We start from the raw sequence: 104,388 nt of genomic DNA, 5'->3' as shown, positions 1-104,388 counted from the left end.
CTCGACACGAACGGTGGTTTATTCAGATTTCGCGCACGTTCTCTCAGAATTCGCCGTTGAGCGAGATCGGCGTCGTCAGGTCGGCGCGGGCCAGGGTGCCGCTGGCGCCGTAGGCATAGGCGCGGCTGCCGGTGGCGCGCTTGGCTTCGGCCGCGATCGCATCCATGAGTTCGGCGGACAGTTCGATGTGACGTTCCAGCAGCGCGGCGTTGACCATCGATGCCGCGCGCAGTTCGCCCAGCGCGGTGGTGAAGGCTTCGCGGGCCAAAGCGTCGAGCGTGTCCGGCCAACCGGGATTCAAACGCGATTCGCGCGCAAACCGTTCTTCCAGCACCCCTACCAGCCGCGCCTTGGCCTGCGCCAGTTCGGCCAGCTCCGGCGCGCGGGCACCGGTTTCGAGCCGCTGCGTCTCTTCACGCATCACCGCCGACAGCGATGTCATGATCGTCACGACTTGCGCCGCACCATCTTTGTCATTCGCCATCGGAGCCTCCCTGCAGGCGGATGATCTGCGCCTCCACCGCCGAGGCGATGCCCAGGCCCTTGCCGGCAGCGATGCTGTTGCCGATCTGCTCGGCCAGCACGCCGCGGAACATCTCCTCGCCGTGGCCGCCGGAGAAGGCATCGTCCTGCTCCACCGATTCCATCAGTATCTTGGTGATCTGCCCGGCGAACACCGCCTCGAACTGCCGTGCGACCGCCGCAGGCGTGCGGTGCGGCGGCACGATCGTGTTGGGGGCGGTGGCGATCGGCCGGGTGGTGGGGACAATCGGATCGCTCATCGTCACTGCACCGCGATTTCGGCCTGCAACGCGCCCGCCGTCTTGAGCGCCTGCAGGATGGTGATGAGATCGCGCGGGCTGACCCCGAGCGCGTTGAGACCGGCGACCAGCGTCTGCAACGAGGTGCCGCTGTTCAGCATAGCCAGCGACGCGCCGTTGCCGTCGTTCGCCTCTATCCGGGTGCGCGGCAGCACGGTGGTCTGGCCGTTGGAGAACGGCGCCGGCTGCGAGGCGACCGGGGTTTCGGTGACGCTGATGGTCAGCCCGCCCTGCGCGATCGCCACCGGACTGACGCGCACGTCCGCGCCCATGACTACCGTGCCCGCCGCCTCGTTGATGACGATCCGCGCCGGCTGATCGACCGCGACGGTCAGGTTTTCGATGCGGGTGAGCAGATCGATCAGCGAACCGCTGCCGTAAGGGCGCAGTTCCACGGTGCCGGGGTCCAGCACCTCGGCCGATCCGGACGCCACGCTGTTGATAGTCCGGGCGATCTGCTCTGCAGTGGTGAAGTCCGGGTTCTTGAGCGCCAGCTTGAGCGAGTGGGCGTTGCGTAGGTCATAGGCCACTTCGCGCTCGATGATCGCCCCGCCGGCGATCCGCGCGGTGGTCATCACCCCCCGGCTCAGCTTGGCCCCGGCGCCTTGCGCCTTGAAGCCGGACACCGCCACCGGCCCTTGCGCCACCGCATAGATTTCACCGTCCAGCGCGCGCAGCGACGAGACAAGAAGGATGCCGCCCTGCAGGCTGCTGGCATCGCCCAGCGCCGAAACCTGGACGTCGATCGCCGATCCGGCGCGCGCGAACGGCGGCATCGTCGCGGTCACGGTGACGGCGGCGACATTCTGGGTCAGCATCTGGGTGCCGCGGATGTTCACGCCCATGCGCTCGAGCATGGCCTGCAGCGTCTCTTCGGTGAAAGGCACGTTGCGGATGCGATCGCCGGTGCCCTGCAGGCCGACGACGAGGCCATAGCCGACGAGCTGGTTGTTGCGCACGTTCTCGACATCGACGATGTCCTTGATACGCGGCATCGGCCCGGCCATCGCCAGCGTAGGCGTGATCAGCGCCAGAAGCGACAGGACGAATGCCAGCGAAGAACGGAACCAGGCCATCGCCTGTCTTATAGGACGAAAGCGGGCGCGGCGGGCCCGCAGGCGCAAATCCTGCGGTGGCGGCCGCGCGATCACCGGCCCGCCTTTTTCGCCAGCCGCATGACATAGCCGATGACTTCGGCAACAGCGGCATAGTGTTCGACCGGGATGGGATGGTCGATCTCCACCGCCGCGAACAAGGCGCGGGCGAGCGGCGGGTTTTCCAGCACCGGCACCCCGGCTTCGGCGGCGACCGTGCGGATGCGCAGCGCCACCGCATCGACGCCCTTGGCGACGACGGTCGGCGCGGCAGACACGCCGTGTTCGTACTTGAGGGCGACGGCGAAGTGGGTCGGGTTCGTGATGATAACGCTGGCGGTCGGGACCGCCGCCATCATCCGCCGGCGCGAACGCTGCATCTGGATCTGGCGGATCTTGGCCTTGATCTTGGGATCGCCGTCGCTCTGCTTGTGCTCGTCCTTCACTTCCTGCTGCGTCATCCGCATGCGCTGCAGGAAGGTGCGCCGCTGCCACAGGAAATCGAGCAGTGCCAGCACCAGCACCAGGATGACCACGGCCCGCAAGGCAGCGAACGCCATCCCGCCCGCTGCCGCGCCGATCGAGGCGGGATCGTGCCCGATCAGCCCGTCGGCGTTCCTGAGCCGGGGTGCCAACACCAGCCATACGACCAGCCCGATCGCGCCGATCTTGGCCAGCGTCTTGGTGAATTCCACCAGCGCCCGCACTCCGAACAGGCGGCTGAGCCCGCTGGCGGGCGAAAGCTTCGACCACTTCGGGCTGACCCGCGACCAGCTCAGGCTGAAGCGGCCCTGCAGGAACGCGGTGCCGACGGCGGCGACCATCAGTACCGCGAAGACCGGCAGCAGCGATACCAGCGCATGCCACGCGACCCCGGTGGCCAGGCTCTGCGCGCCTTCGGGATCGAGCGTGAAATCATCGGCATCGCCCCACAGCCGCCGCAGCATCGCCCCCAGCCCGTCGAGCGCCGAAACGCCGACCCAGCCGATCACCGCCAGCGCTCCGGACATCATCGTCGCGTGGCGGACCTCGGGGGCGATCGCCACTTCGCCGCGCTTGCGGGCATCCTCCAGCTTCTTGGGGGTTGGCGCGTGGGTCCGCTGGTCCTTGTCGGGTGCGTCACCGGCCATGTCAGAGCGACCAGCCGTTCTGGATGAAGCGCGCCATGGCGTTGGCGAAGGCGGTCAACAGCGCCCCCAGCGTTATCGCCAGGATCGACAGACCCAGCAGCAGGTTGAGCGGCTGGGCGATGAAGAACACCTGGATCGCCGGGGCGACCCGCGCCGCCAGCCCCTGCCCCAGGTTGAACAGCATGCCGTACAGGATCAGCGGCGCGGTGAGGCTGAGGCCCAGCGCGGTCGCCTGCCCCATCACCGCCACCGCCAGATGCGCGAAATCGGCGGCCGGCGGCAACCCGCCCACCGGGAACGCGCCATAGGAGCGGAAGATCGAGGCGATCCACAAGTGGTGCACGCCGCTGGCGAGGCATACGACCACCGCCCCCAGCCCGATGAACCGCGCCAGGATCGACACTTGCCCGCCCATCGCCGCATCGACCACCAGCGCCGACGACAGCCCGACCTGCTGCGAGGCGATGGCTCCGGCGATGGCGGCGGCGCTAAACAGCATCCGCACGATCATCCCCATCGCCATCCCGACCATGACCTCGCCGATCACCAGCAGCGGCAACGACATCCCCGAATGAAGCGCCGGGGTCACCTTGCCCTCCAGCATGCCGTACATGCCGAAGGTGAAGGCCAGCGCCATGATCAGCCGGACCTGCACCGGCACGCCATCGTCGGAAAACGCCGGCAGCAGCATGATCACCGCGCCAACCCGGCAGAACAGCAGCAGGAAAGCGGCCGTATCGATCGGCAAGCGCAGGAGCGTTGCAAGCTGGATCGCATCCATCGCGGGCGCTCAGCCGGTCACGGCGAGATGATGGCGTCGGCCACGCGATCCATGAACGCGCCCAGCGCATGGCCGATCATCGGCAGGCTGAGCAGCATGACCACGCCGACGATCAGCAGCTTTGGCACGAAGGTCAGCGTCATTTCCTGCACTTGCGTCAGCGCCTGGAGCAGGCCGATCACCACGCCGACGATCAGCGCCGCGACCAGCATCGGCCCGACGATGGTCAGCATCAGCACCAGCGCGGCGCGGGCCATTTCGATCGCTTCGTCGGCAGACATCGGCGGCGATCAGATCTGCATTCTCATGATGTCGGAATAGGCCGAGACCATGCGGTCACGCACCGCCACGACGGTGTCCAGCGCTGTCTCGGCCGCACCGATCGCGGTCACGACGTCGATCAGATCGCCTTTGCCGCCGATCTGCTTGATGCTTTGCGTCTCGGCGTTGCGCAGTGCGTCGCCCGTCTGCGACACCATGCCTTCGACCATCGCGCCGAACCCGCCACCGGGAGCCAGCCCGCCCAAGCCGCCGGTGCCGGGCGCCTGCTGCCCCGTGCCGCCCAGCGGTTTGGTGGTCCGCGCGGCGCGGGCATAGGCGGAAAGGCCGTCGAGTGAACCGATCGTGGACATGATGCGCCCTTACTTCAGCAGATCGACGGTGCGCATAGACATGCCGCGCGCCGCTTCGATGGCGTTGAGGTTGGCTTCGTAGGAACGCTGCGCCGCCTTCATGTCGGCGGTTTCGATCAGCGCATCGACATTGGGGCTTTCGACATAGCCCTTGGCGTCGGCCGCGGGGTTGCCGGGCTGGTAGACCCGCCCGAACGCGCTTTTGTCGGCATCGATCGACTTGACCGCAACTTGCGTCGCACCGGTGGCACGATCGACCTCGGCGGCGAAAGTGGCAACGCGGCGGCGATAGGGATCGCCATCGGGCGTGGTGGCGATCGAGTCCGCATTGGCAAGGTTTTCCGCGATCACCCGCATCCGCAGCGCCTGCGCACGCAGCCCCGATGCCGAAACCTCCACCGAATTACCCAGATCCGCCACTGCGCCCGCCGTTCCTAGCTGCTTCTTTCCTACTTATAGGCAACTTTTTCCTAGTGCCGCACTCCTCCTATAACTTTTTCCCCTATAAAGCGGCCGTGACCAGACGTTGAAAAGGAGACGGGCCGTGTCCGTCCTCGAAGGCATTCCCATCGACCTGCAGATCGTGCTCGGCTCGGCCAGCATCCCGATCCGGCAGGTGCTCAAGATGAGCCGTGGCGCGATGATCCCGCTCGATTGTGGGCAGGACGATCCGACCCGGGTCTACGTCAACGACCGGCTCGTTGCCGAAGGCCGCATCATCGTCAACGGTGAGGCGATGGCGCTCGAAGTGACGCGCGTGGTGGCCGGGGAGCGCTGAGCAGTGGACGCCCTGTCGCTGCTGCGGATGCTGGGCGCGTTGCTGCTGGTGCTGGGCGGGATGGTTTGCGCGTTGTGGGCGGTGAAGCGCTATGACCTGACGATCCCGCGCAAGTGGCTGGAAGGGCTGGGCCAGAAGTCCCCGGAAAAACGCCTCGAAGTGGTGGAGCGGCTGGCCATCGACCAGCGCCGGTCGATCATCCTGCTGCGCCGCGACGATACCGAATTCAGCATCCTCGTCGGCCCCGATGGCGTGACCGTGCTCGACGGCGGTGCCCCGGCACCGGCCCGCCCGGCGCAGGCGGCCGAACCGCGCCCCGCCCCGCGCAAGACCGCGCCGGCGTTTGCCGAGCGGCTGGCGATGCTTCCCGAAGTCACTTACGCGCAGGAAGCGCGCAAGGCGGACCTGCACTAGGATGATGGCACCAATTTTCGTTCTTTCGCCATCGCTTCTGACGCGCCGCGCTCAACGAGCAGCGGGATCCCGGGTCAAGCCCGGGATGACGAAGGCGGCTGGGCCTTTGGACGCGGATCAGTAGACCATGGTGGAATTGAACGCCGCCTCATCCCCGTCACCCCGGGCTTGCCCCGGGGTCCCGCTTGGTGCCCGTTCGCGCGCGATCCTGCGCCTGTTGGCGGTGATCGGCGTGTTGCTGGCGATCGGCCTGCCGGCGATGGCCATGGCACAGGCCGCCGGGGCCGCGCCGGGAGCGGGCGCGGTCAGCGGCGCGACGGCGGCTCTGGGCGGCGGCGGCACGATGTCGGGCCGGGTGCTCCAGCTCGTCATGATCCTGACGGTGCTCAGCCTCGCGCCGGGAATCCTGATGACGATCACCTCGTTCACCCGCATCGTCGTCGCGCTGTCGCTGCTGCGCTCGGGCCTTGGCGTGCAGGGCGTACCGCCCAACCCGATCGTGATTTCGCTGGCGCTGTTCCTCAGCTTCTTCGTCATGGCACCCACTTTCGATGCGGCGTGGAAGCAGGGGATGGAGCCGTACAACGCCGGCCAGATCAACGAGGCGCAGGCGCTGGAACGGGCCAGCCGGCCGTTCCACACCTTCATGCTCAAGCAAGTGCGCGACGATGACGTGAAGCTGTTCGTCGGCCTGTCCGGCAAGGTCCCGCACAGCCGCGCCGAACTGCCCATGACCACGCTGATGCCCGCCTTCATGATCTCGGAACTGCGCCGTGCCTTCGAGATCGGCTTCCTGCTGCTGCTGCCGTTCCTGGTGATCGACCTTGCGGTGGCGGCGGTGCTGATGGCGATGGGCATGATGATGCTGCCCCCGGCAACGATATCGCTGCCGATGAAGATCATCTTCTTCGTGCTGGTGGACGGCTGGGCGCTGGTGGCGGGATCGCTGGTCAAGAGTTTCGGCGGGGTGGGTTAGGCATCGCGGCGGCTACGGCATCGAACTGCGGCCCGCCCGCCTTGTGCCGCGCAGCTTCATGCCACACATAGCGGTCGATGCAGTCATGGCTTCCTTTGCTTTTGTGGACCTTGCCGGGCGTGCTGCTCACCTGCGTGACTGCAATCGCGCTGAACAGATGGGCGGGCGATAGGACGCCGACCCGCCGCGCGGTCTTGGCAACGGCAGCATCGGGCATGCCTTTCTTCTGCCTTCTGCTGTGGATGTTCGTCACGATCGATGATTTCATCTCGCTTGTCTTATCCATGGATCTGGAAGAATTTGTCATTCCAGCCCTGCTGCAACTGGCGGCGACGTTAATTCTCGCCGCCCCGTTGGGGTGGGGTCTGTCGCGCAGGTCGAAGCCGCAAAAATCGACGGCGGCAATATTCGAATGACCGGTCGAGGCTGGCTGGACAAACGCTGCAAGCAACGGAAAAAGGCATCACGCAGAGGCACAAAGATGTCGTCCTGCGCCGCAGGCAATCTCCCGGTTCCAACGCTGCGACATACGCCCCGTTGAATGAGAGAGGCGGCTTCGCCGCAAGCACAAACCCCTTTGCGCCTCTGCGCCTCTGCGCGAATCCGGTTTTTCGTCCGGCAAAGAGTTAGGGCAGCCTCGTGCGCACGCTTTTCCCGCTGTCCTACACACCCCGCCTGCGGCATGATCGGCAACGGGCCTTCCACGCCCCGCTCTTTCCCATCGTCAGAAGGCTACAGATCGCTTTTGTCCGGCAATTGTAAACTTCGCCATGTTTGGCCGCAACATGCTGATCTGAAAGTGCAAATTGGCGGACATCGAAAGTTACAGGGTGTAACCTTTGTAAACTTCGCCGGGCACCGCGAACCGCCATGCCGCCCAGGCTTCCCATCCGCTCACGGCCCGCCTCAAGCCGGTGCCGCCTGCGTAACCGCGACCGAGCGGACCACGTCCTTGCCGTAGACTTCGGTCGCCGCGTCCATCACCACCCGGCGAAAGCCGTCCAGACCGGGCACCAGCCCATCCGGCCCGCTGGCGAGCGGAGTGCGGTAAGTGCGCAGGTTCACCGCGTTCATCAGCAGCGGCAGCTTTGCGCCCACTTCCTCGGTCGTGCCTTGCGCCACCTCCAACTGGATCTCGAACTTGGCATAACCGGTGAGCCGCCCGTCGGCGAGCACCAGCGGGGCGAGCACTTCGACCGGGGGGACGAATTCGGTCGCCACCGGGCGCGGTTTGGCGGGGCGGCCGGTGAGGTACTGGGGTGCCGAGTGCAGCACGCCCCACGCCCCTGCGGCCCCGACGCCAAGCCCGGCGATCACCGTGACCAGCCCGATTCCGATGCGCTTGATCACGCCATCATCCCCTTAGAACTTGAAACTGGCATCGGACGGCAGCGCCCCGGATTCGGCCATGACGACGATGGTGATGCGCCGGTTTTCCGGCCGTTCGGGCTGATCGGGATAGACCGGTTCGGTCCCCGCCTTGCCCACCACTTCGGCAAAGCGATCCGCCGGCAGCCCCGCCGCAACCATCGCCGCCTGCGCCGCCAGCGCGCGCTCGGATGACAGTTTCCAGTTGGCGGCGCTGTCGCCACCGCCCGCGCCATCGGTATGCCCTTCGATGGCGATGCGGGTATCCATCCCGGCCAGCTTCTTGGCCGCCCGCGCCAGCAGCCCGCGCGCGAAGTCGTTAAGCTGCGCGGTGCTGCCCCTGAACATCGAGCGCTGGGCATTATCAACGAGGTGAATGCGCATCCCCTCGGGGCTTGGCCGGACATCGACATTGGGCTGGCCCGGAGTATCCGCCGGCGGTTCCAGCGCTACCTGCATCTCCTGCGCCATCACCCGCAGCGCGGCAGCGGGCACATCCGAGGTGCCGCCGCGCGCCACCCCGGCAACGCCCGCCTCGATCGCCGGCTGACCCTGAACGTCGCGGCTTTCGGACTGGTTGTTGCGCCCGTGGCCACCATCGCCGGGCTGCGATCCGGGGCGGGTGGTCAGCGTGGTGATCGGGCTTTCGCGCGTGGTATCGGCCGAGAAGTATTCGGCCAGGCCCTTCAGCAAAATCTTGTCGGGATTGGCCATCAGCCACAGCAGCATGAAGAACGCCATCATCGCGGTCACGAAGTCGGCATAGGCCACTTTCCACGCGCCACCGTGATGGCCGCCGCCGACCACCTTCTTGACCTTGCGGATGACGATCGGGCGGGTTTCGTTGCCTTTGCTCGCCATCGGATCAGGCAGCCGCCGCGTTCATCTGTTCCTTGACCGTCTCCAGCGCCGATTCCATCTCCTGGAAGCTGGGCGCATAGTTCGAAGGGGTCATGCGCCGGGCCAGTTCGATGGCGATTTCTGTCGGCTGTTCCTGCGCGTGGCCGATGATCGCGGTCTTCACCAGCATGTACGGCTTGAAATCGGCGTCGATGATCTGCTGCAGCTTCTGCGCGATCGGGCCGACCAGGCAATAGGCGAGCAGCACGCCGAGGAACGTGCCGACCAGCGCGCCGCCGATCATCGCGCCCAGCACTTCGGTCGGCTGGTCGATCGAGCTCATGGTCTTGATGACGCCGAGCACGGCGGCGACGATGCCGATCGCCGGCAGGCCGTCGGCCATCATCTGGATTGCGTGCTGCGGGCCCATTTCCTCGTGATGGTGGCGCTCCATGTCGCCCTCCATCGCTTCGGCCAACTGATGCGGGTCCTCGAAGTTGACGGTCATCATCCGCAGGTAATCGCAAATGAATTCGATCAGTTCGTGATCGCCCAGCAGGCGCGGATAGCGCGAGAAGATGGCGCTTTGCGACGGCGCATCGAGGTGCGGTTCGATCGCGTTGGCCCCGCCCTTTCGGAAGGTCGACAGCAGCGAATAGAGCAGCGCCAGCAGGTCGCGGTAGTCCGCCTCCTTCCAGCGCTCACCCTTGAACACGCGGGCCACGCCCTTGCCCGCCTTCTTCAGCGTGCCCATCGAATTGCCGAGCGCGAAGGCCCCCAGAGCCGCGCCGGCGATCGCCATCATCTCATGCGGCAGGGCATGAAAGATAACCTCCATGCTGCCCCCGGACAGCAGGAAACTGCCAAAGACGCATACCAGGATGACGATGAGGCCGGCGATGTTGAGCATGAACTATCCGCAAGTGATGGCCCCGCGCGCGCGAGGCTCGATGCTGAATTATAGGACCATCCGCTGCCCGCCGGTGCCGCATCGCGCAATTTTCCGGCCTGTGCCCGATCGCCGGTGGACCGTCCTATATTTATCGGGCGAAGCGCGAAACCGCCCGCAGTCTCGTTCGTCAAGCCGGAGCCATCATGTCGGTCAACGCCTACGTCCGCACCCAGAAGGTGGCCGCGACGCCCCGCAGCACCGAATTCCGGCTGATGAGCGAGGTGACAGCCGACATGATCGCGGCGCGCGATGCCGGGCTGACCGGGGCGCAACTAGCCGACGCGCTGCACCGCAACCGCCAGGTCTGGGGTGCCTTCACCACGTTGTGCATCGATTCCGGCAACGCCCTGCCGCATGAACTGCGCGCCGGGATCATCTCGCTCGGCTTGTGGGTGGACCGCCACACCTCGCTGGTGATGACCGGGCGCGACACCATTGACGAGCTGATCAACGTCAACCGCACGGTGATGATCGGCCTCGCCAACGAAAACGGCAACCCCGCCCCCGTCGGCTGACGTATCCTCCCCGGGACGGGGAGGATCAACGCCCCTCAGTGCGTCGAAACCATCGCCTCGCGGTATTCGGCCATCAGTGCGAAGCGGGGGTCGTGGATGGCGAGGTCGCCGATGGTCTTGGCCGCGCGCTTGGCGATCTGGCGCATGCGTTCGCGGGTGGATTCGTCATCGCCCAGGTCGAGCGGGGCGATGTCGAACAGCCGCCCCTGGACCACCTGGCGGTTGTGCTCGATGCGCTCCTCCAGTTCGCTTACCTCGCTGGTATCGACCGGCGGCTGGGGAACAGCCACTGCCCCAGCGGCGCGTTCGGCGCGGGTCAGCTTGCGCGGCTGGGCGCGGCGGTTGATACGATCGAGGCCGGCGTTGCGCAAGTGCTCGACATACGTGTCGGTCAGCGCGCGCATCGCCGAACGGGCGAGGTAATCGCTCGCGCCCGCTTCGGTGCGGTCCAGCGCGTCCTCGTCAGCGATGGCCGCGAGGATCGACAGGCCTTCGCCGTCCGCGCCGCCGGTGATCGCGTCAAGCGAGACGGTGGTCGCCTCCACCTTGCGCGCGGACGGGCGTTGATCGGTCATGACGCGGAAGCGCAGGCTCTGGAGTTCGCCGCGGATCTGCCAGTTCACGAATGTGGTGAACTGCGCCTTTTCCGGTTCATAGGCGAGGATCGCGCGGTGGACGGCGATGGCGCAGCACTGCTCGGCATCCTCCCAGTGACCGGCAAGGCCGTACTGGCGGATGAAGTGACGGATGCGCGGCGCGATCAGCTTGAGAATGCGGGCAAAAGCACGATCGATTTCGGCACGCTGACGCCGGGTTTGCGCGGCATCGGTCGGCATATTGGACTGGACCGTGGAAACCGCGGCCTCAAGAGCGGCAGTGATCTTCGACATGGCGAACCCCGGTTCGCGAAGCCCCTTGCGTCGCGTCCTTGAGGGCGAATCTATTCCTATATTTCGGGAACCAACAATCCTATACCGGAGTTATCCACTGATGCGGCAAATTTTGCCGCCTTTAGGTCGATTTTTCCTACCATTTGGTTTGGTACGAGTCGCCGAGTTGACAAAAACGGCACATTTTTGACTCCCGATGCGACTCCGAACGGGCAATCTTTGCCTGCCCCCCTTGCCGGATCAGGCGAAGCGATCAGGCCGGATGCGCTTGCCGACATATTCGAGCAGCCAGGTGCGGTGGGCCGCCACCGCGCTGCCGGCCCGGGCGATGCGCCGCTCGGCCGCCGCCGTGCCCACTTGCGCACCCAGCAGCCTGCGAGCGCGATCAGGCGAAAGCCCGCCGGCAAGGAACCGTCGCGCATCGCCGACGCCGAGGTGATGGCCCAGATAGGCCGCCTGCGCCACGTCCACCGTATCGGTGCCGGTCAGCGCCCCTGCCCGGCGCAGCGCCTTGACGTTGGCACTGGCGTAATCGGCCACCGCCTCGATCGAGGCGCGCGGATCGTAGCGCATCGCCAGCAGAGCGCTGCGGCTGGACTCCTTCACTTGCCCCCGCGCATCCAGCCAGCCTCGCGCCTGCGCCGTCTGGTTAAGCCAGGTTCCGGCACGCTCCGCCTCGCCCTCCCAGGTGCGCGACAGGAACTGGCCGAGGCCGGCGGCGCTGGAGCGGGGGTTGCGCGAATAGGGCTGCCAGGCCCCGCTCGGCCCTTTGGCCGCTTCGGCATCGACGATCGCCGCCAGCGCCGAGGCAGGGATGCCGCTGCGCGCGGACGCGGCGTCGAGCATTCCGGTGTAGCGCGCGTTGGGCCCGTCCCGCATCGCCGTCAGTGCCTCACCGCCACCGGCGGCGGCAGGGGCAAGCTGCGGCATCGCGCTGACATCGAGCGGGGTCTCGGGATCAGGCGAGAGGATCGCCAGCAGCCGGTCGAGGCCCAGCGGCCCGACCGGCATCAGCGCGGTGGTCGAGCCGGGCGTCGCATCGTCGCCAGTCACCGATCCGAGCGCCGCGTTCCACAGCCGCGACGACATGTCGCTGCGCGCCTGCTCGTAGATCAGCCGGGCCTTCTCGGCCGCGCTCAGGCCGGTCGCGGCCGTATCGGCGGTGCGCGCACCCTCGATCATGACGCCCTGCCCCCGGGCTCGCGCTGGGTACGGGCGCTGCGCACGAAAACGGTAGCGCTGCGATCATCGCTGGCGGACTGTTCGGCCGCCGCTTCGTTGCGCCGCGCCTCGGCCCGGAAGCCGTCCGCCGCCGTCTCGATTCCGCGCAACACCCCATAGGCATCGGCGGCGCTGGTGCGCAGCCGGTCGATCCGGCCTTCCAGCTCGCGCTGCCGGGCCGTCAGCGCCTGCCGCGCGCCACGCATGCGCTGCTGCCAGCCGGGCGAGACCAGAGTGAGGTCGGCGGCAGCCAGATCGGCTTCATCGCGCAAGGCCGCCGCCACCCGCGCCCGCTCCTGCTCCACCGCGCCCAGTGCCCCGGCCTCGGCGTTGATGGCGTTCACCACTTCGTCCAGTTCGCGCTGGCGCAGCCGCAGCGCGGCGTCATAGGGCGTCTTCATCGGTCCCCTCCAGAATGGCGTTCAGAGCCGCGAAATCGCGTGCGGCGAAGCTGCGGTCGTGCCGGTCCTGCTGCAACAGCTCCTCGATGCGGGGGGCGATGCCGACCGCGCGATCGACTTCCGGGCTGGCACCGGGGCGATAGGCACCCAGCCGGACCATCTCTTCCATGTCTTTCCACGTCGCCAGTTCGCGGCGCGCGGCAAGCCGGGTGGCGTTGTCCTCGGGATCGAGGCAGTGCGGCAGCGTGCGCGAAACCGAGCGTAGCACGTCGATCGCCGGATAGCGCCCGCGCTCAGCGATCTGGCGGCTGATGACGACGTGGCCGTCAAGGATACCGCGCACAGCATCGGCGATCGGCTCGTTGTGATCGTCGCCATCGACCAGCACGGTGAACAGCCCGGTGATCGCCCCCTGTCCCGGCAGGCCGGGTCCGGCACGTTCCAGCAAGCGGGGCAGTTCGGCGAAGACGGTGGGGGTATAGCCCTTGGTGGCAGGCGGCTCGCCGGCGGCGAGGCCGATCTCGCGCTGGGCCATGGCGAAGCGGGTTACCGAATCCATCAGGCACAGCACATCGAGCCCGGCATCGCGGAAATGTTCGGCCACTGCCAGCGTGGTCCATGCCGCCTGCCGCCGCAGCAGCGCCGGTTCATCCGAGGTGGCGACGACGACGACGCTGCGCGCCAGCCCTTCCTCGCCCAGATCGTCCTCGATGAATTCCTGCACTTCACGGCCGCGCTCGCCGATCAGGCCGATCACCGCGACATCGCATTCGCTCCAGCGCGCCAGCATCGACAGCAGGGTCGATTTGCCCACCCCTGACCCCGCGAACAGACCCAGCCGCTGGCCCCGGCACAAGGGCGCGAAAAGATCGAGCGCGCGTACCCCGGTCTCGATCCGCGTCCCCACCCGCGCGCGCGAAGACGCCGGCGGCGGCGCGGCCTTGATCCGTCGGCGCTCGGGCCCCTGCGGCAGCGGCCCCTTGCCGTCCACCGGACGGCCAAGCCCGTCGACCACCCGGCCGAGCCAGCCCGGCGAGACCCGTAGGTCAAGCTGCCCGGCGGTCAGTTCGGCGCGCGACCCCGAGGCGATGCCTTCGGGTTCGTGGAACGGCATGCAATGAGCGATACCGTGGTCGAGCCCGATCACTTCGGCGTCGATCGCCCCGGCATGCGAGCGCAAGGTGATCCGCGATCCGATCCGCGCCGCGCCGGCCAGTCCGTCCACTTCGATCAGCGCCCCGCGCACGGACACCACGCGCCCATAGCGCTGGTCCGGCATGAGCGTGCGCAGACCGGCAGCAGCGGCGGCGAGGCTAGGCAAGGCGGGCCAACGCCTCGGTCTCGTAATCGATCAGCCAGCGGCATTCGGTCAGCGCGTGGTAGAAATCGCCCACCGCCACCTTTTCCGCGAACGTAACGCAGACTGCCTTGGCTTCGGGCGAGCGCAGCGCCGACAGCAGCGCTTCGAGCTTTTCCAGCAGCGCCGCCTGGTGCTGCTCCAGATTGGCGGGATCGATATAGGCCATCATGCAGGTGAAATAGAGGTGGCGGGCCGGGGTGGTGGCATCCTGCGGCTTCATGACATCGCGCCCGCGCAGGATCGTCGCGTCGTTTTCCAACACCAGATCGGTGCGGCCGACCGCGCGCAGGACCGCGCCGTTCACGATCAGTGGCTCGTCGTTGCGAAGCGAAATGCGAAGCGTCATGGCGAAAGAAACCCCCTTGGTGAGATCAATTATAGGAACATTTGCGCGTTCCCGCGTGCAGGCAGGCAATTTTTGCCGGGTGCCCGTGAAGATATGCTGAAACTCCGCCGGATTTTTATCCTTCGGCGCGACCGGAGGGGCTCAATTCATCCTAGAACGCCTGTGTCCGGTGCGCGAATGTGCGCTTCGCGACGCGCACTCGGCCGCCCGTCCGGCACAGGAGACATGCTATGAGCCTCTATTCTGCTCTCTACGCCGGCGTTTCGGGCCTCAATGCGCAGTCGAGCGCGATGGCCACGGTCGCGGACAACATCACCAACGTGAACACGGTGGGCTACAAGGGCACCTCGGCGCAGTTCGAATCACTGGTCAACGGCGGCAGCCTGGTCAGCAGCTATTCGGCCGGCGGCGTCACCGCCACGCCCAAGGCGCTGATCTCGAAGCAGGGGCTGCTCCAGGCATCGAACAGCCTGACTGATATCAGCATCGACGGCGCGGGTTTCTTCGTGGTGCGCCCCAACACCGACGGTACCGGCGCGATCGCCTATACCCGGTCCGGTTCGTTCACCACCGATTCCGCCGGTTATCTGCGCAACACCGCGGGCTACTATCTGATGGGCTGGCCGCTCGACGCCAACGGGAACGCCGTCGGCACCGCCAGCCAGACCTCGTTGCAGGCGATCCGGCCCAATGCGCTGACCGGCGCGGCGACACCGACGCGGCTGATCGAACTGCGCGCCAACCTCGATTCCACCGCCACCCCGGTCAGCACCTATACCGCCGGCGATATGGCGAACGGCACCACCAGCCCGGAATTCTCGCGCTCGGTCAGCATTTTCGACGCGCAAGGATCGGCGCACACGCTGACCTTCAGCTTCGTCAAGACCGGGGCTAACCAGTGGGCAGCGGAAATCACCGGCGATCCGGCGGAAATGACCACCATCAACGGCCTGCCGGTGGGCAGCAACGGCTTGCTCGGCAGCGCCACGGTCAGCTTCAACGCCGATGGCAGCCTTAACCTGGGCAGCGCCCAGTCGCTGTTCGGCGCGCTCAGCATCACTTACGCCAACGGTGCTGGATCATCGCCGATCACCCTGAACCTCGGCAGCAACGGGGGGCTTGGCGGGCTGACCCAGTTTGGCAGCGATTCCGCGCTGCTCGCCTCCTCGGTCGATGGCGGCATGCTGGGCACGGTGGCTTCGGTGAAGATCTCCGACAGCGGCATCGTCAGCGCGGTGTTCGACGATGGCACCTCGCGCGCGATCTACCAGATCCCGATCGCCACCTTCCAGAACCCGGACGGGCTGACGCGGATCAGCGGCAATGCCTACCTCGTTTCGCAGGATTCGGGCACCGCCGCGATCAATGCGGCGGGATCGGCCGGGACCGGCAAGATCTCGGCCAGCATGCTCGAAGCCTCCAACGTCGATCTGGCGGCCGAATTCTCGAACATGATCCTGTTCCAGCGCGCCTACAGCGCTTCGTCCAAGATTATCACCACGGTGGACGACATGCTCCAGGAAGTCAGCAACCTGAAGCGCTGATACGCGGCCGGAAAACCGTAAGTGTCGATCAATTCGATCCTCCATTCCGCCATTTCGGGGCTGTCCGCCTCGCAGGCGGGCATGCAGACCGTTTCGACCAACATCGCCAATGTCGGCACCGTCGGCTATGCCCGCCAGACGGTGTCGCAGAGCGCATCGGTCACCGGCGGCGCGGTCAACGGCGTGGTGGTCGGCGAACCGTCGCGCGTCGCGGACAAGTTCCTGGAAGCCGCCGTCTACCAGCGTGCCGGAACCGCCGGGGCGGCCGATGCGACCGCCAACTACCTCGATCGCCTGCAGGCGCTGCTGGGCGCGCCGAGCGCGGAGAGCGGGCTGTCATCGCGCCTTTCGGCGATCTCCAGTTCGATCTCCGAGGTGACCGGCCTGCAGGGTTCGCCCGAGGCGGTGGCGCTGTTCACCGGCAACATCCAGGACAGCATTGATACCCTGAACGGGCTGCGCGGCGATGTCGCCAACCTTCAGGGCGATGTCGACAGCGAGGTGGCCGACACTGTCACGCGCGCCAACGAGCTGCTCAAGAAGATCCACGGCCTCAACGCCGAAGTGGCGCGGCTGCAGGGCCAGGGCATGGGCACATCGGGCCCGGCGGATGAGAGGATGAACGCGCTTCAGGAACTGAGCGGGCTGATCGCGGTCAGCGTGCGCGAGCAGCCGGACGGGCGCGTCACCATCGATACCGGTTCGGGGCAGGTGCTGCTGGACCGGCGGCTGCGACAACTGAGCTATGCCGACAGCGGCATTGCCGGCGCGCAATCGAGCTATTCCTCGATCGACATCCGCTTTGCCGGCGATGACGGCGTCAGCGGCGCTTCGACCGGAACGCGGATCGAATCGGCGAGCGTCGGTGGCAAGCTGGGTGGCTTGCTCGATATGCGCGACCGGGTGTTGCCGGGCTTTTCGGAACAGCTCGGTCAGGTCTTCACCGGGCTGGCGCAGACGCTGAATGCGGTGTCCAACGCCGGGACCACGCTGCCCGCGCCACAAGTGCTGCATGGGCAGTCCAACGGGCTGATCGGCGCGGACCGGCTCGGTTTCACCGGCAAGGCGACGTTCGCGGTCGTCTCGGCCGAGGGGACGCTGGTAGCCAAGACGACGGTCGATTTTGACGCGCTGGGATCCGCCGCGACGGTGGACGATGCCGTGGCGGCGATCAACGCCGGGCTGGGCGCAGCGGGCAGTGCCGGCTTCAGCAATGGTGTACTGTCGATCGGCGCGGCATCCAGTGCTAACGGCATCGCCATCGCGCAAGACAGCGCCACCCCCAGCGATCGCGCCGGAGTGGGCTTTTCGCAGTTCTTCGGGCTCAACAACCTCGTGCGATCGGAAACCAGCGCGCTGGTCCCGTCCGGCTTCGTCGCCGGCGACGCCACCGGGTTCGCCGCCGGGCAGACCAGCCAGGTCATGCTGCGCGGCGCCAACGGCAGCATTCTTGCCAGCCAGACGCTGACCGCCGCCACCGGCGACACCTGGGGCGATGTGGTCAACCAGCTCAACAGCGGCGATCTGGCCGCTTACGGCACCTTCGCGCTGGATGACAAGGGACGCATCGCCTTCACCCCGAAAGCGGGCAGCACCGGCGCGACGATCTCGGTCCCGGCGGACAATACCACCCGCTATGGCACGAGCCTGTCGTTCTCGGCACTGTCCGGGCTGACCGGCGCGGCCAGCGGCCTGTCCACCGCGCAAGTCTCCGCCGATTTCCTCAACAACACCGCCCGCGTACCGCTGGCGCTGCTGCAGGCGGACGCGGCGGTCGGCGGGAAGGCGATCGGATCGGGCGACATCCGCAATGCCAACGCCTTCGTCGATGCCCTGCTGGCCACCGCCGATTTCGGCAAGGACGGCAAGGCCACCGTGGTCCAGTTCGCGAACCGGCTGCTCGGCAACGTCGGCGCGCAGGCATCGCTGGCGCAGACCACGGCCGACAACACCTCGGCCCGGCTGACCGACGCGACGACGCGGCGCGATTCCTATTCCGGCGTCAACATCGACGAGGAACTGGCGCACATGGTGGTGCTGCAAAACAGCTACTCCGCCGCCGCGCGCGTCATCACCACCGCATCGAAGATGTACGACGCCCTCCTGGACATGGTGTGATCTGAATGACCCGCGTAGCCACTATCCCGCTGCAACAGACCCTGTCCGGCGCGATCCAGCGCTCGCAACAGAGCCTGGCGACCAGCCAGCTCCAGCTCGCCACCGAGAAGAAGGTCAACGACTACGCCGGGCTCGGCCTTGACGCGGTGCGCACGCTGTCGGCCAAATCGATGCTGGCGCAGCAGGAAACCTACAAGACCAACGTCAGTCGGGTTTCGACCACGCTGTCGCTGTACCAGGCCAATATCGAGGCGATCGACAGTTCTATGGGCAGCCTGCGCGACGAGCTGTTCAGCGCGATCGGCACCGGCAATTCGCCCGGCCTGCAGGACATCATCACCGATGCCTTCGCGGATTTGCGCAGCGGCCTCAACGCCAAGGAGGCCGGCGTCCCGCTGTTCGCGGGATCGCAGACGTCAAGCACCCCGTTCCTGCCCAGGACGCTGGACGACCTGGCCGGGATCGCACCCGCGGACGCCTTCACGAACGACGCCGTGCGCCTTTCGACCCGTGCCGGCGACGGGCTGGATGTGCAGTATGGCATCGGTGCCAGCGATATCGGCAGCAAGCTGATCCCGGCGTTCCAGGCACTGGCCGCCGCCGGCCCCTACGGCGATACGCTGACGGACGAGCAGAAGCAGGCCGTCACGAACGCGCTCGATCTGCTCGATGCGGGCATCACCCAGGTCGGGGCGGTCAACGCGGCCAACGGGCGCAAGCAGGCCCAGGTGGAAACGCTGAGCGTGCGCGCCGCCGATCGCGTCACCCTCCTCAGCAACACGATCGGCTCGGTACAGAACGCCGATCTCGGCCAGGTCGCGGTGGATATCGCCCAGCGCCAGACCATCCTTCAAGCGAGCTACTCGGTATTCTCCCAGCTCAACGCGATGTCGCTGGCCAACTTCCTGAATTGATCGCGGGTAGCACTACCATCTCCCCGCCTCAGTGGGGCGGAGTTGGGGGTGGGGGAGCGTGCCGCAAGGCAGCGCGTCCAGTCTATCGTGGATACCCACCTGAAGGGTGGAGGAGCAAGGCGGCGAACGATCCGACATGCCTCACTTCGGCGTAGCGGGGTCTTTCTTTCCGGCCATCAGCAGATCGGCGAAATCGCCCGCCGGGCTGGCCGATGGAATCGCCGCCATCGCCTGCGCCAGCTTGCCGGGATCGACGGCACCCGGGGTGCCGGTCAGCATCTCGAACACCGGTGCGGAGGCGAGGCCCTTGAAGGCCGGGGCATAGCGGGCGTGGAGCCGGGTCAGCCCGTCGCCATTGCCGAGCATCGCCTGCGAGATCGCGTAGCGCAGGACTTGCGCCTGGGCCACGGGATCGAGCGCGCGGCCGGTCGGCAGGGCCGGGGCCGCGATATCGGCATAGCGCGCCCATTCGTGGCGCTGCCACAGGATCTCGCCCTGCAGCGCGCCTGACCCCGGCAATTCGTCCAGCGCCGCCATCGCCTCGTCCGTCCGGCCAAGCTGGGCCAGCGCCGCCGCCTCCACCCGCTTGCGTTCGGCCATCATGTCATCGGGCAGGCCGGGGTCGTTCGTCTCGCGCAGCGTGCGCAGGGCACGATCGGCCTTTCCGGCGAGGATGTAGAGCCCGGCCACCCGTGCCGACAGCGGCCCGCGCGCCAGATCGCCGGCGCGCTGGGTGAGCTGATAGGACAGGAGGTCCGCCGCGCGCTCGTAAAGGCCCGCCTGTTGCAGGCGCTCGGCCAGCCGGCTGGCCATCAGATCGCCCTCGGCCCCGGTCGGCGCGATGTCGCGGTAATCCCAGTACAGCCCCGCCGCTTGGTCGAGCGGCAGGTTGCGCGCCGGATCGATCGCGGCGCTGAGCCGGGTACGCAGGCCGGTGAGCAAGGACGGGTCCTTCACCGCCGCATCGTGATAGCGCACCAGCGCCGCCCCCGCCGACAGCGTCTGGGTCAGATTGTTCTGCTCCACGGCGATACCGTAAGCCAGCCTGAGCGCGCGTTCCTCGATGGCATCGCCGCGCCAGGAAAAGCGCACTTCGTTCAGTTCGCGCAAGGCGCTGCCCGGCGCGATCGCCTTGCGGGCGATATCGCTTTCCAGCATCGACAGCCGCGCATCCATGCGCTGCACCGGTGTGCCCGATTGCTCCACCCGCCCGAACCGCAACCGGGCGGCATCGGGGCGGCCCAGCGCAACTTCGGCCCGGCCGCGCAGGACATTGGCGGCGGGATCGCGATCGGGCAGGCCGGACAGCCAGCGCAGCGTCGCCTCGGGCTGGCCCGCCGCGAGACTGGCACCCGCGATTGCCAGCGCGAAGGGCGCAGGGCGCGATTTGTCCAGCGCGGGCACCGCGCACGCCATCTGTTGCAGCGCCGGTTCGGCCATCTCCGTCCCTGCCCCCGCCAGTGCCCGCATCCGCCACAGGCAGGCTTCGGGGTTGGTGGCAAGGCCCGGCATGTCGAGTTCGGCCAGCGCCGCGTCCGACCGGCCCAGCAGGGTCAGCGCCGCCCCATGCGCCAGCCGCCAGGCATCGACCATGCCAAGGTCCGGATCGTCCTGACGCATTGCCTCCAGCACGCCGATGGCTTCGGGCCCGCGCTCTGCCCCGATCAGGCTGCGCGCATAGTCCCAGCGCGCCGCCTGGCGCTGCGACGTATCGGCGGTGATGAGGCGATCCCACGCCAGCGCATCAGCCAGCGGTGCCCAGCCCGCGCCGCCGACGATCGCCGGGCGCTGCGCAAGGTCCGCCGCGAAGCCGGGCAGACGCGCGCCGACGGTAGGGCCGAGCACGCCGTAGGGCAGCAACGGGGCATCTGTCGTGGCGCATAGCAGCACCGCACCCAGCGCCAGCGCCGTGCCCCCCAGCAACCGCGACCGCATCAGAAATCCGCTGCGGACACGAGGCCGGACAGGATCAGCAAGGCTCCCCCGGCGACGCAGCCGATCAGGAACAGCATGACCAGCGCCATGCCGCTGAGGCCGTCGCCCCGCGCCCGTCCGCCGGACACCAGGCCATCGGCCCCCACCTGATCGCCACGACGGCGGCCCGGCGTCTGGCCCGCGGAAACGACCCGCATTTTGCCCGGACGCTGATCGCTGCTCATGGTTCAAGGACTCCTTAAGGGTCCCCCCATTATAGAGGGCAGGTGACCGGGACGGACCGGGCACCGGAGATCGAATTGAAATCCCTTCGCAGCCCCACAATGGTGAGCATCGTCGGTCTGTTGCCGCTGACTTGGGCCACTCCGGTCCTGCCGGCCAACACCGATGCGCGCAAGGCAGTGGAACTGCCGCCGCCTGATGCATCATTTCTGGCGATGGACCAGATCGACGCCCCGATCGTCGATTCGGGACATGTCGAAGGCGTGCTGCACGTAACCGTCACGGTTCAGGCCAAATCCGGCGAAGAAGCGTCGGCGATCGGCAAGCGCATGCCGCAACTGCGCGCCGCCGCCCTGCCCGCCACGATCGAATTTGCCAGCCTGCGCGCCTCGCCGTATGCACCGGTGGATGTGGAGCGGCTGGCACAGATGATCGCGACACCGGTCAAGCAAGCCGATCCGACGATCGCCAAAGTCCTGATCGTGCAGGTATCCGCTACCGAGCGCTAGGCGCTGCCTTGGCCGTGCCCTTCGCGGCCGGCGCAGCAACCACCCGCCGCCCGGCGAGCGCCATCGACAGCGCCACGGCCCCGTTGGGCGACATGTTCGCCATGATCTGCGCCGTCGCCCGTTCGCGCATCCGCGTCGCCACTTCGCGCTGAACTTCGAGGTCGAGCTTTTCGAAGATCGGCCCGGCTCGATTGGGCTTCATCGTCTGGTAGATCCGCGCCAGATTGTCATAAGGCACCGCCGGTCCGGCCGATCCTTGCGCCATCTTGGCGGCCGCCGCCTGCTGTTCCTGCTGCTGGCGAACCTGCCCGGCCAGCCGCGCCTCGCTCGCCTTTACCGCCTGCTCGCGCATGTCGAGCTTGCGCTTCTCAGCCGCCGTCATGGTATCACGCCGCGCCGCCGCTTCGCGCAGTGAAACGCCCAGACGGCTGGTGTCGGCGATGTCGGTGGTCGCTGCCACCGCAACGGCGTTGGCCACCGCCGCCAGGACGGCAACCCCAAGCAGCAGCCGGGTGGGCCGGGTCAGCGATCCGATCATGCCACGCGGTTACCGCGCCGGGACGACAGCGAGAAGACGATGCTGCGCAGATCGCGCCCCTCCTCGGCCGCGGCAGCGGCTTCCGATGCGATGACCGGCGCGGGGTCCTGCGCCGGCTCTGCCTCCATCTCGTCCACCCAGGATGCTGCCGGACGTGAGACCGGCCGCCCCCGCGCCGGGTCCGGATCGCGCGCCTTGTCGGACGCATCGAGGATGCGATCGGCCACCGAATTGCCCACCCCGATCATCAGCGAAAGCTCGTCGCGCAGTTCACGGGAAATCTCGATGATCTCGCCATAGGCCACCGCGTCGGTGGACAGCACCCGCTTGAGTTCGGCCAACACCAGCCGCGCTTGCTGGGTCGAGTTATCCAGCGCTTCCACCGCCCGTTCAAGCTGGCCGTCGCGCAGGGCGCGGATGCGGCGGTCCATCCGCATCGCCTGGATCATCACCAAGAGGCACATCAGCACGAGGGCGAGGTTGATCGCGGTGGTAACACTCATTTCGGATACCCCTTGGAAATATCGGTGACGAGGCGGATGGCGATGTTTCCCGAGCGCTGGCCGATATGCGCCCGCCCCAGCAGCAAGCCGCCGCAGTGGATCTGGAGCGCATCGTCAGGCCGGTGGCTGAAGGCGATGGTCTGGCCAACTTCAAGGCCGCGCACTTCGCGCAGCGGCATCATCTTCTCACCCAGCACGACATCCACCGTCACTTGCGTGTTGTAGAGTTCGCTCGCCATGTGCTGCGCCCACATCCGGTCGCGACCGGCCTTTTCACCCATGAACCGCTGCAGCAGCTTGTCGCGCACCGGCTCAAGGGTGGAATAAGGCAGCATGACCGACAGGGTTCCACCCCGGCCTTCCATCAGCACGGTATAAGTGGCGACGGCAGCGGCGTTGGTCGGCTCGGCGATGGCGGCGAAGCGCGGGCTCAGCTCCATCCGTTCCAGCCCCATCGCCACCGGGGCGATTTCCTCGAAGGCGCGGGCGAGATCGTCCAGCGCCATCTGCACCACGCGCGAGACCAGATTGGATTCGATGTTGGTGAAGGTGCGCCCTTCCGGCGGCAGCACCCGCCCGCCGCGCCCGCCCAGCAGCGCATCGACGATGTTGTACGTCAGCGCGGAATCGACCACGACCACGCCGTAGCTTTCCCAGGGTTTGACCTGGAACACCCCGAACATCGCCGGCAGGCGGACATTCTCCATGAAATCGCCGAACCGCACCGAAGTGATCGCATCGAGATTGATCTCGATCGCGTCCGAGGTGAGGTTGCGCATCGAAGTGGCGAAATTGCGCACCATGCGCTCGCACACCACTTCCAGCATCGGCAGGCGTTCGTGGTTGATGACGTTGGATTCGAGCACGGCCTTCAGCCCATGTCGGGGCACCGACTGGCCATCGACCGCCGCCAGCCGGATCGGATCGTCCACCCCGCCCGTCCCGGTGCCGCCCCCGCCGCTCATTGCTGGATCAGGTCCTGGATGAGCACGTCGCGGACCATGCCCTTGCCCAGCGCTTCGGTGCTGCGGCGGAGCATTTCCTCCTTGATCCGGAACACCGCTGCCGAACCGTTGAGATCGTCCGGACGCAGTTCGCGCAGGAACGGCTGGAGGGCGTCGAGGATCAGCGGCAGCCGCGCCTTGACCGCATCGGTCTTGCCATCGGCAGCGACGACGATGAAGCGCAGCTTGACGAACTTCGCCTGTGCCCCGCCGCCACGCAGGTTCACCATCATCGGCGGCACTTCGATATAGGCGGCGGACGGATCCGCATCCGCGTTTTCGCCGCCGCCATCGGCCTCTTCCGCCGGGGCTTCAGCCGGCTCGGCGGCCGCATGGCCGGTCCCGCGCTGGGTGAACCAGTAGACGCCGCCACCGCCCGCGAGCAGGCTGACGATCACCGCGCCGGCGACAATGGCGATCAGCCGGCCCTTGCCGGCGGGCTTTGCTGCCTCGCCTCCCGATCCTTCCGGGGCGCTGCCCGGTGCGGCATCGGTCTTTTCGTCGCTCACTGTCTACCTCTTCGAAAATTGCGGGGCCGCATCCGCGCCCGCGATTTCACTTCTATATATAGGATTGTCGTCCGGCCGGGGTGTGCCTGCGTCGGGTTATGCGGAATTATTTGCAAAGGTTGCGCCGTGGACGTTTCCTCCTTCGTCCTGCTGAGCCACGAACAGGCCCTCCGCCGCCAGCTCGACGTGGCGGCGAACAACATGGCGAACGTCTCCACCGCAGGGTACAAGCGCGAGCAGGCCGTGTTCCACGCCTATGTCGAAAACGCCACCGAAGCGCAGGTTCCCGATGCCCGCCAGACCGCCTACGTGCTCGACTACGGCGCGGTCCACGATATCGCGCAAGGGTCGTTCCAGGCCACCGGCAACCCGCTTGACGTGATGATCGAAGGGCCGGGCTATCTCAATATCGAGATGGCGGACGGATCGACCGGCTATACCCGCGCGGGGTTCATAAAGGTGCTCGACAGCGGCGAGCTGGCAACGTCCGGCGGGCAGCGCCTGCTGGACGAGAACGGCCGGCCGATCGCGATCCCGGCGGACCAGCTTGCCCAGGTCCGCATCACCGGCGACGGCACGGTGATGGCGGGCACCGATCCGGTGGGCCGCCTGGCGGTTACCAATTTCGACGACGAGAACCTGCTCGACGCGCGTGGCGACGGGGTGCTGACCGGCAGCGGCGGCCGGACGCTGAGCGCCGCCCAGACCAAGCTGCGTTCGGGCGGTGTCGAAGCTTCCAACGTCGAGCCGGTATCGGAAACGACGCACATGGTCGAAGTCCTGCGCTCCTACCAGACCAGCCAGCGCCTTTCATCCGATCTCGCCGACATGCGCCGCCGCGCCATCGATCGTCTCAGCAAGCTGGGCTAACCCCGAAGGAACCCGCCTCCCATGCGCTCGCTCTCCATCGCCTCGACCGGCATGCTGGCCCAGCAGACCAACGTCGATGTCATCTCGAACAACATCGCCAACATGAACACCAGCGGCTTCAAGCGGCAGCGCGCGGAGTTCCAGGACCTGCTCTACCAGCAGGTCTCGCGGCCCGGCGCCTCGACCAGTTCGGATGGGACCAAGGTGCCTTCGGGCATCCAGATCGGCGCGGGCGTCAAGACCGGCGGGGTCTATCGCATCACCGAGCAGGGATCGCTGACCAATACCGGCAACCCTTATGACATGGCGATCGACGGGCAAGGCTATTTCCAGGTCGCGCTGCCGACCGGCGAAACCGCCTATACCCGCGCCGGTTCGTTCCAGCTTTCCGATCAGGGCGAGCTAGTCACCACCGACGGTTACCGGGTGCAGCCCGACATCACCATCCCGCAAGGCGCGGTCAGCGTTTCGGTTTCCAAGACCGGCGAAGTGCAGGTGAAGCTTGACGGGCAGGCGACGATGCAGACCGTCGGCCAGCTCGAACTGGCGACCTTCATCAACGAGGCCGGCCTTGAAGCCATGGGGGACAGCCTGTTCATGGAATCGGGCGCATCGGGCCAGCCGATCGTCTCCACCCCGGGTCAGCCCGGTTTCGGCACGCTGAGCCAGGGCTTCATCGAAGCGTCGAACGTCAACCCGGTGTCCGAAATCACCGCGCTGATCACCGCGCAGCGCGCTTACGAGATGAACAGCCGCGTCCTCAAGACGGCTGACGAGATGCTGCAAACCTCGACGCAGACGGTCTGATGCTCGGCGCGCTGCTCTTTCTGGCGGCCGGCGTTCCCGCCGCCATGCCCGCCGGCGAGCCGACGCCGGTGCTGGTGCGCACGGTGGAGCGCGGCGAGATCCTGTCGGGCAGCGATTTCGAGACCGTGCGCGTGCCGGTCGCGGTCTCGCGCGGGGCGCTGACCCCCGGCGAGGCGGCAGGGCAGGAAGCGGTGCGGCGGATCGTCGCCGGCGCGCCGGTGCGTTCGGGCGATGTCGCTTCGGCCCGGCTGGTGCGACGGGGCGACAATGTCACCATCGCCATCGTCTCGGGCGCGCTGCGCATCACTTCGCCGGGCCGCGCGCTGGCCGATGCGGGCCGGGGCGAACCGGTGCGCGTCATCAGCCTGGCCACCAACCGCACACTCGAAGGCGTCGTCGCCGCCGCCGGCGAAGTCCGCATTCTCGCTCCCTAGGAACCGTGATGACCAAGCCCCTTTCCGCCGCCACCGGTGCCCTGCTTTCGGCCAGTCTGCTGCTGGCGGGCTGCGGTGCGGTCGGCCGTCTCCAGAATGTCGGCAAGGCCCCCAAGATGAGCGACCCCGGCGCACCGATCGCGCCGCGCCTCGAACCGTCGCTGGGCAACCACGCCACGAACGAAGCCACGCCCTCCGAAGGCCCGGCCGCCGTGGCCGAACAGGACCACGGGGCATCGCTGTTTCGCACCGGCGGCGGCGCATTCTTTCGCGATCAGCGCGCCTCGCGGGTGGGCGATATCGTCACCATCCGCATCAACATCGCCGATAACGCGCGGGTCGATAACGCCACCACCCGCACCCGCAACGGCAGTGAAGGCGGCGGCATCGCCGCGTTACTGGGCCTTGAAAACGTCATCCCGAAAATCCTGCCCGGCAAGAACGATCCCGGCAACCTGGTGAGCACCCAATCCAAGTCGAGCGCGGTCGGCGCGGGGAACACCACCCGTTCGGAACAGATCAACATGACCATGGCGGCCACCGTCACCACGGTGCTGCCCAACGGCAACCTGGCGATCCGGGGCAAGCAGGAAGTGCGGGTCAACTTCGAGCTGCGCGAACTGGTGGTATCGGGGGTGATCCGGCCCGAAGACATCGCCCGCGACAACTCGATCCGCCACAGCCAGATCGCTGAGGCCCGGATCAGCTACGGTGGCCGCGGCCAGTTGACGGATGCGCAGCAGGCCCGCTGGGGCCAGCAGATCTACGACGCGCTGTTCCCGTTCTGAGTTTAGTTTGAGGTCCACTGCCCCGCTTGTTGCGGATGAGTGCTTCCGGTAATGTGGGCTCTCTTTGCGGGCTTCAGCGTGGGGGCCCGATGGATGCTGAAACGAGTTCAGCATGACGTGGCATTTTAGGCCGAACGAGCCAGCCCACGCACCGCGCATTCCATAAGACGATCGTCATCCTGAACTGGTTTTAGGGTCCATCCCACGGTTTGCGCCTAAGCGAGGAACGGGCACCTCCTCCCGCCCCGGCGATGCGAGGGCGAGTTCAGCACAACAGCCTGACTCCACAAAACATTATAGTTTTTCCACAGGCCGCAACCATCCTTTAACCACTCATCCTAGAATAAGGGTGCACCCGTAACTCTCGGGAGCGCATTGGCCGCAGAATCGGCCGGTAACCTAGAAGGAAAATTGAAATGGCGTTTTCGGTCAACACCAACAGCGGCGCAATGGCGGCTCTCCAGAGCCTCAACTCCACCAACCGCTCGATGGAAACCACGCAGAGCCGTATCACCACGGGTCTGAACGTGGCGTCCACTAAGGATGACTCCGCGAAGTACACCGTTGCCCAGACCCTGCGCGGCGATCTCGGCAAGCTGGGCGCGGTCACCACCTCGCTCAACAACGCCAAGAGCGTCACGGATGTCGCGGTCGCCGGTGCCGAACAGATCTCCGACCTCGTCAACCAGATGAAGTCGAAGGCTCTCGAAGCATCGGACGCCGGCCTCGACAACGAAAGCCGCAAGGCGATCTCGAACGACCTGCTGACTCTGAAGAAGCAGATCAACACGGTCCTCGAAGGTTCGAGCTTTAACGGCACGAACCTGCTCAAGGGTACGGCAGCCACGGTTGCCACCGACGGTAAGGTGAGCGCTCTGCAGTCGATCAACGGCGATACGCTGACGGTCGCCAACCAGGCGCTGAGCGAAGCGGCTGATACGGCATTCGGCGCCTCGGGCACCGATACCGACATCACCAACGTCGGCCTCGACGATGATGGCACCGCCGGAACCGGTTCCGGCGCAGCCGATGCGCTCCTGACGAAGCTCGATTCGTTCTTCGATACGGTCAAGACCAGCCTGTCCGACCTGGGCGCTGGTTCGCGCCAGATCGAAGGCCAGCTCAGCTTCAACAGCAACCTGAACGACGTGATCTCCACGGGTATCGGCAGCCTTGTCGATGCCGACCTCGCGAAGGAATCGGCGAACCTTCAGGCCCTGCAGGTCCAGCAGCAGTTGGGCGTCCAGGCTCTGTCGATCGCCAATCAGGCCCCGCAGACGCTCCTGTCGCTCTTCCGTTAATAGCAGCAGGCTCCTCCGGCTTGCCGGGGGGACATTTCGGAAAGGCCGGGACGGTTCGCCGCCCCGGCCTTTCTTTTTGTCGATGCCCGGCGCGGTCAGGCTCTGCGGCGCACAGCCAAAAGGGCGGCGAACCTATAGTCCGCCGCCCCCTCTATCCTGTGGCCGGGCCGTCTACCCGGCTATCGCGCGTCCTCAGTATTTCTGCTGGCGCTCGTAAAGGTCGCGGTAGTGCTGGATGCGGGTCACCCGCAGGCCCTGCATGCCCGAGCGATCGACCGCGCGCTGCCACGAGGCGAATTCTTCCAGCGTGAGCTGATAGCGTTCACAAACCTCGTCGATCGTCAGCAGGCCGCCGTTGACGGCTGCGACGACTTCAGCCTTGCGGCGCACGACCCAGCGGCTGGTGCTGGGCGGCGGCAGCGAGTCCAGCGTCAGCGGTTCACCGAGCGGCCCGATAACCTGGGCTGGGCGTATTTTCTGGTTCTCGATCATTAGCGTCCTCGACCGCCGGTGGTGTGTCGCCCGGCGACTGGAGCTCTTTTGGCATCCGCTGATTTGAGATTGCTTGAAGCACTAGGGTTAACGAACATTGAGAAGTTACCGTAAGTAGTCATCGCGCTAGCGGCGTCGCTCGCAAAGCTGCCGCTGCCGGGCAGCCGCAAAGCGCCGTCCGGGGCATCGCCGGCATCGGCTTGGCCCTGGATATGGCGAGTCGCGAAAAGCCGGCTGCGCAGCGATTCCCAATCCGGCGCAGCGCCGGACGGCGGCAAAACCTCGCCGATTTCACGGTCCATCGGGCCCTCGGGCGCGATGTCTTGGGGGGTGGGCTTCGTCATGATCGAGGGTATAGCCCCGGCATGGTCAAGGGGAGGTAAAGACGCGCTTTACGACTTGTTGACCAAGTTGACCGCACCGCAAGGCCCGCCACTGACAGCAGTAGGAATGCAGCGCGTGACGCGGTAAGGGGGCGCGATGTCCTGTTCCGTCCCCGCCACCCCGGCCCACCCGGCAGACCCCGCTGCACTGGCCGCGCTGGATCATGGCGCGCTGTTCCAGTTGGCAGGGCCGCTGGCGGCGCGCCGGATCGTCGTTGCGATGTCGGGCGGGGTGGACAGTTCGGTGGTCGCAGCGCTGGCGGCGGCCAGCGGGGCGGAAACGATCGGCGTCACCCTGCAGCTTTACGATTATGGCGCGGCGACCGGGCGGAAGGGTGCCTGCTGCGCCGGCGACGACATTCGCGACGCCCGCGCGGTGGCCGATCGGCTGGGTATCGCCCACTATGTCTTCGACCATGAAAGCGCCTTTCGCGAAGAAGTGGTCGAACGCTTTGCCGACGATTACCTCGCCGGGCGCACGCCGATCCCGTGCATCCGCTGCAACATGGGGCCCAAGTTCACCGACTTGCTGGCGATGGCGCGCGATCTGGGCGCGGATTGCCTCGCCACCGGGCACTATGTCCGCCGGGTCGAGACGCCGGCGGGCGCACAACTGCACCGCGCCACCGATCCGGCGCGCGACCAGAGCTATTTTCTGTACGGCACGACCGGGGCGCAGCTCGATTTCCTGCGCTTCCCGCTGGGCGGCCTGCCCAAGAGCGAAACCCGCGTGCTGGCCCAGGCAGCAGGCCTGCGCGTGGCCGGCAAGCCCGACAGCCAGGACATCTGCTTCGTGCCCGATGGCGATTATGCCGCCGTGGTGCGCAAGGTCCGCCCCGGCGGCGATGCGCCCGGCGCAATCGTCCACGCCGAAACCGGCGCGCACCTCGGCAGCCATCGCGGCGTGATCCACTACACCGTCGGCCAGCGCCGGGGGCTGGAGATCGGCGGCCAGCCCGAACCGCTCTATGTCGTCGGGATCGACGCCGGGGCCCGCGAAGTGCGCGTCGGCCCGCGCCGCCTGCTCGCCGTCGGCAGCGCCCGGCTGGTCGAAACCAACCGCATCGGCCCGCTGCCCGAAGCTGGCGCGCGCCTCACCGCCAAGGTCCGCTCGCTCGCGAAGCCGGTGCCGATCGTGCTGGATGGTCCGCTGGGGGACGGCGCGGATACCACCATCCGCTTCGAACAGCCCGAATACGGCGTCGCCCCCGGACAGGCCGCCGTACTCTATTGCGGCGATCGGGTGATCGGCGGCGGCTGGATCGACGGAACCGCCCCGGCCGCCTGACCCGGCGCGGCGGTCAGTTGCTCCAGGGGCTGAGCCGGCAGCCGGTGGCGGGATCGAACGTGGCGCTCTGCGTCGCCAGCAGCGGCACCCGCGCGGTCATCGTGCGGGCGGCATCATCGGCCGACAGCATCACCAGCCCCGCCGTCTGCCCCAGCCCGGCCAGCGCGATATCCGCCTTGCACTGGCCTGTGCCCTGCCCCGAAACGAAGTGGCACACGCAGCCCACGCGCGCACCGTAAGCGGCGCTGGCCAGGGCATCGCGGCGCAGCGCCGTCCATGCCAGCGCCAGCAGCGCCGCCAGTCCAAGCATCAGCAGCAGCACGCTATTTCTTTTCCACCGCGAAGGTTGCCGCTGCGCCGGGCCGCCTCCGATTCCCGCTGTCTTGGCTGTTGCCATCCGCGCCTGCCTCGCACATCACACCCCGCGTCATGCCGGTGCGCCGCCTCTCCCTTATCGCCGCCTTGGCGATGCTGCCAGCCCTGACCGGCTGCGGCGGATCCCAGCCCGACGCGCCGCCCCCGCCCAGCCGAGAGGCCGAAGCCGCGATCGCCAGCGACGGCGGCGCGCCGCACGATGCGCTGGGCCGTGCGATCGATGCGCTGTTCGATGCCGATGCGGTCGGCGAAACGCGCGCGCTCCTCATCATGAAGCGCGGCTCGGTCATCGCAGAACGCTATGGCCCGGGGTTCGACGCCGGCTCGCGGCTGCAGGGCTGGAGCATGAGCCAGTGCCTCACCGCGCTCACGATCGGCCAGCTCGTCAGCGACGGCAGGCTGCGGCTGAACGAGACTGCCTCGATCCCGGCATGGCAGCGCCCCGGCGATCCGCGCGGCGCGATCATCCTCCGCCAGCTCCTGCAGATGCGCTCGGGCCTGCGCCACCGCGAGGATGCGGTGCCGGCGCGCACGTCCGACCGCTTCCGCATGCTGTTCCTCGACGGCCGCGACGATATGGCCGCCTATGCCGAGGCGCAGCCGCTGGCAGCACCCGCCGGTCAGGCCTTCGCCATCTCCTCGGCTACCGGCGTCATCCTGGCCGATCTCGCCGCCCGCGCGCTGACTGACAGCCGCGACCCGCGCGTCCGCGCCGCGCTCGTATCGGAATACATGCGCACCCGCATCCTCGAACCGGTCGGCATGACAAGCACTGTGATCGGCTTCGATCGCGCCGGCACCATGATCGGCTCGTCGATGATGGAAGCGACCGCGCGCGACTGGGCGCGGGTGGGCGAACTGCTGCGCCATACCGGATCGGTCAAGGGGGCGCAGATCCTGCCGCGCCGCTGGATACAGTTCATGCTGGCACCCTCGCCCCGCAATCCCGCCTATGGTGCCGGAGTCTGGCTCAATCGTCCGGCCGAAAAGGGATTGCCCAGCCCGCTATGGCCCGGCGTCGCGCCCGAAAGCCTGTTCGGCTGCCTGGGAGAACAAGGACAGGCGGTGCTCGGATCGCCGGACCAGCTTCTCACCGTGGTCCGCCTGGGTGCCACCGCGCCGGACAAGGCGGCCGCGCTGCACGATAGGCTGGGTGACCTGCTAGCCCTGTTCCCCGGCTACCGCTAGGCGGCCACGCCGCGCGCGCTTCAGACCGCGCGGGCGTTCTTGCTGCCGAACCGGCCGTGCTTGCGGAACTGGGTCAGCCAGCGATCGAGGAACAGCCCCAGCGGACGAGCGGCAACGCCCAGCTCCGCCACCCCGGGCAGCATACCGCTCGCCACGTTACCGGCCTTGAGCAGTGCCCACTGGTCCGCACTGATCGGCGTGCCGGGCAGCGCCGCGATCGCCCCGCTCACCGCATCGGGCAGCGCGACAAGGCCGGGCGCGCGACCTTCGGCGGCGGCGATCCGCTGGTGCAGGTCCATCATCGTCAGCACTTCGGGACCGGCGATCTCGTAGATCTTGCCACCATGCACGATGGGATCGGCCAAGGCGTTGGCGATCGCTTCCGCCGCATCGTCCACGAACAGCGGTTGCAGCCGCGCGGCGGGTCCGAACACCGGCAGCACCGGCCAGGTGCCGATGAGCCGCCCGAACATCATCAGGAAATTGTCATCCGGGCCGAACAGGATCGACGGGCGCACCACCGTCGCGCCGGGGAACGCCGCCAGCACTGCCGCTTCGCCGTCCGCCTTGGTGCGGGCATAGGCCACCTGCAACGCGCCATCCGCGCCGATCGCCGAGACGTGGACGAAAGCCCCGGCACCCGCCGCCGCAGCCGCCGCGGCAATCGCCCCCGCACCGCGCCCCTGCAGCGCGTCGAGGTCGCCGGCGAACGCGCCGACCAGATTGACCACCGCATCGGCCCCGGCCAGCGCGGCCGCCAGCGGCCCGGCCTGGGTCACGTCGATCCGGGCGAACTGCACCTGCCCCAGATTGCCCAGCGGCTTGAGCATATAGGCACGCTCGGGATGGCGGCTCGCCACCCGCAGCCGCGCCCCGCGCGCGAGCAGTTCCTGCGCCAGATGGCGGCCGACGAACCCGCTGCCGCCCAGCATGACCACGAGCTTGCCGTTAAGGGGATCGGGGAGGCCTTGGCGCATGATCGTATCCGTCCTTCGAACTGCTGTCTTGCGGGCGCGAAGCCGGGCACCCGCCCCGCGCCGTCACCGTGTCGCAGCCCTTGGCACAAGGCGGTTTGCGGAGCAACCGGACAGATGCCCGCCAACCCTGCCCGCCCCCGTGAAGCGGGGCCCTTGCAAGCCGAACGAAATTCCACCCACAAGCCCCGTTGACAACCCCCGCCCACCACCGTAGAGGCGCGCTCCTACCCAACGGGACAGCAGCCGCTGCCTCGTCCGTGCCCAGATGGCGGAATTGGTAGACGCACCGTCTTCAGGTGGCGGCGCTCGTAAGGGCGTGGAGGTTCGAGTCCTCTTCTGGGCACCATTTGTTCTCCTGGCAACGTCCAGGAACATCCAGCAAGAGGCTGGTTTTTCAGCATTTTTTAAGTGAGAATCGCCAGCAACCGTCCGGGGCGATCCACCCCAATCCGGCACGAGACCAACAGATTTGTTGGTGCTTTTGTTGGTGCTGGATCGGTCCGGCAAAGCTGGGACCAACACTATGCTGACTCATATCCAGATCGCTTCCGCCAAGCCCTCGGCGAAACCCTTCAACCTCTCGGATTCCCAGGGTCTTTTCCTCACCGTCCAGCCCAACGGCTCAAAGCTGTGGCGGCTTAGCTATCGCTACCTCGGTCGGCAGAAGACCCTTCATCTCGGGCCTTGGCCCGACGTGAGCTTGGCCGATGCCCGAGTGCGCCGAGATGCTGCCCGCAAGCAGATTGCGGCCGGGCTTGATCCCGCCCAGGAGAAGAAGCGTGCGCGCGTCACGGAAAAGATTGCCGCCGCGAACACCTTCAAGGATGTGGCGGAAGAATGGGTCGCCAAGTGCGAACGCGAGGAACGTGCCCCGATCACGCTCGAGAAGATTCGCTGGCTACTCGGCATGGCCTATCCGATGATCGGCACTCTCCCGATCTCGAAGATCACCCCCCAGGAGGTGCTGGCCGTCCTGCGGAAGGTGGAAGCGACGGGCCGTTACGAGAGCGCCCGCCGGATGCGCAGCGTGCTCAGCCGGGTATTTCGCTATGGAATCGCGACGGCACGAGCCGATCGCGATGTCGCGGCCGACCTGCGCGGCGCCCTCATCACGCCGAAGGTCCAGCACCTCGCGGCGATCACCACGCCCAAGGAAGCCGGCGGCCTTCTCCGCGCGATCGAAGGCTATACCGGTCACGAGATCACCGCCATCGCGCTTCGGCTGTCACCGCATCTGTTCGTGCGGCCGGGCGAACTGCGGAGTGCCGAATGGACGGAGTTCGACACGCCGGGCGCTGTCTGGTCGCTCTCGGCAGAGAAGATGAAGATGCGCCGACCCCATCGGGTGCCGCTCTCGCGGCAGGTGCTCGATATGCTCGAAGAACTCCAAGCCCTGACAGGTGATGGACGATTTCTCTTCCCGTCCTTCCGCTCGCCAAAGCAGTGCATGTCCGAGAACACCGTGAACGCGGCGCTGCGGCGGCTCGGCTATAGCCAGGAGGAGATGACGGCGCACGGCTTCCGCGCCATGGCAGCGACCCTGCTCAACGAAATGGGCATCTGGAACCCGGACGCTATCGAGAAGCAGCTTGCCCATCTCGACACTTCAATGGTGCGCCGCTCCCCGGCGCGGCCGGTCTCAACGACGCCATCGAACTGCTCGACGGCTGGCGTGACGCCCCGCCGCAAAGCCGCCAGGCCGCAGACGCCTATCGGGCCAACGCCGCGAGCCTGCCGACCGCTATTGCAAATCTCGGGCTCGAGGGACGCGCCGGTCGGTTCATGGTCGACGCCTCGAACGCTCGCGCCAAAGCAAAAGACCTTCAAGATTCCGACGTGCTCGCGTTCCTCGAATTGCATCCTGCGGTCTGGGCGATGCTTAAGGTCAGCCTTTAAATGACCCTTGCACCACCGGAGTTCGTATCGGACTTCCTCAATTTCATCGAAGAGCGCGAACAGCGCTTGCAGAACTGGGGCTTTTACGACGTCGCCTTTGACGAAGCCGACCTTGAGCTTTTGCTTGAAACCGAGGCTGGCGAGGGACTGCGTGATGCCTGGGCCGCGCTTGCCGACGGTGGCCTGGCGCTCGGTAGTTTGCTGACCGCCATGCGCCGCGCGGACCTCCTGTACCTGGTGCCCGACGGGTCCGGTCGAATACGCAGCCGTTTTGCCGAAGGCCTCCGGCTGCTTGCGCATCTGCGCCAGCGCTTCGACCATCAGGATTGGGCGAGCGGTCCCCGGCTCGTCTCGGACCTCAAGATTCATATGGCGCCGCGCCGCTATCCGGCGGTGGGCATCGCGACATCCGAAGCGTGGACGGCAATGGCGCCGCATGCGAGCGCGCCGGCGCTGCAGCGTGCAGTCTTCGATGCTCTCGCCTCGCGCCCCGGAGGCGGTGTGTTCACGTTTGCGGGTTTCCAGGTTCGGTCGTTCGAGCGCATCTTCGCAGCTTATGGCGCAGAGGAGCAAAGCGGCACTGTAGTCTGTGCAAGCACGGGTGCCGGCAAGACCAAAGCCTTTTACATCCCCGCCTTCACCGCGATCGCCGCTGAACTCGATCCGGCAAGCGCACCGTTCACCAAGGCGATCGCGGTCTATCCCCGTAACGTCCTGTTGGCCGATCAGCTGCGGGAAGCGGTCGCCGAGGCCGGCAAGCTCACCAGCCTGCTCGCAGCCCATGGCAAAAGGCCTATCACCATCGGCGCGCTGCTGGGCGACGTGCCGCCCGCTTCGCAATTCGATAACGCGACCAACAGCCCATTTCTCCGGAACTGGAAGCGCGTCCGTGACCGGGGATGGATCGTCCCGTTCCTGCGGGCGCCTTTTGATGCCGGCCGCGGGGAACTGATTTGGCTGGACGCCGATCGCCGAGCGGGACGCACCACGCTCTACCGGGCCGACGCGCTCGATGCACCGCCTGAAATCCCCGACGGTGTCATCCAACTCACCCGCGAGGGACTGCAGGCCAATCCGCCCGACATCCTCTTCCTCTCGCTCGAGATGATGCACCGCGAACTCGGCAACCCGCTTTGGTCACGCACGTTCGGCGTGGGCAGCGAGGACAAGCCGCGGCTTTTCCTGTTCGACGAGGTCCACAATTATAGCGGGCTGAGCGGTGCGCAGGCGCCATGGATCATCGCGCGCTGGCGCCAGGCCGCGAGGCTGTCGGGGCTTCATGTGGTAGGCCTTTCCGCCACCCTTCGCGATGCTCCCAAGCACCTTGCGACCATCGGCTGCGTCAACCCCGAACGCGTTGTCGAGTGCACACCGACCGATGACGAACTCGAACCCGAAGGCCGAGACTATACGGTCCTGGTCAAAGGGGATGCCGCATCCGGCGCTTCGCTGCTCGCCACATCGATCCAAACAGCGATGCTGCAATCACGGCTTCTGACACCGCGTCACGTCGCTTATCCAGCACGCGACAGCCTTGCCGCACGCACGCTCTATCTCCGCAAGGTGTTTGGATTTACCGACCAGCTCGACAGCCTCAATCGCTGGCTGCCCGATCTTGCCGACGCGGAATGGCGGCGCCTTGCGCAATATCGTGAGCCGCCCGCGAAATCGGGTCAAAGCGTGACACCCGCAACCGAGCGCGCCATGCTTGCTGACGGACAGATCTGGTCCTTGTCCGACAGCCTTGGCTACGATCTCCAGCAGTCCTTGCAAGTCAGTCGGTGCTCTTCGCAAGATCCCGGCGCGGACACGACCTCGGATATCATCGTCGCTACCGCAAGCCTCGAGGTGGGCTACGACGATCCCGATGTAGGAGCCATGGTTCACCACAAAGCACCGCGCAGCATCGCTTCGTTCCTCCAGCGCAAGGGACGCGCCGGTCGTACCAGGGGATCGCGGCCGACCACGCTCGTGGTCCTGTCCGATTGGGGCCGGGACCGCTGGCTCTTCCAGAACAGCGATCGGCTATTCCAGCCTGAAATCGAACCGATCAAGGTTCCGGTTCTCAATCCCTATGTCCAGCACGTCCAGGCCACCAGTTTCCTGCTCGATTGGCTCGGTCGGCGCATCGGCGCGCCCGATCCGATTCGCTTTCTGCGGCGTCCCGAATCCTATATGGCTGCGGCCCAGCGCCGCGCGGCAGGCCTTCTCCGCCGGTTGCTCGAACTTGGCGATGACTACACCGCCTTCCGCCGTGAACTAGGGTGGGTCATTCGCCACACGCAGCGCTTCCGCGCCGCCAGTGACGACGACATCGATCGTCTTGTCGATGCCATGCTGTGGGAAGCGCCGCGCCCGGTGCTGCGGCATGCGGTCCCGGCCTTGCTTCGTAAGCTCGAGACGGGCTGGCGGTTTGCCGACCCGCAGCGCAGTGATGTACGCGAAGAAAGCGGCGCCCGCCAGCCGCTGCCGAGCTTCATACCTTCGGCATCCTTCGCCGAACTTGCGGCTTCGGATGTTGTCGTCGAATTTCCCGGCACCGACAAGGACAGCGAGACACGCGGAATCGCCTCGCAATTGATGGAATCCTGTCCTGGCCGCGTTTCCAAGCGTTTTTCGGTCGGACGGCGTGAAAAAGGCTATTGGCTGGTCGGCTCGGATCAGCTGTTGAATACTGCAAGCCCGGTGCTGCTGTCGCCGCGGCTCCTGTTCCCTGAGAGCATCGCTGTCGGCGACAATCCCGCCGCCGCGGCGCTGCAGCCGATCCGAATGGCGTTCGCCGAGCGACCGGCAATGGTCAAGGACAGCAGTAACGCGCGTTGGCTGTGGGGGACCAGCGCGTCGCCGGTCGGCGATGGCCGCCCGCTCCCTTTGTTCGCAGGAGCGCAGTGGCAGTCGGTCTTCTCGGACAGCCGGGCGTATCTGCACGGAGACCTCAACGCCGTTCAGGTTCGGCGCAGGACCAGCGAAGGACAGTTCGACATCCTCTTGCGGGGCGGCGTCGAACGCCGCGGCACCGTGCTACTCGGGTCAATCGGCGAAGGTTCGGCGGTACAGCGTGAACCGATCGGCTTCGAGCAAACCGTCGACGCCCTGATTTTCACGGTCCAACCTGACCATCTTGCCTCGACACCCGATCTCGACGCGGCTTCGATCGGAAGACTGCGCCAGGACTATTTCAAGCATCTGCTCCTGACTTCGCCGGCGCTCCGCGAGGCCGCGAGCAGCTTCACGCTCGAATGGGTTTGGCAGACCAGCCTGGCGATGCTGACCGCGAAAGCATTGGAGGGGGACTGTGGCCTCGAAGCCGCGCAGGCAACGCTGGAAGGCAGGCGTGTCGAAATGATCGGGCGCGTATTGACGCGGATGTATAGCGTGAACGCTTTTGATGACGATGATCCGGACGACCATGACGCGGGCGGGCGCGCGCGGCTGCGGCTGGAAAGCCTGTGGGCCGACCCTGTCAGTGCCGCCGAAATTCGTCGGGCCGAGGCTGTACTCTGGCGCCACCTCGATGCGGACTTCGAGACTTGGCTTCGCCAGCGCCACCTCCGTTCGCTCGCCGAAGCCTGCCTTGCGGGTGTTCTGACGATTGCCGGGGATGTCGGCGATGGCGACCTGATCGCCGACGTTCTCGACGAGGAGGACGGAGCAAGGATCATCATTTCCGAAACGGCGCCGGGCGGCATCGGCCAGATCGAAGCTTTCGTGCAGGCCGCGCTCGACGGGGCCGGAGCGTTCGAACGCGCCTTCGCGCATGCACTCGGCTTTTGCAGCCGAGCATATACGGCAGAAAATTTGCTCGCCGTTGTCGCCAATGTCAGATCAGCAGGAACATTGGCATCGATATTCTCGGACGTGCGGCACGCGCGGGGCTATCAGCAGACCATCTTGGCTCAGATGGCCCTGACCGATACCCTGGAGGCTGCCGGCCATGGCGCTTCTCGCCAGGACGTCGTCAGCGTCGCTGGCCGACTACTCCGGTCGGGCACCGAGACCGCCACCGATGCCTGGTTCGATGGCCTCAATCGACTCTGGAGCGAGCGGGAAGCACGCCTCGGCGCGCCCATCGATCCACGGGTGTTCGCTTATCTTCTCGTCGACTCGCCCATCGTTCGCCGGCGCTTCTCGGCGATGATCACGCGCCTGACAGGCCAGGTTCCATCCGAGGCCCAGTTGTTCGCCCGCGCGCAGGATTTCCTGGCCGAAGGCTGCCATGACAGCTGCCCGCAATGTCTACGCAACAGCAACCGTTTCGCCATGGACATTCAGCCGTCGCGAAGCCTTAGCCGGCAATGGCTCGAGCAACAGCACGCGGCGCTGCGTGAGGTCGAAGTGTCGCCGGGTTGGGTCGAGCGGCTGCGCCACCTCCTCACACAGGCTGATCGCGTGGTGGTGGTCGGGCGGTCCAACGATCACGCCGAGATCGCGCAAACTCTTCAAACCCTGCTCACCGAGCCGTTTGAACGGGACTATCTGATGGTCTGGCCGATTCTTTCCGCCGTCCACCGCGCGCACGACACCTGGCGGGTCGAGATCGAGCTGCGCAGCATGGGGGTGCAATGATGCGCTCCCAACTCCAAAGTCGCGACATCTGGACCCATGGCGGCGGATGGCCGCTTCCCGATCTGCTGCGCTCCGCCTTCGCATCGCTGCTGTTACTCGATTCGTCGGATCGACCGGCCTATTTCGCCAGCCCGTGGATCACTGACTTCGATCTCTTCGACAATCGTTTCCGCGACTATGCCGCTCTCTTCCCGCGGCTTGCTGATGAGCCGTGGATCCGCTTTTCGCATTATCTCGCCAAACTCTCGACCAAGCTGGACGTCCGATTGCTCACCACCGACAATGACCGGTCCGGAGCCTTCATGAGCTTGCCGACCCTGAGAGCCTCGCCTCGGATCGCCTGCCGGCTCGGCGACAGCAAGTTTCACGAGAAAGGCATCCTCGCGCCGACCTTCTACATCGAAGGTTCGATGAACATCACGCACCATGGCGTGCGCGTCCGCGGTGAAAAGATCGTGTATCACAGCGTCATTGGTGTCGGCCTGGCGATATCATCTTCGGTGTCCATGGGGATCGGCATCCTTTGCGGGATCGTGACCGTGCGGTCGCGGCACCGGGGATGCCGCCGGGAACACCGGCCGGGCAGTGTCGATAGCCGATCGACGATATTCGACACACCTCGGAGGAAAGCGGTGCGGGTTACGCCGGGAGGCACGGGTCCGAAGGCCCGTGCGACGGAAAGCGGACACAAGCAGACGCCCCCGCCTGCAAGGTCCCTCGCGAGCTATGGCAAATCCGGCTCACCGCTCAGGTCCCGCGCGCCGAAGCGCGCGGGACGCTGTGTTCAGCGCGACCAGATGAGCTTGTGCTCGCCGTTGTCGCCCTGCGTCAGGGTGGCGTAGATGGGCGCCGGGAAGGACGGATCGTCGAGCTTGAGGCTCAGATATTCCGCGCCGGTGTCGCGTGCCGCCTTGGTCCAGCCCGCGCCGAACTCGACGCCACCGGCGATTACACGATGATCCGGTGCCTTGTCGTGCTCGCGATCGACGGGCCGGATGCTGGCCTTGACGCGAAGGGTGAGGGTCCGGATTTCGCCGTTGTAGACGCCGCCGTCGCCGCGGGTGAAGCTGCCAATCTGTGCCATGATAACCTCCATTCGATGGGTCGATGCCGCCCCATGCGGCCTCGATGCGGTTGTCAGGCCGCGGGCCTGACGGCGCGCACCGCCAGGCCGAAGCGAAGCGGAGGACGGCCCGAGCCGGGCTTCTTGTCTCGCGAGGAAGGCGCGGGCACCGCGCCGGGGAAGAAGGTCGGCGAAGCCGTTGCGCGTCAGAGGAAGGCTTGCGGCAAACCGCGATCGATCAAGGCCGCCGGGGTTTCTGAGACCGAGGACGAAGCGAATCATGCGCAACGAGCCGGCCAGTCATCATAGGTGTTGGCCGAGCATCTGCGGATGAAATCAGCCTCGCCATGATGTTTCATTGGCCTTCGTACCGTCCGAAGCTAGACGGGTCGCAGGGGGACGTGATGACGGTATTGGATCAGGTTCGCGGGCTGATCGAGCGGCTCTCACCGGAGCCGATCTGCGATGACTGCATCAGCGAGAAGCTGGGATTGACGGTGCGCCAACACGCCAATCACAAGACCCGCGAACTTGCCGGCACGCCTGGTTTCGAGCGTCGCAAGGACATCTGTTCGATCTGTCGCGGTGATAAGGTCGTGATCCGACGCGTCCGGAAATAGCGGGATAATATTGCGTCCGCTATGACCAAACGATTTTGCATCGGGGGACTATGTATGTCGGGGCGTCATGTTTTTCATTTCGAGATCATTCGCCGCGGTCGTCGAGCGTGGCCCGCGCTCCGAACCGTCCGCAGGTCATCGAAGCAGTTCAAGATAGCCGTGTCGGCGGGCGATCAGGCGAAGATGGAAGCGACGTCCCAACGGGCTTGGGACGCCTTAACCAACCTGTTTGAAGTTCTGCGGAACGAGCAGGATCACGGCTATCTCGCTGACGTGCATATGGCTGTTCCGGTCGGCCAACTGGTGAGATCAGCGACGTCCCAGGAACATAGCGACATGATCGCCGCTCGCAGACTTGATCGAAACCACCCTGCCTGTGGACCGCTGTCCCTACGAGACGCGCTCAATAAGGTCGCTCACTACGATGGCAGCAAGTCGACCTACCGCATCGATGGTCGCGGCGCACACTATCTCGTTCTGGGCGGTCGCTTAGGCAATGCCAACTGGATCGCTGAATTCCTGGTGTCGAAACTCTGTGCGGCGGGCGCCAGAGCCACTCGCGCCATCACGCTTACCCCAAATGCCCCCTAGCGAAGTCTCCGGGTTGACCCTTCCGCCAAAAAACCGCGCGCCGACGCCGGAACGGCGGAGGCGCGCGGCAGATTTTTTTGGGGTCCGAAGGGCGGGCGGCGTCGCCGCCGCCCGCCAATGATTAAGCCGCTTCCGCGAACGGCTCGGGTTGCTGGTCGGGGTCCGGCGTGACCGCGACATGGCGCGCGGCGACGACCTTGGCGTGGGCCGCGACGGTGCCGACGCCGCCGCGCGTGGTGTAGGCGCTCGGCGGGAACTGCATCCAGCGCGGCACCCAGCACTCGACCTTCGCCCGGCCATCGACGCCGGCAAGATGGTCGCCGATGATCCGCTTCAAGGTCTTGGACTTCTCGCCCGCATTGGCGGTGGCGACCAGCTGGCCCGCCACATCGGCGACCAACCGGCCCAGCACCTCGCGGTCGCGGATCAGCCCGAGCAGGGTGTCGTCGGCCTGCCACCAGTCGGCCATGTCGATGCCGATCTCGGTGCCGACCGCCTCGACGGCGGCGCTTCCGGCCGCCATCGTCTCGCCGATCACAACCGCGATAACCTCCATAACGGCGGGGTCCGGAAGCTCGATCAGGCGCAGGAACACACCCGCCACGCCATAGTCGTCGCCGTTTCCCCCGGTGACGGTGGGTTCCTCGGACGAGAAGCCGAGCAGGTCGAGCACCGCGCGGCGGCGCTCGTCGAACACGGCCTCGCCGCGCGCCGTCTCGACGCTCTCGCGCACTTCGTCGTTGCGGGTGGTCTGCGGCTCGGGACGCACGGTCCAGAGGTGCGAACCGACGACCGCATGGGCGACCATCAGACGCAGCGCCACCTCGGGCCGAGTCAGCAGCGCCGCGCGGACAGCGGCATGACGGTGCAGATCGACATAGGTCTGCAAGGTCGAGGTCAGTTCGGGGCGCTGCGGCTTCGGCCCCTCCGGGGCATCGCCGCTCGCGGCGCGGCGGGCTTCCTTGCGGGTCAGATAGCCCTCGTGGAAAGTCACCTCGCCGGTCGAGCGGACATCGACATAGACGCGCCCACCCTTGCGCTTCGCGGCCTTCTCATATTCCCACGAATGGAAATGCTCGGACGCCGGAACGATCACGACATCGCTCCAGCCATCTTCGATATAGCCCACGCGCCGTGCCTCGATGGCGGCGTTCTGCGCCGTCCAGAAGGCGTCCGGGTCCGCGAAATAGCGGTCGTCGCCGAACAGGTCGGCGACGACCGCGCCCGCGTAGGTGTCGAGGTCGAACAGCGCGACCTTGGCCGCGATCGACTGGCCGCCGAACAGCCACGCCTTCAACTGATGGCCGCTCGGCGCATAGGCGTCGGGGTCGTCGTGGAGCGCCAGCCACGCGCGCTGCTGGCTCTTGCTGGCAAGGGTCAGGTGGCGGACGGTGGTCCGGTCGATCTTCTCGTCACGGTAGAGATTGCGGATGCGCGGCAGCAGGTTGCCGAGCGCCAGCACGCGGCGGATGGTGAGGTCGGGAAGCCCGAAGGTGGCGGCGATGTCGTCCACCTCGCGGCCTTCCTTGACCAGCCGGGTGAAGGTTTCCCATTGCGTCACCTCGTCGGGGTCGAGCCGCGCAATATTCTCGATCAGCGAGGCTTCGAGGGCTGCGGCATCGTCGCCCGCCTCCATGATCGCGGATGGCACGCGGCCAAGCTCGGGGTCCGCGCCTTCCTCGCCCTGCGCCAACCGCGCGGCGTGGACGCGCCTGCGCCCCGCGACCAGTTCGAAGCGGCCCTCGGTGATGCCCGGTCGCAGGATGACGGGGACGATGATCCCGCGCCTGCGCACGGTCGGCAGGATGTCGGACACGTCCGGGGCCTTCTTGCTGGCCCTCATGTTCACGGCGCTGTCGTCGATGTTGCCAATGTCGATGAATTCGAGTTTCATGACTTCACTCCTTGTGAGTGCCGGTCCGTCGTTCTTTCCGGGAGGGCGGACCGGCTTACGGGTCGGCGGCAAACGGCCGCCTGCGTCATCCGGCCCCATCAGGATTTGGGGGCGGAAGCTCATTGGCTCCGGCGCTGCGAAGCTCCTGTTGGGCTGACAGGATCGACCCAGTTCGGCGGGCGATATCGGCCCAAATCGACAGCGGGTGCGGCGTCTCGAAACCTATATCGCGCTCGATGCCGAGCCCGAACGGCAGGCGAACCGAGGCGATCTCGGACAGACTGAAATAGCCGAGTTCGGGGCAGCCGAAGCCGAGGTCGGCAAGCCCGAACAAGGTGTCGTCATCCTCGTCGAGTTCGGTCGCGAGCCAAGTCGCCGGGCCGAGTGGATTGAACAGTTTGAGCACCGGCACCGGATCGGGTTCGGGCTTGCCGTCGCGCTGGGCGGCGCGGTGATTGATCGCATTGGCGCGCAGCGCGAAGCGAAGATCGGGGGTCAGGAGGATCATGCCGCGATCCTCCCTTCGATGCGCGCTTCCTGCGCTTGCGCGTAGCGGGCGAGCAGCCAGTCGGCGGCCTTGGTCGCGGCGCTGGCGGCGCGGAAGATGGCGCGATTGTCCTCGCGCAACACCTCCAGCCATGATCCAATATAGTCGGCGTGACGCACGGTCGGGACGATGCCGAGCGCGGCGCAGAGGAACGCCGATCCCATCTCGGCGACCAGTTCCTCGCGCGCATAATCCTTGCTGCCGAACGCATTTTTGAGGTCGCGCCCGAGCCGCTTTGGATGGCCGGTGGCGTGGGTCAGTTCGTGCAGGCAGGTCCGGTAATAGTTGATCTGCTCGAAGAAAGCGGGCTGCGGCGGCACCTGCACGAAATCGGGGTCCGGCGCGTAGAAGGCGCGGTCCCCGCCGATGCGGAAATCGACGCCGGATGCCGCGATCACCTCCTCGGCGACCGGCACGATCTCGCGTTCGGGCAGCGGCGCGGGATCGGATGCCAGCTCGGCCCGCAAGCCCTCGCACTGCGCGACGTTGAAGACGGTGAAGCGTTTCAGGAAGGGCACGGCGCGGGCCTCGTCGCCGTCTCGGCTGGCGCGTTCCTTCTCGGTCTCGGGGGTGAACCGGTCGGCATAGACCACGGTCACGCCATGCTCGCCCTTGCGGACGCATCCGCCCGCCTCCTGCGCCTGCCGAAAGGTCAGCCACGATTGCGAGGGCCAGCCATGCTCGATGACCGCGCCCCACAGGATCAGGATGTTGACGCCCGAATAGGTGCGGGCCGTGAGCGCGTTGCGCGGCAAGCCGGGTCCGGTCCCGCCCGTCTTCCCCCAAGGCCGAACCCACGGGAAGCGTCCCGCTTCCAACTCGGCGACGATCCGCGCGGTCACCTCGTCATAGAGGTTCGCCCGGTTGTCGGTCTGACGCTCATCGCCCGCATCCTTGCGGCGGGCACGGCGGCTGGTGGCTTCTCGCATCGCTGTCCTCCATCGCCACCCAAAAGCAGCATGCCTCCCCGGAAGGCGGGGGTGGGCGGCGAGACGCGACCAAGAGGCCCGGCTTCGAGCGGGCGAAGACACCGCAGGGCGGAACGAAGTGGAGCACCCCGAAGGGGTTGGCTTCGCCCGCGACGGGCCTAGCCGGGAGCGCCGCCCGCACCCGCCGTACCGGGAGAGGCACAGACAACGCCGCCGCGCACACGCGCGGCGTCCGCAGACACGCCAGCGATCGTCACCGCGAGGCCGAGACCCGGCACGGGGCTCGGCGGAGACCGGCGCTCAGGCGGCGGTCGAAGTAGAGCGCGGTCGCACCGTGGTGCGAGGCGCCAGGTCCTGTTTCCTAGACTATTGGCGCAGGCCGCTGCCCGAACGCCTGGATTGCCGCACCAAGCCCATCACCGACGATCGGGATCACCTTCGGTCCGTTGCTGACGGGCATCGTGAGCGATCTGCTTGGAGTCAGTCTCGGGGCAGAAGCCCTTCGCTACGCATTGCTCATCGTGAGCGCTTCCGCGGCCATCATCGGCGCAATTCTGGTCGCGCTGGCGGCAGCCACGATCGGCGGTGTCGACGTCGAGGAGGCGGCCATTAGCTGATCGCCCACCCCTTCGAGATTTCCCATCGATGCGCGGCCCTGAACATTGCCCGCGCGCCTCAGACAGGACTGCAGATGCTTCACCCGACGCTTGAAGTTCTACCGAACCCGGAATCACGATCGACAGAGGAGCGTGAAAAGCTCCTCGTTGATCCGGGGTTCGGGCGCGTCTTCACCGATCATATGGCCGTTGCGATCTGGACTCGCGGCCAAGGGTGGCACAGCGCGGCCCTGACCGCGCGCAAGCCCTTCGTGCTCGATCCGGCCGCCGGCGTGCTGCACTACGCACAGGAAATATTCGAGGGAATGAAGGCCTATCGCGCCCAGCACGGGGCCATCAATCTGTTTCGACCGGAACAGAATGCTCGCCGGTTCAACGCGTCCGCCAGGCGGATGGCCATGCCAGAGATATCGGAGGAGATGTTTCTCGAAGCGGTCGAAACGCTTGTCAGGGCCGACCGGGACTGGATTCCTGATGGCGAGGGAAGCCTATACCTGCGTCCCTTCATGTTCGCCTCCGAAGCCTTCCTGGGGGTGCGGCCGGCCGAGGAATTCACCTTCTGCGTGATCGCATCCCCTGCCGGCGCGTACTTCAAGGGCGGCAAGTCGGCGGTCTCGCTTTGGGTCTCGGATCACTTGAACCGTGCCGGCCCGGGCGGCACCGGCGCCGCGAAATGCGGCGGCAACTATGCCGCGAGCCTAGCAGCGCAGGCCGAGGCCTATGAACAGGGCTGCGACCAAGTGGTGTTTCTCGATGCGGTCGAGCATCGCTGGGTGGATGAGCTCGGCGGCATGAACCTCTTCTTCGTGTTCGACGATGGCCGAGTGGCCACTCCTCCTCTCGAAGGCACGATCCTTCCGGGAATCACGCGCGCGTCGATCATCGAGCTGCTTCGCCGTCGCGGTGTCGAGGTCAACGAGGAGTCTTATGCAATCGATCAGTGGCAGGCCGACGCGCGCAGCGGGAGGCTGAGTGAAGCCTTTGCCTGCGGCACCGCGGCTGTGGTGACCGCAGTTGGCCGGGTAAAAGGCCGAAGTGGGGATTGGACGATCGGAAACGGCGACGGGGGGACCTTCACCGCTGCGATCCGCAACGAACTGATCGGGATCCAACGCGGTCTGGTCGAAGGTCCAGATGGGTGGGTGCGGCAGGTGCGCCGCTGACCATGAAGGCGCTGATCGCTTCGATAGCCGCTTTTGAGGCGACGCTGACTGCATCCTCGGCTCGGAACGACAGCGACTTCGAGGCACACCGCAGGGATGCAATCGAGCTGCGACGCCAGATCGCTGTGCATCGCGCCGAAATCTCCACTCTTTTCGAGCAGTCGATCGCCTCCCCTGAACTGCGTGCGCAGTTTCGTGCCCGCTTTTCCGCGCTATGCTCCGCCTTGGCGCTGCATCAGGCGTCATGGCCGGTTGTCGCGATCGAGCTGGACAATCCCGACTATCAAGCCTCGCGGGATTCGACGCGCGCAAAGTATCGCGAGTTCTTCTCATGGGCCAGAACTACGCTCCGCGACCGCTGATTCAGATCATGTCGACAAGACCGCAGGCCGCGCCACCGCACTCGCGACTTGAAGATGCCCATGCGCTGCTTATGGGCTCGAGTTTCGTCGCGTTCGGGCTCGTGATCTTGAAAGCTGCGGGCCTGGTCACGGCAGGCGTGGCCGGCATTGCGCTGGTGCTGTCCTATGCGATGGGATGGCCGATTGGTTCGCTGTTCGTTGCGATCAACCTGCCATTCTTTCTCCTCGCGCAGAAGAGCATGGGCGTGACGTTCACGATCAAATCGTTCGGCGCGATGGTCATCCTGGCCGCGCTCTCGCGGTTCATACCGCTCTGGCTGCATTTGAGCAGTGTCCAGCCAGCCTTTGCCGCAATTTTCGGCGGATCGCTCATCGGGATGGGGGTTCTCTCCCTGGCGCGGCACAAGGCGAGCGTCGGCGGCATCGGCATCGTCGCCCTTCTTCTCCAGGACAGACGGGGCTGGAACGCTGGGCTCACGCAGATGATGTTCGACATGGTCATTATCGGCGTCTCGCTGCCGCTCGTCGGTCTCGCGAAGGTCGGCTATTCGATCCTGAGCGCGGTGGCCTTGAACGGCGTCATGTTCGCCTACCACCGTCCAGGGCGCTACTCGGGCTATTGAGATGATCCGGGTTCGGCGATCGCCTTACAGCGAAAATTGCGGCTGCCCCGCAGCTGAACGGCCAATGCCCCTTCGGCAATGTCATGAATTCCGATTACGGCCGACCCTATCCAAGCCAAAGAGAGGCAGCTGAATGTCGAGGGTGTTCACCCGGGAGGAATTCTACGACCTGGTGTGGTCGAAACCCATGACCCACTTGGCGAAGGAATTTGCCCTCTCGGACGTCGCCCTCCACAAGATTTGCAAGAAGCACGATATCCCGAACCCGCCACTGGGATGGTGGGCGAAGAAGGCTGCGGGAAAAGCGGTCAAGCAAACCCCATTGCCGAAAGCCAAGGCTGGCACGTCCGACAGGATCACCATCGCGGCTGGTCAATTGGGACCGGAGCCCGAGGTGATCGCGACCGCGCGCGAGAACGCCCGTCTGCTCGCATCGTCCATCGATGCGGACGCGGTTTTGCCGGTGAACCCGATCGTCGATCGGACGATCGCTCAGCTCCGCAAGGCGAAGCCTTCCTCGATCAACGGCCTCGTCACGGTCGAAGGCTTGAACGTCATCAAGGTCAGCGTCGCGCCGGCCTCGATCGACCGCCTGGAACTCGCGCTTGGTCGCATCGTGGCAGCGGCGGAAGCGCTGGGGATCAAGCTGGCGCGTGGCGAGAAATCCGCGAGCTTCCAATGCGAAGGCGAGACGATCGCCTTTTCGATCAGCGAGGGGGTCCGGCGCGAAAAGCACGTGCCGACCGAGAAGGAGCTCGCCGAGCAGGAGGCCGCCCGAAAGCGCCGCGCGCGCCGCTGGAACAATCCCAGCAGTTGGGATGACGACGATTTCAGCTTCTCGTCCTTGCGCGGCCCCGAATGGGATTATCATCCCACCGGCCAGCTCGCGTTCGAGCTGGAGAATTCATATCTGCTCGGCGGCAGCCCGCGGCGTTCGTTCAAGGATGCCAAGGTCCAGCGGATTGAGAACATGGCGAGCGACATCGCGGTGGGCATCGCCGTGCTGGCGGCGGCGAAGAAGGACGATCGTCTCAAGCGCGAGGAGCAGGCGCGAAGGGAAGCGGAGGCTCGGCGCCAGCGCGAACTCGCCCTTCGCAGGGACCATATCGCCGAGCGTCGCGGCAAGGCCTTGGATGAGGTGCTCGAAGAGATGGCCGCGCTTGATCGGCTGAGGCGGCTGGTGACAAATTTGCGCGGTGAGGAAATGTCCGGGCGCACCGGCCGTGTCGCCGAATTCCTAAGCCTAGCCGAGCGCAGGCTGGCTTCGCGCGAGGCGGCGCTTTCGGCTGACGGTCTTGAGCAGCGTTTTGAGAAGAACAGGCTGTTCGGCGACGATGACGATCATGCGTTTCGCCCGCCCTACGGCTATTATTAAGCGGCTGTCGAACGGCGTGATTTTGCCCCTATCCGGGCACGTCCAGCCTTTTCCAGACGATGTGTTGGTGCTATTGATGGTGCCGGTGATTTTCCACTGCCTATTTGCAGGGAAAATCAGCCTCTTGGGTGCCCGATGCGAGTCCTCTTCTGGCACCATTTTTCTTCCGGGCATGTTGATAAGTGTCCGGAGGATTCCCCAAAGTTTAAAAGTTTCCACGGTTGGCGCGTCAGTCGGCATCCGGGCGAATTCTGTGTATGTGACGGCATCCGACGGCATCGAAACCGACATAGAGGTGACGTCACGCTTACCGATCTGGCCGCCCGAAAAGCCGTTGCGCGCGATAAGCCCTACAAGGTGTCTTCCCTGAAAGCGCGAAAGTGCCTCACCGCATCAGGCCGCCGATCAGGTTGCGCGCGAAGCGGCCAAGGCCGGGGAAGCCGATGGCCTTGCCCAGCACATCGCCCACCGTGCCCGCCGCCGCACTGGCGGCCGAGGCCTGGGGGCTGGCGCGGCTGGTCTTGCCCTGCATTTTCTGCGCCAGGATTGAGCCGGCGCTGGCCGCTGCCGCGCCGGCGGCGGCCTTGGCGACCTTGCCACCGATGCCATCCCACAGGCCGGGGCTCTTGCGTTCCTGCCGCGCCACTTCGTCGCGGCCCTTTTCGGCCACTTCCTGCGCGGTGGCCGCCGCATCGGCAGCCTTGGCGGCCAGCACTTCGCCGGCGCTTTCCCGGTTGACGGCCGTATCGTACTTGCCGTCGCACGGTGAAATCGACTGAACGATAGCGCGTTCCTTGGCGGTCACCGAGCCCAGCCGCGAGCGCGGCGGCGCGATCAGGGTGCGCTGGACCACCGTGGGCGCGCCTTCCTCATCAAGCGTGGACACCAGCGCCTCGCCCACCTTCAGCTCGGTGATCGCGGTTTCGACGTCCAGGTCGGGATTGATGCGGAAGGTTTCCGCCGCCGCCTTGATCGCCTTCTTGTCGCGCGGGGTGAAGGCGCGCAGCGCGTGCTGGACGCGATTGCCGAGCTGGCCGGCGATATCCTCGGGAATGTCGATCGGGTTCTGCGTCACGAAATAGACGCCCACGCCCTTGGAGCGGACCAGCCGCACCACCTGCTCCACCTTGTCCTGCAAAGCCTTGGGCGCATCGTCGAACAGCAGGTGCGCCTCGTCGAAGAAGAACACCAGCTTGGGCTTGTCGGGATCGCCCACCTCGGGCAGCGCCTCGAACAGTTCGGACAGCAGCCACAGCAGGAAGGTGGCGTAGAGCTTGGGGCTCTGCATCAGCTTTTCGGCGGCAAGGATATTGATATAGCCCCGGCCCTGATCGTCGCAGCGGATGAAATCCTGGATTTCCAGCGCCGGCTCGCCGAAGAAGCGCGCCGCGCTCTGGCTGTCGAGCGCGAGGAGCTGGCGCTGGATGGTGCCGACGCTGGCCTTGGTGATGTTGCCGTACTTCGCCGAAAGCGCGGAGGCGTTCTCCGCCGCATAAGCCAGCATCGCCTGCAGGTCTTCCAGATCAAGCAGCAGCAGGCCCTGTTCGTCGGCATAGCGAAACGCGATGTTGAGCACGCCTTCCTGCGTCTCGTTCAAATCCATCAGCCGCGCCAGCAGCAGCGGTCCCATTTCCGAAATGGTGGTCCGCACCGGGTGGCCCAGTTCGCCGTAGATGTCCCAGAAGATCGCCGGATTGTCGGAATAGGCATAATCGGTGATGCCCAGCTCCTTCGCTCGCGATTCCAGCGCGTCGGCATGCTTGAACTGCGGGCTGCCGGACATCGAAATGCCCGACAGGTCGCCTTTCACGTCAGCGAGGAACACCGGCACCCCGGCGGCGGAGAACTGCTCGGCGATGGTCTGCAGGGTGACCGTCTTGCCGGTTCCGGTAGCCCCGGCGACAAGGCCGTGGCGGTTGGCGCGACCCAGCAGCAATGTCTGGCGTTCACCGTTGCCGCCCAGCCCGAGGAAGATTTCGCTCATCAGTTTCGGGCTCCCGCCATGGTTATCCGCAACCGTTGATAATGCGCGCACCGGGCCTGTGCGAGAGGGATTTTGCCACTGCGACAAATGGCCGCTAAGGGCCATTACCCTGATCCGCCATGCCCGAACCTTTCATCCTCCTCGACGACGCCCGCACCGAGGGTGCCGCATCCGCCCGGCTGCTGACCCGGCCGGTCGAGATCGTCGTGGCGCGCCATGCCGATGACGTGGCCCCGGCGCTGGCGCGGATGGAGGCGCTGTCGCGCGCCGGGCACACTCTGGGCGGCTACCTTGCCTACGAAGCGGGGCTGGCGCTGGAGCCGCGCCTGCGCCCGCTGCTGGAGGGCAAGACCGGTGCGGCCGGACCGCTGGTCTGGTTCGGTGCTTTCGAAAGCGTCGAGACGATCGCGCCCGACGCCGTGGAGCAGCGGCTGGCGGCCCTGGCCGGACAGGGCGAATCACCGCAGATCGGCCCGCTCGACCCCGCGACCGGGCTGGCGGACTACCAGGCCGGATTCACCACGATCCGCGAGGCAATCCACGCGGGCGACATCTATCAGGCCAACCTGACGATCCCGCTCAGCGGTTCGTGGCGGGGCGATCCGCTGGCGCTCTACGCCGCGATCCGCCCGGCGGCGCGCGCCGGATATGGCGGGGTGGTGTTCGACGGCTCGCACTGGCTGCTCAGCTTTTCGCCCGAACTGTTCTTCGCCCTGCGCGGGCGAAAGGTGCGGACCAAGCCGATGAAGGGCACCCGCCCGCGCGGCCCCACCCCGGCCGAAGACGCGAGCCTGCGCGCCGAACTGGAAAGTTCGGCCAAGGACCGCGCCGAAAACCTGATGATCGTCGATCTGCTGCGCAACGATCTTTCGCGCGTGGCGCAGCCAGGCAGCGTGCGCGTCGATGCGCCGTTCGCGGTCGAAAGCTTTCCCACCGTGCACCAGATGGTTTCGACCGTCAGCGCCCGGCTGGCCCCGGGCAAGACCGCACTTGATCTGCTGCGCGCGCTGTTTCCCTGCGGATCGATCACCGGCGCGCCGAAGATCAGGGCGATGGAGCTGATCGCCCGGACCGAGGCGGCCGCGCGCGGTCCCTACTGCGGCAGCATCGGCTGGATCGAACCTACTGGCGATGCGGCGTTTAATGTGGCAATCCGCACTCTGCGCCTGACGCCGGACGTTTCCGGCACGGGCGGCACGGCGGTGTTGGGGGTCGGCGGCGCGGTGGTCGCGGATTCCGAGATGCTCGGCGAATGGCGCGAGTGTCTGGTCAAAGGGGGTTTTGTGCGCGTTTCGGCCAGTGCCGCCTCTCCCGCCCGGTTCGATCTGATCGAGACGATGAAGTTCACGCCGGACGACGGCATTCCCCTGCTTGAACTGCACCTCGAACGCATCCGGGCGAGCGCGGAAACGCTGGGCTTCGCTTTCGATCGCCACGCGGTGCGCAACGCCATCCAGGCGCTGTGCTTCGATGCCGAGCGGCCGTCGAAGCTGCGCCTCGTTGCCGCGCGATCGGGGGCCTATGCGCTCGAACTGTCAGACCTGCCTGCGCCGCTGCCCGACCCGGCGGACGTGGCGGTGCTGCGCCTGCCGGTCGACAGCCGGGACTGGCGGCTGGCGCACAAGACATCGGATCGCGAATTCTACGCCAGCGCGCTTGCCATCGCGCAGCAGGCCGGCGCGCACGAGGCATTGTTCCTGCGCGATGACGGCACCGTCACTGAAGGCACGTTTACCAATCTGTTCGTCGAGCGTGACGGCGTCCTGCTGACCCCGGCAGCGGGGCTGGGCCTCCTGCCCGGCGTCCTGCGCCGCGCCCTGATCGAAGAAGGCCGCGCGATCGAGGCGGAATTGACGCTGGACGATCTGGCCGACGGCTTCCTGATCGGCAATGCCCTGCGCGGCCTCAGCCCGGCGCGGCTGCTCACCTGATGCATACCTCCACAGCACTGTCCCGCATCGCCCCGTCACAGACGGGCGCCATGACCGACCGCGCCATCGCCCTGCGCGAGGCCGGCCGCGATGTCATCTCGCTCTCGGTCGGCGAACCCGATTTCGCCACCCCGGCCCACGTCGTCGCCGCCGCCAAGGCCGCGCTCGATGCGGGGGATACCCGCTATACCGCGGTGGGCGGCACCGCGCGCCTCAAGCAGGCGGCAGTGCTGCATTTCGTCCGCGACCTCGGCATCGCTACGCAGCCGTCGCGGGTGCTGGTGACGGCGGGTGGCAAGCAGGCGATCTTCAACGCGCTGATGGCCACCGTCAGCGAAGGCGATGAAGTGATCGTGCCATCGCCGTGGTGGGTGTCCTACCCCGAAATCGTGCGCTTTGCTGGCGGCAGCGTGGTGCCGCTGATCACGCACGCCAAGGACAACTTCCGGTTCACCGCCGCCGATCTCGAAGCGCAGGTCGGGCCGCGCACCCTGTGGGTGCTGATCAACAGCCCCGGCAACCCGACCGGCGCGTGCTATCCGGCCGAGACGCTGCTGGCGATCGGCGAAGTCCTGCGCCGCCATCCGCGCGTGATGGTGATGTCGGACGATATCTACGCCCCGATCCGCTACGGCGGCGGCGCACACGCCACGCTGGCCAACTTGTGCCCGGATCTGGCGGATCGCATCCTGACCGTCTCGGGCGTATCCAAGAGCCACGCTATGACCGGCTTCCGCATCGGCGTGTCGACCGGGCCCGAATGGCTTATCAAGGGCATGGAAGCGGTCCAGTCGCATTCCACCAGCAACCCCTGCTCCATCAGCCAGGCCGCCGCCGTTGCCGCGCTGGAGGGACCGCAGGACTTCCTGCTGGACTGGCGGGAACGGTTCCGCGCCCGCCGCGACATGGTGGTGCGGGCGATCAACGCCATTCCCGGCCTTGCCACCCCGGTGCCGGACGGCGCGTTCTACTGCATGGTCGATGCCGCGCCGCTGATGGACCGGTTCGACAATGATGACGGCAAGTTGGCGCTGCACCTGCTGGAACACGGCGTAGCGCTTGTTCCGGCATCGGCGTTCGGCGGGCAGGACGGTTTTCGCATCAGCTTCGCGGCCGATGATGCGCGGCTGGAAGAAGCGCTGCGCCGCATTGCAAAGGCCCTGGCATGACCGCGATCCCCATCCTGTTCGAAGACGGCGAAGCGCTCGTCATCGACAAGCCCGCCGGGCTCCCGCTCGACCGGCCGCGCGCCGGTGGCCGCTCGCTTGACGATCATCTTGAAGACCTGCGGCTGGGCTTCCAGCGGTCCCCTGCCCCGGTGCACCGCCTCGATCGCGATACGTCCGGGTGCCTGCTGCTCGCCCGCAACCCCAAGGCGCTCAAGCGGTTTGCCGCAGCCTTCGAGGAGCGGCTGGTGGAAAAGCGCTATCTCGGCGTGGTCGCGGGCCTGGTGGCCGAGGATGCGGGGACGATCGAACTGGCGCTGTCCAAAGTCAGCACCCAGAAGGACGGCTGGCGGATGATCCCGGCACGCAAGGGCAAGCCCGCGGTCACGCACTGGCGCGTGCTGGATCGGCAGGGCGGGCTGACGCTGGTGGAATTCCGCCCGGAGACGGGCCGCACACACCAGATCCGCGTCCACGCCGCCTCCGGCCTCGGCACGCCTCTGCTGGGCGATCCGGTGTACGGTTCGGGCAAGGGAGGCCCGGGCAAGGGCGCATCGCGCACGCTGCTGCACGCCGCCGGATTGACCGTGCCGCGCGGCGACAAGCCGCCGATCGTCGCGACGAGCCCGCTGCCGGCAGATTTCGCCGCACTCGGTTTCAGCGATGGATGACGTGATCGCCCGGGCCCATGCGTTGGCGAGCGAAAGTTTCATCACCGCTTCGGGGCCGGGAGGCCAGAACGTCAACAAGGTCGCCACCGCCGTCCAGTTGCGGCTTGATGTCTATGCCTTGCGGCTGTCGCCGCCGGTATTCCACCGCTTGCGAGAACTTGCCGGAACCCGGATGACCGCGCGCGGCGAACTGGTGCTGACCGCGCGGCGGTTCCGCACCCAGGAAGCCAACCGCACCGATGCCCGCGACCGGCTGGCCGAGCTGCTGCGCGAGGCGCACAACCTGCCCGAGCAGCGCGCCAAGAGCCGCATCAACCGGGTCGGCAAGACGGAACGGCTGAAAGGCAAGAAACTGCGCGGCGCGGTCAAGGCCGGGCGCGGCAAGGTATCTTTCGACTGAGCTTTCAGTTCCCGTTGGCGGTTTGCGATGCGTCCTGCTGCGGCAAGCGGGTGCGCGACGGAGCGTAAAGCTCTGGCGGCGGGCGGCGCGCGTCGAGCATCTGCGCGGCATCATCGAGCGCGCGGGCTTCGCCCATCGTGACCCCGCCCGGTCCCGGCTCGTTATCGGCCTTGGCGCAGCCAGCCAGCGCCAGCACCGCTAACACAACGCATGATCCTCTCATGCCGCCGGTCATAGCGCGGGAAGCCGTGCCGCAAAAGCAGGAAGGTTAACGTGGTCAGCGGGTTGCTGAAGCCGGGCCTTATTCCACGACCAGGAAGTAATCAGCCGTCTGCGCGCCCTTGTTGCGCACTTCGATGGTGTAGCGCTGCGTGAACAGCGGCATCCAGTGGCACGCCAGCCGCGCATCTCGCGCTTCGCAGACCGGTTTGCGGTTGGCATCGAGTACCGTCAGTGCCAGCGGCGCGTTGCCGGGGGAGGACAGCGCGATACTGGCCTTGCGGCCGGACAGGAAGAGCTGTTCGAACCGTTCCTGGCTGCCGGGATCGACCTGCCCCGCACGATAGCCCGGCCCCAGCGGGCTGCCGCGCATCGGTGCGACACTGTCCATCCGCGCCAGCGTGCGCCAGTTGCGGACCGGATCGGCATCGACGACCAGCGGGCGCGCACCGATCGCCGCGATCTGGCGCAGTTCGACGGAAAGTTGCGCATCGTCACCGCGCGCGCTGGCCAGCGCCGCCCGGCTGAACGCCGCGGCCACCATTTCCGCCAGCGACGGCGCGCCGGGCGCAGCCAGCGGCACTTCCCCGGCCGGCGCCGCCTGCGCTGCGCCGGCCACGGCGAGCAGGATCGCTGCGGTTGCCCCGCGCACTGCCCGCCGCCGACTCGGAGATGCCGTGAAATCCTTGTTCATGCTCATAATATTTCCTCTGGCGAGACGATGAAGCAAGCACCAATTTGGCTCGGCTCGATCTTGATCTGCAGATGATGGCGCGCGGCGATGGCGCGGCATAGGGCCAGGCCCAGCCCCACCCCGCCTTCGGACAGCGATCCGCTGCCGCGCCGGAACTTTTCAAACACGGTTTCGCGTTCCGCCGGGGGGATGCCGGGCCCGTCGTCACTGACGGTGATGACCGGCCCGCGCGAGACCTTGAGCCAGACAGTGCCGTCCTGCGGCACGTACTTGAACGCATTGTCGAGCAGGTTGGTGATAAGCCGGGTGATGAGCATCTCCTCACCCTGCATGGTCACCCGGGGTTCGACCTGAAGGCGCAGGTGATGGCCCGATTCCTCAGCGCTATCGGCGTAGAGTTCGCCCAGCCGGGTCGCCAGCGCGCTCAGATCGATCGGCACCAGGCCATGGCGATCGCCCCGCCGGGTCTCGCTGGCGGCGATATCGAGCAGCGATTCGAGCATCCGGATGATTGCGCGGATTTCCACCCGCGCCTCGCCCAGGTGCGCCGATGTCTGCGCATCGGGCGAGGCCGAAAGCGCGCGCAGCAGGCGGTTGTCGAGATGCATGAGCGGGGTGCGCAATTCATGCGCGACGTGATCGGTCGTCTCACGGTTCGCGGCAGCCAGCCGGTCCAGCCGGGCCAGCGCATTGCGCGAATGGCTCATCAGTTCGTGGATCTCGTCCTTGCCTTCGGCGCGGCGGCCCAGTTCCTCCAGCGCAATATCGTTAGGGCGGCGGAAGGTCGCATTGATCCGCTCGATCCGCCCGGCCAGCCGGTGTGCGGCAAGCCAGCCGCCCAGCGCCACGAACACCACCGCCAGCATCCCGCCGATCAGGAACGCCAGCCCGACCTGCCGCAACAGCCATTCCTGATCGCGGGTTTCGTGCGCCACCAGCAGCCGCAGGTTCGGGCCAAGCTGGGTGGCGCGAGCGTAGGCGCGCCGCCGGCCATCGATCGCGATCTCGCCATCCTGCGACATCGCCGCCTGCAACCCCGGCCACTTGCGGATATCGCCGGCGATGCGCCGCCCGGCCCCGTCCGCCACCATGTAGTGCGTGGGATCGCGCTCGCGCGGCTGGAGCGCCAGCCGGTCGTTGACGCGCCGCGACAATTCGGACAGCCCCCCGCTGGCGAAGATATCGACCATCCCCGCCAGATCGACATCGACCGCGCGCATTACCGCCGCCCGATCGGCATTGCGGATGGTGCGATCGGTCAGATACCACAGGCCCGACGTGATGACGGCAGCGGTCACGATCGCCCACAGGACGATCCGGGCAAAAATCGAATGACGTAAGGCGAAGAGTCGGCTCAACTGCCGTCCAGCAACCGGTAGCCGGAACCCCAGATCGTCTCCAGCGCCGGACGGTCGAAGCCTTCTTCCAGCTTGCGGCGCAGACGGCCGATGTTGACGTCCACCACGTTGGTCTGGGGATCAAAGTTCATTTTCCACACATCGCGCAGCAGCATTTCGCGCGTGATGACGTCGCCCGCGTTCTCCATGAAGTAGCGGAACAGCTCGAATTCCTTGGGGCTGAGCGCGAGATGGCGATTTTCGCGAAAAGCTGTGCGCGCCTTCACGTGGCATTCGAACGCGCCGTAAAGGATGACGGCCGAGTGGCCGCGCCCCGAAGCCCGGCGGTGCAACGCGCGCAGGCGGGCCAGCAGTTCCTCGGCCTCGAAGGGCTTGGCCAAGTAATCGTCTGCCCCGGCATCGAGCCCCTCGGCACGGTCGCTGGTGCGGCCCAGGGCCGACAGCATCAGCACCGGCGTGCCGACGCCGCTTTCGCGCAACCGCGACAGGATCGTGATGCCGTCCAGATCGGGCAGCATGCGATCGAGGATGATGACATCGAAGCTTTGCGCGCCGGCGCGCATCAGCCCGGCGCTGCCGGTCGCCTCCCAGGTCAGCCGGTCGCCGGACTGGCCCGCCAGATCGCTGACGCTGGCGGCCGCGCGGGCGTCGTCCTCAATGTAGAGGATGTTGAGACCGCTCATGACGCGCCGATCCGATCCGCCGGCAGCTTCGATAGTGAACCCAAGTTCTTTGCCCCCAGCACGGTATTCCTGCCCACGTACCCCACCGTGCCCTGCGGCCAAGATCGAAGGAATCCCCGCCACGATGCGCCGGGCACGGGCCCGGACGCATCGGTGGCAGGGTGCCGGCGGCGATAGTCCTGCGGTTTGCCGCAAGGATGCGTCTTGCCACGCACCCCGTTCCCGGGAAGGGGAACGACCTATCCGCCACCCGGCGGGGGGTTCCGGACGCCTCACGCGTTTGGGGACTGGGACAAGACGTCCGGCACCCCGAAATTCTCTGGTGGCCCAAACAGGCCACCGCATGCGATCGGGTATCTTTGCCGGGATGCAGGATCATTGCCATGCACCCGGCAGGACATTGCTGAAGACTCGCGAGCTCATGGATCGAGCTCCATTCTCATCAGCTACCCGATTACATTGCGTAAATCGCCTTACAAAGCCTGTTAGCCTGCCCCCATGCAGCGCTACTTCGCCACCGGCGCGGCCGCCGAAGCGTTCGCCGGCAACCCGCCCAACTGGCTCACAAGCTTGGTGTAGGCATCAAGGTAGGCGAGCACGATGACCTGGCCGATCTCGGTGTTCTGGTAACCGCCACCGCCGGCCGCACCGAAGGTACCGCCAAAGAAGCCGCCCCCGCCGCCGCCGAAGCTGACATCGGACTTGCGGGCATACCCTTCTGTCAGCGCTTCTTCCACGGTAGTGCGCGAGTTCACGATCGACAGGGTGACGTTGGCTTCACCCTTCTTGATCGACAGGCCGCCGGCAATGGCACCCAGCCCGCGCCCGAACATGCCGCCAAAGCCGCCCAGCACGCCGCCGATGTTGGTGCCGCCCGAATTCTTGTTGGTCGAGACGATATCGGGCTGGAGGAAGTAATCCGCCGCCTTGATCTGGCCCTTGCCGATGTTGGAACCGCCCTGCAGTTCGCCCTGATCGGCGAGCGCGCGCTCCATCGCGCTGTTCTGCAGCGACCGACCGCGGTTGACGAGGGTGAAGCAGCCCGACTTCTGGACGAACACGCGCAGGATGGCCTCTGGGCTGCCCAGGCTCAGTTCGCGCCACCACTGGGTGTCCGGCTCGACGATGGCGACGGTGCCCAGGTTCTTGGAACAGACCGGGATATCCTGCGTCCGCTTGTCCTGCTGCTGACGCGCCGAGGACTTGCTTTCGGCCATGGCCGCCGGTGCGGCCAGAACGGCAGTAATCGTGCCAAGTCCCAAAACCAGTTTCTTCATCGCCCAACCCCCTTCGTTTCATGCCCTGACAAGTCGCGCGTGATTCGCAACTTGGCGCAAAGCGCTTGTGGCCATGCTCTATGCATCGCTCTTGCCGCATAGCAAATGACGAATGCTGTGAGAATTGCCACGCGAGTGGCGCGCGCCGCTGGTTGGACAGGGTGATAAGGCTATGGCTGCGGAGGCGGATCGTAAAGCGGCCCGACGCCCCAAATGGGCGGAAGGTCGAGATCGGTCTGATCGCACCAAGTTAGGCGGCCGGCTTTATAAGCATCGCTTTCGACAAGTTCGGAATGGACCAGCCGCATGGCCAGCATGAGTGCTTGGAGACCATCCAGACCGCACACACGCCGACGGACATCCCGTTCTGGCCAGCCAATGCTATAATGGCACTGAAACTCGCCTCCGGGTGCCCTGAATGGCGAGAAAAAGCGGACAAGCAACTCGCCGCCATCAAGCTCGAACCGGCGTTCCACAAATGGTGTTTCGATCATCGGCCTCCCTTCGCTGTAGCAGGTCTCACTTATGGCTGAGGCACCGGCACCTTTTATGAATTCACGGCTTAGGTGCGTGTGACGACTGCCATGTTATCGATCAGCCGCGCCTTGCCGATCCGCGCCGCCACTAGCAGGCGCATCGGGCGATCAATCGCGCTGTCCAGCTTTGCCAGCGCCTGTGCGTCACGCAGTTCCGCATAGTCCACCGAGGCGAAGCCGCCGGCGAGCAGGTCGTCGGCAAGCGTCGCAAGCGCGGCGTCCACCGCGCCGCCGCCTTCGATCGCGGTGATCGCCTTGCGCATCGCCGCAGGCAGGCTGGCAGCCTGGCCGCGCTGTTCCGGCGTCAGGTAGGCATTGCGCGACGAGCGGGCGAGGCCATCCTCCTCGCGCGCGGTCTGGACGCCGATGATGGCATCGACATGCGGCAATGTCAGATCAAGATCGCGGGCCATGCGGCGGATCACGGCAAGTTGCTGCCAGTCCTTTTCGCCGAACAGCGCGACATCCGGCCGGACCTGGTTGAACAGCTTGCACACGACAGTGGCCACCCCGTCGAAATGTCCCGGCCGGCTGCCGCCACACAGCCCTTCGCTGACGCCGGAAACGGAGATGTTCGTGGCGTAGCCTTGCGGATACATCGCCTCTGCGGTGGGGGCCCAGACCAGTTCGACCCCCTCGCCCGCGAGCAGCGCGCAATCGCGTTCAAGCTGGCGAGGATAGGCATCAAGGTCCTCTCCCGCGCCGAACTGGCGCGGGTTGACGAAGATCGATACCGCCACCGACCGGGCATGCCGCCGCGCCTCGCGAACCAGTGTCAGATGGCCTTCATGGAGCGCGCCCATGGTCGGCACCAGCGCGAGCGGGCCGGCTTGCCGCAGCGCGTTAACCGCACTGCGCAGTGGATCAAGGCTGTGGACGATTTGCATTGCTCGGGACTGCTCCGATATGATGGGATTGACCGGCAGATGCCCATCGCCCTAGCCGCGAGGTGCCCCGCCGGGCAATGGACAATTCCAGCCGAAGAAGGCACCAGAAAACCCGTGACAGCCCATCGCATCGTCTTCGCTAACGAAAAGGGCGGCACCGGCAAGTCCACCACCGCCGTTCACGTTGCCATCGCCCTTGCCTATCAGGGGGCGAACGTCGCCGCGATCGATCTCGATCCGCGCCAGCGCACGTTCTTCCGCTACATGGAAAACCGCGTGGAAACCGAGCAGCGCCGCGAGATCGCCCTGCCCGGCACCCGCTTCGCGGTCTACGACGGCGATGATACCGCCGAACTCGACGACCTGGCCGAGGCGATTTCGGACGGGTACGATTTCCTGATCTTCGACACCCCCGGCCGCGATGACAAGCTGGCCCGCCACGTCGCCGCATCGGCCGATACCCTCGTCACCCCGATCAATGACAGCTTCGTCGATTTCGACCTGATCGGGCAGGTGGAGAGCGAGACGTTCCGGGTGCGCAAGCTGTCGTTCTATGCCGAACTGATCTGGGACGCGCGCAAGAAGCGCAGCCAGAAGACGCTGGCCGAAGGGCGGCGCGAGATGGACTGGGTAGTGGTGCGCAACCGCGTCCAGCACGTCGAGGCGCGCAACATGCGCCGCCTTGAAGGCGCACTGACCGAACTGTCGCGCCGGGTCGGCTTCCGCATCGCCAGCGGCCTGTCCGAACGCGTCATCTTCCGTGAGCTGTTTCCATCGGGGCTGACCCTGCTGGACAAGGGCCATCTGGGCGAACTGGGCACCAGCCATCTGGTGGCGCGGCAGGAACTGCGCTCGCTGGTCAGCGGGCTCAAGCTGCCGATGCCGAACCGCCAGCTCCACTCGTTCGATGCGGCGGAGGCTGTCGCCAGCGCATGAAGCTCGTCTGGCTCATCGTCCTGTTGTGCATCCTCTACCGGCTGATCAACGCGCGGTGGCCTTGGCAATCGGCCCGGCGGCTGTCCCACGGCCGGGACCTGGCGCAGGCGCGGGCCCGCCTTGGCATCGCCCCGGCCGCCAGCCGCCGCGAAGTGGTCGAAGCGCATCGCCAGGCGCTTGCCGCCGTTCACCCGGACCGGGGCGGCAGCAGCGAACAGGTCCATGAAGTGAACGCCGCCCGCGACCTTATCCTGGCGGAGCTGGACGACCGCCCGCAACCGGACGGATGAGCCACCGCTTCCATCCCAGCGTCCTGCGCGAATACGACATTCGCGGGATCGTCGGCGAAACGCTCGGCCCGGATGATGCCCACGCCATCGGCCGCAGCTTCGCCGCCGTGCTGCGCCGCGCCGGCGGGCGCAAGGTGGCGGTAGGCTATGACGGTCGGGTCAGTTCGCCACTGCTGGAAGCGGCGTTGATCGCAGGGCTGAACGCAAGCGGGGTGGATGTGGTGCGGATCGGCATGGGGCCAACGCCCATGCTCTATTACGCCGAAGCGACCGCGGCCGATGTCCAGGGCGGTATCCAGATCACCGGCAGCCACAACCCTGCCGATCACAACGGCTTCAAGCTGGTGCTGATGGGTCGGCCGTTTTTCGGCCCTCAGATCGCCGCGCTGGGGGCAATGGCCGCTGCGGGAGACTGGGAACAGGGCTCGGGGTCGAACGAACGGCGCGAAGTTCTGGAAGCCTATGTGGATCGCATCCTGGCGGGTCTGCACGGCATCGCACCCGAAGCGCTCGCAGGATTGCGGATCGGCTGGGACGCCGGCAACGGCGCTGCGGGGCCCGCACTCGAACGGCTGGCGGCGCGCCTGCCCGGGGAGCACCACCTGCTGTTCACGCAAGTGGACGGCACGTTCCCGAACCACCATCCCGATCCGACCGAGGAGAAAAACCTTGCGGACCTGAAGGCACTGGTCGCGCGCGAACACCTCGATTTCGGCGTGGCGTTCGATGGCGATGCCGATCGCATCGGTGCGGTGGACGGCCTGGGCAGGGTGATCTGGGGCGATCAGTTGCTGATGATCTACGCCGAAGACCTGCTACGCAGGTTGTCCGGCGCGACGGTCATCGCCGACGTCAAAGCATCCGGCGCGCTGTTCGACAGCATTGCCCGGCACGGCGGCACCCCGCTGATGTGGAAGACCGGCCATTCGCTCATCAAGGCGCGGATGAAGGAAACCGGGGCCCCGCTGGCGGGCGAGATGAGCGGCCACATATTCTTCGCGGACGATTACTACGGGTTCGATGACGGTCTTTACGCCGCCGTCCGCCTGATCGCTGCGGCCGCGCGGCTGGGGCGGTCGGTCACCGAGCTGCGCGCGGCGATGCCGGAGATGTTCAACACGCCGGAGCTGCGCTTCCAGGTGGATGAAGCACGCAAGTTCGCGGCGATCGACGAGGTGAAGCAGCGGCTGATGGCCAGCGGGGCCCGGATAATCGACATCGACGGCGTGCGGGTAACCACTGCAGACGGATGGTGGCTGCTGCGGGCATCCAACACGCAGGATCTGCTCACCGCCCGCGCCGAAAGCGACACTGCCGCAGGGCTGGAACGCTTGCTGGCAGAGATCGACCGGCAACTCGCCCTATCCCGCCTGCAGCGCGGGTCATAACGCTGCAGTCCTGGTGCGATGCATCGTCGCGGACGTTCGTCAGAGCGGGTGTAGTTCGACGGGCAAGTTCACGCCGCCCTTGCCGCAACCCGGCGGCAGGGCCACGTTGCGAGCAATGGTTTCGCGCACCCCGCCCTCTCTTCCGCCGGAGATCACAGACTGGTTCACTGGCCGGGGCTGGCGGGTGCGTCACCACCAGAGCGAGATGCTGGCGGCGGACGATGCCGGCCTGCACGCCCTGCTGGTGGCCGATACCGGGGCGGGCAAAACACTGGGCGGGTTCCTGCCGACGCTGGCGGCGTTCTGCCCTTCGCGCACCGTCCAAACACCGGTGCCCGATGGCCTGCACACCCTCTATGTCTCCCCGCTCAAGGCGCTGGCGCATGACGTCCAGCGCAATCTGCTGACCCCGGTCGAGGACATGGGGCTGCCGATCCGCATCGAGAGCCGCAGCGGCGATACGCCGAGCGATCGCAAGGCGCGGCAGCGGGCCAAGCCGCCGCACATCCTGCTAACTACCCCCGAATCGCTCTCGCTGCTGCTGAGCTACCCGGAGGCACCGGCGATGTTCGCCGGGTTGCAACGGGTGGTGATCGATGAAGTCCATGCCTTTGCCACGGGGAAGCGCGGTGATCTGCTGGCATTGGCGCTCACCCGGTTGCAGGCGCTGTCTCCCGGACTGCGGCGGGTGGCGCTGTCGGCCACGCTGGCCGATCCCGACAGCTATCGCGGCTGGCTGGCTCCGTGGGGCGATATCGACAGCGTTGCCCTGGTGGAGGGCGAGCCGGGCGCGCCGCCCGATGTGGAAATCCTGCTGCCGGACGAGGAACGGGTGCCGTGGAGCGGCCACGCCGCCACCTGGGCGATCCCGCAGCTCATCGCCCAGATCGCAGCGCATCGCACCACCCTGATCTTCACCAACACCCGGTTCCTGGCCGAGTACATCTTCCAGTGTCTGTGGGATGCGAACGAGGGCAACCTGCCGATCGGCATACACCACGGCTCGCTCGCCAAGGAAGCGCGGCGCAAGGTGGAAGGAGCGATGGCGCGGGGCGAACTGCGCTCGCTGGTCTGCACCGCCAGCCTCGATCTGGGGGTGGACTGGGGCGATATCGACCTGGTGGTGCAGATGGGTGCACCCAAGGGATCATCACGGCTGCTGCAAAGGATCGGGCGCGCCAACCACCGGCTGGATCAGCCGAGCAAGGCGCTGCTGGTGCCGGGCAACCGCTTCGAGTTCCTCGAAGCCTTCGCCGCGCGCGAAGCCGTCCACCAGGGCCAGCGGGACGGCGATCCGTTTCGCCCCGGCGGGCTCGACGTGCTGGCGCAGCATGTCATGGCAACGGCTTGCGCCGGGCCGTTCCGCGAGGACGAACTGCTGGGCGAACTGCGATCGTCGCAGGCCTATGCCTGGGTGGACGGCGCGGTCCTCGCCCGGGTTCTCGATTTCGTGGCGACGGGCGGATATGCGCTGCGGTCCTACGACCGGTTTCGCCGGATCGTGCGCGAGCGGGACGGGACATGGCGGCTGGCCCACCCGGAATTTGCCGCCCGTCACCGCATCAACGCCGGGATCATCGTCGATGCCGAGATGCTCGACGTGCGCTTCCGCAACGGCCGCTCGCTCGGCAAGGTGGAGGAGAACTTCGGCGCCAGCCTGAAGCCGGGCGATACCTTCCGGTTTGCCGGGATGGACCTTGAGGTGGAAGCATTGCGCGATCTGGAGCTGGTGGTTCGCGCCGCGCGCAGTTCGGCGACCATTCCCAGCTACATGGGCCAGCGCATGCCGATCTCCACCCACCTTGCCGACCGCGTCCGTGCCATGCTGGCCGACCCTGCGGGCTGGGCGCGGTTCCCCGACGACGTGCGCGAATGGCTGGAAGTGCAGGCCTGGCGGTCGCACCTGCCTGCGCCGGGACGGCTGCTGGTCGAAAGCTTCCCGCACCGGGGGCTGGCCTATACCGCGTTCTATACGTTCGAGGGGTGGAACGCGAACCAGTCGCTCGGCATGCTGGTGACCCGGCGGATGGAGGATCGCGGGCTGGGGCCGCTGGGCTTCGTTGCGACCGACTATACGCTGGTGGTCTGGGGACTGCGCCCGGTGGACGATCCTGCCGCCCTTCTTTCACCCGACATTCTGGCGCACGAATTCGTCGATTGGGTGCAGCAAAGCTATCTGCTGCGCCGCGCGTTTCGCGAAGTGGCGGTGATATCCGGGCTGGTGGAACGCCAGCAGCCCGGCCAAGGGCGGTCCGGGCGCAAGTCCGGGCGGCAGGTAACCTTTTCGACCGACCTCATCTTCGATGTGCTGCGCAAGTACGAACCGGATCACGTTCTGATCGAAGCGGCCTGGGCCGACGCCCGATCCCGGCTGACCGATGTCGCTCGCGTCGCCGACGTGCTGGACCGGGCGGCACGAGAAGTGGACCATGTCCTGCTTGATCGGATCAGCCCGCTGGCGGTTCCTGCGCTATCGATGATCGGCCGCGAAAGCCTGCCGTCAGGCGCGGCGGACGACGACCTGCTGGAGGAAGCGGAATCGCTGGCCGCGCAGGCGATGCGGCTCGATCCGGCGGAACCTGCCGAGGGCGATTGAAGCTGGAAGGGCGGATCAAACAACAAAAGGGGCGGATCGCTCCGCCCCTCTCCCTGTCCCTTGCGGGACTATCCGGTAATCCAACTTACTTGTTGAATTCCGAAAATTGTTCGTTGCCCACGAAGCCGAACTTCGTGACCTGCGAGAACTTGATGATGTTCAGCACCTTGGCCGACAGGTCATAGCTGGCCTGCGGATCGGGCTGGAACTGCAGTTCCGGCTCGGTGGGCAGCTTGGTGCTGTCCTTGAGCGTGGTGAGGAGCTGCTCGGGGTTGATGGGGTTACCGTTCCAGAGGATCTTGTTGTCCACCGAGATCGTAACCTTGTTCCGCACCGGATCGATCGGCGGGGGCGGAGTCGTTGGGGGGGTTGCCTGCGGAAGATCGATATCGACCGAGTTCGTCGCAACCGGGATGGTGATGATGAACATGATGAGGAGAACGAGCATGACGTCGATCAACGGCGTCGTGTTCATTTCCATCATCGGCGAGCCATCATCCTTGCCGCCTGACATTGCCATGGGAAGTTACTCCTTTCCTGCGCGTCAGCCGTTCGGATCGACGGCGTTCGAGATGAACCCGACCGTCGGATAGCCCGAAATCTGCACGTTGTAGATCGCCCCGGCGATGCAACGCCACGGGGCGTTGACGTCACCGCGGATGTGAACCTGCGGAATGAGATCCGGGTTGCTCATCATGGCTTCCGGACCGCCCGCGCGCTTCACGATCGCGTCAAGGCGCTTGAACGCCTGGTCGCGAAGTTCCGACGAACTGACAGGGGTGATGTTGTTGAAGTAGACGCGGCATTCGCCGTTACGCGATGCGCCTTCGAAGCCGGGCTCGCCGGCACTGCGCCCGGCGTTGTCGGTGGTCGAAACGGTGAGGAGCAGGTTTTCGACCTTGTCCTTCGATTCAACCGACGCGAACACCGGGATACGCAGCTTTTCGATCGTCTGGATCGCGACCGGAACCGCGATAAGGAAGATGATCAGCAGCACCAGCATGACGTCGACGAGCGGCGTCGTGTTGATGTCGGACATCGGTGTCTCTGCACCGCCTCCGCCACTGGATATCGCCATAGTCTTATCCTAATCCTTGCATTGCCTTGAGAGGGGAGGGACCGCGGCATGCGCACGGTCCCTTCCTCTTGCCCGGGAAGTGCGGCGCGGGACTGCGCCGTCCTTCCCGCAAACCGATTACGGCTTGGCCGGAGCGGCGGGCTTCGCCGGAGCAGCAGGCTTGGCAGCCGGAGCAGCCGCAGCGGCGGGCTTGACGGCACCCTTCGAGCTGATGTTGGCCAGCACGTCGCTCGAGAAGCCGGTCAGCAGTTCGGCGATGCGCTTGTTGCGAGCCTGCAGGTAGTTGTAGGCGAGCACCGCCGGAACGGCGACGAGCAGACCGATGGCGGTCATGATGAGAGCTTCACCAACCGGACCGGCGACCTTGTCGATCGAGGCCGAACCGGCGAGACCGATGGCGATCAGCGCGCGGTAGATGCCGACCACGGTACCGAACAGACCGATGAACGGGCTGGTAGCGCCGACGGTGGCGAGGAACGGCAGACCGGCGGCCAGACGCGCGTTGATCGACGCTTCCGAGCGCGACAGCGAGTTGTGCATCCAGTCGTGCGCTTCAAGAGCGTCGGTCATGCGGGCATGCTGGTCTTCAGCCGAGAGACCATCGTCGACGAGCTGGCGCCAGGCGCTGTTCTTCTCGAGCTTGGTGGCACCTTCGCGCAGGGTCGGCGCGCGCCAGAACGTGGTGCGGACGCCTTCGTACTGCTTCAGGATCTTCGACTGTTCCATCCACTTGGTGAACAGGATGTAGAACGAGCCGAACGACATGATGGCGAGGATCGCGGCGACCGCGAGCGCGATGTAGTTCGGTTCCCCGCCCGGGAACATCATTTCCATGAAGCCGAACTTGTTCTGGGGTGCCGCTTCGCCGGCGGCGGCAAGGATATTAGTGATAAGCATGCGAAAATTCCTCTCAAGAAGAATGCAGGATGGTGGCCGGGCCGCAGCCCTGGCCGCTGGCCAATTGGATCAGTTGAGCTTGTAGACGATCGCGGTCGAGTAGGAGCCCGAGGTCGGGCTACCGGCATCGTCCAGCGCCGGGTTGAACCGCGCATAGCGGGTCATGCCGTCGCACGCGGCCGAGTCCAAATCGCTGTTGCCGCTGGAGCTGGAAACCGAGCACCCGGAAACCCGTCCGTCCGGACCGATGGTGACGCGCACACCGACGCGGCCCTCGATATTGTCGCGCGCAGCGCGGGTCGGATAGTTTTCCTGGATGCGCGAAGCCCAGCCTGCCTGGCCCTTGGGACTTGCACCCTTCGCCTTTGACGGCGCGGGGGGCGGCGGCGGCGGAGCAGCCGTCGGAATCAACACGGGCGGCGGCGGCGGAGCCTCCGTCACCGTCTGCACCACCGGCGGGGCCGGGGCGATGTTGATCTGCGGGGGCGGTGCCACGATCGGCGGCGGCGCCTGATCCTGCTTGGGAGGCGGCGGCGGTGGCTCTTCCTCCTTCGGCTTCTCTTCCTCGATGTCCACGGTCGTCACCTTGGCGATGACCTTCTTCGCGGCCTCAAATGCGAGGCCGGTCACGAGGGCATAGCCCACGACGACGTGGATCAACGCGACAATGACAAGTGCGACAACCTTGTTGCCGCTCATTTGCTGGTCAGCGTAAGCCATTCAGACGCATCACTCCATAATCAAGCCCCGGACAGACATCCGGGGCGCCCACGGCCCCCGACCGAAATCGGAGCCCATGACGAAACACATTGTACCCACCCTGACGGCTGACGATCACCCCGCTCGCTGCGCGCTGAATGAGCAAGGAACCGTTGGAGGCGTTTTTATCGCCCCATTTTTTGAGTTTCCTTAGCGGCGATGCCCCACCCGTGCAACGCCTTATCGGCGTCAGCCGCGTTAACGGGAAATTCAGCCCCCGGGGCGCGAACTCGGCAGGCTATGGTTTCCCATTCTGCAGCGTGATGATTATAAGGTAACTAAGTTTTTTCACGGAGATCGTCGGATATGGTGCGCAGCAAAGCCGTCCTATCGAGCATTTTCCTCGGCTTATCCGCCACTCTTGCGACGGGGCCCGCTTTTGCCCAGCCGGTCCTGCCGGCTGCCCAGGCGGCTGCCCAAGGGCTTTCCTATGCCGATCTGGTCGATCTTTCGGCGGCATCGGGACTGGTCATCAAGGCCACCATCAGGCGCATGACCGAGGTGCCACGGCAGCGTGCGCCCGACCTTGCTCCGGGTCTGGGACGCTTCTACATCGAGGCCGATACGCAGGCCCTGCTGGCCGGCAAGACGGCAATCGGCGAATCAGTAAACTACCTTGTCGATCTGCCGCTCGATGCGCGCGGCCGGGCGCCGAAGTTGAAGAAAGCGCAAGTGCTGCTCTTCGCGCTGCCGGTGCCGGGCCGCCCCGCCGACATCCAGCTTTTGTCATCGGCAGCCCAACTGCCCTGGAGCGAAGTGCGCGAACAGCAGGTGCGCCAGATCCTCGCCGATCTGGCCGCGCCCGACGCCCCGGCTGAAGTCACCGGAGTACGTGAACTGCTTTACGTTCCCGGCGATCTTGCCGGCCAGGGCGAGACGCAGGTGTTCCTGACAACGAAGTCCGGCACCGCCGCATCGATCACCGTTCATCATGAGCCGGGCGCAGCGCCGGTCTGGGGCGTCTCCTTCTCCGAACTGGTGGCCGAACTGGGCCACCCGCCGCAGCGCGATACGCTAGGCTGGTATCGCCTGGCCTGCTTCCTGCCCAACGTGCTGCCGCCCGCGCTCAATGTGTCGGAAAGCTATGCCTCGGTCCGTCAGGCGGACGCGGATTATCGCATGGTGCTGGGCGAACTAGGGGTCTGTACTCGCACCCTGCCGACGATACCCTGATAGATCGCGCAGCCGCGCGAAGGCTCTGGCAATTCCCGGCCTGCTCGCTTAGGGCGCGCAGCCGAAAGGGATTACCATGGCTGAACCGCTGAACGTCGCGCTTGCTGGGCTGGGAACCGTCGGATCGGGCGTTGTCCGGCTGATCGAAACCAATGCCGAACTGATCGCGCGGCGCGCGCGCCGGCCGATCCGCATCACCGCCGTCAGCGCCCGCGACCGGACCAAGGATCGCGGGGTCGATCTTTCCGGCTATGCATGGGAAGACGATCCGCTGGCGATGGCCGAGCGCGCTGATGTCGACGTGGTGGTCGAACTCGTCGGCGGGTCCGATGGCCCGGCGCTGGCCCTGGGCCGCAAGACGATCGCCAACGGCAAGGCGCTGGTCACCGCCAACAAGGCGATGATCGCGCATCACGGCATCGAACTGGCTACGGCGGCCGAGCAGAACGGGGTCGCTCTGAAGTTCGAGGCGGCCGTGGCGGGCGGCATCCCGGTCATCAAGGGCCTCAGCGAAGGTGCGGCGGCCAATGCGATCGACCGCGTTTATGGCATCCTCAACGGCACCTGCAATTACATCCTCTCCACCATGGAGGATACCGGGCGCGATTTCGCCGATGTCCTCGCCGATGCCCAGCGCATGGGCTATGCCGAGGCTGATCCCAGCTTCGACATCGAAGGCATCGATGCTGCGCACAAACTTTCGATCCTGGCGGCGATCGCGTTCGGCTCGCGGCTGCGCTTCGATGCGGTGGATACCATGGGGATTTCGCGTGTCCTGGCCGCTGATATCGCCCAGGCGGACTCGCTGGGCTATGTGATCCGCCTGATCGGCATGGCCGGGATAGACCGCAGCGACGGCACCCCGCGCCTGTTCCAGCGGGTGCGCCCGCACCTTGTCCCGTTCGACCACCCGCTCGCTCATGTCGACGGGGCCACCAACGCGGTGGTGGCGGAAGGCAACTTCATGGGCCGGCTGCTGTTCCAGGGCCAAGGCGCGGGTGACGGCCCGACCGCGAGCGCGGTGGTGGCCGACATCATGGACATCGCGCGCGGCGAAAAAGGTGCTGCATTTTCCATGCCCGCCGGCGAACTGGAAGCGATGGAAGCGGCCCCCACCGGCCACCGCGTCGGCCGCTCCTACATTCGTTTCGTGGTGGCCGACCGGCCCGGCGTGCTGGCGGAGATCACCGCGGCAATGCGCGACACCGGCGTGTCCATCGAAAGCCTGATCCAGAAGGGCCGCGGCGAGGAAGAGGGCAGCGTGATCGTGTCAATGGTGACGCACGAAGTTCCCGAACAGGCGGTGACGCAGGCCATGCGCATCCTCGAAGGCGCGGACAGCATCAAGGCCGCGCCGCTGGTGATGCAGATCATCGAGGCCTGACCGCTGACCCGCCGCAGCGACCGCGAACCGATCAGGGCGCGCGCAGCTCTCCCTTGGCGATCTTGTCGGCGTCCGAACCCTTGGGCGGCGGCGGAATATCGGCCAGATCGATGATCAGCGGCACGTTGACAGAGCCGAACCCGAAGGTCTTCTTGCCCTTGAAGATGCCGGCCCCGGCAACGTCAGGGGTGTGCAGCATGCCATTATCCAGCGCCTCGCGCGAGTTGGGATCAGACTGGGCGGTCGATTCGACCCGGTTGCTGCTGTCATCCTGGGCACAAACGACGATCTCGCCGCGCTTCACCGGTTCGGCGCAGCGCCGGCGCACCTTGTCAGGGGTGACGCGGCCGGTTCCCATCATGTTTTCGGCGATCGCCCGGTCAGCATCGGTCACTTGCGCCGTCGCCGGCCCTGCCATTATTGCTGCACTTGCGAAAAGAATGAGCCGAGTTCTCGACAATTCAGTTTCCTCTGTCTAAGCGGTCCCAAACCCTTCCCGCCTCGGATCTCTTCCGGAGACATCATGTCTGAAGCAAATACTCCCGCAAGCAAAGTCCTTGATCGCGTCCTCGTCCTGGAACTCGTCCGGGTGACCGAGGCCGCCGCCATCGCCGCGTCTCACCTCATCGGCCGGGGCGACGAGAAGGCCGCCGACCACGCTGCGGTCGAGGGCATGCGCCGGGCGTTCGACGAACTCTACATGGACGGCACCGTCGTCATCGGCGAGGGTGAGCGCGACGAGGCACCGATGCTGTTCATCGGCGAAAAGGTCGGCGGTGCCCCCGGGCGCGGTCCCAAGATCGATATCGCGCTCGATCCCCTGGAAGGCACAACCATCTGCGCCAAGGCCGGCCCGAACTCGCTGGCAGTGCTCGCCGCTGCCGAAGAAGGCGGCCTGCTCAACGCGCCCGACGTCTATATGGACAAGCTGGCGGTCGGCCCCGGCTATCCCGAAGGCATCATCAGCCTCGACAAGTCGCCGACCGAAAACGTCCAGGCGGTCGCCGCCGCCAAGGGCGTGAAGCCCGAAGACATCATCGTGTGCGTGCTGGATCGTCCGCGCCATGCGGAACTGATCGCCGAACTGCGCGGGCTGGGTTGCGGCGTCGTGCTGATCGGTGACGGCGACGTTGCCGGCGTGATCGCGGTGACGGACGAGAACACCACCATCGACCTCTACATGGGTTCCGGCGGCGCGCCGGAAGGCGTGCTGGCTGCGGCGGCACTGCGCTGCGTCGGCGGGCAGTTCAACGGCCGCCTGCTGTTCCGCAACGATGACGAGCGCGCCCGCGCCCGCAAGTGGGGCATCGACGATCTCAACCGCATCTACAAGCTGGAAGACCTCGCCAAGGGCGATTGCATCTTCGCTGCCACCGGCGTCACCGACGGTTCGCTGCTGAAGGGCGTGAAGCACTTCAAGACCGGCAAGATGACCACCGAAAGCGTGGTGATGCGCGCCAGTTCGGGCACCGTCCGGTGGATCAAGGGCGAGCACCTCAAGGGCAAGGACGTCTGATCGTTCAGATCACACGCCGGTCCTGAAAAGCCGGGCCCGCCTCTGGCGCGGCCCGGCTTTTTCATGCTCGCCGTGGAGCGATGCCGGGCGAGATGAGCCGGTTCGTGGCCCGCCATGGCTGCGAAAAACCCGGCGTCCTCTATTGCATTACCAAGACGCATCACTAGAGGCCTTCACCGATCAAACGCCTGCACGCGGGCCTCGGGGATTCGCCATGAAAATCATGTCCGGCAACAGCAACCTGCCGCTCGCACGCGCGATCGCGGGCTATCTCGAACTGCCGTTGACCGACGCCAGCGTGCGCCGTTTCGCCGACGAGGAAATCTTCGTCGAGATCCACGAGAACGTGCGCGGCGAGGATGTGTTCATCGTCCAGCCGACCAGCTACCCCGCGAACGACAACCTGATGGAACTGCTGATCTGCATCGACGCGCTGCGCCGCGCCTCGGCCAAGCGGATCACGGCGGTCGTCCCGTATTTCGGCTATGCGCGTCAGGATCGCAAGCCCGGCCCGCGCACGCCGATCTCGGCCAAGCTGGTGGCCAACCTGATCACCGAAGCGGGCGCCGACCGCGTCCTGTCGGCTGATCTGCACGCCGGCCAGATCCAGGGCTTCTTCGATATCCCGACCGACAACCTCTATGCCGCGCCGGTCATGGCCGCCGATATCCAGGCCCGCTACGGCGACCAGTCGCTGATGGTGGTATCGCCCGATGTCGGCGGCGTGGTTCGTGCCCGCGCGCTGGCCAAACGGCTCGACAACGCCCCGCTGGCCATCGTCGACAAGCGCCGCGACAAGCCCGGCCAGTCGGAAGTGATGAATATCATCGGCGACGTGAAGGGGCGCGCCTGCATCCTGATCGATGATATCATCGATTCGGGCGGCACCCTGTGCAACGCGGCCCAGGCATTGATGGACGCCGGCGCGGTGAGCGTGACAGCCTATATCACGCACGGCGTCCTGTCGGGCGCGGCGGTCTCGCGGGTGAACAACTCCGCGCTCAAGGAACTGGTCATCACCGATTCGATCCTGGCGACCGACGCGACCAAGAATTCCGATCGCATCCGGGTTCTGACCATTGCCCCGCTGATCGGCGAAGCGATTCGCCGGATCGCGGACGAAAGCTCGGTCAGCTCGCTGTTCGACTGAGCGGGCTTTACTGCCAGGGCCGGCTTGCGCCCGGCTCCAGCCGCCGCAGCGCTTCCAGCCGGTACGCCTGACGCGATTCGAGTGCCAGCGTCAGGATCGGCTGCGGCGTTGCCATGAACTGGCGCGGCGGCATCCCGAAGAATTCGGTGAATTCGCGGCTGAGGTGGCTTTCATCGTAATAACGAAGCGCCAGTTGATCGCCCTCTTCCGGTTCGGCAACGCCGCGCAGCAGGCTGGCCATGTCGATCGCCCGGGCGCGGCGCATGACCTGCTTGGGGGCCATGCCGAAATCGCGGTGGCACAGCCGTTCGAGCCGGCGGCGTTCCACCCCGCATTCGCGCGCGGCATCGCTGACCGTCATCGCCGGATCGCGCAGGATGATATTCTCGAAATGCGCTGAAACCGGATCCGGCCGCGCGCATCGGCGACGCTCGATCAGCCTCAGCAGACGACCTTCCAGAATACGCAGCCAGTTTTCGGGGCTGTCCTGTGGATCAAAGCTGTCGAGCAGGGCATCGCCCTCGCCGGTGATGGTGCAGACATTTTCCAGCCGGTCGAGATAGTCCCCCACCTTGATGCCGTTCATCGCCTGCAGCGCGCCGGGGCGATAGGACGCGCCGACGCTGATGAAGCTGCCCTTCACCGTCACCGGCATGATCCGGCTTTGCGGACCGAACAGCAGCGCCGCGCGATCGTGCGCGCGGAGGCCGTCGGCGGTCTGCGCCGTCCACTCTCCCGCCAGTTGCACGCGCAGGCACGCCCAGTCGTTGAACAGGCCGCAGGACAGCACATAGTCCGCAGGGACGGAAACCTTGGTTACGTAAAGGCGCGCGATCCATGGAGCCAGTTCGGCCACCGGCGCGCGATTGTACGATAGCGGTTGGCCCCGGCTTGTAACCCCTTCTGCAGGGGATACTGCATCGTCAAAAGCAGGTCTGTTCTTGCGATGCATACCAAGCTCATGGGGGGTGTGAATGACTTTGGCAATAATAGGCTTTGCATATCTGCGGTGCAAAGCCCCTTATCTTCCGGGATTCATGTCAAATTGTGTTATGAACTTACAAGACGTTCATCCTTGGCGGTGGTACAGCGAACCCTTGGCCTTGACCTTGGGCGTCGCCGGTGGCCTTAGGGCAGGATGAAGATCGAACAGGAACTGGCTCTGGCGATGCGCCTGGCCGACGCCGCCGGGGAAGCCATCCGCCCGCACTTTCGCAGCCTTGCGGATACCGAGCGCAAGGCCGATGCCTCGCCGGTGACAGTGGCCGATCGTGCCGCCGAGGAAGCGATGCGCCGCATCCTGCGGGCCGAAGCCCCGCGCGACGGCATCATCGGCGAGGAATTCGGCACCGAGGAAGGCAACTCCGGCCGGACCTGGGTGCTCGATCCGATCGACGGCACGGTGTCGTTCATCGGCGGCCGGCCGATCTTCGGCACGCTGATCGCGCTGCTGGTGGATGGCTGGCCGGTGCTGGGGCTGATCGACCAGCCGATCCTGCGCGAACGCTGGGTCGGAGCCAGCGGCCTGCCCACCACCTTTAACGGCCAGCCGGTCCGCACCAGAGCATGTTCGACGCTGGCGCAAGCGATGCTGGCGACCACCGGGCCGCACTACTTCGACGATCACCAGGGCCAGCATTTCATGGCGCTGGCGGCGCGGACCGATCATCGCCGGATGATGATGGGTGGCGATTGCTATAATTACGGCCTGCTCGCCAGCGGACAGATCGACGTGGTGTGCGAAGCCGGGCTCAAGCTGCACGACTGGGCGGCGCTGGTGCCGGTGGTTGAGGGGGCCGGCGGCACCATGTGCGACTGGAACGGCGATCCGCTCCATGCCGGGTCCGACGGTCATGTCATCGCGCTGGGCGATCCGGCGCGGCTGGAGGATGTGATCGAAGGCCTGGCCTGCGATCACTGAGGCACGGCTTGACCAAGCCCCGGCGGTTCTTCTTCTACGGCACGCTGGCGGGGACAGCAGACAATCCCTTCGCCGCCATCGTCAAGCGCCACATGCGGCTGGTCGGACCGGCGCGCATCACCGGACGGCTTCATGCGGTGCCGACGGCGCAGGGCTGGTATCCGGTGCTGAGCCGCGCGCCCGACGGCGTGGTGACGGGTCGCCTCTACGCCGCCCGCCCCAGCTTCACACCGCGCCTGCTGGCGCTGATAGACGGTTATGAGGAATGCCGCCTCGGCAACCGCGCACGATCGGCCTACTGGCGCGAAACGGTCGCCGTAGCGCGGCCCGGCAAGCGGTCGATCACTGCGCAGGTCTACCGGTTCGATGGCCCCCTGCCGCGCAGCGCACAGGCGATACGGGGGGGCAGCTTCGAAGGTTGGCTGGCAGCGACCGGCCATCGGCCGTATCGGGTCCGGCGCGGCAGCTTCGTTTAGCCCCGCCCCCCTTGTAAATGCGCAAGTTTCCCCGGTACACCGGCAGGATCCGGGGCAGGAGGAGAAACGGGGCGTGCGTATCGCGAGACTTACCGGCGGCGCGATGGCCGCGCTGCTCGCGCTGGGTGCCGGCCCCGCCTTCGCCACGTGCAGCACCGCCCCCGCGCCGCAATCGCTCCCCGATGACGCTTCGCCGCTGGATCGCCAGTTCGCCGGTCTGATCACCGCCGACCGCTTCAGCGATGCCGCCGGGCAAGCCGAGCGCTGGCGCGCGTTCATTCGCGATCTCAAGCGCAAGGGCAATCCCGATCCGGCAACGCTGGTCCAGGCACAGACCTGGCTGGCGTGGTCGTTGGACTATTCCGATCAGGTCGATCAGGCGCAGGTCGAAGGCAAAGAGGCGCTGCGGCTGATCGAGGCCAACGGCCTGCAGGAAAGCCGGCTGGCAACCGATGCGCTGTCAGTCATGACATCGGTGCTGGCGGATGGTGGCCACGTTGCCGAGGCGGGCGATTCGGCGACCCGCGCACTGGACCTTGCCGAGCGGCTGTTCGGTGCCCAGTCGGCCGAAGCCAGCTTTGCCCATAATGGCCTTGGCACCGTGGCCTATGCACGCGGGCACTACGCCGATGCCGAGCGCGAATACGGCATCTCCGCCAGCCTTGCGGTCCAGTGCCTGCCGCCGGGAGACGCGATGATCGTCAACCAGCTCGCATCGCACGCGGGCACGCTCTACATGATCGGACGGGTGGAAGATGCGTTGGACGAGGGTCAGCGCGCCGCCAAGTGGGCGCTGACCAACCTGCCCGAATCGAACCCGACGGTAACCCTGGCACTGGGCAACCTCGGCGCACTGTACAGCGCCACCGGTCGCTATGCCGAAGCCGAGGCCGCCTTGCACAAGGTGGTGGACCTTGAAGGCATGTACCAGACGGAAAGCTGGTTCTACCGGGCGATATCGCTGTCCAACTATGCGCATGTGCTGTTCTCGCTCGACCGGGTCGAGGAGGCGGAGGCGCTGTGGCTGGCCTCGCTCGATTTTCACCAGAAGGCGACCATCAAGCGCGATCCGATCAGCCCGGCCTTCCCGCTTCGCTTCGCCGCCGACGCCGCCGAGGCACGGGGCGACATCGGGCTGGCGCTGGAGCGGCGGCAACGCGCCGCCGATATGATCGACGCCGCTGCCCCTGCCGACAATCCCGAGCGGGCCCGGACCCGGCTGGAACTGGCGATGACGATGCTGCTTGCCGATCGCCCGGCCGAAGCGCTGGCGATGGCCACTCCGGCGATCACCGTGGTCCGTGCCAAGTACGAAGAGAGCGATACGCGCCGGCTGTCCGCCGAGATCGCCTATGCCCGCCTGCTCGGCCGCAACGGCAGGACGGCCGAGGCTTATGATCTGGGCAGCCACTTCGCCGCGCTGGCCGAAACCCGGCTGCTCGATGCTTCGACCAGCCGGGGCGATCTGGTGCGCTGGGGCCCTGCCTTTTCCGCCAGCTTCTCCGCCATGACCGAGCTGGCACTGGAAAGCGGCAGGCCGGACGAGGCGTTCCGCTATCTCCAGCTTGCCAACTTGTCCGACGTCGTGCTGGTCACCAGCGAAGTCGCCGCGCGGGCGGCCGCATCTGACCCCCGCACCGCCGAAAAGATCCGCGAGTTTCAGGATCGTATCCGCCAGCGCCAGACACTGGACCGCGAACGCGCCTTCGCGATAGGCGCGGGCGATGCCGCCGAGATCGCGCAACTGGCCGCGCGGATCGAGGAAAACGACGCCGCCATCGCCCGGGCCGGCGATGAACTGGACCGGCTAGCGCCGCAGTATCGCCAATTGGGCCGCCCCGCGCCGATCGCGCTGGCCGATTACCGCGCCAGCCTTTCGCCTCGCCAGGCGCTGATCGCCCCGCTGGCGCTGGACAATGCGATCATCACCCTCGTCGTCAACCGCGACGGGCTGACCTGGAGCCGGGTGGCTTCGCCGCGATCGCAGGTCCAACGGCAGATCAAGGCGCTGCGCGCCTCGGTCGAGAGCCGCAACGACCCGACCGTGCCCAAGGCGTTCGACTATGCCGACGCGCGCACGCTGTACCAGACGCTGTTCCCGGCCGGCAGCGAAGCCGCGCTCAAGGGACGCCCGGAGCTGCTCTATTATGCGTCGGGCGCACTGGCGACGGTGCCGCCGGCGCTGCTGATCGCTGCCGACCTCCCCACTGACACGACCAGGGTCGAACCCGCCAAGGTGGCCTGGCTGATCCGCAGCCGATCGGTCAGCGTGCTCGCCTCGCTGCGCCCGATCACCGGCCCGTCGCGCACCAGCGCCAATGCCGGCCGCTTCCTCGGGCTGGGCGACCCCGATCTGGCTGTCGTCTCCGCGGACCCCCGGTTTGCCGGCCTGCCAGAGCTTCCCGCCGCCGCCACGGAACTTGCCGATATCGGTGCCGCAGTCGGCCGCAAGGGGGCCGATATCCTGACCGGCGCGGCGGCAAGCGAGCAGGCGCTGCGCACCCGCGACCTGACCCGTTACGGCGTCATCGCCTTTGCCACGCATGGTCTGGCCGGGGGGGACCGGCCGGGGCTGGTGGAACCCGCGCTGGTCCTGAGCCCGGCCGCAGCCCCCACCCCCGGACCCACGCCCGGCCCGGCAACCGACAGCGACGGCTTGCTGACCGCGTCCGAGATCACGCAGTTGCGGCTTGATGCGGACTGGGTGATCCTGTCCGCCTGCGACACTGCCAGCGGCACCGACGGGCAGACGCTGGGCGGCCTTGCCGCCGCCTTCATCCATGCCGGTGCCCGCTCGCTGCTGGTATCGCACTGGCCGGTGCGCGATGATGCCGCCGCCCGGCTGGTGCGCGATACGGTGCGCGGCAAGGCCAGGGGCCTGACCGAGGCCGAAGCCCTGCGGCAGGCGCAGCTCCGGCTGATAGACGGGACCGACATCGCCGATGGGGCCGATCCGGCATTGTGGGCCCCGTTCGTGCCGGTCGCCCCCTGACGGCGCGGGCACCCTTGCCCTTGCTTTTGCCGGGTTCGTGCATTAGGGGCCCGCGCTTCGAACGACGCGATAGGGTCTCGTGACACACGATGATTCGCGGGTCGGCCTGGCGAAAAGGGCTGCCACGGCCGGCGGGACGCGTCCTGACCAAGGAGACGAAAATGCCCAAGTTGAAGACCAAGAGCGGTGTGAAGAAGCGCTTCAAGATCACCGCCACCGGCAAGGTGAAGCACGGCGTCGCCGGCAAGCGCCACCGCCTGATCAGCCATAACGGCAAGTACATCCGCCAGAACCGCGGCACCGAAGTGATTTCGGACGCCGACGCGAAGGTGATCAAGAAGTGGGCGCCCTACGGGCTGAACTGAGGAGCGCTGACAGATGAGCCGTATCAAGAGGGGTGTCACCACCCGCGCCAAGCACAAGCGGATTCTGGAACAGGCCAAGGGCTTCCGGGGTCGTCGCAAGAACACCATCCGCGTTGCCCGCCAGGCCGTCGAAAAGGCCGGCCAGTACGCGTATCGTGACCGCAAGAACAAGAAGCGCACCTTCCGTGCCCTGTGGATCCAGCGCATCAACGCCGCTGTCCGCGCCGAAGGCCTGACGTATTCGCAGTTCATCCACGGCACCAAGCTGGCCGGGATCGAACTGGACCGCAAGACGATGGCCGACCTTGCGATGAACGAAGGCGGCGTGTTCGCTGCCGTCATCGCCCAGGCAAAGGCTGCGCTGCCGGCCGCGTAAGCTGACGGCACGGATTGCGTCCTTGACGGGATAGAGAGGGGCGTGGCCGGCAATTGCTGTCCACGCCCTTTCCATGCAATTCTTCAACTTTCTTCCACGCTTCGTCATTCCCGCGAAAGCGGGAACCCATCTCCGGACAGTGCCGATGCGCGACGCCTTTCAGCCGGCAGTTTATCTCTTGGCTTCGCGCCGTCAGGGCAGGCTCTACGTCGGGTTCACGTCAAACCTGCTGCAGCGGCTACATCAGCACCGGGAAGGCTTGATCGCGAGCTTCACAAAAGACTACGGCGTCCACCGACTGGTCTGGTTCGAGCACCACGCGACGATGGAACATGCGATCGTGAGGGAAAAGCGGATAAAGAAGTGGAATCGATCCTGGAAGATCGAGTTGATTGAAAAGGCCAATCCGGACTGGCGCGATCTTGCGCTGGACCTCGGCTTCGAACCGCTGCCACCGCAGCGTCTCGCTTGAAGCATGGGCAGGAGATAGGTTCCCGCTTTCGCGGGAATGACGAGGATTATGATGGCAAGTGAACTTGACGTCGCCGCACGGCGCACTCTCGACGAGATCGCCGCGACAACCACCCTCGATGCCTTGGAGGCCCTGCGTGTTGCGTTGCTGGGCAAACAGGGCTCGATCTCCGGCCTGCTCAAGACGCTCGGCAAGATGACGCCGGAAGAGCGCACGATCGAGGGACCGAAGATCCACGCCCTGCGCGAAAGCGTCACCGCGGCGCTGGCGGAGCGCAAGATCGCGCTCGAAAGCGCCGCGCTCGAAGCCCGGCTGGCCGCCGAGACGATCGATCTGACCCTCCCCGCCCCCGATGCCCCGCGCGGCAGCGTCCATCCGATTGCGCAAGTGATGGACGAGCTGGCCGAAGTGTTCGCCGACCTTGGCTTCGCGGTCGCCACCGGCCCAGAGATCGAGGACGACTGGCATAACTTCACCGCGCTCAACATGCCCGAAAGCCATCCCGCGCGGGCGATGCACGATACATTCTACTTCCCCGACCGCAACGAAGCGGGCCGCGAGATGCTGCTGCGCACGCACACCTCGCCGGTGCAGATCCGCGCGATGATCGCGCAAGGCGCGCCGCTGCGGATCATCGCGCCGGGCCGGGTCTATCGTTCCGACAGCGATGCCACCCACACGCCGATGTTCCACCAGATCGAAGGGCTGGTCATCGACAAGGGCATTCATCTGGGCCACCTCAAGTGGACGCTGGAAACCTTCCTCAAGGCCTTTTTCGAGCGTGACGACGTGGTGCTGCGCCTGCGCCCGTCCTACTTCCCGTTCACCGAGCCTTCGGTGGAAGTGGACGTGGGCTATACCCTCATCAACGGCAAGCGCGTGATCGGCGGCAGCGGCGATGCCAGTGGTGGCGGCTGGATGGAAGTGCTGGGTTCGGGCATGGTCAACCGCAAGGTCATCGCGGCCGGCGGCCTGGACCCGGATGAGTGGCAGGGCTTCGCCTTCGGCACCGGCGTCGACCGGCTGGCCATGCTCAAGTACGGCATGGACGACCTGCGCGCCTTCTTCGACGGCGATGCCCGCTGGCTTTCGCATTACGGCTTCGCCGCGCTTGACGTGCCGACCCTTTCGGGCGGCGTCGGCACGCCCGCCTGAACTGAGAGCGGACAAGGATACCCGACATGAAATTCTCGCTCTCGTGGCTCAAGTATTTCCTCCAAACAGACGCCTCGCTCGAACAGATCGCCGGCAAGCTCAACGCCATCGGGCTAGAGGTGGACGGCATCGAGAACCCGGCGGAAAAGCTGGCCGGGTTCCGCGTGGCCCGCGTGCTGACCGCCGCGCGCCATCCCGATGCCGACAAGCTGCAAGTGCTCACCGTGGACACCGGAGACGGCGCGCCGCTGCAGGTGGTGTGCGGTGCGCCCAATGCTCGGGCCGGGCTGGTCAGCGTGCTGGGCCTGCCGGGCGCGGTGGTACCGGCCAACGGCATGGCGCTGAAGAAGGCGGCTGTTCGCGGCGTCGAATCGAACGGGATGATGTGTTCGACCCGCGAACTGGAACTGGGCGACGATCACGACGGCATCATCGAACTGCCGCAAGACGCGCCGGTCGGCACCGCGTTTTCGGACTATCACGGTGCCGATCCGGTGCTGGACGTGGCCATCACGCCGAACCGGCCCGATTGCATGGGCGTTTACGGCATCGCCCGCGATCTGGCGGCGGCGGGGCTTGGTACGCTCAAGCCGTTTACGGTACCGCCGGTGGCGGGGGCTTTCCCCTGCCCAGTCGAAATCCGCACGGACGATGCCGAAGGTTGCCCGGCATTTTACGGCCGGGTGATCAAAGGCGTGACGAACGGCGCTTCGCCGGAATGGATGCAGGCGCGGCTCAAGGCCGCCGGGCAGCGGCCGATTTCGGCGCTGGTGGACATCACCAACTACGTCATGCTCGCCTTCGGCCGCCCCGCTCACGCCTATGATCTTGCCAGGCTGAACGGCGCGGTCGTGGCCCGCCGGGCCAAGGACGGCGAAGAGGTCGTCGCGCTGAACGAGAAGACCTATGTCCTCGACAGCGCGATGACGGTGATCGCCGACGACAGCGGCGTCCATGACATTGCCGGGATCATGGGCGGGGCGCATTCGGGCTGCTCCGAAAGCACCACCGACGTGCTGCTGGAGATCGCCTATTTCGATCCGGAGCGCATCGCCGCGACCGGGCGCAAGCTCAACCTCACATCGGACGCGCGCGGCCGGTTCGAGCGCGGCGTGGACCCGGCGTTCCTCGATGTCGGGCTCGACATCCTGACCGACCTGATCCTGCGGATCTGCGGCGGCGAGGCGTCCGAAGTGGTGCGCGCCGGTGCCGCGCCGACGACGCCGAACATCATCCACTTCGATCCGGCGCTGACGCAGGCGCTGGGCGGGGTGGCAGTATCCCCGAACGAACAGCAGCGCATTCTCGAAGCGCTCGGCTTCTCGCCGGTCATTACGCAGGACGGCTGGGCGATCAGCGTTCCCGGCTGGCGTCCGGACGTGGGCGGCGCGCCCGATATCGTCGAGGAAGTGGTGCGCATCCACGGCATCGACCGGATCGCGAGCGTGCCGCTGCCGCGCGCGGACGGCGTGGCGCTGCCCACCGCCACCCCGGCCCAGAAGCTGGAACGCCGCCTGCGCCGCGCTGCCGCCGCGCGGGGAGCGAACGAAGCGGTCACCTGGTCGTTCCTGCCGGTTGCCGAGGCCGAGGTCTTCGCGCTGCCCGACCAGCCGCTGTGGATTCTTGCCAACCCGATCAGCGAGGACATGAAGGCGATGCGGCCGTCGCTGCTGCCGGGGCTGCTGTCCGCCGCCCGGCGCAACCTCGATCGCGGTGCCGCCAGCCTGCGGCTGTTCGAGATCGGCCGCCGCTATCTGCGCGCCGCAGACGGGTCGAGCGATGAGCGGCTGTCGCTCGCGGTCGTGCTGGCCGGGGACAAGGCACCGCGTGGCTGGGCGACCGGCAAGGCCGCGCCGTTCGACGCTTTCGACGCCAAGGCCGAAGCGCTGGCGCTGCTGGCCGAGGCGGGTGCCCCGGTCGACAAGCTGCAAGTGATGGGCGAGGCCGGGCCGCAGTTCCACCCCGGCCAGTCCGCCACGCTGCGCCTGGGCCCCAAGACCGTGCTGGCCCGCTTCGGCATGGTCCACCCGGCCACCGCCCGCCGGTTCGACATCGACGGCCCGGTCGCCATGGTCGAGCTGTTCCTCGATGCGATCCCCGGCCGCAAGGGCGCGGCGACCTTTGCCCGCACCCATTACGCGCCGCCCGCTTTGCAGGCCGTGAAGCGCGACTTTGCGTTCCTGGTGCCGCTGGAGGTGCCGGCGGGCGATCTCGTCCGGCTGGTGCAGGGGGCGGACAAGGCCAACATCGTCGCGGCGCGGCTGTTCGACGATTTCCGGGGCCAAGGGGTTCCGGAAGGGCAAAAGTCGCTCGCCCTCGAGGTCACCCTGCAGCCCTTGGAAAAGAGCTACAAGGACGAAGACCTCAAGGCGGTGACCGAGAAGGTCAAGGCAGCGGCGGCCAAGCTGGGCGCGGTGCTGCGGGGCTGAACGGAACGGAGAACGTCGGTGACTGACGGGACTTTCGCAACCATCACCTCCGGCGATCTCACGGCACGGATCAACCTGCTCGGGGCCGAGCTATGGTCTTTGACAGACCGCCGTGGCCGCGAGTTCATGACTGATGCCGATCCGGCATTCTGGACCGGCCACGCGCCCGTGCTGTTCCCGATCGTCGGCGCGGTGCGCGAGGATCGCATGCGCGTGGACGGCCAAGAGTTCACCCTGACCAAGCACGGGTTCGCCCGCCGGTCACTGTTCGCGCTGGAAGAATCGGAAACCAACAGCGCGCGGCTGGTCCTGCGCGATGACGCGCAAACGCGCGCGGTCTTCCCGTTCGCCTTCGAGCTGGAGCTGGCCTTCGTGCTGGAGGGGGCCTCCCTGCGCATGACGGCCACGGTGCGCAATGCGGGCAGCACCACCCTGCCCTTCAGCTTCGGCTTTCACCCCGCGTTTGCCTGGCCGCTGCCCGGCGGCGCGCCCAAGGCCGATCATGTGATCGCCTTTGCCGAGGCCGAACCGCAGGACGTGCGGCGGATCGATCCCGGCAGCGGACTGCTGCTGGCCGAGACCTTTCCCACCCCGGTCGCAGGCCATCACCTGCCGCTCAATGCCGCGCTGTTCGAGGCAGACGCCGTGATCTGGGACCGCCTGAACAGCGCCGCGCTGACATATGGTGCGCCGGGCGGGGCGCAACTGCTGGTGGAGTTTCCCGATACGCCGATGCTCGGCCTGTGGCAGAAGCCCGGGGCGGCCTATCTGTGCATCGAGCCGTGGCAGGGAATTGCCGATCCGGTCGGCTTTTCGGGCGATCTTGCCGCCAAGCCGGGCATACTATCGCTCGCCCCGGGGGCCGAGCACGTGATGCGCATGAACGTGACGGTGCTTTCCGCAGACTGACCCCGGCAAGGAGTTGACCCCATGAAAACCGCTCTTATCACCGGTGCCACGTCGGGGATCGGCGAAGCCTGCACCCGCGCGCTGATCGACGGCGGCTGGCGGGTGATCGGCACCGGCCGGCGGGCCGAGCGACTGGACGCCATGACTGCGGAATTCGGAGCCGAGCGTTTCCACCCCTGCCGGTTCGACGTCCGCGACGAAGCGGCGCGCGATGCCGCGCTGGATGCCCTGCCCGAGGCGTTCAGGCAGATCGACTGTCTGGTCAACAACGCCGGGCTGGCGCTGGGCACCGGCCCCGCGCAGACCGCCGACCTTGCCGGGTGGAAGACGATGATCGACACCAACATCACCGCGCTGGTCTCGTTCACCCACAAGCTGCTGCCCGCGCTGATCGAGAGCCGGGGCTCCATCGTCAACCTGTCGTCCGTCGCGGCCAGCTATCCCTATCCCGGCGGCAATGTCTATGCCGGGTCGAAGGCGTTCGTGCGCCAGTTCAGCCTGGCGTTGCGCTCCGATCTTTCGGGGACCGGGGTGCGGGTGACATCGATCGAGCCGGGGATGGTGGAGACCGAGTTCACCGTCATCCGCACCGGCGGCGATCAGTCCGCATCGGACGCGCTTTATGCCGGGGTCGATCCGCTGACCCCCGCCGATATCGCCGAAATGGTGCTGTGGGTGGTGAGCCGGCCGGCGCGGGTGAACATCAACGCGATGGAAGTGATGCCGGTGAACCAGGCGTTCAGCCCGTTCCAGGTCTATCGTGGCACCTGAACGTGCGCCGTAAAGTTGCGGTCGGCGGCGCGCGGCTCTAAAGGCGCGAGCCATGAGCCAGACCCGCCGCACTTTCGCGATCATCTCCCACCCCGACGCCGGCAAGACCACGCTGACCGAAAAGCTGCTGCTGCAAGGTGGCGCGATCCATCTGGCCGGCGAAGTCAAGGCGCGCGGACAGGCCCGCCGCGCGCGGTCTGACTGGATGAAGATCGAGCAGCAGCGCGGGATTTCCGTCACCAGCTCGGTCATGACCTTCGAACGCGAGGGGATCACCTTCAACCTCCTCGACACCCCGGGCCACGAAGACTTTTCCGAAGATACCTATCGCACGCTGACCGCCGTCGATTCGGCGATCATGGTGATCGACGCCGCCAAGGGCATCGAGCCGCAGACCCGCAAGCTGTTCGAAGTGTGCCGCCTGCGTTCGGTCCCGATCATCACCTTCATCAACAAGGTGGACCGAGAGGGGCGCGCCTGCTTCGACCTCATGGACGAAGTGGCTGACAAGCTGGCACTGGACGTTTGCCCGATGTCCTGGCCGATCGGCATGGGCGGGCAGTTCCAGGGCATTCTCGATCTGGACAGCCGCAAGGTCAGCCGGCCCGAAGGCCCCAGCCGCGAATTCCTCGGCACGGTGGAGGAAGGCGTCACCCTGCCCGACGATGTGGCGGAGGAACTGGAGCTGGCCGAAGCGGGCTACCCCACCTTCGACATCGACGCCTATCGCGGCGGCGACCTGACACCCGTCTTTTTCGGATCGGCGCTCAAGAACTTCGGCGTCAGCGAACTGATCGACGCCATCGCCCGCTTCGCCCCGCCGCCGCGCCCGCAGCCTAGCGAAGCCGGGACGATCGAGCCGGACAATGCCGAGGTGACCGGCTTCATCTTCAAGGTCCAGGCCAATATGGACCCGATGCACAGAGACCGCATCGCCTTCATGCGGCTGGTTTCAGGCACCTTCAAGCGCGGGATGAAGTTGACCCCATCGGGCCTTGGCAAGCCGATCGCGGTCCATTCGCCGATCCTGTTCTTTGCGCAGGACCGCGAACTGGCCGATAGCGCCGAGCCCGGCGATATCATCGGCATTCCGAACCACGGCACCCTGCGGGTGGGCGATACGCTGTCCGAACGCAATCAGGTGCGCTTTACCGGCCTGCCCAACTTCGCGCCCGAAATCCTGCGCCGCGTCGCCTTGAAGGACCCGACCAAGACCAAGCAGTTGCGCAAGGCCCTCGACGACCTGTCTGAGGAAGGGGTGATCCAGGTGTTCTATCCCGAGATCGGCTCGCAATGGGTGGTCGGCGTGGTTGGCCAGCTCCAGCTCGACGTGCTGATCAGCCGGCTGGAGGCGGAGTACAAGGTGGGCGCCACCTTGGAAGCGGCCCCCTTCGATACCGCGCGCTGGCTCAAGGGAACGGACAAGGCGCTGAGTGACTTCGCCGAGTTCAACAAGATGAACCTTGCGCGCGACCGCGACGGCGATCCGGTGTTCATGGCCCGCTCCGCGTGGGATGTGAACTACCAGCAGGAACGCAACCCCGACCTGACGTTCTGCGCCACCAAGGAGCGGTGACGCGACCGGCAGGAAACACCCGGCGCTGCGATCCGTTTGTCAGGCTTGTCCTGCAACGCAAATCCGGGTCTGATCGCCTGCCGTGAAGTTGAAAGTCGCCAGTTACAACATCCACAAGGCCGTCGGCACCGACCGGCGGCGCGATCCGCAGCGCGTATTGTCAGTGCTGCGCGAGATCGACGCCGATATCGTCGCGCTGCAGGAAGTGGATCGCCGGTTCGGCCGGCGCATGGCGGTCCTGCCGCTCGACCTGATCCACGAAGCGACGCCTTATGTGCCGGTTCCGCTGACGATGAAGCCGGATAGCCTGGGCTGGCACGGCAATGCGCTGCTGGCACGGCGCGACATCGATCTGCTGGAAGCCTGCGCGGTGCCGCTGCCGACGCTGGAGCCGCGCGGCGCGGTGCGGGCGGACTTTGCCGTCGGCGGCCATCGCATCCGTGTGGTCGGCATGCATCTTGATCTGTCAGGCCTGCGCCGGCGCAACCAGATCAGCAGCGTGCTGGCGCACATCGGCGGGTGTGCCGCGCCCTGCCCGACCGTGATGATGGGCGATTTCAACGAATGGGCCACGCACGGCGGCTGCTTTCGCGCGTTCGACGATGACTGGCGCGTGCTGGCCCCGGGGCGCAGCTTTCCGTCTGTCCGCCCGGTGGCCCAGCTCGACCGCATCGTCGTCTCGCGGCACTGGAACGGGGTGACCAGCCGGGTCCACCACAGCGCACTATCTACATCCGCATCGGATCATTTACCGGTTCTGGCCGAGATAAATTTGCCTAATTTTTAGGCAACTGCACGCGAATCGGGCGACATTATGGCCGAATTCTGCGGCAACCTGAGGGAACCTCCGTTGATTTATTGCCAATAAGTAAATTGGCACAGGCCTTGCTTCGTAGGTTGGTAGCCGGCGCTGGGCCGGTGGCTAACAGGGGATAGGCATGAAGTTCATCATAGCCATCATCAAGCCCTTCAAACTCGACGAAGTTCGTGAAGCACTGGGCTCGATCGGCGTTGCCGGGATGACCGTGTCCGAAGTGAAGGGTTTTGGGCGCCAGAAGGGGCAGACGGAAATCTACCGTGGTGCCGAATACTCCACCAACATGCTGCCTAAGGTGAAGATCGAAGTCGCCGCTCAGGACGACCTCGCACCCAAGATCGTCGAAACGATCCAGCAGGTGGCCAGCACCGAAGCCATCGGCGACGGCAAGATCTTCGTTCTCGACCTCGCTTCCGCCGTCCGCATTCGCACTGGCGAATCCGGCGACACCGCGCTCTGAGGAGGGTTTTCATGATGAACCGCAAAATTCTCGGCGGCCTCGGCGTGCTCGGCACGGCGCTGCTCGCCGCCGCCCCGGCATGGGCGGCCGACGCTGCTCCCGTGCCGAACCCTGGCAACAACGCCTGGATGATGACCTCGACCGTTCTGGTCATGATGATGATCCTGCCGGGCCTCGCGCTGTTCTACGGCGGCCTTACCCGTTCCAAGAACATGCTTTCCACGATGACGCAGGTGGGTGCCGCCGGTGCATTGGGTATGCTGCTGTGGATCATGTACGGCTATACGATGGCGTTCGGCGGCAGCAACAACGCTTTCATCTCCGACTTTTCGAAGCTCTTCCTTCGCGGCGTGACGTCGGCGAGCACGGCAGCGACATTCTCTGATGAAGTCATCAGCGAATATGTGTTCATCTGCTTCCAGATGACGTTCGCCGCCATCACCGGTGCCCTGGTTTTCGGCGCAACGGTGGAACGCATGAAGTTCTCGGCCGCGATGGTTTTCATCATCATCTGGTCGACGATCGTTTACTATCCGATCGCCCACATGGTGTGGTTTGCCGGTGGTGAAGGCGGCGTTGACGGCCTGATGTTCGGCTGGGGTGCCCTCGACTTCGCCGGCGGTACGGTCGTGCACATCAATGCCGGTGTCTCGGCGCTCGTCGCGGCGCTCATCCTCGGCAAGCGCATCGGCTATCCTACCGAACCCATGCCGCCGCACTCGCTCGTCATGACCATGATCGGCACCGGTCTCCTCTGGGTGGGCTGGTTCGGTTTCAACGCCGGCTCGGAACTCGAAGCCGACGGCACTGCCGGCCTCGCCATGATCAACACTTTCGTCGCCACCGCTGCTGCTGGACTGTTCTGGATGCTCGCCGAGCGTCTTGCCGGTCACAAGGGTTCGGCTCTCGGCTTCTGCTCGGGCATTGTTGCCGGTCTGGTCGCGGTGACCCCGGCTGCCGGCAACGTCGGCCCGTTTGGAGCGGTCGTTCTTGGTGCCGTAGCTTCGGTCATCTGCTTCTTCGCCGTCAGCAAGCTCAAGCCCATGCTCGGCTACGATGACGCCCTGGACGCATTCGGCGTGCACGGTATCGGCGGCATGATCGGCGCTATCGCCACCGGGTTCCTGCACGATCCGTTCTTCGGCGGCCCCGGCGACGGTTCTGTCTCGATGGGCGCGCAGACGCTGATCCAGGTCGAGGCGGTCCTCGTCTCGGTGGTTTGGGCAGCGATCGGCACCACCATCGCCATCTTTGTCGCCAAGGCCCTTACCGGTCTGCGTGTCGCTCCCGAAGTCGAACAGGAAGGTCTCGACATCGGCGAACATGGCGAGCGCGCTTACAACTAAACTTCAACAGCTTGGCGGGGTGGGACCTTCTCCTCTCCTCCCCCCACCCCGCCACCCGATGTTCCTCCTGCGAACACAAACTCATGGGCCGGAGCCAGCCGCTCCGGCCCTCTTTTCGTGCCCGCTGCACATAAAGGCCGGATACGGCCCTTTCCACAGGCGGGCCGATATGGGAAAAGGTGGCGCACCATCACCTGTCCCGGCCTCGATCACAGAGGCAAGGTCGCGATGCAGGCGCTGCAAGCGGGGAGCACGAAGGCGATGAAATACATCACGGCCATCATCAAGCCGTTCACCTTCAACGAGGTGCGCAACGCCCTGGCCGATGCCGGTATTTCCGGGATGACCGTTGGCGAGGTCAGCGGGTTCGGTCGACAGAAGGGCCAGACCGAAGTCTATCGCGGTGCCGAATACACCACCAACATGCTGCCCAAGCTCAAGCTGGAAATCGCGGTCGCCGACGCGCTGGAGGACAAGGTCGTCGAGATCATCGCCAAGGCCGCGAACAACCAGGAAATCGGCGACGGCAAGATCTTCGTGTTCGATCTGGCCGATGCGATCCGCATCCGCACCGGCGAACGGGGCGACCTCGCCCTGTAACGCGCAACACTATCGAGAGGTATGGACCCGGTCAGTCCTGCCCGCTGGCGAACATGTCGATCACGGCGCGGATCGGCGACACATCGTATCCCGCCGCCTGCGCCTGCGCCGCGATGACCCCGGGATTGTCCCCCGCCTTGGCCCGCGCCAGCGCCCACAGCAGCGTGGAGCGCGTCCCCGAACGGCAATAGGCCAGCACCGGCCCCTGCGCCCGGTCCAACGCATCGGCCATCGCCTCGACCTGCCAGGCCGCGAAGCCGGCATGGGTCACCGGAATGGCCACGTAATCCAGCCCGGCCGCCCGCGCCGCCGCCTCGATCGCATCGCCCGGCGTCTGATCGGGGCTCTCACCCTCCGGCCGGTTGTTGATGATCGCGACGATCCCCATCGCCTTGGCCTCGGCCACCGCCCCGGCATCGATCTGCGGGCTGGCGAACACGGAATCGGTGATCTTGGCAAACATGGCGGGCAACCTCTGACAGCGGCAATCGGGGCGCGCAGCGCTTGCGCGAGTCCCCCCTCGTGCCGGGTTTGAAGCGGCTGGCACGCCCGCTGGCAAGCACAAACAGGCATCCACAGGGGAGAATTGCAGGATTGTGACGGCAACCCTTGCCTTTTTCCGTTCGCCATGGGCGCGCGACTCGTGTATGCAGCATGATCGCAGGAGAGGGCTGGCTTTTTGCCCGTCACTCGTACTGACGCTTGTCGCGCTACGCCCACGCGATCAGGCGAATACTTTTGGGGCGGATCGAAGGTACGTTCGTAGACATGGGTTTTGATAGAGGTCGTCGCGGAAGGGGACGCGACAAGCGCGATCGGTTCGGAGGAGAGGACGAGTTCGATCCGTTCTTTGGCGGCCAGGACCGTTTCGGCGGTGGTGGCGACAGGTTCGGCGGCGGCGGCGGTGACCGCTTCGGCGGTGGCGGCGATCGCTTCGGCGGCGGTGGTGCCGGCGGGGGCGAAGGCGGCTTCGGTGCTCCGCGCAGCGGCGGCTTCGGTGCGCCCCGTGGCGGCGGCGGCTTCGGTGGCCCGCGCGGCGGCGGCGGTGGCGGCATGCCCGCCCAGGTCGTTGGCCAGGGCAAGGGCGTCGTCAAGTTCTTCAACGGAGCCAAGGGCTTCGGCTTCATTCAGCGCGACGAAGGCGGTGATGATGTGTTCGTGCACATCAGCGCGGTCGAACGTGCCGGCCTTGAAGGCTTGGCCGAAGGTCAGCAGCTCGAATTCCAGCTCGTCGATCGCGGCGGCAAGATTTCGGCGAGCGACCTTCAGGTGGTCGGCGATGTGATCGCCGTCGCCAAGCGCGAGCCGGCCCCGCAGCGCCAGCTTACGGGTGACAAGGCGTCCGGCACGGTCAAGTTCTTCAACTCCATGAAGGGCTTCGGTTTCATCACGCGGGACGACGGCCAGCCTGATGCATTCGTGCACATCAGCGCGGTGGAACGCTCGGGCATGTCCGGCCTCAATGAGGGTGACCGGGTAGAGTTCGACATCGAGGTCGATCGACGAGGCAAGTACTCGGCGGTCAACCTGGTGCCGCTCCAGGGCTGATCCTGCCAGCATGCCTCCGGTCGGTTGACCGACGGGCTGCTACACTTACAAAGCGCGCAAATGGCGGTCCGGCAAGGGCCGCCATTTGTCGTTTGGAATTGCGGCTGCTTGTTTGCCAGATTTCGTTTCGAGGAATAGCGTTATGTCGATCACTCCCCTGATGCCTGTCTATCCGCGGTGCGGCGTCCGTCCGGTGCGCGGTGAAAACTGTCACCTGATCAGTGAAGACGGCCGTCGCTTCCTCGATTTCGCCAGCGGCATCGCCGTGAACGCGCTGGGCCATTCGCATCCAGGCCTGATCGGCGCGATCCAGAACCAGGCGGCGACGCTGATGCACGTGTCGAACCTCTATGGCAGCCCCCAGGGTGAAGCGATCGCTCAGCGGCTGGTCGATCTGACCTTTGCCGATACCGTGTTCTTCACCAATTCTGGGGCCGAGGCGGTGGAATGCGCTATCAAGACCGCGCGCGCCTATCACCAGTCGGCCGGTAACGATCAGCGCTACGAACTGATAACCTTCAGCAACGCGTTCCACGGCCGGACGATGGCGACCATTTCGGCCTCCAACCAGGAGAAGATGCACAAGGGCTTCCTGCCCCTGCTGCCCGGCTTCCGCTATGTCGAGTTCGACGATCTCGAAGCGGCCAAGGCTGCCATCGGCCCGAACACCGCCGGCTTCCTGGTCGAACCGATCCAGGGCGAAGGCGGCATCCGCATCGCCGGCGATGCATTCCTGCAAGGCCTGCGCACGCTGTGCGACGAGCATGATCTGATGCTGATCCTCGACGAAGTGCAAAGCGGCGTCGGCCGCGCCGGCACGCTCTACGCCTACGAACAGTACGGCATCGCGCCGGACATCATGGCGACGGCCAAGGGCATCGGCGGCGGCTTCCCCGTCGGGGCCTGCCTCGCCACCGAAAAGGCCGCACGCGGCATGGTGGCCGGCACGCACGGCTCCACTTATGGCGGCAATCCCTTCGCCATGGCGGCAATCGGCGCGGTGCTGGACGTGATCGCCGACGAGGCTTTCCTGGCGGACGTGCGCGCCAAGGGCGAGCGGCTGCGCGCGCGCATCGAACAGTTCATCGGCAACTACCCCGAGCTGTTCGAACTGGTGCGGGGCAAAGGACTGTTTATCGGCCTCAAGCTCAAGGTCGAGCCGCGCGCCTTCGTGGCCCACATGCGCGACAATCACGGCCTGCTGACCGTTTCGGCGGGCGACAACGTGGTGCGCGTCCTGCCACCGCTGGTGATCGATGACAGCCACATCGATGAATTCATGGAAAAGCTCTCCGCCGCTGCGGCGAGCTACCAACCGGCGGAGAGCGCGTGATGGCACGGGACTTCGTCGACCTTACCGACGCCGGAGGCCACGCGCTGGCGGCGATGATCAATGACGCGATCGATCGCAAGGCCGCGCGTCAGGGCTGGTCCAAGGCGCGGCCCGATGCCGATGCGCCGCTGGCCGGCCATGCGCTGGCGATGATCTTCGAAAAGAACTCGACCCGCACCCGCGTGTCGTTCGACATGGCGATGCGCCAGCTCGGCGGCAGCGCGCTGATCCTGGAGGCGGGCAGCACCCAGATCGGGCGGGGCGAGACGATCGCGGATACCGCGCGCGTGCTTAGCCGCATGGTCGATGCGATCATGATCCGGACCGACGATCATGCGAAGATCGAGGAACTGGCCCACTATGCCGACGTTCCTGTCATCAATGGCCTCACCGATCTCTCGCACCCCTGCCAGATCGTGGCGGACCTGCTGACCGTGGTGGAGCGCGGGTTCGCCCTTCCCGGTCTGCAGCTTGCCTGGCTGGGCGATGGCAACAACGTCGCCAATTCGCTGATCGAGGCGGCGGGGCTGATGAAGTTCACCATCCGCATCGGCGGACCGGCCGGCTACGAACCCGACGCCGGCTTCATCGCCCGCGCCCGCGCCGCTGGCGGCGAAGTGATCCTGACCCAGAACCCGCAGGAAGCGGTGGCCGGCGCGCAAGTGGTGGTTACCGATACCTGGGTGTCGATGGGCCAGGCCGGCGGCGATGTACATGTGCAGGCGATGCAGCCGTTCCAGGTCAACCAGGCTCTGATGGCCGCCGCCGATCCCGGCGCGGCGTTCCTGCACTGCCTTCCCGCCCACCGTGAGGAGGAGGTGACGGGTGAGGTGATCGACGGGCCGCAATCGGCCGTCTGGGACGAGGCGGAAAACCGCATCCATGCCCAGAAGTCAGTGCTGCTGTGGGCGCTGGGCCGCCTGTGAGCGAGGAATACCTGATCCAGAGCCAGGAAACCGGGTTTGACCGGGTACTGGCCTTTACCCTGCCCGCACGCCATGCGCGCGGGCGGGTCGTCCGGCTCGGTCCCGTGCTCGAAACCATCCTCTCGGCGCACGATTATCCGTCGGTGGTCAAGCACCTCCTCGCCGAAGCGCTGGTGCTGACCGCACTGATGGGATCGCTGCTCAAGGACGATGGCGCGCAACTGACCGTGCAGGCCCAGGCCGAAGGCGGCGCGGTCGATCTGCTGGTCTGCGATTATCGCAGCGGCGAGGTTCGCGGCTATTTGCGCCACGATGCGGATCGGGTCGCCGAACTGGCGGACCACCCCACCCTCGATGCCCTGTTCGGCAAGGGATATCTGGCGATCACCTTCGACCTTGCAGTCTCGGGTGAACGCTATCAGGGCGTGGTTCCGCTGGAGGGTGCCTCACTGGCGCAGGCTTTCGAACAATATTTCGCCCAGTCCGAACAAGTGCCCACATGCCTGCGCGTCTCCGTGCGCGAAAGCGGGCCGCGCTGCATTGCCGGCGGCATGCTCGTCCAGCACTTCCCCGATGGCGAGGAAGGCCGTGAGCGGCTGCATGCTAAGGACGATCACCCGGAGTGGACGCACGTTGCGATCATGGCCGGAAGTGTCCGGGACGAGGAGCTCGTCGATCCCGGCCTCCATCTGGAACAGGTGCTGTGGCGGCTGTTCCACGAGGAAGAGGAAGTGCGGGTAGAGCCGCTTCTGCATCTGGAACGCGGCTGCCGCTGCACGGTCGAACACTACAAGTCGATCTTGGCGCGGTTCCCCGAAGATCAGCTCGCCGAAATGCGCGAGGACGACGGGACGATCGCGGTCGATTGCGCGTTCTGTTCGAAAATTCTCAAGATCCCGGCTTAAGCCGCGCTTCATCTTGACCTTGCCATTGTGTTAGCCATGTCTGATCGCAGTTTTCCGGAGCAGAAGGCCGTGTGGAACAAGCGCCTGACGAGTGCCATCGCCGGCGCGGCTGCGCTGGTCGTCGGCGCGTCCGCCGCTTATGCCGGCTCGGCGCTGGGCATGCTGGACCGGCTCCAACCCGGCGCATGGGAACTGCGCGAACGCACGGCGGGTGCGCCGTCGGTCACGTCCGTGTGCATCGATGGCGGCCGCAAGCTGGTGCAATTGCGCCACCCGGGGCTGGCCTGCTCAACCCTCGTCATCGACGACAATCCTACCGACGTGACGGTTCAGTACACCTGTCGCGGGCAGGGATATGGCCGCACCCATATCCGGCGGGAAACCGATACACTGATCCAGATCGACAGCCAGGGCATCGCTAACGGCCTGCCCTTCGCGTTCGCGGCCGAAGCGCGTCGGATCGGCCGCTGCGGGACCTGAACGGTTGCGTTTGCCGCTTCGCGGGACTAGCGCCAGGACATGGCTGAACTGACTGACGATGCGGGAAAGCGGGCCGTCGTGCTGCTCTCGGGCGGGCTCGATTCCATGGTATCCGCCGCCCTTGCCCGCGAAGCCGGCTACGAAGTCTATGCACTGACGATAGACTACAACCAGCGCCATCGCCGCGAACTGGAAGCAGCAGCCGTCATCGCGAAGAACCTGGCAGCGCGCAAGCATGTCACGCTGGCGCTCGATCTGCGGCAGTTCGGCGGTTCGGCGCTGACCGACGAGATTTCGGTCCCCAAGGACGGCGTCGGCCCGGACATTCCGGTCACTTACGTGCCGGCCCGCAATCTCGTGTTTCTCTCGCTGACCCTCGCCTGGGCCGAAGCGATCGGCGCGCGCGATATCTTCATCGGGGTGAATGCCCTCGATTACTCCGGCTATCCTGATTGCCGGCCCGAATTCATCTCGGCATTCGAGGATATCGCCGATCTGGCGACCAAGGCGGGCTCTCTGGGCAGCGGGTTCACCATCCACGCCCCCCTGCAGTTCATGTCCAAGGCAGACATCGCCCGCGAAGCAGCGCGGCTGGGGCTGGACGTCGGCCAGAGCTGGTCCTGTTATGATCCGCAGTCCAACGGGCGTGCTTGCGGCCTGTGCGATAGCTGCCGCTTGCGCAAGGCCGGCTTCGCTGATGCGGGCCTTGTCGATCCCACGCCTTACGCGGCCTGACCGCCCCTCCCGGGCGCGGTGGCCGGCTCTGCCGGATTCCGTTCGAGCGCCCTGCACGACAGGACGGGCGCTGCGTGAAGCGCGTCCATGGCGTGCGTGTTCCGGTCGCCCGCTCCCTTAAATCCTCATGAAAAGGGGGCCGGATCGCTCCGGCCCCCTGATCTCTATCACCAATGGTGAAGCGCTTACATGCCAGCGCCCGGACCGTAGGTGATCTCGACGCGACGGTTCTGCAGCTCGCGCACGCCGTCCGCAGTCGGGACGCGCGGGTTGCTTTCGCCGAAAGCCTGGCTGCTGATCGAACCATCGGGGATGCCGTGGCTGGTCAGGTAACCGCGAACCGAGGTGTTGCGACGCTCGGACAGGCCCTGGTTGTACGTGACGGTGCCCGAACGGTCGGTGTAACCGGCCAGCATGACGGGAACGCTGTCGCAGCTACCGTATGCCGTGATCGCGCTGTCAAGAATGCCGGCGGCTTCGGGCGTGATAGCCGAGCTATCCCAATCGAAGAACACGATGTACGGACCCTTGTTGCAGACCACCGGCGGCGGCGGAGCAGCCGGCGGCGGGGGCGGCGGGGGCGGCGGCGGGGGCGGGGGCGGCGGGGGAGCAGCCGGTTCGCCGAAGTTGTAGGTCAGCGTGCCGAGAAGGCTGTGCGAACGCCACTTGGTGCGCGCGGTGCCAAAGCCCAACGCACCGGTATCGAGATCGATCTTGTTGCTGTTGAAGAAGCGATACTTCAGGCCCACATCCCAGTGGCTGGCGATCGGCGCGCGAACACCGGCCAGCGCCTGCCAGGCGAAGTTGCTGTCGGAATCAAGGGATTCAACCTTGGTGCGGGCGATACCCACGCCACCGCCGACGAAGCCCTGCAGGCCGTCATCGGGACCGAAGTCGAGCAGGGCGTTGCCCATGAACGACAGCGAGCTAGCGTCAATGCCACCGGCATTCTTGATGCGGGCCTGACGATAGCTGGCTTCAGTTTCGAGCCGGAACATGCCGAAATCGTAACCGATGCTGCCACCGCCGTCGAAGCCCTTCCGGAATTCCGCGTCGAGAACCGGCGTGCCGCCGACCTTGACGGTGGAATCTTCAACGATCATTCCGCCGAAACCGAGTTCGACGTACCAAGCGTTGTCGCGAGCGAGTGCGGGAGTGGCGATGGCTGTCGAAGCCAGTGCCAGTCCAAGGACGAGTTTCCTCATACGTTTCCCCTAGTAGAAATATGGAGCCACCGAGTGTTCTGAGTGTCTACCCCCTCGTTATGCACCGTGCAAGCGCACAATGAGGTTGGCTGTTGCAATAATGTCGCGAATTTTTTGAATTCGTGATTTATTCACACAATGGGCAGGCACAAAATCCAAGTGACGTATCCCGTTGCTAAGCCGGTGGGCAAATTCCCATGGTTGTCAGTGCTGCTATCAGCGAACCGATCGCAGCCCGAGCCTCGGTGTCAACCACCTCACCCCCTATAGGTTCCGGGACTGCCGAAGTTTTTTTCCATTCGGCGCTCGCAAACAGCATCTCGGCCTGGGTCGACAGGTCGAATACGCGCATGCCTTCGCGGGGGATCACGAAGCTCCATTGCCCCTCGATCCGGCATGCCAGTTCGCCATCGTGAGCGGCCCATTCACCAGTTGCGCCCGTTGCAACGAGCCATATTTGTCCGTCTTCCACCCCGCTTGGCGGGGCCTCAGCTTCACCCACAATGCCGCAATGCAACAGGCTGTCGATCCGCAGGATCGCCTCGTTGACGAAGATTTCCTTCTGTGCCTGGCCCGAATAGAGCAGCGGCAGATCAAAGCGCGCGGCCGCGCTTTCGAACGCAATCGGATCGGTCATGGCGTTACTCCGTTGATGTCAGCGAGAAGAGGACCGGGTCAAAGCTGCAGCAGCGTCAGCGGGTCGGACAGCGCCTGGTTTCCTTGTTGCCGGACGACGATCGGCTGCCCTACGGCCAGCGCCGTGAGCGAGGCCAGCACGGCAGCCGAAAGGTCCAGCCAGGGCACTTCGCTCCACCATAGCCGGACCGGCGCAGCCACGGGGCCCAGCGTGACGAGATAGCGCTCACGATCCTCGACCAGCGGTACGTCCACCCCGTCCTGCCAGGCCCACGCCCCGCGCGCCCGGCGGACCCATGACAGCCGCGTGGTGCCATCGGGCAGCACCCTCGCCCGGCCATGGACCGGCGCGGGTGGCCGCAAGCTGACGCCCCGCGCCGCGATGTGCGCCGCAACGGGATCGGCATCGGCCCGCCCCAGCGCCAGAATGGCCGCTTCCGCCGATGATCCCACCCGCCCGGCATCAACCGGCGTGGTGCGACCATCGATCAGGACAAACCGTTCCGAAGAGCCATGCCCCCCGATCGCCGCCTCCGTCCCGCACCGGCCGCGCAACAGCATCTCCAGACGCCAGACGCCCGCCCCCAGCGGGATCGCCCGCCCGAACTGGATCGCCTCATCGCCGATCAGCGCCAGATTCCCGCCCAGCGCCAGTTGCGCCAGCGACATGTCACTCAAGGCAAGGTCCTCGCCCACCAGTTGCACCGTCACCGAGGACGCCCGATCGACGATGTGCGGGCTGGCAACCGGCAGCACGTCGAGCATGGTGCCGATCATGCAGCGGTTGCGGCCGCTCGGGCCCAGCGGCAGCATCGCACCGGTGCCCGGATCGGCATAAAGCGCGGCACCGGCCCAGTACGGCGAGGGGGACGAAGCGGCGGCAAATAGGCTCGCGCTCTCTCCGGGAGCGGGCGGCACCAGTCGGGGCATCTCGAAAGCCGCCAGCACTGTCTCCCCGGTGGCATGGTCGGCCGGCGGGTTGAACTGGCCGGCATCGCCCGGCCCGGGCGCTGCATCCACGCCACCGGCCTCGGGAAAAACCCGCGCCAGCGCCAGTTCCACCCCGCCATCACGCCACTCCCATGCGATGACCCGCCACAATCCGGCGATCCCCGGCAGGCTGGCGACGGTGCCCGGCCCGATCCGCGTATCCAGATCGGCCGTCCGCCACGAAACACGATCGCGTGACCAGTCGCCCCGCCGCAGGGTGCGCTCGATCAGCGCCCGCGCGGCCACCGGGTCAAGCGCGGCCGGCAGTTCCAGCGTGCGCGGCTTCCCGACGATAGGCCGGCCAGTCGCCCTCTGCAGGCCCGGCAGATAATCCCGCGCGGTATCATAGTAGCGCAAGGCCATCGGCGGCTGCACGATTACCGGATCGCGCCGCCGCGCAAATCCGCTCTGCCCGCCGAACCCGTCGTCCGTCACGTTCAGCGCCGGTTCGGGCAATGCCACCGCCTCCGTCTGCAGCCGTGCCGGCTTGATGATCAGACGATCGCCCGCCGCATAAGCCTCCATCGGCACCACCGCGTCGAGCATATCCAGCGCCTCCGCCAGCGAGCCTTCGCACGACCAGCCCGCCACGCCGTCCAGCGCCGCCGCCGCATCCGCGTCGTCCAGCACATCGCCGACCAGCGTGCCCAGATCGAACGCCTCGTCCGCGATCACCTCGAAGGTCAGGTTGGGCACGCGGTTGTAGAATTCGGAGAGGTCGAGGTCTTCGAACACGGCATAGGCCAGCCCGCGATAGGCGGGGCAGCGATCCGCGCCCGCGTCTGCCGCCAGCAGCGGATCGGCCGGCTGGTCGCCACGCCCGGTATGGATGCGCAAGGCACCGCCCACCTTGAGATCGCCCGCCGCGCCGCGCAGCAACCGGCCGTCCGCCCATATCCGCCCGACGCTCAGGATCGGCCGACTCGCCAGCGCCACTGCGAAGCTGGCGCTGTAGGTATAGGTCGTCAGCGAAGGACTGCCCTTGCCCCCGCCCTCGGTATCGCTGTGCTCGACCAGATCGGTCGCCCAGATCACCGATCCGGCAACCCGCATCCGCCCGTAATGACGCGGCAGCACCTCGCCATACGTGGACGTGGTGACCCCCAGCTCGCGCAGGCGCGGCCCCTGCCGGTTGGGAATGCCCAGCAAGGCACCATCCACTTGTCGGCCAACCAACGCGCCGATCGCGCCGCCGATCGGGCCGCCCACCATCGAGCCCACAGTACTGAACACGATCGTCGTCATGCCCTATCCTTCAGACTGTCGCGGCCGAGCCGGCCGCCAATGGAAAAGACGCGGCCAGCTTTCGGGCAACCTGCCCTCGACCACGCGGCCAAGGCCGGCATGGGCATGGACGAACCGCTGCCCTGCGGTGGCGATGGCGAAATGGACCTGACCAGGCCCCGGCCGCAGCGCCAGCACGTCGCCGCACCGTGCCGTACCGGACGCAGGCACAAACCCCAAACCAGCCGCCAACCCGTCCAGATCGGGCACTCGCGCATGGCGCAGGGCATAACCGCTGGGCAAGGTCCACGCCGCCCCCGCCGCCGCGCCCGCGCTCGCCAGCACCCCCACGCAATCCAGACCCGTGCGCGGATCGCGGCCGTGCAGCCGAAACGGCACGCCCACCAGCCACCGGGCCGCTTTGGCGAAGGCCTCGGCAAACTCCGGCTCGTGTGTATTGGCCGTCATGACGGCGGCGTCGGATAGCGGACGAGCAGGTCGTTCCCCGGCAGATACGGCTCGCCCTGGAAGTTGATAGCATTGCCGAACCGCACCGCGCAGGTATCAAGCGTGCGGTTACACCCTGCGCGCAGCCGTGCCGCCACCCCAATCGCCAGCCCCGGATGCAAAGGCGCATCCAGCACGAACCAGCCGGTATCGCTCGCCGCCACGATCACCGCATCCAGCCCCGCCGCCGCGCCCTCCAGCCAGCGCACCGCGCCGTCGCGACAATCGGCAGGCGTCGGTGCGGGGGCGAACTGCACGGCGTTGGCGTCGAAGTCGATGTCTGCCACGGTCACCTCCTGCGTGAACTTTTCGGGATTGAGGTTGCATCCCGGCCCGCAGAACACCGCCCGGCAGGTCGGGCTGGTACGGCGCACGGGATCGCGCAGCAATTCGGCCTTGCGTGAAACGAGGTCGGCCGAGAACTGCCCACCTTCCTCGCCGGTCACGCCGATACTGCCCCGGTAAAGCATCTCCGCCTCGCCGCTGTCCCAGTCGACCACGCCGATGGCGATGGCAGCCCCGTCGAACCGCCCGGCGGCAATGTCTGCCGCCCTGATCGCGTCATGTGTGAGCGCGCCCAGCACTTCGGCGCTGTCGGGCGACAGATCGGCCGACTTGCGGATCGCGGACGGCACCATCCCCGGCGATGCCTGGTGATTGATGCCGTCAAACCACAAGTCCCGGTCGTGGGTCGTGAACCCCAGCGTCACCCCATCGCGCCGCCACACCCGCCAGAATGTGGCGACCGTTTCCAGATCGCCGGAAAACCAGGCTCTGGTCATGCAGCCTCCCGGATTTCGATGATCGGCACGCTCGGCGCATCGCCCGCCGCAAACGCCGCCCCGGCGATCTCCAGCCGATCCTCGGCAAACCGAACCGGCACATCGAACAGGAAACCGGCCCGCACCAACGCGCCGTCCACAGGGGCGTCATCGAAAGTGATGATCCCGCCCGGGTTCAGCGTCCAGCCGCTCTCCAGCGATACCCCGTCCACGCTGACGATCACCGAAGCGGCCACCGGCCGCGTGATCCGCCGCACCTGCAGCGCCTCGCCCTCGCCATATTGCTTGATCAGCGCAAAGTCCGCGCGCAGCCCGTCCCCGGTGCCCAGCATCTGATCGAAAGCCCCCGGCTCTCCGATCATCATGTTCGAGCTGTGATCGCTCGGATCCCGCAAAAGAAAGCCCCGCGCCGGACCGCGCCGGGCACGAAAGAACGCGATCAACACGCCCAGTTCCGCCTCGGACCGCACCCCCGGCCCCACGTCGAACCGCAACCGCGCATTCGACCACAGGCTGTTGCGCCGCTCGAACCCCGAGGCGGTCACCGCCACGCTGGTCGAAAATTCGGGCACGATCGTCGCATCGCGCCCTAGCGCCAGCGGATAAGCTACATCGTCGAATGCCTGCATGGAATCGTTCGCCTCTGCTGGATCGGAAGTCGGGGGAAGCCGGACGAAGCCGTCTCGCACCACTTGCGGCAGCGCCCAGACGATGATCTCGTGAGGCACGCGGCGGATGGCTTCGTCGATCCCGGCGTCGATCGCCCGCCACTGCTGGCGATCACCAGCCTGCGGCACGAAGCCGGCCAGATAGTCCTGCTGGTCCGGTGGATAGCCGAGCCGCGCGTCGATCTGCGCATAGGCGTTGCGCCGGAGCCCATCGGCACCGCCGGTCAGCCAGTCATAGTCCTCAACCTGCAGGCGATCGAAGGCAGGGCTCGCCCACCCCACCGGCAGGTTCGCCCGCCGCAGCTCCGGCATCGCCGGATCGAGCAGCGTCGGGCTGAACACCAGCACCATCGCCTCCACCGATCCCGGCGCAACGGCGACCCGCACCGCGCTGACGAGATCGGCGGTGGACTGCGCCAGAATGGCCCCCGCATCGTCCAGCAGCGCCTGCTGCGCCGTCGAAAGCTCCCCGCGCATGTCGAAGATCGCCGGAGGATCGCCACCCAGCGCCGCCACAGCGGCATCGTCGTACAGGCAGATGCGGCCGTCCGCGAAAGTCCACCACCACGGCTCGCCCACCTGAAAGCGGACCGGCACCCCGGCGTCCACCATCAGCCCGGCGAATGCAGCGGCCACGGCTTGCAGCCAGGCCATCGCCCCGGCATTGGCGGGCGACAGCAGCGAACTGGGCGGGTCCCAGCCGGTCAGCGCCGGATTCCCGGCATGGTCGCGCTGTTTCCACCCCTCGGGGCAATTCTGGTCGAGCACTTCGTAGCTCAGCGATATAACCGGGCTGAACCCCAACGCCGCCGCCTGCGCAAAGAACGCGCGGTGCCAGGCGCGGGTCGGGGTGTTCAGCGGATCAGCGGCATCGCCTGCCAGATACGCGCTGCCATCCGCCGCCAGCCGGTAGTAATGGCTCATCCCCACATAGTGGACGATCGAGCCGCGATAGCCGAGCTGGCGGACATTGCGCAGCACCCGCGCCGGGGTCTGCACCCCCTGATCGTCGAACCCGGTAGCGATGCCCAGGCCATGCGGCGGCACCATCACATCGCCGATTTCCAGCATCGCCCGTTCGCCGTCGCAGGCGATCCCGGTCAGCTCGATCCACGCCTCGGCCTCGGCCGGCAGCGCCGCCGCGCTGGCCCCGTCATAGCCGGTCGGCACGAACGAAAGGAACAGCCGGTCGATATCCCCCGGCCACACCGGATCGGCATCGGCCGGCAGCGCAAATCCGCCCATGAGGTCGGAGAACGGCAGCGCGATCACCGCATCGTCCGGCGCGCCCTCGGCATAGTTCCACAGCCTGACATACCAGGTACGCGGCGCACCGGCGGCATCGCG

At 66.4% G+C, this 104,388-nt stretch carries 111 protein-coding genes and 1 tRNA gene (1 of these 112 running past the window's edge); 61 read left to right on the top strand and 51 right to left on the bottom strand.

Features of this window, described 5'->3' with window-relative positions:
* Nucleotides 1-43 precede the first annotated feature (43 nt).
* The 8 genes from IE122_RS07280 to flgC all read right to left on the bottom strand — a co-directional run bounded on the left by IE122_RS07280 (nt 44) and on the right by flgC (nt 4,878).
* The gene (locus tag IE122_RS07280) at nt 44-484 is read right to left on the bottom strand and encodes a flagellar biosynthesis protein FlgN (RefSeq protein ID WP_189620451.1); all 441 of its coding nucleotides are present in this window, start codon (nt 482-484) and stop codon (nt 44-46) included.
* Nucleotides 474-782, bottom strand: coding sequence for a rod-binding protein (locus IE122_RS07275; RefSeq protein WP_189620450.1), 309 nt, complete (start codon nt 780-782; stop codon nt 474-476). Before IE122_RS07275 ends, IE122_RS07280 begins: the two co-directional genes overlap by 11 nt.
* Before the next feature lie 2 nt (nt 783-784).
* Nucleotides 785-1,828: a flagellar basal body P-ring protein FlgI gene (locus IE122_RS07270; protein ID WP_373299118.1), complete on the bottom strand. Its 1,044-nt coding sequence runs from the start codon at nt 1,826-1,828 to the stop codon at nt 785-787.
* 140 nt (nt 1,829-1,968) lie between these two features.
* Nucleotides 1,969-3,045, bottom strand: coding sequence for a flagellar biosynthesis protein FlhB (gene flhB, locus IE122_RS07265; RefSeq protein ID WP_189620446.1), 1,077 nt, complete (start codon nt 3,043-3,045; stop codon nt 1,969-1,971).
* 1 nt (nt 3,046) lies between these two features.
* The gene (gene fliR / locus IE122_RS07260) at nt 3,047-3,826 is read right to left on the bottom strand and encodes a flagellar biosynthetic protein FliR (RefSeq protein WP_189620445.1); all 780 of its coding nucleotides are present in this window, start codon (nt 3,824-3,826) and stop codon (nt 3,047-3,049) included.
* 17 nt (nt 3,827-3,843) lie between these two features.
* Complete coding sequence (locus IE122_RS07255; protein WP_189620443.1) at nt 3,844-4,107, bottom strand: flagellar biosynthetic protein FliQ; 264 nt, start codon at nt 4,105-4,107, stop codon at nt 3,844-3,846.
* A 9-nt stretch (nt 4,108-4,116) separates the two neighbouring features.
* Nucleotides 4,117-4,458, bottom strand: a complete 342-nt coding sequence (gene fliE / locus IE122_RS07250) for a flagellar hook-basal body complex protein FliE (RefSeq protein WP_189620441.1) — start codon at nt 4,456-4,458, stop codon at nt 4,117-4,119.
* A gap of 9 nt (nt 4,459-4,467) precedes the next feature.
* Nucleotides 4,468-4,878: a flagellar basal body rod protein FlgC gene (gene flgC, locus IE122_RS07245; protein WP_189620440.1), complete on the bottom strand. Its 411-nt coding sequence runs from the start codon at nt 4,876-4,878 to the stop codon at nt 4,468-4,470.
* 124 nt (nt 4,879-5,002) lie between these two features.
* Here flgC and IE122_RS07240 point away from each other — a divergent pair, with 124 nt between their 5' ends.
* The 4 genes from IE122_RS07240 to IE122_RS07225 all read left to right on the top strand — a co-directional run bounded on the left by IE122_RS07240 (nt 5,003) and on the right by IE122_RS07225 (nt 7,042).
* Nucleotides 5,003-5,236: a FliM/FliN family flagellar motor switch protein gene (locus IE122_RS07240; protein ID WP_189620439.1), complete on the top strand. Its 234-nt coding sequence runs from the start codon at nt 5,003-5,005 to the stop codon at nt 5,234-5,236.
* Nucleotides 5,237-5,239: 3 nt separating this feature from the next.
* Nucleotides 5,240-5,650 (top strand): flagellar biosynthetic protein FliO, encoded by a 411-nt coding sequence (locus tag IE122_RS07235; protein WP_189620438.1) that lies wholly within the window; start codon nt 5,240-5,242, stop codon nt 5,648-5,650.
* Between the two features lie 259 nt (nt 5,651-5,909).
* Nucleotides 5,910-6,626 carry a flagellar type III secretion system pore protein FliP gene (fliP, locus tag IE122_RS07230; RefSeq protein ID WP_189620547.1) on the top strand — a complete coding sequence of 239 codons (717 nt, stop codon included), beginning with the start codon at nt 5,910-5,912 and terminating at the stop codon, nt 6,624-6,626.
* Between the two features lie 77 nt (nt 6,627-6,703).
* Nucleotides 6,704-7,042, top strand: coding sequence for a hypothetical protein (locus IE122_RS07225; RefSeq protein WP_189620437.1), 339 nt, complete (start codon nt 6,704-6,706; stop codon nt 7,040-7,042).
* Between the two features lie 490 nt (nt 7,043-7,532).
* Here the strand turns inward: IE122_RS07225 and IE122_RS07220 are convergent, their stop codons facing one another.
* The 3 genes from IE122_RS07220 to motA are packed head-to-tail and all read right to left on the bottom strand — an operon-like array spanning nt 7,533 to nt 9,744.
* Nucleotides 7,533-7,976, bottom strand: coding sequence for a hypothetical protein (locus IE122_RS07220; protein ID WP_308430410.1), 444 nt, complete (start codon nt 7,974-7,976; stop codon nt 7,533-7,535).
* 12 nt (nt 7,977-7,988) lie between these two features.
* Nucleotides 7,989-8,855: a flagellar motor protein MotB gene (locus tag IE122_RS07215; RefSeq protein ID WP_189620436.1), complete on the bottom strand. Its 867-nt coding sequence runs from the start codon at nt 8,853-8,855 to the stop codon at nt 7,989-7,991.
* 4 nt (nt 8,856-8,859) lie between these two features.
* The gene (gene motA, locus IE122_RS07210; RefSeq protein WP_189620435.1) at nt 8,860-9,744 is read right to left on the bottom strand and encodes a flagellar motor stator protein MotA; all 885 of its coding nucleotides are present in this window, start codon (nt 9,742-9,744) and stop codon (nt 8,860-8,862) included.
* Nucleotides 9,745-9,929: 185 nt separating this feature from the next.
* Between motA and flaF the strand changes: the two genes are divergently transcribed.
* Nucleotides 9,930-10,301, top strand: coding sequence for a flagellar biosynthesis regulator FlaF (flaF, locus tag IE122_RS07205; protein ID WP_189620434.1), 372 nt, complete (start codon nt 9,930-9,932; stop codon nt 10,299-10,301).
* A gap of 35 nt (nt 10,302-10,336) precedes the next feature.
* Here flaF and IE122_RS07200 read toward each other — a convergent pair whose 3' ends face one another.
* From IE122_RS07200 to IE122_RS07180, 5 genes are all read right to left on the bottom strand, one after another.
* A complete protein-coding gene (locus tag IE122_RS07200; RefSeq protein ID WP_189620433.1) occupies nt 10,337-11,191 on the bottom strand; it encodes a sigma-70 family RNA polymerase sigma factor in 855 nt (284 codons plus the stop codon).
* Nucleotides 11,192-11,431: 240 nt separating this feature from the next.
* The gene (locus tag IE122_RS07195; RefSeq protein WP_189620432.1) at nt 11,432-12,373 is read right to left on the bottom strand and encodes a peptidoglycan-binding protein; all 942 of its coding nucleotides are present in this window, start codon (nt 12,371-12,373) and stop codon (nt 11,432-11,434) included.
* The gene (locus IE122_RS07190; protein WP_189620431.1) at nt 12,370-12,813 is read right to left on the bottom strand and encodes a hypothetical protein; all 444 of its coding nucleotides are present in this window, start codon (nt 12,811-12,813) and stop codon (nt 12,370-12,372) included. The genes IE122_RS07195 and IE122_RS07190 overlap by 4 nt, the downstream gene beginning before the upstream one ends.
* The gene (fliI, locus tag IE122_RS07185; RefSeq protein WP_189620430.1) at nt 12,797-14,134 is read right to left on the bottom strand and encodes a flagellar protein export ATPase FliI; all 1,338 of its coding nucleotides are present in this window, start codon (nt 14,132-14,134) and stop codon (nt 12,797-12,799) included. Before fliI ends, IE122_RS07190 begins: the two co-directional genes overlap by 17 nt.
* Entirely contained in the window at nt 14,127-14,519 is a 393-nt protein-coding gene (locus IE122_RS07180) for a flagellar biosynthesis repressor FlbT (protein ID WP_189620429.1), read from the bottom strand. The genes fliI and IE122_RS07180 overlap by 8 nt, the downstream gene beginning before the upstream one ends.
* Nucleotides 14,520-14,749: 230 nt before the next feature.
* Here IE122_RS07180 and flgE point away from each other — a divergent pair, with 230 nt between their 5' ends.
* From flgE to IE122_RS07165, 3 genes are read left to right on the top strand one after another with little or no spacing between them, the layout of a single operon-like run.
* Nucleotides 14,750-16,063: a flagellar hook protein FlgE gene (gene flgE / locus IE122_RS07175; protein ID WP_189620428.1), complete on the top strand. Its 1,314-nt coding sequence runs from the start codon at nt 14,750-14,752 to the stop codon at nt 16,061-16,063.
* Nucleotides 16,064-16,084: 21 nt separating this feature from the next.
* The gene (gene flgK, locus IE122_RS07170; protein WP_189620427.1) at nt 16,085-18,181 is read left to right on the top strand and encodes a flagellar hook-associated protein FlgK; all 2,097 of its coding nucleotides are present in this window, start codon (nt 16,085-16,087) and stop codon (nt 18,179-18,181) included.
* A 5-nt stretch (nt 18,182-18,186) separates the two neighbouring features.
* Nucleotides 18,187-19,095, top strand: coding sequence for a flagellin (locus IE122_RS07165; protein WP_189620426.1), 909 nt, complete (start codon nt 18,187-18,189; stop codon nt 19,093-19,095).
* Nucleotides 19,096-19,236: 141 nt separating this feature from the next.
* Here the strand turns inward: IE122_RS07165 and IE122_RS07160 are convergent, their stop codons facing one another.
* Nucleotides 19,237-21,030, bottom strand: a complete 1,794-nt coding sequence (locus tag IE122_RS07160; protein ID WP_189620425.1) for a hypothetical protein — start codon at nt 21,028-21,030, stop codon at nt 19,237-19,239.
* Nucleotides 21,030-21,254: a hypothetical protein gene (locus tag IE122_RS07155; protein WP_189620424.1), complete on the bottom strand. Its 225-nt coding sequence runs from the start codon at nt 21,252-21,254 to the stop codon at nt 21,030-21,032. The genes IE122_RS07160 and IE122_RS07155 overlap by 1 nt, the downstream gene beginning before the upstream one ends.
* 99 nt (nt 21,255-21,353) lie before the next feature.
* Here IE122_RS07155 and IE122_RS07150 point away from each other — a divergent pair, with 99 nt between their 5' ends.
* On the top strand, nt 21,354-21,761 hold the full coding sequence (locus IE122_RS07150) for a hypothetical protein (RefSeq protein ID WP_189620423.1): 408 nt from the start codon (nt 21,354-21,356) through the stop codon (nt 21,759-21,761).
* Here the strand turns inward: IE122_RS07150 and IE122_RS07145 are convergent.
* From IE122_RS07145 to IE122_RS07130, 4 genes are read right to left on the bottom strand one after another with little or no spacing between them, the layout of a single operon-like run.
* Nucleotides 21,748-22,299 (bottom strand): MotE family protein, encoded by a 552-nt coding sequence (locus tag IE122_RS07145; protein ID WP_189620422.1) that lies wholly within the window; start codon nt 22,297-22,299, stop codon nt 21,748-21,750. The two genes, IE122_RS07150 and IE122_RS07145, sit on opposite strands and share 14 nt — an antisense overlap.
* A complete protein-coding gene (locus tag IE122_RS07140; protein WP_189620421.1) occupies nt 22,296-22,802 on the bottom strand; it encodes a DUF6468 domain-containing protein in 507 nt (168 codons plus the stop codon). The genes IE122_RS07145 and IE122_RS07140 overlap by 4 nt, the downstream gene beginning before the upstream one ends.
* Nucleotides 22,799-23,767 (bottom strand): flagellar motor switch protein FliM, encoded by a 969-nt coding sequence (fliM, locus tag IE122_RS07135; protein WP_189620420.1) that lies wholly within the window; start codon nt 23,765-23,767, stop codon nt 22,799-22,801. The genes IE122_RS07140 and fliM overlap by 4 nt, the downstream gene beginning before the upstream one ends.
* Nucleotides 23,764-24,315: a flagellar basal body-associated FliL family protein gene (locus IE122_RS07130; protein ID WP_189620419.1), complete on the bottom strand. Its 552-nt coding sequence runs from the start codon at nt 24,313-24,315 to the stop codon at nt 23,764-23,766. The genes fliM and IE122_RS07130 overlap by 4 nt, the downstream gene beginning before the upstream one ends.
* A 126-nt stretch (nt 24,316-24,441) precedes the next feature.
* Here IE122_RS07130 and IE122_RS07125 point away from each other — a divergent pair, with 126 nt between their 5' ends.
* From IE122_RS07125 to IE122_RS07105, 5 genes are all read left to right on the top strand, one after another.
* Nucleotides 24,442-25,185 (top strand): flagellar hook-basal body protein, encoded by a 744-nt coding sequence (locus tag IE122_RS07125; RefSeq protein WP_189620418.1) that lies wholly within the window; start codon nt 24,442-24,444, stop codon nt 25,183-25,185.
* A gap of 21 nt (nt 25,186-25,206) precedes the next feature.
* The gene (gene flgG / locus IE122_RS07120; protein ID WP_189620417.1) at nt 25,207-25,992 is read left to right on the top strand and encodes a flagellar basal-body rod protein FlgG; all 786 of its coding nucleotides are present in this window, start codon (nt 25,207-25,209) and stop codon (nt 25,990-25,992) included.
* Nucleotides 25,992-26,426 (top strand): flagellar basal body P-ring formation chaperone FlgA, encoded by a 435-nt coding sequence (gene flgA, locus IE122_RS07115; RefSeq protein WP_189620416.1) that lies wholly within the window; start codon nt 25,992-25,994, stop codon nt 26,424-26,426. Before flgG ends, flgA begins: the two co-directional genes overlap by 1 nt.
* A gap of 8 nt (nt 26,427-26,434) precedes the next feature.
* Entirely contained in the window at nt 26,435-27,214 is a 780-nt protein-coding gene (gene flgH / locus IE122_RS07110) for a flagellar basal body L-ring protein FlgH (protein WP_189620415.1), read from the top strand.
* 416 nt (nt 27,215-27,630) lie between these two features.
* Nucleotides 27,631-28,515, top strand: a complete 885-nt coding sequence (locus tag IE122_RS07105) for a flagellin (protein ID WP_189620414.1) — start codon at nt 27,631-27,633, stop codon at nt 28,513-28,515.
* Between the two features lie 192 nt (nt 28,516-28,707).
* On the opposite strand, the gene sciP is transcribed toward IE122_RS07105, so the two are convergent.
* On the bottom strand, nt 28,708-29,007 hold the full coding sequence (sciP, locus tag IE122_RS07100) for a CtrA inhibitor SciP (protein ID WP_189620413.1): 300 nt from the start codon (nt 29,005-29,007) through the stop codon (nt 28,708-28,710).
* The gene (locus IE122_RS07095; protein WP_229813870.1) at nt 29,007-29,351 is read right to left on the bottom strand and encodes a hypothetical protein; all 345 of its coding nucleotides are present in this window, start codon (nt 29,349-29,351) and stop codon (nt 29,007-29,009) included. The genes sciP and IE122_RS07095 overlap by 1 nt, the downstream gene beginning before the upstream one ends.
* Before the next feature lie 136 nt (nt 29,352-29,487).
* On the opposite strand from IE122_RS07095, the gene mnmA reads away from it, so the two are divergent.
* Complete coding sequence (gene mnmA, locus IE122_RS07090) at nt 29,488-30,678, top strand: tRNA 2-thiouridine(34) synthase MnmA (RefSeq protein WP_189620411.1); 1,191 nt, start codon at nt 29,488-29,490, stop codon at nt 30,676-30,678.
* A 13-nt stretch (nt 30,679-30,691) separates the two neighbouring features.
* Here the strand turns inward: mnmA and IE122_RS07085 are convergent, their stop codons facing one another.
* Nucleotides 30,692-31,000, bottom strand: coding sequence for a hypothetical protein (locus tag IE122_RS07085; protein ID WP_229813868.1), 309 nt, complete (start codon nt 30,998-31,000; stop codon nt 30,692-30,694).
* 107 nt (nt 31,001-31,107) lie between these two features.
* Between IE122_RS07085 and IE122_RS07080 the strand changes: the two genes are divergently transcribed.
* On the top strand, nt 31,108-32,241 hold the full coding sequence (locus tag IE122_RS07080) for a serine hydrolase domain-containing protein (protein ID WP_189620409.1): 1,134 nt from the start codon (nt 31,108-31,110) through the stop codon (nt 32,239-32,241).
* Between the two features lie 20 nt (nt 32,242-32,261).
* Here the strand turns inward: IE122_RS07080 and IE122_RS07075 are convergent, their stop codons facing one another.
* A complete protein-coding gene (locus IE122_RS07075; RefSeq protein WP_189620408.1) occupies nt 32,262-33,218 on the bottom strand; it encodes an NAD(P)H-binding protein in 957 nt (318 codons plus the stop codon).
* Nucleotides 33,219-33,477: 259 nt separating this feature from the next.
* Here IE122_RS07075 and IE122_RS07070 point away from each other — a divergent pair.
* From IE122_RS07070 to IE122_RS07055, 4 genes are all read left to right on the top strand, one after another.
* A tRNA-Leu gene (locus IE122_RS07070) sits at nt 33,478-33,564 on the top strand.
* Between the two features lie 177 nt (nt 33,565-33,741).
* Nucleotides 33,742-35,118 carry a tyrosine-type recombinase/integrase gene (locus IE122_RS07065; protein ID WP_229813866.1) on the top strand — a complete coding sequence of 459 codons (1,377 nt, stop codon included), beginning with the start codon at nt 33,742-33,744 and terminating at the stop codon, nt 35,116-35,118.
* A complete protein-coding gene (gene dpdJ / locus IE122_RS07060) occupies nt 35,115-39,680 on the top strand; it encodes a protein DpdJ (RefSeq protein WP_189620407.1) in 4,566 nt (1,521 codons plus the stop codon). Before IE122_RS07065 ends, dpdJ begins: the two co-directional genes overlap by 4 nt.
* Nucleotides 39,677-40,522: a hypothetical protein gene (locus tag IE122_RS07055; protein WP_189620406.1), complete on the top strand. Its 846-nt coding sequence runs from the start codon at nt 39,677-39,679 to the stop codon at nt 40,520-40,522. Before dpdJ ends, IE122_RS07055 begins: the two co-directional genes overlap by 4 nt.
* Here IE122_RS07055 and IE122_RS07050 read toward each other — a convergent pair.
* On the bottom strand, nt 40,465-40,764 hold the full coding sequence (locus tag IE122_RS07050; protein WP_029624762.1) for a DUF736 domain-containing protein: 300 nt from the start codon (nt 40,762-40,764) through the stop codon (nt 40,465-40,467). The genes IE122_RS07055 and IE122_RS07050 overlap by 58 nt on opposite strands.
* Nucleotides 40,765-41,147: 383 nt before the next feature.
* Here IE122_RS07050 and IE122_RS07045 point away from each other — a divergent pair, with 383 nt between their 5' ends.
* Nucleotides 41,148-41,363, top strand: coding sequence for a hypothetical protein (locus tag IE122_RS07045; RefSeq protein ID WP_189620405.1), 216 nt, complete (start codon nt 41,148-41,150; stop codon nt 41,361-41,363).
* Nucleotides 41,364-41,384: 21 nt separating this feature from the next.
* Complete coding sequence (locus IE122_RS07040; RefSeq protein WP_189620404.1) at nt 41,385-41,954, top strand: hypothetical protein; 570 nt, start codon at nt 41,385-41,387, stop codon at nt 41,952-41,954.
* 121 nt (nt 41,955-42,075) lie between these two features.
* Here the strand turns inward: IE122_RS07040 and IE122_RS07035 are convergent, their stop codons facing one another.
* From IE122_RS07035 to IE122_RS07025, 3 genes are all read right to left on the bottom strand, one after another.
* On the bottom strand, nt 42,076-43,848 hold the full coding sequence (locus IE122_RS07035; RefSeq protein WP_189620403.1) for a ParB/RepB/Spo0J family partition protein: 1,773 nt from the start codon (nt 43,846-43,848) through the stop codon (nt 42,076-42,078).
* Between the two features lie 85 nt (nt 43,849-43,933).
* On the bottom strand, nt 43,934-44,356 hold the full coding sequence (locus IE122_RS07030; protein WP_189620402.1) for a DUF2958 domain-containing protein: 423 nt from the start codon (nt 44,354-44,356) through the stop codon (nt 43,934-43,936).
* On the bottom strand, nt 44,353-45,324 hold the full coding sequence (locus IE122_RS07025; protein ID WP_189620401.1) for an ArdC family protein: 972 nt from the start codon (nt 45,322-45,324) through the stop codon (nt 44,353-44,355). The genes IE122_RS07030 and IE122_RS07025 overlap by 4 nt, the downstream gene beginning before the upstream one ends.
* Before the next feature lie 461 nt (nt 45,325-45,785).
* Here IE122_RS07025 and IE122_RS07020 point away from each other — a divergent pair, with 461 nt between their 5' ends.
* The 6 genes from IE122_RS07020 to IE122_RS06995 all read left to right on the top strand — a co-directional run bounded on the left by IE122_RS07020 (nt 45,786) and on the right by IE122_RS06995 (nt 49,834).
* Nucleotides 45,786-45,941, top strand: a complete 156-nt coding sequence (locus IE122_RS07020; protein ID WP_189620400.1) for a hypothetical protein — start codon at nt 45,786-45,788, stop codon at nt 45,939-45,941.
* 74 nt (nt 45,942-46,015) lie between these two features.
* Nucleotides 46,016-47,104 (top strand): branched-chain amino acid aminotransferase, encoded by a 1,089-nt coding sequence (locus tag IE122_RS07015; RefSeq protein ID WP_189620399.1) that lies wholly within the window; start codon nt 46,016-46,018, stop codon nt 47,102-47,104.
* Between the two features lie 2 nt (nt 47,105-47,106).
* Entirely contained in the window at nt 47,107-47,466 is a 360-nt protein-coding gene (locus IE122_RS07010; protein WP_189620398.1) for a hypothetical protein, read from the top strand.
* Entirely contained in the window at nt 47,436-48,089 is a 654-nt protein-coding gene (locus IE122_RS07005) for a YitT family protein (protein ID WP_229813864.1), read from the top strand. Before IE122_RS07010 ends, IE122_RS07005 begins: the two co-directional genes overlap by 31 nt.
* Nucleotides 48,090-48,222: 133 nt before the next feature.
* On the top strand, nt 48,223-49,464 hold the full coding sequence (locus IE122_RS07000) for a hypothetical protein (protein ID WP_229813863.1): 1,242 nt from the start codon (nt 48,223-48,225) through the stop codon (nt 49,462-49,464).
* Nucleotides 49,433-49,834 carry a hypothetical protein gene (locus IE122_RS06995; RefSeq protein ID WP_189620397.1) on the top strand — a complete coding sequence of 134 codons (402 nt, stop codon included), beginning with the start codon at nt 49,433-49,435 and terminating at the stop codon, nt 49,832-49,834. Before IE122_RS07000 ends, IE122_RS06995 begins: the two co-directional genes overlap by 32 nt.
* Nucleotides 49,835-49,849: 15 nt before the next feature.
* Here IE122_RS06995 and IE122_RS06990 read toward each other — a convergent pair whose 3' ends face one another.
* A complete protein-coding gene (locus IE122_RS06990) occupies nt 49,850-51,448 on the bottom strand; it encodes a helicase HerA-like domain-containing protein (protein ID WP_189620396.1) in 1,599 nt (532 codons plus the stop codon).
* Nucleotides 51,449-51,567: 119 nt separating this feature from the next.
* Between IE122_RS06990 and pabB the strand changes: the two genes are divergently transcribed.
* Genes pabB through arfB form a run of 4 tightly spaced genes read left to right on the top strand, consistent with a single transcriptional unit; the run spans nt 51,568 to nt 55,616 of the window.
* Nucleotides 51,568-53,379 (top strand): aminodeoxychorismate synthase component I, encoded by a 1,812-nt coding sequence (gene pabB / locus IE122_RS06985; protein ID WP_189620395.1) that lies wholly within the window; start codon nt 51,568-51,570, stop codon nt 53,377-53,379.
* Nucleotides 53,379-54,548 carry a pyridoxal phosphate-dependent aminotransferase gene (locus tag IE122_RS06980; RefSeq protein ID WP_189620394.1) on the top strand — a complete coding sequence of 390 codons (1,170 nt, stop codon included), beginning with the start codon at nt 53,379-53,381 and terminating at the stop codon, nt 54,546-54,548. The genes pabB and IE122_RS06980 overlap by 1 nt, the downstream gene beginning before the upstream one ends.
* Nucleotides 54,545-55,216 carry an RluA family pseudouridine synthase gene (locus IE122_RS06975; protein ID WP_189620393.1) on the top strand — a complete coding sequence of 224 codons (672 nt, stop codon included), beginning with the start codon at nt 54,545-54,547 and terminating at the stop codon, nt 55,214-55,216. Before IE122_RS06980 ends, IE122_RS06975 begins: the two co-directional genes overlap by 4 nt.
* On the top strand, nt 55,209-55,616 hold the full coding sequence (arfB, locus tag IE122_RS06970) for an alternative ribosome rescue aminoacyl-tRNA hydrolase ArfB (RefSeq protein WP_189620392.1): 408 nt from the start codon (nt 55,209-55,211) through the stop codon (nt 55,614-55,616). Before IE122_RS06975 ends, arfB begins: the two co-directional genes overlap by 8 nt.
* A gap of 4 nt (nt 55,617-55,620) precedes the next feature.
* Here arfB and IE122_RS06965 read toward each other — a convergent pair whose 3' ends face one another.
* From IE122_RS06965 to panC, 7 genes are all read right to left on the bottom strand, one after another.
* Nucleotides 55,621-55,812: a hypothetical protein gene (locus IE122_RS06965; RefSeq protein ID WP_229813861.1), complete on the bottom strand. Its 192-nt coding sequence runs from the start codon at nt 55,810-55,812 to the stop codon at nt 55,621-55,623.
* Between the two features lie 105 nt (nt 55,813-55,917).
* On the bottom strand, nt 55,918-56,535 hold the full coding sequence (locus IE122_RS06960; RefSeq protein ID WP_229813859.1) for a hypothetical protein: 618 nt from the start codon (nt 56,533-56,535) through the stop codon (nt 55,918-55,920).
* Nucleotides 56,532-57,887, bottom strand: a complete 1,356-nt coding sequence (locus tag IE122_RS06955) for a sensor histidine kinase (protein WP_189620390.1) — start codon at nt 57,885-57,887, stop codon at nt 56,532-56,534. Before IE122_RS06955 ends, IE122_RS06960 begins: the two co-directional genes overlap by 4 nt.
* Complete coding sequence (locus IE122_RS06950) at nt 57,884-58,570, bottom strand: response regulator transcription factor (protein ID WP_189620389.1); 687 nt, start codon at nt 58,568-58,570, stop codon at nt 57,884-57,886. Before IE122_RS06950 ends, IE122_RS06955 begins: the two co-directional genes overlap by 4 nt.
* Before the next feature lie 506 nt (nt 58,571-59,076).
* Nucleotides 59,077-59,847: a CsgG/HfaB family protein gene (locus IE122_RS06945; RefSeq protein ID WP_189620388.1), complete on the bottom strand. Its 771-nt coding sequence runs from the start codon at nt 59,845-59,847 to the stop codon at nt 59,077-59,079.
* A gap of 170 nt (nt 59,848-60,017) precedes the next feature.
* A complete protein-coding gene (locus IE122_RS06940) occupies nt 60,018-60,341 on the bottom strand; it encodes a DUF6968 family protein (RefSeq protein WP_189620387.1) in 324 nt (107 codons plus the stop codon).
* Nucleotides 60,342-60,409: 68 nt separating this feature from the next.
* Nucleotides 60,410-61,270, bottom strand: a complete 861-nt coding sequence (panC, locus tag IE122_RS06935) for a pantoate--beta-alanine ligase (RefSeq protein WP_189620386.1) — start codon at nt 61,268-61,270, stop codon at nt 60,410-60,412.
* A 114-nt stretch (nt 61,271-61,384) separates the two neighbouring features.
* On the opposite strand from panC, the gene IE122_RS06930 reads away from it, so the two are divergent.
* The 4 genes from IE122_RS06930 (at nt 61,385) to IE122_RS06915 (ending at nt 66,480) form a co-directional block, all read left to right on the top strand.
* On the top strand, nt 61,385-62,206 hold the full coding sequence (locus IE122_RS06930) for a division plane positioning ATPase MipZ (protein WP_189620385.1): 822 nt from the start codon (nt 61,385-61,387) through the stop codon (nt 62,204-62,206).
* A complete protein-coding gene (locus IE122_RS06925) occupies nt 62,203-62,496 on the top strand; it encodes a J domain-containing protein (RefSeq protein ID WP_189620384.1) in 294 nt (97 codons plus the stop codon). Before IE122_RS06930 ends, IE122_RS06925 begins: the two co-directional genes overlap by 4 nt.
* Entirely contained in the window at nt 62,493-63,884 is a 1,392-nt protein-coding gene (gene pgmG / locus IE122_RS06920) for a phosphoglucomutase/phosphomannomutase PgmG (protein WP_189620383.1), read from the top strand. Before IE122_RS06925 ends, pgmG begins: the two co-directional genes overlap by 4 nt.
* Nucleotides 63,885-63,999: 115 nt before the next feature.
* Nucleotides 64,000-66,480, top strand: coding sequence for a ligase-associated DNA damage response DEXH box helicase (locus IE122_RS06915; protein ID WP_189620382.1), 2,481 nt, complete (start codon nt 64,000-64,002; stop codon nt 66,478-66,480).
* Nucleotides 66,481-66,565: 85 nt separating this feature from the next.
* On the opposite strand, the gene IE122_RS06910 is transcribed toward IE122_RS06915, so the two are convergent.
* The 4 genes from IE122_RS06910 to IE122_RS06895 all read right to left on the bottom strand — a co-directional run bounded on the left by IE122_RS06910 (nt 66,566) and on the right by IE122_RS06895 (nt 69,175).
* Nucleotides 66,566-67,000: an ExbD/TolR family protein gene (locus tag IE122_RS06910; protein ID WP_189620381.1), complete on the bottom strand. Its 435-nt coding sequence runs from the start codon at nt 66,998-67,000 to the stop codon at nt 66,566-66,568.
* Between the two features lie 24 nt (nt 67,001-67,024).
* Nucleotides 67,025-67,558 (bottom strand): ExbD/TolR family protein, encoded by a 534-nt coding sequence (locus IE122_RS06905; protein WP_189620380.1) that lies wholly within the window; start codon nt 67,556-67,558, stop codon nt 67,025-67,027.
* A gap of 117 nt (nt 67,559-67,675) precedes the next feature.
* Nucleotides 67,676-68,455, bottom strand: coding sequence for a MotA/TolQ/ExbB proton channel family protein (locus tag IE122_RS06900; protein WP_189620379.1), 780 nt, complete (start codon nt 68,453-68,455; stop codon nt 67,676-67,678).
* A 69-nt stretch (nt 68,456-68,524) separates the two neighbouring features.
* Nucleotides 68,525-69,175 (bottom strand): TonB family protein, encoded by a 651-nt coding sequence (locus IE122_RS06895; RefSeq protein ID WP_189620378.1) that lies wholly within the window; start codon nt 69,173-69,175, stop codon nt 68,525-68,527.
* 345 nt (nt 69,176-69,520) lie between these two features.
* Between IE122_RS06895 and IE122_RS06890 the strand changes: the two genes are divergently transcribed.
* Together IE122_RS06890 and IE122_RS06885 are read left to right on the top strand one after the other, a co-directional pair.
* Entirely contained in the window at nt 69,521-70,387 is an 867-nt protein-coding gene (locus IE122_RS06890; RefSeq protein WP_189620377.1) for a hypothetical protein, read from the top strand.
* Nucleotides 70,388-70,463: 76 nt separating this feature from the next.
* On the top strand, nt 70,464-71,771 hold the full coding sequence (locus tag IE122_RS06885; RefSeq protein WP_189620376.1) for a homoserine dehydrogenase: 1,308 nt from the start codon (nt 70,464-70,466) through the stop codon (nt 71,769-71,771).
* A gap of 31 nt (nt 71,772-71,802) precedes the next feature.
* Here the strand turns inward: IE122_RS06885 and IE122_RS06880 are convergent, their stop codons facing one another.
* On the bottom strand, nt 71,803-72,189 hold the full coding sequence (locus IE122_RS06880; RefSeq protein ID WP_229813858.1) for a hypothetical protein: 387 nt from the start codon (nt 72,187-72,189) through the stop codon (nt 71,803-71,805).
* Between the two features lie 105 nt (nt 72,190-72,294).
* Between IE122_RS06880 and glpX the strand changes: the two genes are divergently transcribed.
* A complete protein-coding gene (glpX, locus tag IE122_RS06875; RefSeq protein ID WP_189620375.1) occupies nt 72,295-73,287 on the top strand; it encodes a class II fructose-bisphosphatase in 993 nt (330 codons plus the stop codon).
* A 214-nt stretch (nt 73,288-73,501) separates the two neighbouring features.
* Nucleotides 73,502-74,437 (top strand): ribose-phosphate pyrophosphokinase, encoded by a 936-nt coding sequence (locus IE122_RS06870; protein WP_189620374.1) that lies wholly within the window; start codon nt 73,502-73,504, stop codon nt 74,435-74,437.
* Between the two features lie 7 nt (nt 74,438-74,444).
* Here IE122_RS06870 and IE122_RS06865 read toward each other — a convergent pair whose 3' ends face one another.
* The gene (locus tag IE122_RS06865; protein ID WP_189620373.1) at nt 74,445-75,389 is read right to left on the bottom strand and encodes a helix-turn-helix domain-containing protein; all 945 of its coding nucleotides are present in this window, start codon (nt 75,387-75,389) and stop codon (nt 74,445-74,447) included.
* Between the two features lie 186 nt (nt 75,390-75,575).
* On the opposite strand from IE122_RS06865, the gene hisN reads away from it, so the two are divergent.
* From hisN to IE122_RS06790, 15 genes are all read left to right on the top strand, one after another.
* On the top strand, nt 75,576-76,358 hold the full coding sequence (gene hisN, locus IE122_RS06860; RefSeq protein ID WP_189620372.1) for a histidinol-phosphatase: 783 nt from the start codon (nt 75,576-75,578) through the stop codon (nt 76,356-76,358).
* Between the two features lie 8 nt (nt 76,359-76,366).
* Nucleotides 76,367-76,834 (top strand): gamma-glutamylcyclotransferase family protein, encoded by a 468-nt coding sequence (locus tag IE122_RS06855; protein ID WP_189620371.1) that lies wholly within the window; start codon nt 76,367-76,369, stop codon nt 76,832-76,834.
* A 73-nt stretch (nt 76,835-76,907) separates the two neighbouring features.
* The gene (locus tag IE122_RS06850) at nt 76,908-79,826 is read left to right on the top strand and encodes a CHAT domain-containing protein (RefSeq protein WP_189620370.1); all 2,919 of its coding nucleotides are present in this window, start codon (nt 76,908-76,910) and stop codon (nt 79,824-79,826) included.
* Between the two features lie 161 nt (nt 79,827-79,987).
* Nucleotides 79,988-80,191, top strand: coding sequence for a 50S ribosomal protein L35 (gene rpmI, locus IE122_RS06845; protein ID WP_156840769.1), 204 nt, complete (start codon nt 79,988-79,990; stop codon nt 80,189-80,191).
* 13 nt (nt 80,192-80,204) lie between these two features.
* Nucleotides 80,205-80,567, top strand: coding sequence for a 50S ribosomal protein L20 (gene rplT / locus IE122_RS06840; RefSeq protein ID WP_189620369.1), 363 nt, complete (start codon nt 80,205-80,207; stop codon nt 80,565-80,567).
* Nucleotides 80,568-80,712: 145 nt separating this feature from the next.
* A complete protein-coding gene (locus IE122_RS06835) occupies nt 80,713-81,039 on the top strand; it encodes a GIY-YIG nuclease family protein (RefSeq protein ID WP_189620541.1) in 327 nt (108 codons plus the stop codon).
* Between the two features lie 51 nt (nt 81,040-81,090).
* Nucleotides 81,091-82,194, top strand: a complete 1,104-nt coding sequence (gene pheS / locus IE122_RS06830) for a phenylalanine--tRNA ligase subunit alpha (RefSeq protein WP_229813856.1) — start codon at nt 81,091-81,093, stop codon at nt 82,192-82,194.
* A gap of 26 nt (nt 82,195-82,220) precedes the next feature.
* Nucleotides 82,221-84,623: a phenylalanine--tRNA ligase subunit beta gene (pheT, locus tag IE122_RS06825; protein ID WP_189620367.1), complete on the top strand. Its 2,403-nt coding sequence runs from the start codon at nt 82,221-82,223 to the stop codon at nt 84,621-84,623.
* An 18-nt stretch (nt 84,624-84,641) separates the two neighbouring features.
* Entirely contained in the window at nt 84,642-85,532 is an 891-nt protein-coding gene (locus tag IE122_RS06820) for an aldose 1-epimerase family protein (protein ID WP_189620366.1), read from the top strand.
* Between the two features lie 21 nt (nt 85,533-85,553).
* Nucleotides 85,554-86,303, top strand: a complete 750-nt coding sequence (locus IE122_RS06815; RefSeq protein WP_189620365.1) for an SDR family NAD(P)-dependent oxidoreductase — start codon at nt 85,554-85,556, stop codon at nt 86,301-86,303.
* 52 nt (nt 86,304-86,355) lie between these two features.
* Nucleotides 86,356-87,879: a peptide chain release factor 3 gene (locus IE122_RS06810; RefSeq protein WP_189620364.1), complete on the top strand. Its 1,524-nt coding sequence runs from the start codon at nt 86,356-86,358 to the stop codon at nt 87,877-87,879.
* Nucleotides 87,880-87,961: 82 nt separating this feature from the next.
* Nucleotides 87,962-88,666: an endonuclease/exonuclease/phosphatase family protein gene (locus tag IE122_RS06805; RefSeq protein ID WP_189620363.1), complete on the top strand. Its 705-nt coding sequence runs from the start codon at nt 87,962-87,964 to the stop codon at nt 88,664-88,666.
* Between the two features lie 151 nt (nt 88,667-88,817).
* Nucleotides 88,818-89,156 (top strand): P-II family nitrogen regulator, encoded by a 339-nt coding sequence (locus IE122_RS06800; RefSeq protein WP_189620362.1) that lies wholly within the window; start codon nt 88,818-88,820, stop codon nt 89,154-89,156.
* A gap of 14 nt (nt 89,157-89,170) precedes the next feature.
* Entirely contained in the window at nt 89,171-90,502 is a 1,332-nt protein-coding gene (locus IE122_RS06795; RefSeq protein WP_189620540.1) for an ammonium transporter, read from the top strand.
* Nucleotides 90,503-90,763: 261 nt separating this feature from the next.
* On the top strand, nt 90,764-91,102 hold the full coding sequence (locus IE122_RS06790) for a P-II family nitrogen regulator (protein WP_189620361.1): 339 nt from the start codon (nt 90,764-90,766) through the stop codon (nt 91,100-91,102).
* Between the two features lie 31 nt (nt 91,103-91,133).
* Here IE122_RS06790 and IE122_RS06785 read toward each other — a convergent pair whose 3' ends face one another.
* Complete coding sequence (locus IE122_RS06785) at nt 91,134-91,565, bottom strand: protein tyrosine phosphatase family protein (RefSeq protein WP_189620360.1); 432 nt, start codon at nt 91,563-91,565, stop codon at nt 91,134-91,136.
* Between the two features lie 305 nt (nt 91,566-91,870).
* Here IE122_RS06785 and IE122_RS18520 point away from each other — a divergent pair, with 305 nt between their 5' ends.
* The 6 genes from IE122_RS18520 (at nt 91,871) to queC (ending at nt 97,029) form a co-directional block, all read left to right on the top strand.
* Nucleotides 91,871-92,650, top strand: a complete 780-nt coding sequence (locus tag IE122_RS18520; protein WP_189620359.1) for a cold-shock protein — start codon at nt 91,871-91,873, stop codon at nt 92,648-92,650.
* Between the two features lie 142 nt (nt 92,651-92,792).
* Nucleotides 92,793-93,983: an aspartate aminotransferase family protein gene (locus IE122_RS06775; RefSeq protein ID WP_189620358.1), complete on the top strand. Its 1,191-nt coding sequence runs from the start codon at nt 92,793-92,795 to the stop codon at nt 93,981-93,983.
* The gene (gene argF / locus IE122_RS06770) at nt 93,983-94,909 is read left to right on the top strand and encodes an ornithine carbamoyltransferase (protein WP_189620357.1); all 927 of its coding nucleotides are present in this window, start codon (nt 93,983-93,985) and stop codon (nt 94,907-94,909) included. The genes IE122_RS06775 and argF overlap by 1 nt, the downstream gene beginning before the upstream one ends.
* Nucleotides 94,906-95,814 (top strand): Hsp33 family molecular chaperone HslO, encoded by a 909-nt coding sequence (gene hslO, locus IE122_RS06765; RefSeq protein WP_189620356.1) that lies wholly within the window; start codon nt 94,906-94,908, stop codon nt 95,812-95,814. Before argF ends, hslO begins: the two co-directional genes overlap by 4 nt.
* 36 nt (nt 95,815-95,850) lie before the next feature.
* Entirely contained in the window at nt 95,851-96,294 is a 444-nt protein-coding gene (locus IE122_RS06760) for a DUF3617 domain-containing protein (RefSeq protein ID WP_229813854.1), read from the top strand.
* 39 nt (nt 96,295-96,333) lie between these two features.
* The gene (gene queC, locus IE122_RS06755; protein ID WP_189620355.1) at nt 96,334-97,029 is read left to right on the top strand and encodes a 7-cyano-7-deazaguanine synthase QueC; all 696 of its coding nucleotides are present in this window, start codon (nt 96,334-96,336) and stop codon (nt 97,027-97,029) included.
* Between the two features lie 185 nt (nt 97,030-97,214).
* Here queC and IE122_RS06750 read toward each other — a convergent pair whose 3' ends face one another.
* The 6 genes from IE122_RS06750 to IE122_RS06725 all read right to left on the bottom strand — a co-directional run.
* Entirely contained in the window at nt 97,215-98,234 is a 1,020-nt protein-coding gene (locus IE122_RS06750) for an OmpA family protein (RefSeq protein ID WP_189620354.1), read from the bottom strand.
* 175 nt (nt 98,235-98,409) lie between these two features.
* Nucleotides 98,410-98,871: a DUF2793 domain-containing protein gene (locus IE122_RS06745; RefSeq protein ID WP_189620353.1), complete on the bottom strand. Its 462-nt coding sequence runs from the start codon at nt 98,869-98,871 to the stop codon at nt 98,410-98,412.
* Nucleotides 98,872-98,909: 38 nt separating this feature from the next.
* Nucleotides 98,910-101,105: a phage tail protein gene (locus IE122_RS06740; RefSeq protein ID WP_189620352.1), complete on the bottom strand. Its 2,196-nt coding sequence runs from the start codon at nt 101,103-101,105 to the stop codon at nt 98,910-98,912.
* Between the two features lie 3 nt (nt 101,106-101,108).
* Complete coding sequence (locus IE122_RS06735; protein ID WP_189620351.1) at nt 101,109-101,552, bottom strand: hypothetical protein; 444 nt, start codon at nt 101,550-101,552, stop codon at nt 101,109-101,111.
* Complete coding sequence (locus IE122_RS06730) at nt 101,549-102,373, bottom strand: phage/gene transfer agent baseplate hub protein (protein ID WP_189620350.1); 825 nt, start codon at nt 102,371-102,373, stop codon at nt 101,549-101,551. The genes IE122_RS06735 and IE122_RS06730 overlap by 4 nt, the downstream gene beginning before the upstream one ends.
* A protein-coding gene (locus IE122_RS06725) for a DUF2460 domain-containing protein (protein WP_189620349.1) crosses the window boundary here: on the bottom strand, nt 102,370-104,388 show its 3' portion. It continues 330 nt past the right edge of the window; only the last 2,019 of its 2,349 coding nucleotides appear in the window; its start codon lies beyond the right edge, outside the window; it ends in the stop codon at nt 102,370-102,372. The genes IE122_RS06730 and IE122_RS06725 overlap by 4 nt, the downstream gene beginning before the upstream one ends.

The organism is Novosphingobium colocasiae, from assembly GCF_014652555.1.
Classification (GTDB): Bacteria; Pseudomonadota; Alphaproteobacteria; order Sphingomonadales; family Sphingomonadaceae; genus Novosphingobium; species Novosphingobium colocasiae.
The sequence above is the reverse complement of the archived record's forward strand: the minus strand, read 5'-3'. Positions and strand labels throughout refer to the sequence as shown.

Coding starts and splice junctions, on each gene's coding strand:
- IE122_RS07280 (WP_189620451.1), bottom strand. CDS start 484: ATGGCGAATGACAAAGATGGTGCGGCGCAAGTCGTGACGATCATGACA.
- IE122_RS07275 (WP_189620450.1), bottom strand. CDS start 782: ATGAGCGATCCGATTGTCCCCACCACCCGGCCGATCGCCACCGCCCCC.
- IE122_RS07270 (WP_373299118.1), bottom strand. CDS start 1,828: ATGGCCGGGCCGATGCCGCGTATCAAGGACATCGTCGATGTCGAGAAC.
- flhB (WP_189620446.1), bottom strand. CDS start 3,045: ATGGCCGGTGACGCACCCGACAAGGACCAGCGGACCCACGCGCCAACC.
- fliR (WP_189620445.1), bottom strand. CDS start 3,826: ATGGATGCGATCCAGCTTGCAACGCTCCTGCGCTTGCCGATCGATACG.
- IE122_RS07255 (WP_189620443.1), bottom strand. CDS start 4,107: ATGTCTGCCGACGAAGCGATCGAAATGGCCCGCGCCGCGCTGGTGCTG.
- fliE (WP_189620441.1), bottom strand. CDS start 4,458: ATGTCCACGATCGGTTCACTCGACGGCCTTTCCGCCTATGCCCGCGCC.
- fliP (WP_189620547.1), top strand. CDS start 5,910: ATGGCCATGGCACAGGCCGCCGGGGCCGCGCCGGGAGCGGGCGCGGTC.
- IE122_RS07225 (WP_189620437.1), top strand. CDS start 6,704: ATGCAGTCATGGCTTCCTTTGCTTTTGTGGACCTTGCCGGGCGTGCTG.
- IE122_RS07215 (WP_189620436.1), bottom strand. CDS start 8,855: ATGGCGAGCAAAGGCAACGAAACCCGCCCGATCGTCATCCGCAAGGTC.
- motA (WP_189620435.1), bottom strand. CDS start 9,744: ATGCTCAACATCGCCGGCCTCATCGTCATCCTGGTATGCGTCTTTGGC.
- flaF (WP_189620434.1), top strand. CDS start 9,930: ATGTCGGTCAACGCCTACGTCCGCACCCAGAAGGTGGCCGCGACGCCC.
- IE122_RS07200 (WP_189620433.1), bottom strand. CDS start 11,191: ATGTCGAAGATCACTGCCGCTCTTGAGGCCGCGGTTTCCACGGTCCAG.
- IE122_RS07195 (WP_189620432.1), bottom strand. CDS start 12,373: ATGATCGAGGGTGCGCGCACCGCCGATACGGCCGCGACCGGCCTGAGC.
- IE122_RS07190 (WP_189620431.1), bottom strand. CDS start 12,813: ATGAAGACGCCCTATGACGCCGCGCTGCGGCTGCGCCAGCGCGAACTG.
- IE122_RS07180 (WP_189620429.1), bottom strand. CDS start 14,519: ATGACGCTTCGCATTTCGCTTCGCAACGACGAGCCACTGATCGTGAAC.
- flgE (WP_189620428.1), top strand. CDS start 14,750: ATGAGCCTCTATTCTGCTCTCTACGCCGGCGTTTCGGGCCTCAATGCG.
- IE122_RS07165 (WP_189620426.1), top strand. CDS start 18,187: ATGACCCGCGTAGCCACTATCCCGCTGCAACAGACCCTGTCCGGCGCG.
- IE122_RS07160 (WP_189620425.1), bottom strand. CDS start 21,030: ATGCGGTCGCGGTTGCTGGGGGGCACGGCGCTGGCGCTGGGTGCGGTG.
- IE122_RS07155 (WP_189620424.1), bottom strand. CDS start 21,254: ATGAGCAGCGATCAGCGTCCGGGCAAAATGCGGGTCGTTTCCGCGGGC.
- IE122_RS07150 (WP_189620423.1), top strand. CDS start 21,354: ATGGTGAGCATCGTCGGTCTGTTGCCGCTGACTTGGGCCACTCCGGTC.
- IE122_RS07145 (WP_189620422.1), bottom strand. CDS start 22,299: ATGATCGGATCGCTGACCCGGCCCACCCGGCTGCTGCTTGGGGTTGCC.
- IE122_RS07140 (WP_189620421.1), bottom strand. CDS start 22,802: ATGAGTGTTACCACCGCGATCAACCTCGCCCTCGTGCTGATGTGCCTC.
- fliM (WP_189620420.1), bottom strand. CDS start 23,767: ATGAGCGGCGGGGGCGGCACCGGGACGGGCGGGGTGGACGATCCGATC.
- flgG (WP_189620417.1), top strand. CDS start 25,207: ATGCGCTCGCTCTCCATCGCCTCGACCGGCATGCTGGCCCAGCAGACC.
- flgA (WP_189620416.1), top strand. CDS start 25,992: ATGCTCGGCGCGCTGCTCTTTCTGGCGGCCGGCGTTCCCGCCGCCATG.
- flgH (WP_189620415.1), top strand. CDS start 26,435: ATGACCAAGCCCCTTTCCGCCGCCACCGGTGCCCTGCTTTCGGCCAGT.
- IE122_RS07105 (WP_189620414.1), top strand. CDS start 27,631: ATGGCGTTTTCGGTCAACACCAACAGCGGCGCAATGGCGGCTCTCCAG.
- sciP (WP_189620413.1), bottom strand. CDS start 29,007: ATGATCGAGAACCAGAAAATACGCCCAGCCCAGGTTATCGGGCCGCTC.
- IE122_RS07095 (WP_229813870.1), bottom strand. CDS start 29,351: ATGACGAAGCCCACCCCCCAAGACATCGCGCCCGAGGGCCCGATGGAC.
- mnmA (WP_189620411.1), top strand. CDS start 29,488: ATGTCCTGTTCCGTCCCCGCCACCCCGGCCCACCCGGCAGACCCCGCT.
- IE122_RS07080 (WP_189620409.1), top strand. CDS start 31,108: ATGCCGGTGCGCCGCCTCTCCCTTATCGCCGCCTTGGCGATGCTGCCA.
- IE122_RS07075 (WP_189620408.1), bottom strand. CDS start 33,218: ATGCGCCAAGGCCTCCCCGATCCCCTTAACGGCAAGCTCGTGGTCATG.
- IE122_RS07065 (WP_229813866.1), top strand. CDS start 33,742: ATGCTGACTCATATCCAGATCGCTTCCGCCAAGCCCTCGGCGAAACCC.
- dpdJ (WP_189620407.1), top strand. CDS start 35,115: ATGACCCTTGCACCACCGGAGTTCGTATCGGACTTCCTCAATTTCATC.
- IE122_RS07055 (WP_189620406.1), top strand. CDS start 39,677: ATGATGCGCTCCCAACTCCAAAGTCGCGACATCTGGACCCATGGCGGC.
- IE122_RS07050 (WP_029624762.1), bottom strand. CDS start 40,764: ATGGCACAGATTGGCAGCTTCACCCGCGGCGACGGCGGCGTCTACAAC.
- IE122_RS07045 (WP_189620405.1), top strand. CDS start 41,148: ATGACGGTATTGGATCAGGTTCGCGGGCTGATCGAGCGGCTCTCACCG.
- IE122_RS07040 (WP_189620404.1), top strand. CDS start 41,385: ATGACCAAACGATTTTGCATCGGGGGACTATGTATGTCGGGGCGTCAT.
- IE122_RS07035 (WP_189620403.1), bottom strand. CDS start 43,848: ATGAAACTCGAATTCATCGACATTGGCAACATCGACGACAGCGCCGTG.
- IE122_RS07030 (WP_189620402.1), bottom strand. CDS start 44,356: ATGATCCTCCTGACCCCCGATCTTCGCTTCGCGCTGCGCGCCAATGCG.
- IE122_RS07025 (WP_189620401.1), bottom strand. CDS start 45,324: ATGCGAGAAGCCACCAGCCGCCGTGCCCGCCGCAAGGATGCGGGCGAT.
- IE122_RS07015 (WP_189620399.1), top strand. CDS start 46,016: ATGCTTCACCCGACGCTTGAAGTTCTACCGAACCCGGAATCACGATCG.
- IE122_RS07010 (WP_189620398.1), top strand. CDS start 47,107: ATGAAGGCGCTGATCGCTTCGATAGCCGCTTTTGAGGCGACGCTGACT.
- IE122_RS07005 (WP_229813864.1), top strand. CDS start 47,436: ATGGGCCAGAACTACGCTCCGCGACCGCTGATTCAGATCATGTCGACA.
- IE122_RS07000 (WP_229813863.1), top strand. CDS start 48,223: ATGTCGAGGGTGTTCACCCGGGAGGAATTCTACGACCTGGTGTGGTCG.
- IE122_RS06995 (WP_189620397.1), top strand. CDS start 49,433: ATGCGTTTCGCCCGCCCTACGGCTATTATTAAGCGGCTGTCGAACGGC.
- IE122_RS06990 (WP_189620396.1), bottom strand. CDS start 51,448: ATGAGCGAAATCTTCCTCGGGCTGGGCGGCAACGGTGAACGCCAGACA.
- pabB (WP_189620395.1), top strand. CDS start 51,568: ATGCCCGAACCTTTCATCCTCCTCGACGACGCCCGCACCGAGGGTGCC.
- IE122_RS06980 (WP_189620394.1), top strand. CDS start 53,379: ATGCATACCTCCACAGCACTGTCCCGCATCGCCCCGTCACAGACGGGC.
- IE122_RS06975 (WP_189620393.1), top strand. CDS start 54,545: ATGACCGCGATCCCCATCCTGTTCGAAGACGGCGAAGCGCTCGTCATC.
- arfB (WP_189620392.1), top strand. CDS start 55,209: ATGGATGACGTGATCGCCCGGGCCCATGCGTTGGCGAGCGAAAGTTTC.
- IE122_RS06960 (WP_229813859.1), bottom strand. CDS start 56,535: ATGAGCATGAACAAGGATTTCACGGCATCTCCGAGTCGGCGGCGGGCA.
- IE122_RS06950 (WP_189620389.1), bottom strand. CDS start 58,570: ATGAGCGGTCTCAACATCCTCTACATTGAGGACGACGCCCGCGCGGCC.
- IE122_RS06945 (WP_189620388.1), bottom strand. CDS start 59,847: ATGAAGAAACTGGTTTTGGGACTTGGCACGATTACTGCCGTTCTGGCC.
- IE122_RS06940 (WP_189620387.1), bottom strand. CDS start 60,341: ATGATCGAAACACCATTTGTGGAACGCCGGTTCGAGCTTGATGGCGGC.
- panC (WP_189620386.1), bottom strand. CDS start 61,270: ATGCAAATCGTCCACAGCCTTGATCCACTGCGCAGTGCGGTTAACGCG.
- IE122_RS06925 (WP_189620384.1), top strand. CDS start 62,203: ATGAAGCTCGTCTGGCTCATCGTCCTGTTGTGCATCCTCTACCGGCTG.
- pgmG (WP_189620383.1), top strand. CDS start 62,493: ATGAGCCACCGCTTCCATCCCAGCGTCCTGCGCGAATACGACATTCGC.
- IE122_RS06915 (WP_189620382.1), top strand. CDS start 64,000: ATGGTTTCGCGCACCCCGCCCTCTCTTCCGCCGGAGATCACAGACTGG.
- IE122_RS06910 (WP_189620381.1), bottom strand. CDS start 67,000: ATGGCAATGTCAGGCGGCAAGGATGATGGCTCGCCGATGATGGAAATG.
- IE122_RS06905 (WP_189620380.1), bottom strand. CDS start 67,558: ATGGCGATATCCAGTGGCGGAGGCGGTGCAGAGACACCGATGTCCGAC.
- IE122_RS06900 (WP_189620379.1), bottom strand. CDS start 68,455: ATGCTTATCACTAATATCCTTGCCGCCGCCGGCGAAGCGGCACCCCAG.
- IE122_RS06895 (WP_189620378.1), bottom strand. CDS start 69,175: ATGGCTTACGCTGACCAGCAAATGAGCGGCAACAAGGTTGTCGCACTT.
- IE122_RS06890 (WP_189620377.1), top strand. CDS start 69,521: ATGGTGCGCAGCAAAGCCGTCCTATCGAGCATTTTCCTCGGCTTATCC.
- IE122_RS06885 (WP_189620376.1), top strand. CDS start 70,464: ATGGCTGAACCGCTGAACGTCGCGCTTGCTGGGCTGGGAACCGTCGGA.
- IE122_RS06880 (WP_229813858.1), bottom strand. CDS start 72,189: ATGGCAGGGCCGGCGACGGCGCAAGTGACCGATGCTGACCGGGCGATC.
- glpX (WP_189620375.1), top strand. CDS start 72,295: ATGTCTGAAGCAAATACTCCCGCAAGCAAAGTCCTTGATCGCGTCCTC.
- IE122_RS06870 (WP_189620374.1), top strand. CDS start 73,502: ATGAAAATCATGTCCGGCAACAGCAACCTGCCGCTCGCACGCGCGATC.
- IE122_RS06865 (WP_189620373.1), bottom strand. CDS start 75,389: ATGCATCGCAAGAACAGACCTGCTTTTGACGATGCAGTATCCCCTGCA.
- hisN (WP_189620372.1), top strand. CDS start 75,576: ATGAAGATCGAACAGGAACTGGCTCTGGCGATGCGCCTGGCCGACGCC.
- rpmI (WP_156840769.1), top strand. CDS start 79,988: ATGCCCAAGTTGAAGACCAAGAGCGGTGTGAAGAAGCGCTTCAAGATC.
- rplT (WP_189620369.1), top strand. CDS start 80,205: ATGAGCCGTATCAAGAGGGGTGTCACCACCCGCGCCAAGCACAAGCGG.
- IE122_RS06835 (WP_189620541.1), top strand. CDS start 80,713: ATGCGCGACGCCTTTCAGCCGGCAGTTTATCTCTTGGCTTCGCGCCGT.
- pheS (WP_229813856.1), top strand. CDS start 81,091: ATGGCAAGTGAACTTGACGTCGCCGCACGGCGCACTCTCGACGAGATC.
- pheT (WP_189620367.1), top strand. CDS start 82,221: ATGAAATTCTCGCTCTCGTGGCTCAAGTATTTCCTCCAAACAGACGCC.
- IE122_RS06815 (WP_189620365.1), top strand. CDS start 85,554: ATGAAAACCGCTCTTATCACCGGTGCCACGTCGGGGATCGGCGAAGCC.
- IE122_RS06810 (WP_189620364.1), top strand. CDS start 86,356: ATGAGCCAGACCCGCCGCACTTTCGCGATCATCTCCCACCCCGACGCC.
- IE122_RS06800 (WP_189620362.1), top strand. CDS start 88,818: ATGAAGTTCATCATAGCCATCATCAAGCCCTTCAAACTCGACGAAGTT.
- IE122_RS06795 (WP_189620540.1), top strand. CDS start 89,171: ATGAACCGCAAAATTCTCGGCGGCCTCGGCGTGCTCGGCACGGCGCTG.
- IE122_RS06790 (WP_189620361.1), top strand. CDS start 90,764: ATGAAATACATCACGGCCATCATCAAGCCGTTCACCTTCAACGAGGTG.
- IE122_RS06785 (WP_189620360.1), bottom strand. CDS start 91,565: ATGTTTGCCAAGATCACCGATTCCGTGTTCGCCAGCCCGCAGATCGAT.
- IE122_RS18520 (WP_189620359.1), top strand. CDS start 91,871: ATGGGTTTTGATAGAGGTCGTCGCGGAAGGGGACGCGACAAGCGCGAT.
- IE122_RS06775 (WP_189620358.1), top strand. CDS start 92,793: ATGTCGATCACTCCCCTGATGCCTGTCTATCCGCGGTGCGGCGTCCGT.
- argF (WP_189620357.1), top strand. CDS start 93,983: ATGGCACGGGACTTCGTCGACCTTACCGACGCCGGAGGCCACGCGCTG.
- IE122_RS06760 (WP_229813854.1), top strand. CDS start 95,851: ATGTCTGATCGCAGTTTTCCGGAGCAGAAGGCCGTGTGGAACAAGCGC.
- queC (WP_189620355.1), top strand. CDS start 96,334: ATGGCTGAACTGACTGACGATGCGGGAAAGCGGGCCGTCGTGCTGCTC.
- IE122_RS06750 (WP_189620354.1), bottom strand. CDS start 98,234: ATGAGGAAACTCGTCCTTGGACTGGCACTGGCTTCGACAGCCATCGCC.
- IE122_RS06745 (WP_189620353.1), bottom strand. CDS start 98,871: ATGACCGATCCGATTGCGTTCGAAAGCGCGGCCGCGCGCTTTGATCTG.
- IE122_RS06740 (WP_189620352.1), bottom strand. CDS start 101,105: ATGACGACGATCGTGTTCAGTACTGTGGGCTCGATGGTGGGCGGCCCG.
- IE122_RS06735 (WP_189620351.1), bottom strand. CDS start 101,552: ATGACGGCCAATACACACGAGCCGGAGTTTGCCGAGGCCTTCGCCAAA.
- IE122_RS06730 (WP_189620350.1), bottom strand. CDS start 102,373: ATGACCAGAGCCTGGTTTTCCGGCGATCTGGAAACGGTCGCCACATTC.